Source organism: Bordetella ansorpii, assembly GCF_900078705.1.
Lineage (GTDB): Bacteria > Pseudomonadota > Gammaproteobacteria > Burkholderiales > Burkholderiaceae_B > Bordetella > Bordetella ansorpii_A.
The window spans coordinates 788,868-902,503 of sequence record NZ_FKIF01000002.1; the positions used below are offsets into that span (position 1 = coordinate 788,868).

Here is a 113,636-nt window from a genome sequence, read left to right on the forward strand (position 1 = left end):
GGGATTGGCGTCCGACCGGGTGAAGCTGGCCGCCGCTGACGCCTCCCACCTGTCGGCATGGTGGGACGGCAAGCCCTTCGATGCCGTGCTGGCCGACGTGCCCTGCACCGCTTCGGGCATCGTGCGCCGCCATCCCGACATCCGCTGGCTGCGCCGCGCCGACGACGTGGCCCGCACCGCCCGGCTGCAGTCCCGCATCGTCGATGCGTTGTGGAAAACGGTGGCCCCGGGTGGCCGCCTGCTTTACGTGACCTGCTCGATCTTTCCGGCCGAAGGAGAGGCGCAGGCCGAGGCCTTCGCGCGCCGGCATCCCGACGCGCAGCGCCTGGCCGCGCCCGGCCAGTTGCTGCCGGTTGCCATCGGCGCAACACCCGGGCAGCAGCGCGATGGATTTTTCTACGCGTTGTTTGCCAAGCAGTCCTGAATCCCCAAGAATAGGTCATGTCCGCGCGCATACGCTGCAAACTCATGATTTCACGCTTGTTTTCCTTGCTGTTGCTGGCAATCGTGCTCTTGCCGCTGGTGGGTGTGGGCCAGGTCGTCCATGCCGCCGATCCCCATGTGACGCGCATCGATCCCGTGGTGCGTGACGGCAAGCTCGAGATCGACGCCGACGTGCAGTTCGAGCTCAACGACCAACTGCGCGACGCCGCCCAGCGTGGCGTGCCGCTGTACTTCACCGCCGACGTGGTCATCACCCGGGCCCGCTGGTGGTGGCTGGACCGTACCGAGGTCGAGACCAGCCTGACCTGGCGCATCGTCTACAACGCGTTGACGCGGCAGTGGCGCGCCGGCGTGGACGAACTGTCGCTGCCCGTGTCCTCGCTGGACGAGGCCATGGAAATGGTGCGCAACATCCGCCACTGGCAGGTCATCGGCACGGACAAGCTCGATCCGGACGTGCGCTATAGCGGCCAGTTGCGGGTGCGGCTGGATACCTCGATGCTGGCCCGGCCGTTCCAGGTCAATGCGCTGAACAGCAGCTCCTGGTCGCCGGCCACCCCCTGGGCCGACTTCTCCTTTTCGCTGTCGCGATCGCCCCACGATCCCTCATGAGACGCTTCCTTCGCATCGCCCTCATCGTCGGCGGGATCAGCGGACTGGCCCTGATGGGCCTGCTGGCCTGGTCGACGGGCAACGCCTCGCGTTTCGCGCGCTACTACGACACCCTGCTGGTGCTCAACGGCGTGTTCGCCTTCGCCCTGTTCGTCTGGGTCGTGGCGCTGACGGTGCGGCTGGCGCGCCAGATCCGGCGTCGCCAGTTCGGGGCGCGGCTGACCGCGCGGTTCGCGCTGGCCTTCGCCCTGATCGGCGTGGTGCCGGGCGCGCTTATCTACGTACTGTCCGTGCAGTTCATGTCGCGCTCGATCGAGTCGTGGTTCAACGTGCGGGTCGACAGCGCGCTCGAGGCCGGCCTGAACCTGGGCCGCGCGGCGCTGGACTCGCAACTGGCCGACCTGGATGCCCGCGCGCGCGGCATGGCCTCCGAGCTGAGCAACCTGAACGACGCGGACATTCCGTTGACCCTGACCCGCCTGCGCGAGAACAATGGCGTGCAGGAAGCCATGGTGTTCACGGGCAGCGGCAGGCCGCTGGCGTTCTCCACCAACCAGTACGGCCAGTTGTTGCCGCCCACGCCGCCGCCCGCCGTGCTGAACCAGCTGCGCATGGCGCGCAACTATTCGGCCGCCGAGGCCGATGATCCCGTCAAGTCCGACGCCGATGCGAGCCTGCACCTGCGCGTGGTGGTGCCGCTGGCCGTGCCCGCGCGCATCGAGGGCATCCTGGGCGGCCCCGCCGAGCCGCGCTGGCTCCAACTGGTGCAGCCCGTGCCCGAGCAGATCGCCCACAACGCCAACCGCGTGCAGCAGGGCTTTCGCGACTACCAGGAGCTTGCCCTGTCCCGGCTGGGGCTGCGCAAGCTCTACGGCATCACGCTGACGCTGGCCCTGCTGCTGTCCGTGTTCAGCGCCATTGCGGTGGCCCTGTCGCTGTCCAAGCGCCTGGTGCGGCCGCTGCTGCGGCTGGCCGCCGGCACGCAGGCCGTGGGGGTGGGCGATTACCGCCCGCTGCCCGAGCCGCCCGAACGCGACGAGGTCGGCCAACTGACGCGCTCGTTCAACGCGATGACCCGCCAGCTCGACGAGGCCCGCCAGATGGTCGAGAGCAACCGGCGCCAGCTGGAACGCTCCAACGTCTATCTCGAAAGCGTCATGGCCAACCTGTCGTCGGGCGTGCTGGTGTTCGACGAAGGGTTCCGCGTCACCACGGTGAACCAGGGCGCGCAGACCATCCTGCAGGCGGACCTGCGCTCGGTCATCGGCCGGCCGCTGGAAACGGTCGACGGCATGATCGAGTTCGCGCAGGTCATCCGCCAGGCTTTCGCCGGGCACGCCGCGGTGGGATCGGAACGCACCCACTGGCAGCAGCAGTTCGAGGTGCGGCCCGGCCAGGGCGAGCCCGTTGCGCTGCTGGCGCGCGGCACGCATCTCAGCGTCGATGGCCGCGGCAACGGCTACATGGTGGTGTTCGACGACATCACCGAGGTCATCTCGGCCAATCGCACCGTGGCCTGGGGCGAGGTGGCGCGCCGCCTGGCGCACGAGATCAAGAATCCGCTGACGCCCATCCAGCTGTCGGCCGAGCGCCTGGCCATGAAGCTGGCGGATCGCCTCGAGCCCGCCGACGCCCAGATGCTGACGCGCGCGACCAATACCATCGTCAACCAGGTCGGTTCGCTCAAGCAGATGGTGGACGACTTCCGCGAATATGCGCGCACGCCGCCCGCGGTGATGCAGCGGGTGGATTTCAACTCCCTGGTGGGGGATGTCCTGGCGCTGTATGGCTGGGGCGAAAGCGGCGGAGACCCGCGCCTGCTGAACCTCGACGTGCAGTTGGCCTCGGGCCTGCCCGAGATCGAGGGCGATTCGACACAACTGCGCCAAGTCATCCACAATCTGCTGACCAACGCGCGCGATGCGGTGGCCGAGCAGGGCGACGCGGGCCGCGTGCGTGTGTCCACGCAGTTGGTGCAGAGCGAACAACCCGACGGATCGAAGCAATGCGCGGTTCGTTTCATCGTCGCCGATACCGGTCCCGGCTTCCCGCCGCAGGTCATGCAAAAAGCCTTCGAGCCCTACGTGACCACAAAGGCCCATGGAACTGGGTTAGGATTAGCCATCGTTCGCAAGATCGTTGACGAGCACGGAGGGCGCATCGATCTTGCCAATCGTAAAGAGGGCGGGGCTCGCATATCGATCCTGCTGACGCGCTTGGCGCAACCATCCGATACTATGATGGACGCGGCACGTCAAGAAAAGGATAATGCGGCGACGCAATAGGTGAGAGGTATATGGCCAGAATCCTGGTGGTGGACGACGAAATCGGCATTCGTGAGCTCCTGTCCGAGATCCTGTACGACGAAGGACACACGGTAGAGCTTGCTGAAAACGCAGCGCAGGCGCGCTCTGCGCGGCAGCGCATGCGCCCGGACCTCGTGCTGCTGGACATCTGGATGCCGGATACCGATGGGGTCAGCCTGCTCAAGGAGTGGGCCTCGCAAGGGCTGCTGGACATGCCCGTGATCATGATGAGCGGCCACGCCACCATCGACACGGCGGTCGAGGCCACGCGTATCGGCGCCATGGATTTCCTGGAAAAGCCCATCACGCTGCAGCGCCTGCTCAAAACCATCGCCGCGGGGCTTGCGCGTGGCCGCGCGCCGCATTCGGCCCCGGCCGTGCATGCCGCCCCGGCCACGGCGCTGCCGATGGAAGACGAGCTCGACACGCCCGCGCCCGCCGTCCAGGCCAACGACGCCCCCGCCGTGTCCAACGGCCAACTGGGCAGCATTTCGCTGGACCAGCCGCTGCGCGAGGCGCGCGACGCCTTCGAGCGCATCTACTTCGAATACCACCTCGTCCGCGAGAACCACAGCATGACCCGGGTCTCCGAACGCACGGGCCTGGAACGCACCCACCTGTACCGCAAGCTCAAGCAATTGGGCATCGAGTCCGCGCGCAAGCGTAGTACATGAAGATCCTCATCATGGGCGCCGGCCGCGTGGGTACCAGCGTGGCCGAGAACCTGGTGTCCGAGCAGAACGACATCACGGTCATCGATTCCGACCCCGCCCAGTTGCGCTATCTGCAGGAGCGCTACGACTTGCGCGGGTTGCATGGCGACGGCACCCAGGTCTCGGTGCTGGAGGCCGCCGGCGCGGCCGATACCGACCTGTTCATCGCCTGTGCGGCCTCCGACTCGGCCAACATGGTGGCCTGCAAGATCGCGCGGCAGCTGTTCAACGTCCCGCGCCGCATCGCCCGCATCCGCATGCCCGAGTTCGCCGACCATCCCGAGCTGATGGGCGACGAAGGCTTCTGTATCGACGCGCTGATCAGTCCCGAGCGCAGCGTCACCACCTATCTGCACAGCCTCATCGAATTCCCCGAAGCCCTGCAGGTGGTCGAATTCGCCGACGGCCGCGTCAGCGTGGTCACGGTGCGGGTGGGGCAGGGCAGCCCGATGGCGAACCTGCCCGTGGACAAGCTGCGCGAGGCGTGGCCCGACGTGACCGCGCGCGTGGTGGACGTGCTGCGCGGCGGCCGTCCCCTGCACGTCGGCAGCGGCACCGTGGTGGCCCCGGGCGACGAGGTCGTCATCGTGGTCGACACCCGCCATGCTCGACGCGCGGTGCGCCAGCTTCGCGAAGCCGAGAAAAGCGTGCGCCGCGTGATGATCGCCGGCGGCGGCAACATCGGCCTGCGCCTGGCGCGCCGGCTGGCCGAAGAGAACTACAGCGTGCGCATCGTCGAGCGCGACGAGAAGCGCTGCCTGTACCTGGCCGCCGAGCTGCCCGACAACGTGCTGGTGCTGCATGGCAACGGCACCGACGAGGCGCTGCTCGAACGCGAGAACATCGACGACATGGACACCTACCTGGCGTTGACCAGCGATGACGAGGACAACATCATGTCGTCGCTGCTGGCCAAGCGGCTGGGCGCGCGCAAGGTCATCGCGCTGATCAATCGCCAGGCCTATGGCGAACTGATGCAGGGCAGCCACATCGACATCGCGGTCTCCCCGTCGCAGGCCACCATGAGCGAGCTGCTGCGCCACGTGCGCCGTGGCGACGTGGTGGGCGTGCACCGCCTGCGGCAGGGCGTGGCCGAGGCGCTGGAAGCCGTGGCGCACGGCGATCGGTCCACTTCGCGCGTGGTCGGCCGCGCCGTCGGCGAGTTGCGCCTGCCCAAGGGCGCCAGCATCGGCGCACTGGTGCGCGGCGACGAGATCCTGTTGCCGGACGACGATACCGTCATCGAGCAGGACGACCACGTGGTGGTGTTCGTGCCTTCGCGCCAGCAGATGCCGAAGGTCGAGAAGCTGTTCCAGGTTTCGGCCTCGTTCTTCTAAGGCTCAAGGCATGGCGCTCCCCGTTGCGAAAGAAGCCTGGAATTCCACGCTCGCGTGGGCACGCGGAGCCTTGCGCCGTGGCCAGGCGGAGCCGGCATGAAACGGCTGCTGGCGACTTTCCATGTGCTCAGCCTCACCATGCTGGTGTTCGCGCTGACCATGCTCATCCCGCTGGGCGTCGCCTTTTTTGGCGGGGATGCCGGCCTGAACGCCTTCTCGCGCGGTTTCCTGCTGGCGTTGGTCATCGGGGGCCTGCTGTGGGCGGGTACCCGGCACGCGCGCAGCGAACTGCACGCCCGCGACGGCTTCCTGCTGGTCGTGATCGTGTGGGTCGGCCTGCCCCTGCTGGCCGCGATACCGTTCCTGCTGTACTTCCACAACGCGGGCATGCCGCTGTCGTTCACCGAGGCCTACTTCGAGGCGATGTCCGGATTGACGTCGACCGGCGCCACGGTGTTGACCGGGCTGGAGCACCTGCCCGAGTCCATCAACCTGTGGCGCGCCACATTGGTGTGGATCGGCGGCATGGGCATTCTGGTGCTGGCCGTGGCCATCCTGCCGTTGCTCGGAGTGGGCGGCCACCAGGTCGTGCGGGCGGAAACCCCGGGTCCCATGAAGGACGAGCGCCTGACGCCACGCATCGCCAGCACCGCCAAGGCGCTGTATGCCGTCTATTTCGGCATGTCCATCATCTGCCTGTTCGCCTACCGGGCGGTCGGCCTGCCCTGGTTCGAGGCGTGGTGCCACATGGCCACCACCATGGGCCTGGGCGGTTTCTCGACCTGGGACGAGGGCTTCGCGCATTTCGATTCCGTGGCGGTCGAACTGGTGGCGATGGTCTTCATGCTGCTGTCGGGCATCAGCTTTGCCACCCACTTCAACGCGCTGCGGCAGCGTAGCGGGCACGCCTACTTGCTGTGTCCCCAGACGTTGCCGTACCTTGGGCTGGTGCTCGGGACGGGCCTGCTGATATCGGCCTTCCTGTATGCCGAGGGCGTCTACAGGGATCCGCTGCTGGCGTTGCGCTATGGCATGTTCAACACGATATCGGTGGCGACGACCACCGGCTATGCCAACGTCGACTACACCGCCTGGCCGTTGTTCGCGCCGCTGACCATGCTGCTGTTGTCGGCCTTTGCCACGTCGGCGGGGTCCACCGGAGGCGGCGTGAAGATCATCCGGGTGATCCTGCTGATCAAGCAGGCGCGCAACGAACTGGTGACGATGCTGCATCCGCACGCGGTCAGTCCGGTGCGTATCCACGGCAGGGTCATCGATTCGCGGGTCATGTCTTCCGTACTGGCGTTCATGCTGGTCTATGGTTTGTCGCTGGCCCTGTTGACCGCCATATTGATGCTTTCGGGCATGGACCCGGTGCTGGCCTTCTCGGCCGTGATGGCCATGATCAACAACACCGGCCCCGCCCTCGGGCCGCTGGGGCCCATGGGCAGCTTCGCCACGCTCAACGATTTCCAGACCTGGGTGTGCACTTTCGCCATGCTGATCGGCCGCCTGGAGTTCCTGACGGTGCTGGTGCTGTTCACGCCGATGTTCTGGCGCAAGTAGCCAAGCAGCCGGCACGGCCCTGCATGGGCGGGAGAGCGGACATGAGGGTGGACGATTGCGTGGGCATCCTGCTGGCGGGCGGATTCGGCCGCCGCTATGCGGCCCAGGCGCCGGGCATGGACAAGCTGCTGGCGCGCCTGCCCGACGGCCGGCCGGTGGCCGTGGCGGCCGCCCAGGCGCTGCTGGCGGTGCTGCCGCGTGTGCATGCCGTGGTGCGGCCCGAAGGCGCCGAGCTGGCCCGCCTGCTGGCCGCCGAAGGGTGCCGCGTGCTGCGGGACGAGGCGGCGCGGCAGGGCATGGGCGCCAGCCTGGCCGCCGCGGCGTCGGCATTGCTGCGGGAGTACCCGCCAAATCCTGCCCCGCAGGCAGACGCCGTTGCGTCGGGCGAGCCACGGCCGGACCGCTGCCTGGTGGCGCTGGGCGACATGCCGTGGCTGCGCCCCGCCACCATCCTTCATCTTGCCCAGCACAGCCGGGGGCATCTCATCGCGGCGCCCGAGTTCCAGGCCCGGCGCGGGCATCCCGTCGCCTTCGCGGCGGCGCTGTGGCCCGAACTGGCACGGCTGGCGGGGGACACCGGAGCACGAGAGGTGCTGCACCGGCATGGCGTGAAACGGCTCGCGGTGGACGACCCGGGCATATTGGCCGACGTGGACCTGCCCACCGATCTGCGGCCAGGCGCCTAGCGGTGGCCTGGAACGCGTCGGAGGGGGCCGGATTTCGCCCGAAAGCGGGGTCGAACGGTAGTGGAAAACCCTAGATATCGGTTTCCCACCCAAAGCGGTCAGCCTTGCGCCGACTCGCTTCGCACAAGGTGCAGGCCCAGAACCCGCATATTTCCTTGAGTGTAAGTGACTACTATCAGTGAGATGGCGAAATATCGACGTTTTGGCCGACATTGCGGATATTTGTCACGATTGTTCGGCGTTTTGCCACATAACTGCGGCTATCATGCCTTCATTCCCCTAGACGCCCCCGGCACCCGGCCTGCTCCGGACTTTCGCCCGCGGCGCATCCATAGCACAACCCTCTAGGAGCCGGTGATGGAACAGATCCCGTTCACCTCGTCAGCCCCCAACACGTTGGGTATAGAACTCGAACTGCAATTGATCCATCCGGGCACTTTCGACCTTGCCGCCGCCTCGGATGAACTGCTGGCCCAATTGGCCAACCATCCCATCGCGGACCGCGTCAAACCCGAGATCACCCGCTCGATGATCGAGCTCAATTCCTCCGTCCACGAGCACCCCATGGGGCTGCAAGCCGAGATGCGCGAGATGCGCGACGTGCTGTGCGAGGCGGCCGACGCCGTCGGCGTGCTGGTGTCGGGGGGCGGCGCCCACCCGTTCATGCGCTGGCAGGATCGCGCCATCCATGACAGCCCCCGTTTCCAGTACCTAGCCGAGATGTACGGCTACCTGGCGCGCCAGTTCACGGTGTTCGGCCAGCATATCCACCTGGGCGTCAGTTCGGGGGACGAGGCCATCCGCATGGTGCACGGCCTGTCGCCGTACGTGCCGCATTTCATCGCGCTGTCGGCCTCGTCGCCGTATTGCGAAGGGGTCGATACCCTGTACTCGTGCTGCCGCCTGAACGCGGTCAACAGCTTCCCGCTGTCGGGCCACATGCCGGCCGACGTGGCCGACTGGTACCGCTTCGAAGCGCACATTTCGCAACTGCGCTCGACCGGCCTGGCCGAAAGCATCAAGGACCTGTACTGGGACATCCGGCCCAAGCCCGAATTCGGTACGGTCGAGATCCGCGTGTGCGACACGCCGCTGACCGTCGAGCGCGCCTGCCAACTGGCGGCCTTCGCGCAGGCGCTGGCGGTGCTGGTGTCGCGCGATCCGGCGCCGGGCGACAAGGCCTGGCTGGCCTATCGCAGCAATCACTTCCAGGCGTGCCGCTTCGGCCTGCACGGCAGCTACGTCACGCCGGACGGCGAGCGCGTGCGCCTGCAGGATCACGCCCGGGCACTGCTGGAACGCCTGATGCCCATCGCGGGCGAACTGGGCACCACCGACATGCTGGTGGCGCTGCGCGACGAGATCCAGCGCGGCGGCAACGATGCGCGCTGGATGCGCGGCCAGTTCAACCGGGCGCGTGAACTGCCGCTGCTGGTCGAGACCCTGACGCGCGCGTGGCGCAATGGCCGCGAGGGCGTGCAGGTGGTGGATCCGGTGCCGGCGCGGCGCCGCATCCGCGCCACGTCGGAGCCCCTGACAGATAATCCCTTGGTGAACGACGCACTGGCGCACGATGTGCAGGCGTTGGCCACCCCGGAAGTGGCCGGCACCCGCAACTGGCAGAATCGGCTGCACTGACTTTGCGCGTGGCGGTTGCCGTGGTCCGAGACAGGCGGCTATCCGCCACGCCGCCCGCCGATCGCGCTGACCGACAGTCTTGTCTCGCCCGGCGTGGCGCGGTGCGTGGCCGCCCGCCAGGCATGGCCGTAGGCCACTTCGATGGATAGCGCGATGCGGCCATCCGGCCCGCGCTGCGCCGCCAGCGCTTCGCATAAGCGGTCGCGCCAGGCGCGGCCGGCCAATCCCGCGCGCCGTCCCAGCGAGGGATTGCCGCCCAGCGCGCGCACGTCTTCCAGCAGGCGCAGCGGCGTTTCGTAGGTCAGCGTCAGCACTTCCTGGTCCATGACGGGATCGGAGAAGCCGTTCTCCACCAGCAGGTCGCCGAAGTCGTGCATGTCCACGAACCCGGGCGTGGCCGTTTGCAGCCCCGCGTCGGCCAGCGCCTGGCGCAACTCGCGCAGGGTGCCGGGTCCCAGGCACGAGAACATCGCCAATCCGCCCACGCGCAGGAGGCGGCGCCATTCGGCCAGCACCGCGTGCGGCGCGGGATGCCAGTGCATCGCCAGGTTGGACCAGACCAGGTCCAGGGACTCGGGCGCCAATCCGCTGGCGGCCAGGTCGGCCTGCACGAAGCGGGTGTCGGGCTTGCCGCCGCGCGTCAGCTTGCCCAGCCAGGCGCCGACACCCGACGGCGCATGGCGGCCGCGCGCATGGGCCAGCAGCGGCGCACAGGCGTCCAGGCCGGTATAGGCGGCCTGCGGGTAGCGTTCGCGCAGCAGGGGCAGGTTGTCGCCCGCCCCACAGCCCGCGTCCAGCATCTGCGCGGGCTGCAGGCGGATGTACTGCAGGCGGCCGAGCATGCGCCGGGCGATCTCGCCATACAGGAACTGGGCGTCGGACAGGTCGCCGCGGCGGGCGAACTGGCGGATCACATGTTCGGGCGACAGGGGAAGGGTGGGCAGGGCGGAAGGCTGGGACATTTCTATCGCGCTGCCCATGACGGGGCGCGCGTCTGCGTGATCTGATGGGGCCTGGCGCCTGCTTGCGCGATGACGACGACTGCCCGATGCCCTTCATTATTGCCCATCCGCTTGCCGATACGCTGCGTAGTGCCTTACGGGCATGGGGTCTTGCCTGGAGGCGGCTGGCAGCCCGGGCAGGGTCGGCCTGCCCCGCATGCGGGGGCGCCGCGCGCGGCGGACGGCTGTGCGAGGCCTGCGCGCAGGACGTGTTGAATGGCGTGCTGGACCCCGAGGTCTTGCGTTGCGAGCGATGCGCCCTGCGCCTGCCGGCGGCGGCGTTGCCGCGCGACCTGCCCGCCGGCGTGTGCCTGTGCGTGGATTGCCTGCTGCATCCGCCAGCGTTCTCGCAGGCCGTGGCCGCGTTCGACTACGAGCCGCCCTTCGACAGCCTGATCCAGCGCTACAAGGGCGAGCATCGCTACGTGATGGCCGGCGCCCTGGCGCACCTGTTGTATTGCGCCTGGATGGCGGCGGACGGGGATGCGCCCGCGGTGCAGGCACTGGTGCCGATTCCCGCCAGCCGGACCTCGCTGCGGCGGCGCGGCTTCAATCCGGCGGGCGAGCTGGCGGCGGCCCTGGGCGCGCAGGCGAGGCTGCCCGTGCTGCGCACCGCCTTGCACCGGCGCCGCGAGGACGGCCGCCGCCAGGCGTCGCTGGGACGCCGTGAACGCGAATCGGCGGTGCTGGGCCTGTACGCGTGCCGGCGTTCGCTGTCGGGCCTGCACGTGGGATTGGTGGACGACGTGATGACCACCGGCAGCACCGTGGACGCGGCGGCGCGGGTGCTGTTGCAGGCGGGGGCTGCCCGCGTGACGGTGCTGGTCGCCGCGCGCACGCCGGCGGTGCCGCAGCGAGATTGAGCGCGCAGGGAGGACGGCGCGGGCGGCGTGGAAGCTCTGGCCGGGCGCCGCTGCGCAATGGCACCTCGGATGTCCTGGCGATTGCGGCGGACTCGGCAGGCAAGGCGCCCGCCGGCTGGCAAAATAGGGCCTTTCGTTCCTTGGCGCATCCCGCCGAGCCGCAAGCGCCATGTTCCACGTCGTTCTCGTCTGCCCCGAAATCCCGCCCAACACGGGCAATGTCATCCGGCTGTGCGCCAACACCGGCTCGCAGCTGCACCTGGTGCGCCCGCTGGGGTTCGATCTCGACGATGCGCGCCTGCGCCGCGCGGGGCTGGACTATCACGAGTGGCAGCCCATGCAGGTGCACGACACGTTGCGGCAGGCGCTGGCGGCCACGGGCGCGCCGGCCGGGCGCATCTACGCGCTGACCACCCGCACCGAGCACAGCGTGGCGACGACGGCGTTCCTGCCCGGGGATGTCTTCGTGTTCGGCCGCGAGACGGCAGGGCTGTCGGACGAGCACATGGCGTGCTTCGCGCCGTCGCAGTGCCTGCGCCTGCCGATGCGGCCGGGCCAGCGCAGCCTGAACCTGTCCAACGCCGTGGCGGTCACGGTATTCGAGGCATGGCGCCAGCAGGGGTACGAGGGCGCCATCTAGCGCGCTCAGGCGATGCCAGCTCGATCCATGCGCGCATGGCCCGAGCCGCTTTCATGCGATCAGTTGATGCTGTAGCCGCGCCCCAGCAGGCATGCGCCGATCGATCGCGTATACGAATTCGTCTGCGCGCCCGTGGTCCATTGCGAGGCCTGATTCGGATCGAAGCCGCTCTGGTTCGCGGCCCAGCGTTCGCACTCGCCACGGTCGCGGGCCTGCTGGGACGGGCTCTGGCCGCGCGAGGGATAGGCGATGACGTCGGCCGAGGCCACGCGTTGCGGCGGGGGCGGCGGCGCGACGTATTGCACGGGCGGGGCCACGTACACGGGCTGCGGCGCCACATAGACGGGCGGGGGGCTGTAGTACACCGGCGCGGGGGCGTAGACGTAGCTGGGACGCGAGTTCAGCGCGATGTAGGTGCCGGCGGCCGCCAGCCCCAACGCGCCGCCCACGACCCAGCCGGCGCTTGGGCCGTGCCAGCCGCCGCGGTAACCGTGGTGGTAATAGCCCCAGGCCGAAGCCGTATTGCTGAACGAGGCAAGCGCCAGGGCGAGCGCCGCGCCTGCGATGCGCAAGGTATGAATCTTCATCTTGAAACTCCTGAGCCGTCGCCACGGGCGTGATGCGCGTCCGCCGGTCGGCTGTGGATAATGTACCCAGGCGCGGCTGTCGCGTAGCTGTTTGGCGCGGGAATGCGACATTTCGGCGCATTTAGTGGTTTCAGTCGGTTTCAATGGGGTCGGATGCCGCGTTTCCTATCGCATCGCCCCATTGCGTGTCACACCGTCTCGCGTTAGTCCAGCGACAGGTTCAGCCGGGCGATGACTTCATCCCACCTGGCCTTGTCGTCGCGGATGCGGCGCGTCAGGTCTTCGGGCGTCGACCAGGCGGGCGTGAAGTATTGCAGGGCCAGCTGTTTGCCCACCGCCTCGCTGTTGATGATGTTGGCCAGCTCGCGGTTCATGCGTTCGATGACCGGCGTGGGCGTGCCGGCCGGTGCCAGGATGGCGTTCCAGGAAATGGCCTCGAATCCCGGATAGCCCTGTTGCGCCATGGTCGGAATGCCGGGCAGCGCGTCGCTGGGCGCAAGGCTGGTGATGGCCAGCGCCTTCACCTTGCCGCTGCGCACCTGGGGCATGGCGATGGCGGGCACCATGAAGCCGGCCTGCACGTCGCCGCCGATGATGGCGGTGATGATCTGCGGGAAGCCCGGATACGGAATCTGCACGAGGTCGATGCCGGCCTCGTGCTTGAACATCTCCATGGCGAGGTGGGCCGAGCTGCCCGGCCCCACCGAGCCGTAGTTCAGCGTGCCGGCGCGGCTACGCGCCAGCTTCACGAATTCCTGCACGTTGGCCGCGGGCAGGCTGGCCGGCACCGTCAGCACGTTGGGACTGGTGGCCACCAGCGTGATCGGCTCCAGGTCGGTCAGCGGATCGTAGCCCAGCGTGTTCTTGTACAACGTGGGCGCCGTCACCAGCGGCCCGTTGATGGTGTAGAGCAGCGTGTAGCCGTCCGGCTTGGCCTGTGCCACGAAGCGCGTGCCGATGTTGCCGCCCGCGCCGGGCTTGTTGTCCACCACGATCGACTGGCCCAGCGCCTGTCCCAGCGGCTCGGCGATGGTGCGCGCCAGCAGGTCCGGCGACGAACCCGGCGGGAAGGGCACCACCAGGTGCACGGGGCGCTCGGGCCAGTCGGCGTGCGCCACGGCGGGCAGCACGGCGGTGGCGATCAGGCTCAGGCAGGCGCGGCGAAGCAGCCGGCCGGCGCGCTTGGCGAAGGACATTGGAGGTCTCCTTGGGGCGGCGATAGTGTCGTTCTTGGTGTGTGGGTTCTTGCGCAACGCGGGTTCAGCCGGCCGGATGCTCGTGGCGCGCCTCGCGCGCCAGCAGGGCCGACACGGCCGTCATGGGCGCCACGCCGTCGAACAGCACGGCGCAGACGGCCTCGGTAATCGGCAATTCGACGTCGAGCGCGCGGGCGCGTTGCATCACCGCGCGGGCACAGCGTACGCCTTCGGCGGTGATGCCGCTGGCAAGAATGTCGGCGAGCTTGCGGCCGGCGCCGATTTCCAGGCCGACGCGGCGGTTGCGCGACAGTTCGCCGGTGGCCGTCAGCACCAGGTCGCCCAGGCCGGTCAGGCCGGAGAACGTCTCGGGCTGCGCGCCCAACGCGACGCCGAAGCGGCTGATCTCGGCCAGGCCGCGCGTGATCAGGGCGGCGCGGGCATTGGTGCCCAGCGCCAGGCCGTCGGCGATGCCGCAGGCCACGGCGATGACGTTCTTCAGGGCGCCGCCCACTTCCACGCCGACCACGTCGGCGCTGGCGTAGACGCGCATGGCGCCGCCGTGCAGGGCCGTGATGGCCAGGTTGCTGACGTCCGGCAGGGCGCTGGCGGCGGTGAGCGCGACGGGCAGGCCCTGCGCGACTTCGCGCGCGAACGAGGGGCCGGACAGCACGCCGCCGCGCCAGCCCGGCAGGCCGGCCAGCGCGTCGCGGGCGATTTCGTGGGGCAGGCGGCCGGTGTCTTCCTCGAACCCTTTGCAGGTCCAGACCAGCGGCACGTCTGCCAGGCCATGGCGCGGCAGGCGCTGGGCCAGATCGCGGCACAGGGCGTCCAGTCCCGCCACCGGCACGCCCAGGATGATCAGGCCGGGCTCGGGCCCGGCGTGAAGGAAAGCGAGGGCGTCGTCGATGTCCGCGCTGAACCGCAGCGCGGGCGGCAGGGCGACGCCGGGTAGATAGCGCGCGTTTTCATGGTCGCGCGCCATGGTGTCGACGCGTGCGGCATCCCGGGCCCAGAGCAGGGTGGGATGGCGGCGCGCGGCGGCCGCGGCCAGCGCCGTGCCCCAACTGCCCGCGCCCAGTACGGCGACGCGGGGCGTGCAAGGAGACGGAGCAACCATGGCCGCTGTGCCGCTTACTGGCGCGTGGCGCCCGGGGGCAGGATGATGCCGGCGTCGGCGCCGTTGGACTGCTGCTCTTGCTGCAGTTCGGCGATGCGTTGTTCGTACAGGGCCTGGAAGTTGACTTCGGCCAGGTGCAGGGCCGGCAGCGACGTGCGGGTGATCGCGTCGGCGATGTTGGCGCGCAGGTACGGATACAGCATGGTCGGGCAGACGATGCCCAGCAGCGGATCCATCTGTTCGGCCGGGATGTTGGCCAGTTCGAAGATGCCGGCTTGCGTGCCCTCGACCAGGTACAGCACCTTGTCGTTGATGCGGGTGGTGACGGTGGCCGTGACGGTCGATTCGAACACGGTTTCGGCCAGGCGCTGGCCGCCGACGTTGATGCTGACTTCGACCTGCGGGGTTTCCTGTTCCAGGAAGACGTGCGGCGCGTTGGGCATCTCCAGCGAGAGATCCTTCAGGTAGACGCGTTGCAGATTGAACGAAGGCGCGTCTGCTTGCTGGGTGTTTTGGTCCTGGTCAGCCATGGTGATTCCGGTTGGTGGGGTCGATTGGAAGGGTCTTGCGCGTCAGCCGTTCAGCAGCGGCTGCAGACCGCCGGCGCGGTCCAGCGCCTGCAGGTCGTCGCAGCCGCCGACGTGGGTGTCCCCGATGTAGATCTGCGGGACCGTGCGGCGGCCGGTGCGGGCGATCATCGCTTCGCGCTGGGCCGGGTCCTGGTCGATGCGGATGATCTCTAGGTCGGTCACCCCGCGTTGTTCCAGCAGCGACTTGGCGCGCGCGCAATAGGGGCAATAATCCTTGCTGTACATGACAACTTTGTTCATGGTTTCTCCGGCTTCGGGGGAAAAGTGCCGTTTCAGCCCTTCTGGGTGACCGGCAGGCTGGCCGCGAACCAGGTCTTCATGCCGCCATCCAGGACGGCCACGTCGGTGTAGCCCTGCGCCTTCAGGCGCGAGACCATGCGGGGGGCGTCGCGGCCCTGTTCGCACACCAGGATCAGCGGCTTGTTCTTGGGCAGGTTACCCGCTTTCTGCTCGAGGTCGGTGGCCGGCAGGCTGCGCGCCTGGGCGATGTGGCCGGCCTGGAACTGTTCGGTGGGACGCACGTCGACCCATACGGCATGGCGCTGGTTGACCATCTGGATGGCTTCGGCGGTGCTGATGCCGCCCCCCGCGCGGCCGCGGCGCAGTGCCGGCACGGCCAGCATGACGCCCGACACCACGGCCACGGCGACGATGAAGATGTTGTTCTTTTCGAGCAAGAATTGCAGAAGATCCACGAGGTATCCTGAAGTGTGGCTTGAACCGGTGCGGCCTGAAGCGTGAAGGGCGCCCCGGGGCGCCGAAGTCGGCTGGTACCCTGGCGTGAAATACAGCGCGCCGTGGGTCAAGCCGAGGCAAAATCGCTCAATTATAAAATGAGCGCATCGCTGACCGATTTTTCACTTGTTCCCGCGCCCGACGCGGCTTCTTACCATGCACAAACTCGTACTGATGCGCCACGGCGAAAGCCAGTGGAACCTCGAGAACCGTTTCACAGGCTGGACCGACGTCGACCTGACCGACACGGGCCGCGAACAGGCCCGCCGCGCGGGTGAACTGCTCAAGGCCGAAGGCTATGCCTTCGACGTGGCGTTCACCTCCGTCCTGAAGCGCGCCATCCGCACGCTGTGGATCGCGCTGGACGCCATGGATGCCATGTACACGCCCGTGGGCAACTCCTGGCGCCTGAACGAGCGCCACTACGGCGCCCTGCAGGGCCTGAACAAGGCCGAGACCGCCGCCCAGTACGGCGACGAGCAGGTCCTGATCTGGCGCCGCGCCTACGCGATCGCTCCCGAGCCCCTGGGCCTGGACGACCCGCGCCACCCGCGTTTCGACGCGCGCTACGCCCGCGTGCCGGCGGACCAGTTGCCCGCCACCGAGTGCCTGAAGGACACCGTCGACCGCGTGCTGCCGTTCTGGAACGACTCGATCGCGCCGGCCATCCGCGCCGGCCGCCGCGTGCTGGTCGCCGCGCACGGCAACAGCCTGCGCGCGCTGATCAAGTACCTGGACGACGTGTCGGACGAGGACATCGTCGGCCTGAACATCCCCACCGGCCAGCCCCTGGTGTACGAACTCGATGACGACCTGAAGCCCATCCGCCACTACTACCTGGGCGATGCCGCCGAGATCGAGGCCGCGATGGCCGCGGTGGCCGCGCAAGGCAAGGCCAAGAAGGACTGAGCGATGCGGCTTGCGCGGGTGGGGCCGGGGTTCGCGCGGCGCGCGGCGGCGCTGGCGCTCGGTCTGGTCACGGCCGCGGCGGGCGCCGCGTCGGCCGATCTGGCCGGGCGGCAGTCCGAGGCCGAGCGGCGGCAGGCCGCCCTGCGCGAGCGCATCGAATCGCTGCAGAAAGAGATCGACACGCGCGAGGCGGCGCGCAAAGAGGCGGCCGATGCGTTGCGCCAGTCCGAGTCGGCCATCTCGCGCATCAACCTGCGGTTGCGCGAACTCGACGAGGCGCTGCACCGCGCCGAAACCGATCTGGCCAGCCTGGAAAAGCAGATCACGGCGCAGAACGAGGTGCTGGAGCAGCGCCGCAACGAACTCTCCGACCAGTTGCGCGCCCAGTACGCCAGCGGCCTGTCGCCCTGGACCGCCTTGCTGTCCGGCGATGATCCCCAGCAGTTGGGCCGCAACCTGGGTTACCTCGACTACGTATCGCGGGCCCGCGCGCGCGCCGTGACGGCCGTGCGCACCGAGATCGACCGGCTGGCCGCGTTGCAATCCGCCGCCGATGCCCGGCGCACCGAGATCGCGGGCGTGACCGAGGAGACCGGCAAGCAGAAGGCCGAGCTGGTTGCGCAACAGAAGGAACGCGCCACCGTGGTCGCCCGGCTGGAGGGGCAGATCGCCGCGCAGCGGGCCGAAGCCGGCAAGCTGGACCGGGACGATCAGCGCCTGTCCAGCCTGATCGGCAACCTGGAGACCGCCATCGCGCGCCAGGCCGCCGAAGAGGCGCGCCGCCGCGCCGAGGCGGCCCGCAAGGCCGAGGAAGCCCGCAAGGAAGCCGCGCGCCGCGCCGAGCTGGCCCGCAAGGCCGAAGAGGCCCGCCGTGCCGAACTGGCTCGAAAGGCCGAGGAAGCGCGCAAGGAAGCGGCCCGCCAGGCCGAAGCCGTGCGCCAGGCCAGGAACGACGCCGACCGACGCGCGGCGGAAAAGGCCCGTGCCGAAGCCATGGCCGAGGCCAGCCGCGTGCGCGAGCAGGCCGAGGTGGCGGCCAGCAGCGCCCAGCGGAATCCGGCCCTGGTCGATCCGGACAGCGCCGGCCTGCGTCCGGTCGACGGACAAGGGCATACCCGGCTGGTGGAAACGCCCACGGAACCCGCCCAGCGTCCGGCGCCCACGCGCCAGGCCGAAGCGGAACCCGCGGCCGCGCCCGAGCGTATCGGGCGCCCCGAACGCCCCGAGCGCGAGGCTTCCGCCCGTCCGCCGGCCGGCGGCGGCAACGGGCTGCGTCATGGCCTGACGCCGCCGGTACGCGGCGCGGTGCAGGGCCGTTTCGGGGTGGGCCGTCCCGACGGCGGGGTCTGGCGCGGCATCGTGCTGCGCGCCTCGGAGGGCACTCCCGTCAAGGCGGTGGCTCCGGGCACCGTGGTGTATGCCGATTGGCTGCGCGGATTCGGCAACATCATCATCGTCGACCACGGCCAGCAATACCTGTCGGTCTACGCGTACAACCAGAGCCTGCTCAAGCGCGTGGGAGACGCCGTGACGACCGGAGATACCCTCGCTACGGTGGGTGCGACCGGCGGCCAAGTGGAATCGGGCCTATACTTTGAAATTCGCCATCGTGGCGCGCCCGTGGATCCCGCCCAGTGGCTGGCCCTCTAGCGCTGCGCTGAAACGCCACTGTAGTATTTCGACAGCATGGTAGCCCCCTCGAATTCCCAGGCTCGCGCCCGGGGGGCATCAATTTCAGGATGTGTGCATGAGCACTCGCAAGTATCGCGGTTTCGGTCTTGTTTCCATCGGTGCGGTGGCAGGCATACTGCTGAGCGCCGGCGTCACCGCTGTCGCCCAGCGTGGCAGCCCCTTGCCGCTGGACGAACTCCGCCAACTGACCAACGTCTTCGGGGCGATCAAGGACAACTACGTCGAACCTGTCGACGACAAGACCCTGATCCAGAACGCCATCTCGGGCATGGTGTCCAACCTCGACCCGCACTCGGCCTACCTGGATGCGGATGCCTTCCGCGACATGCAGACCGCCACGCAAGGCGAGTTCGGCGGCCTGGGCATCGAGGTCGGTGCCGAGGACGGCTTCGTCAAGGTCATCTCGCCCATCGAGGACACGCCGGCCGCGCGCGCGGGCATCCTGGCGGGCGACCTGATCATCAAGATCGACGACACGCCCACCAAGGGCATCCAGCTGAACGACGCCGTCAAGCTGATGCGTGGCGCGCCCAAGTCGCCGATCACGCTGACCATCATGCGCGCCGACCAGCCGCAGCCCCTCGTGGTCAAGCTCGTGCGCGACATCATTAAGGTGCGCAGCGTGCGCAGCAAGATGCTGGACGACGGCACCGCCTACCTGCGCATTGCCCAGTTCCAGGAAAAGACCGGCCCCGACATGGCCCGCCAACTGCGCGAACTCGGCGCCAAGGGCGCGCCCAAGTCGCTGGTGCTGGACCTGCGCAACGACCCGGGCGGCCTGCTGACCAGCGCCATCGGCGTGGCCGGCGCCTTCCTGCCAAACCCGCAGGACACCCTGGTGGTGTCCACTGAAGGCCGCACGCCCGACGCCCGCCACAAATACATGGGCAAGCCCAGCGAATATGCGCGCGGCGAAGGCGACTACCTGGCCGACCTGCCCGCCTGGGTGAAGACCGTGCCGATGGTGGTGCTGGTCAACGTGGGCTCGGCCTCGGCCTCCGAAATCGTGGCCGGCGCCCTGCAGGATCACAAGCGCGCCAAGCTGCTGGGCAACCGCACTTTCGGCAAGGGCTCGGTGCAGGTCATCCTGCCGCTGTCGCAAGACACGGCGGTCAAGCTGACCACGTCGCGCTACCTCACGCCGGCCGGCCGCTCCATCCAGGCCACCGGCATCGTGCCCGACTACATCGTGGCCGATACCGCCAAGGGCGATCTGTTCCGCCTGCCGCGCGAAGCCGACCTGCAGCGCCACCTGTCGAACCAGCAGGACAGCAACGAGATCAAGTCCAGCGCCTTCGACACCAACGAGCCGCCCGTCGCCAAGATCTTCGAATTCGGCGGCAAGGACGACTTCCAGCTGCAGCAGGCCCAGAACCTGCTGGCCGGCCGTCCCATCGAAAAGGGCGAGCAGCGCCAGGCCAAGGCCGACGTGAAGCCCGCCGGCAAGACCGACACCCAGCGCATGAAGATCACGCCGTCCGGAGTCGAACCCTCGAAGGCGAAATGAACGACCAGCAGTTGCTGCGCTATGCCCGCCACATCCTTCTGGATGAGGTGGGCATCGAAGGCCAGGAGGCTTTCCTGGCAGCGCGGGTACTGATCGTGGGAGCGGGCGGCCTGGGTTCTCCGGCCGCCCTTTATCTTGCCACCGCCGGCGTGGGGCACATCGTGCTGGCCGACGACGACCTCGTCGAACTCAGCAATCTGCAGCGCCAGATCCTGCACACCACGGCCAGCCTGGGCCGGCCCAAGGCCGAGTCCGGCCGCGATACGCTGACCGCCTTCAATCCCGAAACCCACATCGACGCGCGCGTCGCGCGCCTGGACGGCATCGCCTTGTCCGAGGCCGTGGCCGCGGCCGACGTCGTGCTGGACTGCACCGACAACTTCGCCACCCGCCACGCCATCAACCGCGCCTGCGTGCAGCATCGCAAGCCGCTGGTGTCCGGGGCGGCCATCCGCTTCGACGGACAGGTCAGCGTGTACGACCTGCGTGACCAGCAGGCGCCCTGTTACCACTGCCTGTTTCCCGAGGCCGACGACGTCGACGAACTCAGTTGCGCCACCACGGGGGTGTTCGCGCCGCTGGTCGGCATCATCGGCAGCATGCAGGCGGCCGAGGCGCTGAAGCTGCTGGCGGGGATAGGGCGCAGCCTTTCCGGGCGCCTGCTGCAACTGGACCTGCGCGACATGCAGTGGCATTCGGTGAACGTGCGGCGGGATCCTGAGTGCGAGGTGTGCGGCGGATATTCGCGGCCCTTGCTCGGAGAGCCCGGGGCCTGACCGTGGCGCGCTCCGCAACGACGCACATAGGGTCCGGGCGATGGCGCAGTTGCGATGGGGCGTCCCTGCGCCCCGTCTTGGGGGACTGCGCGCTGATCGAATGAAGGGGCTGTCTAGTCCGCAATGCCCGATGATGTTCAAAGTTTTCATATAACCTGAGAACATGCCTATAATCGCCGCATGTCCCTGCGTACCGCCACCCTGACCGATCAGGTCGCCAGCCAGCTCGCCGCCGAGATCGCGCGGGGCACCTACGCCGTGGGCGCCAAGCTGCCGGCCGGCAAGGACCTGGCCAGCCTGTATGGCGTCAGCGCCGCCGTCATCCGCGAGGCCACCGAGCGCCTGCGCGCTCAGGGTCTGGTGCGCAGCCGGCAGGGGTCTGGCTGTATGGTGCTGGCCCGCACGGGCGCGGCCGGGTTCCAGGTGTCCGCCGAGGCCGACCGCGCGCAACTGGCCCACGTCTACGAACTGCGCATGGAGCTGGAGGGCGGCGCGGCGGCGTTGGCGGCAAGGCGGCGCACGCCGGCCGACCTGGCCGCCATGCAGTTGGCCCTGGAAGGGCTGCGCGGCTGCCTGGACGATCCCGATCCCGACGCGGCAGTGGAGTACGACGTGGCGTTCCACGGCGCCGTGGCCGCCGCCACGCACAATCCCAGTTACCAGCGCCTGTTGCAGTACCTGAACCTGCAACTGCGCCACGCCGTGCGCACGGCGCGGCAGAACAGCCTGCGCCATGCCGGGCTGCCTTCCCGCGTGCAGCAGGAGCACGTGGCCCTGTTCGATGCCATCGCGCGCGGCGATGCCGACGGCGCGCGCGGCGCGGCCACCGCCCATCTGCGCGGGGCCGCCGGCCGGCTCGAACTCGGGCTGCCTCCCATCGATTCCCCCTCTTCTTCCGAATACGGATACGCACCATGAGCACGCAAGCTTTCCCGCAACGCCTGGTCCAGGCCCTGGGCCCCGATGTCGTCGCCACCGCCGAGCAGGACATCGCGCCCTGGCTGGCCGATTGGCGCGGGCTGTATCGCGGCCAGGCGCAAGCCGTGCTGCGGCCGCGCACCACCGCAGAGGTCGCGCAAGCCCTGGCGCTGTGCCAGGAGGCTGGCGTGCCGGTGGTGCCGCGCGGCGGCAATACGGGCCTGTGCGGCGGCGCCACGCCGGATGGCGGCGCGTCGAACGTGGTGCTCAGCCTGGACCGCATGAATGCCGTGCGCGGCATCGATACCGTGGCCAACACGCTGGTGGCCGAAGCCGGCTGCATTCTGGGCAACCTGCGCCGCGCCGCGCACGAGGCGGGCCGGCTGCTGCCGCTGAGCCTGGCGGCCGAGGATTCCAGCCAGATCGGCGGCAACGTGGCCACCAACGCGGGCGGCGTCAACGTCGTGCGCTACGGCATGGCGCGCGAGCTGGTGCTGGGCCTGGAGGCCGTGCTGCCCACTGGCGAAATCTTCCATGGCTTGCGCACCCTGCGCAAGGACAACACCGGCTATGACCTGAAGCAGTTGCTGATCGGCTCGGAAGGCACGCTGGGCGTGATCACCGCCGTGGCCCTGCGCCTGTTCCCGCGTGTCGATACGCGCAGCGTGGTGCTGGCCGCGGTGCAGTCGCCGGCGCAGGCGCTGCAGCTGTTCGAGCTGCTGTACGAACAGTGCGGCGCGCGCCTGCAGGCGTTCGAATTCTTCACGGGCGACTGCGTCGACCTGGTGCTGCGCCATGCACAAGGCGTGCAGGAGCCCTTCGCGCAACGCTATCCGGGCTACGTGCTGGTCGAACTGGCCGACAGCGTGGACGAGGCCGCCTTGAACGCGCTGGTCGAGCAGGTGATCGGCGCCGCGCTCGAGCGCGAGCTGTGCCTGGATGCCGCCGTGTCGGCATCGCTGGCCCAGGTGCAGGCGCTGTGGAAGCTGCGGGAGGAAATCTCCGAGGCGCAGCGCGCCGACGGCCCGCACCTGAAGCACGACGTGTCTTTGCCCATCGAGCGCATTCCCGAATTCATGGTGTCGGCCGAGGCCCGCGTGCGCGCCGTCAGCGCCGACGTGCGGCCCTTCATCTTCGGCCATTTCGGCGACGGCAACCTGCACTACAACCTGTCGCGTCCGGCGGGCGCTCCCACCGACTGGGCGGCAAAGGAAGGCTCGGCCATCACCGATGCCGTACTGGACGAGGTGAACCGCTATGGCGGCAGCATCAGCGCCGAGCACGGCATCGGGCAACTGAAGCGCGGCCACTTCCTGCACAGCAAGGACCCGCTGGAGCTGCGTGTGATGCGCGACATCAAGCGCGCGCTGGATCCCAAGGGCATCATGAATCCGGGCAAGCTGCTGTAGGAGAGGGGCAGGCGTCTCGGAAACCCAGACCGAAACGGCGCAACGCCCCGCAAGCAACCCCCGGACAGCAAGATCAAGCCTGGTGATAGATCTCCGCCCCCTTCTTCACGAACTCCACCGCCTTCTCCCGCATGCCCTTCTGCAGCGCGTCCTTGTCGCTGACGCCCTGCGAGGCCGCGTATTCGCGCACGTCCTGGGTGATCTTCATGCTGCAGAAGTGCGGGCCGCACATCGAGCAGAAGTGCGCCACCTTCATCGAGTCCTTGGGCAGGGTCTCGTCGTGGAAATCCTTCGCCGTGTCGGGGTCCAGGCCCAGGTTGAACTGGTCGTCCCAGCGGAATTCGAAGCGCGCCTTCGACAGGGCGTTGTCGCGGATCGACGCGCCCGGATGGCCCTTTGCCAGGTCGGCGGCATGGGCGGCGATCTTGTAGGTGATGATGCCGTCCTTCACGTCCTTCTTGTTCGGCAGGCCCAGGTGTTCCTTGGGCGTCACATAGCACAGCATCGCCGTGCCGTACCAGCCGATAAGCGCGGCGCCGATGCCCGAGGTGATGTGGTCGTAGCCCGGCGCGATGTCGGTGGTCAGCGGTCCCAGGGTGTAGAAGGGCGCCTCGTGACAGTGCTCGAGCTGCAGGTCCATGTTCTCCTTGATCATCTGCATCGGCACGTGGCCGGGGCCTTCGATCATCACCTGCACGTCGTGCTTCCAGGCCACCTGGGTCAGTTCGCCGAGCGTCTTCAGTTCGGCGAACTGGGCCTCGTCGTTGGCATCGTAGGCCGAGCCTGGACGCAGGCCATCGCCCAGCGAGAAACTCACGTCGTACGCCTTCATGATCTCGCAGATCTCTTCGAAGCGTTCGTACAGGAAGCTTTCCTTGTGATGCGCCAGGCACCACTTGGCCATGATCGAGCCGCCGCGCGAGACGATGCCGGTCATGCGGTCTGCCGTCATCGGGATGAAGGGCAGGCGCACGCCGGCATGGATCGTGAAGTAGTCCACGCCCTGTTCGGCCTGCTCGATCAGCGTGTCGCGGAAGATCTCCCAGGTCAGTTCCTCTGCCTTGCCGTCGACCTTCTCCAGCGCCTGGTAGATCGGCACCGTGCCGATGGGCACCGGCGAGTTGCGGATGATCCACTCGCGCGTTTCATGGATGTGCTTGCCCGTGGACAGGTCCATCACCGTGTCGCCGCCCCAGCGGATCGCCCAGGTCATCTTCTCGACTTCCTCGCCGATGCCGGAGCTGACGGCCGAGTTGCCGATGTTGGCGTTGATCTTCACCAGGAAATTGCGGCCGATGGCCATCGGTTCGATTTCGGGGTGGTTGATGTTGGCCGGGATGATGGCGCGGCCGCGCGCGATTTCCTCGCGCACGAATTCGGGCGTGATCAGCGACGGGATGGCCGCGCCGAACGACTGGCCCGGATGCTGGCGCAGCAGGCGGCGCGCCAGTTTCTCGCCATCGGGGCCGCTGGCGCGCAGCGATTCGATGTACTGCTCGCGTCGCAGGTTCTCGCGGATGGCCACATACTCCATCTCGGGCGTGACGATGCCGCGGCGCGCGTAGTGCATCTGCGTGACGTTGGCGCCGTCGCGCGCGCGGCGTGGCGGACGTTGCAGGTCGAAGCGCATGGCGGTCAGCCTGGGGTCTTGCAGGCGTTCGCGGCCGTAGTCGCTGGTCGGGCCGGACAGCACCTGGGTGTCGCCGCGCTCTTCGATCCAGGCGCGGCGCAGTTCGGGCAGGCCGCGGCGGATGTCGATGCGGGCTTCGGGATCGGTGTAGGGGCCGCTGGTGTCGTACACGGTCAGCGGGGGATTTTTCTCGCCGCCGAACATGGTGGGGGTGTCCGCCTGCTCGATCTCGCGGAACGGCACGCGGATGTCGGGGCGCGAACCGGTCTGATAGATTTTGCGGGACTTGGGCAGCGGTGCGACCGCAGCCGCGTCGACTTCGGCCGTGGCGGCCAGAAACTTGGGATTGGCGTTCATGAAAGCTCCAATGAATCAAGAGGTTGGAGCCGAATCGGGATGGAATTCCGGCCGCGCGCGCACTGGCGCACTAACGGCGCGAGAACGGGCGACAATGGAATACGCTCCCAGCATCGGCATTATCCGTACTGGTACGAAGGGACTCTCTCAACACGCGGCCGATGGCCGCGAGTACCCCTGCATGGGCCGAAGTATAGGCGTTTTGGCGGCCGTCCCCGTATTGCCCCGTTGCATCTGGAATCAGACGTGACCTGCGGCTGCCTCACGACCCCTGTAAACTTTTTTGTAACGCGCACGAATCCGCAGTGGCATCCGTGATGACTGCGCACGGAAACCGCGAACCTCAAGGGAACTCTCAATCATGCAATTGACTCTCCGCAAACTGGCTCCTGTCTTCGCCGTGGCCATGCTGGCCCTGGCCGGGTGCCAGACTGCGCCGACGACCTCCAGCAAGCAGGACGCCGCCCCGGCCAGCCCCACGGCCGCCGCACAGCCGAACACCGCGTCGCCGGTCGAGTTCTACATCGCGTATTCCCAGCCGGGCGCCGGCCGTACCGAGGTTTCCATGCCCGATGGCAAGCTGTACCTGCAGTCCACGCCCGTGCTGACGCGCCCGTTCCTGACCGAGGCCGCCGCCGTGGTCGACCGCCAAGGGCAGCATTTCGTCGGCCTGCGTTTCAACGAGGCCGGCACGCGCATCCTGGCGGACGTCAGCAGCAAGAACCTGGGCAACATGCTGGCGTTGGTCGTGAACCGTGAACTGGTGGCCGCGCCCAGCATCGCCGAGCCGCTGAACCGTGGCGCGCTGGCCTTCAGCGTGCCCACCGCCCAGGCCGCCATGGAACTGGCCGCGCAGATCCGTGGCGATGCGCCGCCGGCGGCGGGCGCGGCCGCTCCGGCGCCCGCCGCGCCGCGCAACGGCGCCACGCCGGTGCGTTGACGCACGCCGGGCAGAGGCCCGCAAGGGCCCCTGCCGACCAAGCGGGCAAGCGATCCCGGGCCATGCGCCCGGGATGTTTTTTGGAAAGGCGGATACGGCCCGGCGTTCCCCGAGTGCCTCCGGGACCTGCCCGGCGTAGGGTCAGCCGTGCCCGTGCTGGCGTTGCGCCAGCCGTTCATCCCAGCCGCTGCTCTGGCACAGTGCATCGAATTCATTGGCCAGATCCGACAGGGCGATCCTGGACAGCCGTTCCAGCAGCAGGGACTCGGCCTGGCGCAGGGCATCGTCCAGCGCGGCGTTGACCACCCGTTCGACGGCGCAGTCGGGATTCTCGGTTTCGTTGCCGATGGCGAATATGCGTGGCCCGCCGACAGCCCGGTGGATATCCAGCAGCGTGATCTGCTTCAGGTCGCAGGCGATGCGCCAGCCGCCGCCGCGGCCTTTCTCCGAATGCACGTAGCCCGCCTGGCGCAGGCCCGCCATAGTGCGGCGGACGACGACGGCGTTGGTGTCCAGCATCAGGGCGATCTGCTCGGAGGTCAGGGGTTCGTCGCGCCGCGCCATGTGCAGCAGCACGTGCAGCATGCGCGACAGGCGGCTGTCTTTTCTCATGGTCGTTCCACGCCTTGCGAAGCGCGGGCCGGTGTCGTGGCCCGCCATACGAAACATTATAAGTTGCGTGATGGATCGGAATCTGGCTACCATGTAACTTCAATAGTTTCATTATTGGCCGATGGCGCGCGCGTCATGCCGCCTCACGCGCATCGGCCGGATTTCCGTAAGGAGCATTCCATGCGATATGACGTCATCATCGTGGGCGGCAGCTATGCCGGCCTGTCGGCGGGGCTGCCGCTGGCGCGGGCGCGCCGCAACGTACTCGTCATCGACGGCGGCAAGCGCCGCAACCGCTACGCCGAGCACTCGCACGGCTTTCTCACCCAGGACGGCACGCCGGCCGCCGCCATCGCGGCCAAGGGACGCGAGCAACTGCTGGCCTATTCCACGGTGCAATGGCTGGATGCCCAGGTGGCCGGCATCTCGCGCATCGACGAGGGCTTTTGCGTCGAGATCGAAGGCCAGCCCGCGCTCGAAGCCCGCCGTATCGTGCTGGCCATGGGCGTGACCGACCAGCTGCCCGACGTGCCGGGTCTGGCCGATCGCTGGGGTAAATCGGTCTTCCATTGTCCGTATTGCCACGGCTACGAGCTGAATCAGGGCAAGATCGGGGTGCTGGCCAGTTCGCCGCTGTCGTTGCACGTGGCGATGCTGCTGCCCGACTGGGGGCCCACCACGCTATTCCTGAACCAGGCCTTCGAGCCCGAGGCCGCGCAACTGCAGGCGCTGGCCGAGCGCGGTGTGCGGCTGGAGCGCAGCCGTGTGCAGCGCATCGAGAACCACCTCGACCTCATCCTCCAAGGAGGGCACGTCGTGAAGCTGGACGGCCTGTTCGCCACGTCGCGCCTGGCGCCTTCCGGCCCGCTGGCCGACATGCTTGGCTGCGAAAGGGAAGAGGGACCGTGGGGGCACGTCGTCAAGGTCGACGCCATGAAGGCAACGTCCGTCCCGGGCGTCTATGCCTGCGGCGACATGGCCCGGCCTGGCGGATCGGTGCCATTGGCGGTGGGGGATGGCGCCATCGCCGGCGCGGCGGCGCATCAATCGCTGGTCTTCGGCGCGCACTGAGCGCCTGGGTCAGGCGCGCCGCTTGGGGCTCCTGGGCGGCTTGGCGCCGCGCTGGCAGGTGTCCAGGTAGGTTTCCAGCAATTGGTCCAGGAACTGCAGCTGCTCCGGATGCAGGGCGCCGAAGCGGCGCGGATCCACCGAGAACGGCCAGACCACCGGTTGCGGTTCGCGCAGGCTGTGCCGGTCGGTGCCACGGCCGCCCGGTTCATAGACCAGCACGGCGCGTTCCATGGGGCCGTTGCCGGTTTCAAGCCATTCGATCTCGATATCCAGCGCCTGCGCCAGGCTGCGGACCGAGCGGCTGCTGCCGCGATCACCGCTTTCGTAGCTGGCGATGGCGCTTTGGGAAAGACCGCTGGCACGCGCAAGCGCCTGCTGCGTGTAACCACGTAGCAGGCGTGCCTCCTTCAATCGGTCTGAGAAATTGCTCTTCACGCAACAATTGGAGCGTGGAGGGCGAATACTTTGGTGATTCAGTAAATCACTGAAGTGGTATTCCATTGCCGACCGCACGTCACCTTCCCTGCATGGCGCCATTGCCTCGCGTATTTCCTCGCGGGTCTACACCTGGGCGCGGACGTTCCCTGGCGGGTCGCCCAGCCTCCCTGTCCGGTCTTGCATCGCAAGTGCCAATCCGGTCACGCCATGCCGTGCAATACCTGGCCCGCATCCGCGGATTCAACCGCGTCTTTTGGTCGGGCGTACCGGGTTCGCGCCACGCTGGCACGCATCCAGATAGGCTTCCAGCCATTGGTCCAGAAAATGCAGCTGATCGGGATGCAGGGCCGAGAAACGGCGGGGATCGATGGAAAACGGCCATGCCACGGGTTGCGGCTCGCGCAGGCTGGGCTTGGCCGTGTCGCGGCCGGCATGCTGGTATACCGATGGCAGGCGCTCCATCGGGCCCTTGCCCGTCTCCAGCCATTCGGCTTCGATCTTCAGCGCGGACGCCAGGCTGCGCACCGATCGGCTGCTGTCCCGGTCGCCGCTTTCATAACTGGCAATCGCACTCTGGGACAGGCCGCTCGCACGGGCCAGCGCCTGCTGCGTCAATCCGCGCAATTGCCGTGCTTGTTTCAATCGGTCTGAAAAAGAGGTTTTCACGCTGCGATTGGAGCGTGTGATATGAATACTTTGGTGATTGGTAAAATTACATATGTAGTATCGAAGTCGTTCAAAACCGTTACCTGATCATCGATATGTTCGACAACCAACAACTCATATTCGTGAATGATGCGTTGCCCGCGGCGTCCTCCACCGCCCTGGTGCATGGACTGCAGCAGGCGGGCTGGTCCGTGCAGTTCGCGGACGCGCGCACGCCGCTGCGTGCGCTGGTCGACATCCGCATGCCCGATGCCATCGTGGTGCGCACGTCGCCGGAAGCCATGTACGACCGCGTCACGCACGTGCGCACCTGCGCGCCGACGTCCGCCCTCGTGGTGATGGTGACGGGCGCGCCGGCCAACGTGCGCATCGCGGCCATGGATGCCGGCGCCGACGCCTGCTGCCATGTCGACACGCATTCCGCCGAGCTGGCCGCCATGCTGCGCGCCGCGCTGCGCTTTCGTGGTTTTGGCGGTCGCCGCTCGTTGTGGCGGCTGATGGCGCGTGACCGGGTGCTGGCCGGCCCCTCCGACCAATGGGTGCCGCTCACCCTGGCGGAAAGCCGTCTGCTCAAGCGTCTGCTCGACGCGCCGGGCTGGCTGCTGCCCCGCAACGACAAAACCTTCGGCGGAGGCCGGGCATTGGACGTGACCGTGTCGCGGCTGCGCGCCAAGGCCCAGGGCCTGGGCGTGCAACTGCCGTTGTTCACGGTGCGCGACTGGGGGTATATGTTCCTGGCCGATGGCAATGCCACGGGCTGGAACTGAGGCGCCGGCAGGCGCCGCCATGCCGTGATGGTTCGCGGCCATTGAAGACCGCTGCGCCGGTCAGATGACGACCAGGTTGTCGCGGTGCATCAGCTCGGGATCCGTCATGCTGCCCAGGATGTCGGCGATGCGTGCCGAAGGCTGGCGCATGATGCGCCGCGTGTCGGCCGATGAGTAATTGATCAGCCCGCGTGCGCATTCCTGTCCATCGAGGCCTACGCAGGCCACGACGTCGCCGCGCTCGAACTCGCCTTCGACGGCGGCCACGCCGATGGGCAGCAGGCTCTTGCCTTCGTGCAGCAGGGCGCGCACGGCGCCGTCGTCCAGCACCACGCGGCCGCGCAGGCGCAGGTGGTCGCCCAGCCATTGCTTGCGCGCCGACCACACGGGCAGCAGCGCGCGCAGTTCGGTGCCGATGCATTCGCCTTCGGCCAGGCGCGTCAGCACGTTGCGTTCGCGGCCCGAGGCGATGACGGTGTGGGCGCCGCTGCGCGCGGCGCGCTTGGCGGCCAGGATCTTGGTCAGCATGCCGCCGGTGCCGATGCCGCTGCCGGCGCCGCCCGCCATGGCTTCCAGCGCGGCGTCGCCCGCCTGGGCGTGCGAGATGAACCGGGCGTCGGGATGCTTGCGCGGATCGGCGCTGTACAGGCCGCGCTGGTCGGTCAGGATCACCAGCGAATCGGCTTCGATCAGGTTGGTGACCAGCGCGCCCAGGGTGTCGTTGTCGCCCAGGCGGATCTCGTCGGTGACCACCGTGTCGTTCTCATTCACGATGGGCACCACGCCCAGGCGCATCAGCGCGAACAGGGTAGAGCGGGCGTTCAGGTAGCGTTGGCGGTCGGCCAGGTCTTCGTGCGTCAGCAGCACCTGCGCGGTGCGCAGGCCGAATTCGGCGAAGGCGGCCTCGTAGGCCTGGCACAGGCCCATCTGGCCCACGGCGGCCGCGGCCTGCAGTTCGTGCATGGCCGACGGGCGCCTGGCCCAACCCAGGCGCGCCATGCCTTCGGCGATGGCGCCGCTGGACACCAGCACGACCTGGCGGCCCTGGGCGCGCAGCGCCGCGATCTGGGCTGCCCAGTGCGCCACGGCGACCCGGTCCAGGCCGCGTCCCTCGTTGGTGACCAGGGAAGATCCCACCTTGGCGACCAGGCGGCTGGCGGAGGCGATGACGGATACGGCGTGGGTTTGGGCAGTCATGGCGATGACCGGGCGTTGCGGGACACGGGACATGCCCGCCGGCGGACCGGCGGGTGACGGGATTGCGATTATGGCCTATTCGTTGCCGCTGCGCGGCGGAACAGGCATCTCGGCGTCGGCGCGGGTGGTGTCGAAACGCGGATCTTCGTGCACGTAGGTGCCGTCGGCCTGGTCCTGGGCAATGTGATCCTTGCGGCTTTCGGCATCCAGGTAGTCCTGCAGCGCCCAGATCAGGTCCTGCGTGCCGTCGCCGTTCAGGCCCGAGATGATGTGCACCGGACCGTCCCAGCCGAACTCGGCGCAGAACTGCTCGCGCGCGGCCTTGGGGTCGGCGATCATGTCGAGCTTGTTGAGCACCAGCCAGCGCGGCTTGTCGGCCAGTTCGGGATCGTAGCGGCGCAGTTCCTCGACGATGGCGCGGGCATCGACGACGGCCTTGGCCACGGCGTCGGTGTCCGGATCGGGGCTGGAGATGTCCACCACGTGCAGCAGCACGCGGGTGCGCGCCAGGTGGCGCAGGAACAGGTGGCCCAGGCCGGCGCCTTCGGAGGCGCCCTCGATCAGGCCGGGAATGTCGGCCACGACGAAGCTGCGCGACGGCGACGTGCGCACCACGCCCAGGTTGGGATGCAGCGTGGTGAAGGGGTAGTCGGCGATCTTGGGGCGCGCATTCGAGATGCGCGCGATCAGGGTGGACTTGCCCGCGTTGGGCAGGCCCAGCAGGCCCACGTCGGCCAGCACCTTCAGCTCGAAGCGCAGGCGGCGCTGCTCGCCTTCCTTGCCCGGCGTCCACTGCCTGGGAGCGCGGTTGACGCTGGACTTGAAGTGGATGTTGCCCATGCCGCCCTGGCCGCCGGCGGCCAGCGTGACCTGCTCGTCGTGGCGGTTCAGGTCGAACAGCACCTCGCCGGTGTCGGCGTCGTGCACGATGGTGCCGACCGGCACGCGCAGCGTGATGTCGGGGGCGGCCGCGCCGTACTGGTCGGAGCCGCGGCCGTTCTCGCCGTTCTTGGCGCGGTGCAGGCGTGCATAGCGGAAGTCGATCAGGGTATTGATGTTGCGGTCGGCGACGGCATAGATGCTGCCGCCGCGTCCGCCGTCACCGCCGTCCGGGCCGCCCTTGGGAATGAACTTCTCGCGGCGAAAGCTGCATGCACCATTGCCGCCTTTGCCGGCGATGACCTCGATGGTGGCTTCGTCTACGAATTTCATGATGTGTGCGGTAAAAAAAACGGCGGCGGTTACGACCCTCGCTGCTGCCGCCAGGCAGGCGAGGAGTGCTGCGGGCCTGTCGGCGTGGAGGAAGGTCTCCACGCCGGGCTTTCGGCTTGCCGTGCCCGATGGGACGGCTTTGCCTGGAAGCGGGCCGGCGGCTGCAAAACAAAAAGCCCTGCCGCAGACGGCAGGGCTTTTGCCGGTGCGGCGCGTACAGGGTACGCGGCGCCGGGTATTACTCGCTGATGACCGAGACGATGGACTTGTTCAACGCGCCCTTGTGGCCGAATTGAACCTTGCCGTCCGTCAGGGCGAACAGGGTGTGGTCCTTGCCCACGCCGACGTTGACGCCGGGGTGAACGCGGGTGCCGCGCTGGCGAACAATGATGCCGCCGGCCGAGATCTGCTGGCCGCCGTACACCTTGACGCCCAAGCGCTTCGATTCTGAGTCGCGGCCGTTCCGTGTGGAACCGCCGCCCTTTTTCTGTGCCATGTTTAGCTCCTGCTAAAAAGGTACCGGGGCTGCTTCAAGCCGTGACGGCTTCGATGCGCAGTTCGGTGTAGTTCTGACGGTGGCCTTGACGCTTCTGGTAGTGCTTGCGACGGCGCATCTTGAAGATCTTGACCTTGTCATGCCGGCCATGCGCAAGAACCGTTGCCTTGACCAGGGCGCCGGCGACGAGGGGCGTACCAACTTTCAGTTGGTCGCCTTCGCCCACGGACAGGACCTGGTCCAGCGTGATTTCTTGCCCGATGTCAGCAGGTATCTGTTCTACCTTGAGTTTTTCACCGACAGCAACACGATATTGCTTGCCGCCGGTTTTTACGACCGCGTACATGGGTTTTCCTTGAAGGTTAAATCGGAGGGCAGGGCGGGCGGGGCTTGGCTGCGGGTGCGCTGCGAAGAGGGATCGCCTGACTTGCCGTCCTGACACATTCGGTCGACTGGACGCGAAAGCCGAAGCGATGGGTAGCGGTCTGTGGGAGATGCCGTTGCGGATTTCCGCAAGGCTTGCCCCATCGGCGCACTGGTGCCCGGCCGGTTCCGTGCCGCTGCGCGCATAGACGCACCGACCGAATCGAGAATTCTAGCCCGGCCCGGTGCGAAAGTCAAAAACACCTTGTGGCGTAAGGGCTTATGGCCGGCGGCGTGTGGTTTTTGGGGGACAGCGAAGGCCGGGCGGCAGCGCGGAGGCGGCCTGCCGCGAAAAGCGGGCCCGCGGCGGCGCCTGCCGGGGATCGCCCGGTCGGGATCGCGCGGCCAGAGGCTGTCGCACTGGCCCGCCACGGTGGGGAGTGGGCCGCCGGGCAGCCTCGACCATGTCAGTATAATTCTGGCCGGCCCCCGAAACCCGCGCTTGCCGCGCGGCACGCCACCCGAGCCGCGGGGCCTGGCTCACCCCTATTCCCGGATCCGGTTTTGACTCTCTCCGCGCTGATCGCTCCCATTGCCGAAGACATGAAGGCCGTCGATGCGGTCATCCGCGACCGGCTCAATTCCGAGGTCGTCCTGATCCGCACCATCGGCGACTACATCATCGGCGCCGGGGGCAAGCGCATGCGCCCGGCCATGCTGATGATGGTGGCGCGCGCGCTTGGCTACAGCGGCACGTATCACCAGTTGCTGGCCGCCGTGGTCGAGTTCATCCACACCGCCACGCTGCTGCACGACGACGTGGTCGACGAGTCCGACCTGCGCCGGGGCCGCAACACCGCCAACGCCGTGTTCGGCAACGCCGCCAGCGTGCTGGTGGGCGACTACCTGTATTCGCGCTCGTTCGAGATGATGGTCGAGGCGGACAACATGCGCATCATGCAGATCCTGTCCGAGGCCACCACGGTGATCGCCGAGGGCGAGGTGCTGCAACTGCTGAACGTGCACGATCCCGACGTCTCGCAGGCGCGCTACCTGCAGGTGGTGCGCTACAAGACCGCCAAGCTGTTCGAGGCCGCCGCCCAGGTCGGCGCCGTGCTGGCGGGCGGCACGCCGGCCCAGCAGGAGGCCGCCGCCGCCTATGGCCGCCACGTGGGCACCGCGTTCCAACTGGTCGACGACGTGCTGGACTACAGCGGCGACGCCCAGGCGCTGGGCAAGAACGTGGGCGACGACCTGCGCGAGGGCAAGCCCACGCTGCCGCTGATCCGTGTCATGGAAGTCGGCACGCCCGAGCAGCGCGAACTGATCCGCCGCGCCATCGAAACCGGCGACGCCGACTTCGAGGCCGTGGCCCTGGCCATCCAGGCCACCGACGCGCTGGAGCACGCCTTGCAGGCGGCCCAGGCCGAGGCGGAACTGGCCCGCGCAGCCCTGTCCGACTACCCCGTTTCCATTTATCTGGAATCTCTGCTAGAATTCTGCGCTTTCGCGGTTAAACGCGATCGCTGATGCAAAAGGGTAGTCACTGCGGGGTAGTCACTGCGCAGTTCTACGCACAAGCAGTTGGGCCCGAACCCAGCCTTTTGTCTGCATCGGTGGTGTTGTAAAAATCGGGGCGTAGCTCAGCCTGGTAGAGTACTGCGTTCGGGACGCAGGAGTCGGAGGTTCGAATCCTCTCGCCCCGACCAATTCAGTTGGTCGATTCCCGACGGAAGACCCCTTAGCCCTTGAGCTATGGGGTCTTTTTTGTTGGAACCGTGGCAAGGCGGTGTGTCAATTCTGAAGCTGACAAAGCACACAATGGCTAAGCTACCTTCTGGCCTTACGATGCGCGGCGGTGTTTGGCACCTGCGCATTGGCATCCCTGACAACGTGCGCGACACGTACCCGCCGACTCGCACAGGCAAGCCCGCCACTCCTACGTATTCCCCAAGTTCAAAGGCGGCGCCTGGGCCGGTGTAGACCTTCCTGGAAGCCATGCCACTCAGACCATCCAGACGCATATCGACCGTTGCGGCCTTAACCCGGACCCTTCACAGGACAAAGTGACGCCTCATACGTTTCGGGATACCTATGCGGCGCGGTTAGTTCAGGCAGGGGTTTCGTTGTTGAAGGTTTCTAATCTTCTTGGACATGCGAGCGTGTACATGACTCAGAAGTACGCGCACCTGTGCCCCGAAGCGGCAGGGGCCGAAGCTGCCTCCGTCCTAGATCGCCTTCATTCCCCACCTCTGGTCTTTCCGCCCGAGCCGCTGGAGCCGTATGGTTCCAGGCAATGAGATTAAATCAGCAGAGAGAAGAGGCTGAAGACCTATAAGACTCTTAGGATACATAGAGGGGGCCTCCGCATTGCTGGAACGTATCCACGAGCTAGAGGCCCTCTAAGCATTCTTGATGTATCTATACGCGCTGCATCGTGACTCACGGGAGTCGTTGTAGACCCCCATCGCATGAGCAAGTAGCAGCGTTAGCGCTGCTCTGCGCGACCTCTCTCTAGACCTGATTGGCTGCGGGGCTACTCGTTGACGCCTCGACCATCGGCGGTTTGCGGCTAGCACCAGTAGTTATGGGCTTTGCCATTCACTTCTGAATTTCGCAGCGGGGTGCTATAACTGGGCAGTACGTATCCGAATGATACGGTGACTCTATTTGCACGGGAGCGGTCAAGGTGGCTGATAAGCATCCTTACATGTCTGGTTCGGGCGGCATCGTCCAGTTGATAGCGCAGCTTAGGAAGTCTTTTCCTCCTATCGTCACCGCAGAGACGCTAAAAAAGCTTGCGATTGCCCCGAACAATGAGACCTACGTTCTAAATATATTCAGATTCATAGGTGTATTGGACGCTGAGTATAAAAAGGTTCCTGAGGCGGGGGCTGTGTTCAATCAACATAACCAGCAAGACTTCGAAGAGGGGTTCAGTAAACTCGTAAAGGCCGCCTACCATGAACTCTTCGATCTGCATGGCGAAAATGCTTGGTCGCTAGATGTCGATAAGTTGATCTCGTTCTTCCGGAATCATGATGACACTAGCGACCTCGTGGGGAAACGGCAGGCCAACACCTTCCAGGCTTTGGCTAAGGCGGGGGGAAAGATAGCTGAGACAGCGCCCGTACCTTCTACGCCCAAGGTTCCGAAGGCCGCTAAGCGGGCTGCGCAACCGAAGCCTGATCGAAAGCTCCGAGCATCCGCGCAAGTGGAGATTCCCGGGTCTCCGGCAGGCCAAGCGCAAGAGGGGAGCGGGGCACAGAAGAAAGATGGCGAAGTGGCGCTGACGGTTCGCATCGAAATCAACTTGCCTCCCGGTGGCGATCAAGCTACCTACGACGCGATCTTTAAGAGCATTCGCGAGAACTTGATAAATGGCAACGGCATTTGACTTGTTCGAGCGGATCGCGAGGGCGGCTGCCTTGGCGCAGCCGGTATCCGACGAGCCGACAGAACAAGGTGGAGAACCTGCACATCCTTTTGAGCTACACAACATTCATCCTGGCTTTCCAGATAAAGTAAGAAGCCTATTCGATGACGGTTACGGGGCAGAGGCCACCTTCCACGCTTTCAAATTTATTGAGAAGGTCGTGCAGAAGCATTCTGCATGTACGGAGATTGGCCGGAAGTTGATGATGACGGTCTTCAATAAGGGTAATCCTAAGATTCAACTTAACGGCCTCGCCAACGCTAGTGATGAGGATGAGCAAGAGGGCTATTCGTTTATTTTTGCGGGTGCCGTTATGGCGATACGCAATCCGGGCGGCCATGAAATTGAGTTGAGCGACGACCCCGACGTGTGCTTGGAACACCTCGCCTTCGGGACTTTCCTACTGCGGAGGTTAGAGCGCAGCGGGTTCAAGACAGTGTGAACATGTCCTCGCCGGTCATTCGGCCTGAGCGCGTATAGCGCTCGGCGTGCTGATTGCCCTGCCCGTGGTACTCTCCCGACGTGTCAATTAGACACGCCGCCCGAGACTGACAATGGCACAGGTCTCCCAGGGAACCGTTAGGATTCGTGAGGTTCGAATCCTCTCGCCCCGACCAATTCAGTTGGTCATGACGGTTCCCGAAACCGTCGGCAAAAGCCGGTATTGCTCATGCAGTGCCGGCTTTTTTGCTTTGCGGCCTGGCCTGGGCTGGGGGCGGAAGTCCCTGCCGCGAGATGGGCGCCCCGCATCGTCGACCACCCAGGCACGCGGCTTGCGGTATGCATCCGCATGGATATCCCCAAATCTGCCAGCCATCGTGCGGGGCCTGTGCCACGGGTGGGCGCGTTCGGGCTCGCAGAGTGCGCCGCGGCGGCGAACGCCGCTGCGCCCTCACCGGATGCCGAGCCTGCCGTGCCGCTCATCGCCGCCCATCTGGACGCCGGCCAGGCGCATGGCGCGCGCTTCCGTCGGCGCGCCTGGCGGGCCGCGCCCAAACTCTCCGTGATGCTGGACCGGCTCGACCGCCTGACCTGCCGCGATTGCGAGGTGTCGGTCGAGCGCATGCTCAATGCCATCGGGCGCACCAGCTTCGCGCCGCTGATCCTGATCGTGGGACTGCTGATCATGTCGCCGCTGGGCCACGTGCCGGGCATGCCCACGACGGCGGCCGTGCTGGTGGGCCTGAGCGCCGCGCAGATCGTCATCGGCCGCTGCCACATCTGGCTGCCGCCGTGGCTGCTGCGGCGGCAGGTCAAGCGCAAGCTGCTCATCCGGGCGATCCGCTTCCTGCGGCCGTTGGCGCGCGCCTGCGAATTCGTCTGCCGGTCGCGCATGCGGTGGATGACCGGCAATGTCGGCGTGCGCAGCGTGGCGGGCATCTGCCTGCTCATCTGCATCGTGATGCCGCCCTTGGAAATGGTGCCGATGGCCAACTCGGCCTGCGGCGCGGTGCTGGCGCTGTTCGGGCTAGCGCTGACGACGCGGGACGGCGTGCTGATGAGCCTGACGCTGCTGGGCGGCGTGGGGGCGCTGGCGTGGCTGGCCGCTGGGTGACGACCGGCGATACGGACGGGCCGCCTGTCCATCGACGCACGGCGAGAGGGCAGAGGGAAGCACGCGATGCCCCGCGAGCGCGCGGTTGCGCGCATGAACCTCGGCGGCCGGCCCCACTCCTTTCCTGACAGCCTGCTGGCAGTCTCCCCTTGAAAAGGGTTCCGCGCGGCACGGGAGTAATATCGTCGGCTTCGCGACCCACGCCCCTCGCGCGTGCGGCCATTCCCGCCCTTCATTTCCTCCACGCCGTTCACCGTCATGCTGGCCAGCTTCGCGCGTACCCACCAATATCCGATAGGCGAAGGCGTCCCGTACGCCGAACGGTGGAGGGCGGTGCTGGCGTTGTTGCTGGGCGTGAGCATGGCCAGCCTGGACACCGCCATCGCCAATACGGCGTTGCCGACCATGGCGCGCGACCTGCAGACCACCGATGCGCTGTCGGTGTGGATCGTCAGCTCCTACCAGTTGGCCATGATCGCGGCGTTGTTGCCGGCCGGCGCGCTGGGCGAGATCGTGGGGCACCGGCGGGTGAGCATGGCGGGGCTGGTGTTGTTCACCCTGTCGTCGCTGGCCTGCGGGCTGGCGCCGTCGCTCGAATGGCTGGTGGCCGCGCGCGTGGTCCAGGGCCTGGGCGCGGCGGGCATGATGGCCGTCAACGCGGCGGTGCTGCGCTTCGTCTATCCGGCCGGACAATTGGGCCGCGGGGTGGGATTGAATTCGCTGGTCGTGGCGGTGTCGTTCGCGGCGGGCCCCACGCTGGCATCGCTGATCCTGTCCGTCGCCAGTTGGCACTGGCTATTCCTGATCAACGTGCCGCTGGGCATCCTGGCCGTCTACCTGGGCCTGAAATCGCTGCCCGTGACGCCGCTCAGTGCCCGCGCCTTCGATCGCGTGGCGGCGGTGCTGTGCGCGTGTTTCTTCGCGCTGCTGGTCTTCACGCTGAACGAGGGCGCGCACGCGCGCACCTGGACGGACGTGCTGATCTCGCTCGGGCTGACGCTGGCGCTTCTGCTGGCGCTGTTGCGGCGCCAGGCCGGCGATCCCGCGCCGATGCTGGCCCTGGATCTGCTGCGCAGGCCGATGTTCGCCCTGTCCGCGGCCACCGGCGTGGGTTCGTTCGCCACCCAGGCGCTGGCGTTCGTGTCCTTGCCCTTCATGTTCCAGCAATTGGGCTATTCACAGGTGGCGACGGGGTTTCTGATCACGCCGTGGCCGGTGGCGGTGGCGCTGGTGGCCTCCGCCGCGGGACGCCTGTCGGATCGCTATCCCGTGGGCCTGCTGGCCGGTATCGGCCTGGCGGCGCTGTGCGCGGGCATGGGGTTGCTGGCCAGCATGCCGGCCCATCCGTCCGTGTTCGACATTGCTTGGCGCATGGCGCTGTGCGGGGCGGGATTCGGTTTCTTCCAGTCGCCCAACGTGCACGCCATCATGACGTCGGCGCCGCACGAGCGCAGCGGCGGCGCCAGCAGCATGGTCGGCACCGTGCGCCTGCTGGGCCAGTCCACCGGCGCGGCGCTGGTGGCGGCGTGCTTCAACCTCTCCACGTCGCACGGCGCGGTGACGGCGCTGTGGCTGGGCATGGGGTTCGCGGGGCTGGCGGGAGTGGCCAGCGTGATGCGGCTGCGGTACTGAAACGACCGGCGTCGATCGCCTGCCGCCTGCCTTGGTGGGCGCGGGCTCGATCACGCGGCGCATCGCTGGCGGTCGAAGCTCGCCGCTGCCATTCGTTCCGATCCGACGACAGGCCTTACACTGGCCCGGCGGCCGAAGCAGCCGCCGGAGCGGTCCCGCCCTTGCCGGATGGCCGTCTCCGATACCGACAAGGAGACAGCCATGCCGCAGGCCTTGCAGGAAGCGTTGGCGCCCAACGCCGCCAACCATGTCGCGCTGACGCCGCTGGGTTTCATCGAGCGCGCCGCGCGGGTCTATCCCGACCATCCCGCGCTGATCCACGGCGCGTTCGAACAGAGCTGGAGCCGGACCTACGAGCGCTGCTGCCGCATGGCCGCCGCGCTGAGGGCCGATGGCGTGCGCTCGGGCGATACCGTGGCGGTGCTGGCGCCCAACACGCCCGCCCTGTACGAGGCGCATTTCGGCGTGCCCATGGCGGGCGGCGTACTGAACGCGTTGAACACACGGCTGGACGCCGCGACGCTGGCCTTCATCCTGGAGCACGGCGAAGCGCGCGTGCTGCTGTACGACAGCGAGTATGCGGGCGTGGTGGCCGACGTGCTGGGCCGCCTGCGGCATCCACCGCGAATCGTGCGTATCGAGGACACGGGCTTCTCGGGTGCTCATGGCGCCCTGGGCGACGCGGAATACGAGGCGTGGCTGGCTGCCGTGGAACCCCGCTGGGATTGGGCCTGGCCCGCGGACGAATGGCAGTCCATCTGCCTGAACTACACCTCGGGCACCACGGGCAATCCCAAGGGCGTGCTGTATCACCATCGCGGCGCGTATCTCAATGCCATGGGCAACGTGTTGTCCAGCAACGTGCCGGCGCACGTGCGCTATCTGTGGACCCTGCCGATGTTCCATTGCAATGGCTGGTGCTTTCCGTGGACGGTGGCCGCGGTGGCGGGCACGAATCTCTGCCTGCGCAAGGTCGAGGCGGCGCAGGTGTTCGCCGCCATCCGCGATCTGCGCGCCGAGCTGTTCTGCGGGGCGCCGGTGGTGCTGAACATGCTGGTGAACGCGCCGGAAGGCGTGCGCCAGCGGGCGGAGCATCGCGTGCTGGCCGTGACGGGGGGCGCCGCGCCGCCCGCCGCGGTGATCGAGGCCATGGACGCATTGGGCATCGATGTCTCTCACCAGTATGGCCTGACCGAAACCTATGGCCCGTCGATGGGCTGCGCCTGGCACCCCGAATGGGATGAGCTGCCGCTCGAACAGCGCGCCGCCTTGAAGGCGCGGGTAGGCGTGCGCAAGATCAACGTCGAGCGTGCGCGGGTGGTCGACCCGGACATGCGGCCCGTGCCCCCCGATGGGCGGACCATCGGCGAGATCGTGGTGCAGGGCAACAGCGTGATGAAGGGCTATCTGAAGAATCCACGTGCCACGGACGAGGCGTTCGCGGGCGGATGGTTCCACACCGGGGACCTGGGCGTGGTCGATCCGGATGGCTACGTGGCCATCAAGGATCGGGCCAAGGACATCGTCATTTCAGGCGGCGAGAACATCTCGACGGTCGAGGTGGAGAGCGTGCTGTACCGCCATCCCGACGTGCTGGAAGCGGCGGTGGTGGCGCGGCCCGACGCCACCTGGGGCGAGACGCCCTGCGCCTTCGTCACGCTGAAGGACGGGCATGACGCCCGGGCGCGGGACATCATCGATTTCTGCCGCGAACGGCTGGCGCGCTTCAAGGTGCCGCGCACGGTGGTGTTCGGGCCCTTGCCGAAGACGTCGACGGGAAAGATCCAGAAGTACGTGCTGCGCGAGCAGGCGGCGGGCTTGTCCGAAGCAGACCCGGCGCCGTCTTGAGTGCAAGGCCCGTCCGATCCGCGCAAGCGGTTTGCCGCGGAGGATGAACAGGCTGTGCCGGGGCCGCCGCCACGCCGCAGGCCGCGCGCGGCCCCGCTGGATTCACTGCGCCGTGATCTTGCGTTCGCGCACCACCTGGGCCCACTTGTCCGATTCCGAACGGATGAAATCCGCCAGTCCTTGCCGCGTGGTCGGCTGCGGCGTCAGGCCATGATTGTCGAGCGCGGCCTTCACCTCCGGATCGGCCAGCGCCTTCACGATCTCGCGATTCCAGTTGTCCAGCAGGGGCGCGGGTGTCTTGCCGGGCGCCACGAAGGCATACCAGTTGAGGGCCTCGAAACCCGGGTAGCCCGACTCGGCCACGGTCGGGATGTCGGGCAGATAGCTCGGGCGCTTCAGGCCCGTGGTGGCCAGCGGAATGAGCTTGCCTGTTTCCACGTGCGGCATGGCGGTCGGCGGCGCCGAGAAGTACGAGGCGACCCGGCCGCCCAGCAGATCCTGCAAGGCGGGCGCGCCGCCCTTGTAGGGGATGTGGACCATCTCGATGCCCGCGCGTTGGTTGAACATTTCACCCGCGAGGTGCGAAGCGGAACCCGGGCCGGTGGACGCGAACTCGACGCGATGGCCCTTCTTCGCCAGGGCCACGAATTCGGCCAGGCTGCTGACGCCGAGGCCTTTGTGCACCACGAGCACGTTCGGAAAGTTGACGCCGCCCGAGATCGGCGCCAGATCCTTGAACGGGTCGTAGCCGACCTTCATGAGGTGCGGAGCGATCGCCAGCGGGCCGATGGAGCCGAACAGCAGCATGCTGCCGTCGGTGGGGCCGTTGGAGACCTGCTGGTGCGCGATGTTGCCGCCCGCGCCGCCCTTGTTCTCGACCACGATGGACTGGCCGATGTTCTCGCTGAGCTTCTTGGCGATGAGCCGCGCGGCCGAATCGGCGGCGCCGCCGGGGGCGAAGCCGACGATGAGCGTGACGGGTTTGTGCGGCGGGAAATCCTGGGCTGCCGCCGGCAATGCGATGGCGCAGGCCAGCGCGCCACAGGCCCGCAGGATGCGGCGTCGGATGGGTTTCATGGATTGTCTCCTGATTATTGTGGGAATGGGCCGGGCCTCGGACCGCGGTGGCCCCTCGTCGTGCACCGCCTTGCCCTGTTGTCATTGGATTGGGCAAGTGGCCGGGTGCCGCCGGCGCCCGATGGTCCATGCGTGGATCGGGCCTTTTGTGGAAGGCGATTTTAGAAGTGGCGGCCATCGTCCGCCATGCTGGCAGCGTCAACAGGTGTTCAGGCTTCGTGAAGGGCAGGCGGGGCGCCGGGCAGGTCCCGGCGCTGTTCGCGGCGCGGCTTCAAGCGTCTTGGGGCAGCCACCGCTCCAGGCAGGCCGCCAGCTCGGCCTGCGAGACGGGCTTGGTCAGCCACTGGTCGAAGCGGCGGTCCAGGGCGGCGTTGGAAGAGGGACGGCCCGCGGAGAAGGCGATCAACGGCAGCGGTTCTCCGTTGACGTTGCGGAACCCCGCGCGGCGGATGTGGCGGGCCAGCGCCGCGCCGCTCATGCCCGTCATGCGCACGTCCGTCAGCAACAGCCCGTACTGGCCCGCGCGCAATCGGCATAGCGCCTCCAGGCCATCCGCCGCCGTGTCATGGGCATGGCCGAGCTGGCTCAGTTGCAGGCCGATCAGTTCGCGCGCGATGGGGTTGTCCTCGGCCAGCAGGATCCGCCTGCCGTGGCGTTCTCCGTGGCGATCGCCGGCGGGCGCGCATGCCTGGTCCGTGTGGCGGGCCGCGGGCGCTTGCACTGTCCGCATGCCGGCATCCATGGGGCGCACAGGCCCGGCCGAGGCAGGAGGCGTCGGGCCATCGGCAACGGGCAACGGCAGGTCCACCGTGACGCGGGTGCCCAGCCCGATGCGGCTGCGCAGTGCGATGCGGCCCCCCATGGCCCGCACCAGTTCCTGGCTGATCGCCAGCCCCAGGCCGGCGCCATCGTAGCCCGACAGCCTGGCGGCGCGGGTGCGGCGGAAGGGCCGGAACAGCCGCGCCTGTTCGTCCGCCGCGATCCCCACCCCGCTGTCCTCGACGGTGAAGCGCACCGTGGACGAGGCGTGCTGCCGGCGCGCGCGCAGCGACACGCTGCCGCGATGGGTGAACTTCAAGGCGTTGGCCAACAGGTTGAACAGGATCTGGCGCAGCCGCAAAGGATTGCCCAGCACGTAAGCCGGTACGCTGCCGTCCAGGCCCAGATCCAGGCGCAAGCCTTTGCGGCGCGCGCTTTCGCGCCAGAAGTCATGCGTGTCGCGGCAAAGCGCGTGCAGGTCGAAGGCTTGCGGCGCCGCCGACGCCGGCAGCGCGGAATCGAGAATGCCGTCCAGCAGGCGCAGCAGGTGGTCAGCCGCCATCTGCCCCAGTTCGATCAGCCGATGCTGCTGGGCGCCGGAACTGGTGCGTTGCAGGGTGTCCAGCATGGCGATCAGGCCGCTGAGCGGCGTGCGCAGTTCATGCGCGACGAGGGTCAGCGCGCCGGGTTGCGCCGCGCGCGTCTTGCCGGACCTGGCTGCCGCGCGGCGGCCGGCCTTGCGGTCGGGGCGCCGCGTCTTCGGTCGCGATGCGGCGGCGAAGGGGGCGGGCCTGCGCGGGCGTACCCGCAGCCTGCGGACCTCGTTTGACACGTATGCCGTGATCAACGGTAGGCGGGCAATCGCTTGAGGCGCGCGCGCGGTCCTGCCGTGCAGGCAAGGCGGAGCAAGACCGCGCGAGGCGTATCAGGTCGGCAGGGCGGGACAGGCGTCGAATGGATCCGGGGCATGGCAGGACAACAAAAATGCGATAGGCATGATTTAGTGTTTCTGGGACCGGTTCACGTGCAGAAGTAGAAAATATCGGACTGGTATACCTATTAACGTGGCATATGTTGCAGTTATAGTCGGGCGCCATTTTTGTCACTGGGACTTATTGGTCATTGCATCAGGCCGCCCCGATATTGCGCGCCCATGAAAAAAGCGGAATTCCGGTCTTGGAATTCCGCTTCTGGGGCGTGGGCTGGTGTTACCGCCCAGGACGCCAGGCGCTCTCGAAGTCTGCCGGCAGGACGTCGGCCGCTGCCGTCCGGATCAGGGCGCCGGCGGATTGGCCGGTTTCTGCGCCGTCTTGTCGCTGCCCAGCACGCCGTACCAATCCAGCTTGCGGGTGGCCAGCATCACGGCGGCCAGCACGGCGAACAGCAGCAACGAGCCCATCATCAACGCGGCCTGTTCGCTTTGCAGCACCACGTAAAGCGCGCCGTACAGACCGGCCACCCCCACGCCGAATCCCATGCCGGTGCGTTTGCCGCCCATGGCGTAGCTGACGTAGACGGCCAGCAGCAGGCTGCACGCGAGGCTGGCGCAGGCATAGGCCCAACCGAACGGCATGTGCTCGGACAGGCTGAGCAGCAGCAGGAAGAAGATGCTCAGCGCGCAGCCCACCAGCAGGTACTGCATGGGGTGGACACGCAGGCGGCGCAGCAGCTCCAGCATGCCCACGGCGATGAAGGTCAGGCCGACGAACAGCATGCCGTATTTCACGGCCCGCGAGCTGAGCGAGTAGGGGTTGACGGGGTCGAAGAAGGCCACGCCGAAGCTCTCCACGCAGGTGCCCGGCTCGGGGCCGTATTCCTGGCGCATGTCGTTGGCGCACAGCGGCACGCCGCGGCCGTAGTCGGCGGGGGCGGTGGTGGCCAGCGAGAAGACGCGCCACGTGGCTTCGAAACCTTGGTCCGTGACCGTGCGCTCCGCCGGCAGGAAACGGCCGCCGAACGAAGGGTGCGGCCAGTCGGCGTTCATCTTCACCTGCGTGGATTCCGCCACCGGCGCGAACGAGATCTGGCCCGTGCCCAGCAGCTCCAGGCTGACTTCGACGTTCAGTTCCCGGCCGGCGGCGGTTTCGTCCAGCGGCATGTGGAAGCCGCGCTGGTAGCTCGGGTGCTGGGTGCCCGGTTGGATGGACACTTCGTTGCCGTTGACGGTGGCGTGCGCCGAGCGGATGCCGCGGGCGTCCATCAGCGCCACCACGAGGCTGGGGGCTTCGCATTGCACGCGGCCGTCGGCGTGTTCGGAGCGCGGGGGCAGCATGGCGTCCGAGGCCGGCCATTGCGCCTTCAAGCGCGTCTTGGCGGCATAGGTGTCGATGCGGAAGATGCCGCGATAGCGCGGGTCCTGGTCGACCTGCGCGTCGATCCGCAGCGTGCCGGGGGGCGCGGTCAGGATGAAGCCGCGCCGTTCGTTGCGCAGCTTGCGCGCCGTGCCCTCGCCTTCCCAGGTTTGCCATTCTTCGGTGCAGTGGCGTTGCAGGACCGGTCCCATCAGCGTCTGCTTGCCGACCTGGTCCCGCTCGACGTTCATTTCGGCGGTGCGCTGGTTGCCGTGGCGCTCGTAGACGATGTCGCCGATGCTGAACAGGCCGTAGGCCAGGCAGGCCAGGACCAGCAACAGGGCCGCGCCCTTGGCCAATACAGGGTTCTTCATGGTCTTTCCTCTGCGTCAGGTGTCTGATGCAGCGCAGTCTGACGAGGGAGGGTGAGCGGGCGATGAAGTGTGTGAGGGGAATGTGAAGTTCTTGCCTGCGCTTGCCGGCAGGCGTGGCTTCAAGCGTGCGAAGCTTTCTGGATGACGCTTGCGATCCATTGGTTCAGGCTTTCGCCATGTGCCGCCGCTGCTGCGGCGGCGGCTTCGTGGATGGCAGGCGGCACTCTGAGTACAAATTTTCCGGAGAAATGCTTGCGGGGTTCGACGCCTCTCGCGCGGCACTCTTGCAGGAAAGTCTCCAGCGAGATTTTTCCTTCGTGGCGTAGCCCCTCGACATCCGTAGCGCAGAAGTCTGCTCCGCCATTCAATCTCCTTTCCGTTCTTTCCAGGTTGTTCGGTCCCGGCATTAGGACGCTATTACCCCGCCGGAAACCTCAGCCGTGCTGTCAACCCCGGTTCTGCCGGTGTCAGTTCCAGCGATCCGCCATGCAGCGCCATCACCTGTTCCACGATGGCCAGGCCCAGGCCGCTGCCCTTGTCGCCGCCATTGGGCCGGGCGGTGGAATAGAAGCGCTTGTCCAACTGCGGCAGGGCATAGTCGGGAACCCCTGGCCCATGGTCGCGCAGCTCAAACAGGACATGCGCGCCGTCGCGCCACACGGACAGGTCCAGCAAGGCACCCTCGGGCGAGAAGTCCAGCGCGTTGGCCAGCAGGTTGCCGATGGCCAGAGCGACCAGTTCGGCGTCGCCGCGGGTTTCGGCGGTTTCCTGCCGCAGCCAGCGGACCTGCAATCCGCGCTGGCCGATGCGCGCCTGCTGAGCCAGCAGGGCCCGGGCCGCGCAGCTGTCCAGCCGTATGCGCGGGGCGTGGGCCAGGCTGCCGCGGCTTTCCAGCTTGGACAGCTCCAGCATGCGGTCCACCAGCACGCGCAGCCGTTCGGACTGCTCCAGCACCTGCATGGCGAAGAGCTGGCGGTCGGCCGCGGGCAGGGGATCCTGCAGCAGTTCGCCGGCGCCGCGTATCGCGGCCAGGGGGCTTTTCAGTTCGTGGGTGAAGGCGCGCACGACCTGTTCCATGTGTTCGCGGCCCTCCAGGCGCAGGCGCATGGCTTCCATCGCGCGCGCCAGGTCGCCCAGTTCGCCGGGCAGGCGCGGCACGGCCAGGGCCTGCCCGGCCTGCACGTGCTGCGCGTAGTGCCTCAGCCGGCGTACCGACCACACGATCCACAGCGTGACCAGCACGCCCACCAGCAGCGACAGGCCGAACAGCCAGCCGCCGGCCACCAGCACCTTGCGCTCGGCGCGGTCGACGAACCGGGCCATCGTCGACGCCGGCTTGGAGACCGTCAGCACGCCCAGCAACCGGCCGTCGCGCTGAACGGGGGCGGCCACGTACATGGTGCCGTCTTCGTTCTTCTGCGCGGATTCGTGGGTGGAGCGCGCGCCGTACTCGCCGCGCAGGGTGCGCATCACGTCGTTCCAGCGCGAGTAGTCCTGGCCCACTGCCGAAGGCGTGCGCGAGTCGAGCACCACGCGGCCGGTGGCGTCGGTGACGTAGACGCGGAAATCCAGCGAGCGCTTGTCCAGGCCCCAGATGCGGGCATTGACGGGGCGCGTGGCGTAGTCGCGGATGCCGCGGGCCAGTTCGCTGTCTTCCAGCGTGCCGCCCGGCGGCATGGCGGCCAACGGACCCGCCGCCTGTTCGGCCAGCAGGTTGGACGTGTCGACCAGGATGTCTTCCATCACCTCGCGCGCGCTGGGCTTGATCTCGACCACGAAGGCGCGCAGCACGAAGACGGCCGCCAGGCCCGCGATGAAGAAGAAGCCCAGCAGCAGGCGCAGGCCGAGTTTCATTGGTGGGCCGGGGGGGTCATGCCGCCGGCAGTTCCAGCGAATACCCCAGCCCGCGATGGGTGACGATGGGGTCGAGGTCGGGGCGGATCTCGCGCAGCTTGGCGCGCAGCGTCTTGATGTGCGTATCGACGGTGCGGTCGCCGCTGTCGGCGCTGTGGCCCCAGACGGCATCCAGCAGCGCGTCGCGCGTGTGGATGCGGCCGGGGGCGTGCAGCAGGCGCTGCAGCAGGCCCAGTTCCCGGCGGGTCAGCGCCAGCCACTGGCCGCTGAAGCGGATGCGGCTGCCGGCCTCGTCGACGTCGAACAGCGGCTCGGCCATCACCCGGGGGGCGGTGGCCGTGGAGGGCATGCGGCTGCGGCGCAGCAGTGCGCGCACGCGCGCCACCAGTTCGCGCGGGCTGAAGGGCTTGGCGATGTAGTCGTCCGCGCCCAGTTCCAGGCCGAGCACCCGGTCGATCTCGTCGCTGCGCGCGGTCAGCAGGATCACGGGCAGGGTCGAGCCCGCGTGGCGGAGCTCGCGGCACAGGTCCAGGCCGCTGCCATCGGGCAGGCCGACGTCCAGCACGGCCAGGTCGGGGGGAGTGGGGCCGGACAGGATCGGCCGGGCCTGGGCGACCAGGGACGTATGCTGCACCGCCAGGCCTTCGCGTTCGAAGGTGTAGGCGATGGTGCGCGCGATGGCGGGGTCGTCTTCGAGCAGGAGCAGGCGTGACGGCATGGCAGGCGAAGTAGGGGGGGCGGGACGGGCCACGGACCGCGGCAACGTACATCATGCGGCATATGCGTGGCCCCGTTCCAGCGCAATGCTACCGCGCCCGCGCCCGGCGGGCCGCTAGAAGCGGTAGATCCGCGCCGGATTGTCCACCAGGATCCTGTGACGCAAAGCCGGGTCCGGCAGCCATCGATGCAGGGTGTTGAGCAGCCTGCCGTCATCCGGCACGTCGCCCGCCTCGAAATAGTTGATGTGCGGCCAGTCCGTGCCCCACACGATCCGTTCCGGATTCGCGGCGACCAGTGCGCGCACGTAAGGGTCGATGTCTGCGTAGTCGCCGCGCTGGTTGGTGTTGCGGTCCGCGCCGGATATCTTGGTCCATGCTCGGCCGCCGGCCAGCATGCGGCAGAGCTGCTGGAACCCCGGATCGGCGGTGCCCAGCGTGGCATTCATGCGGCCCATGTGGTCGACGACCAGCGGGACGTCCAGCTTTTCCAAACGCGGCGCCAGGTCCGCCAGGTCGGGCGCGTGGATCCATATCTGCGCATGCATGTCCAGGTCGCGCATGGCGGGCGCCAGGGCTTCGAGCGCTTCCAGGCCGACCCCGTTCCGGTAAACCTTGGCGCCGCCCACGGCATACAGGTTGAAGCGCAGGCCGCACACGCCGGCATTGCGCCATGCGCGCAGCGTGCCCGCCTCCGTGGCCGCGTCCGCCACCGCCACACCTCGCAATCGGTCGGGATGGGCCTTCAGGGCGTCCAGCATGGACTGGTTATCGGTGCCGTACGCGCTGGCCGTGACGATCACGCCTCGCTCGAAGCCGATGCTGCTCAGGTGCGCCAGGAAGGCCTCGCAAGGATTTTCCGGCGGCGTGTAGCTGCGCTCGGCCGCGAGCGGATAGCGGTCGAACGGTCCGAAAATATGGGCATGGCTGTCGCACGCATGGGCAGGGATGTCGAACCGCACGGGTTGGACGGTGTCGTGCGGGGGGAGGCAGGTTCTGGACATGATATTTTCAACGGGTGGATGCGGGAGTTAGTGCGACAGCTTGCCTGCCTCGCTCAGCCGCTTCGCCTGTGCGCTCTCCTGGTCGATCATGGCGGAGAATGCGCCGGGCTCGGACCATTTGGCCGTGCTGCCGATCGCCTCCAGCGAGGTCTTTACGGTCTTGTCCCTGGCCACTACCTGCAGAGCCGCATTGAGCCTCCGGACGATCTCGGCCGGCGTGGCGCTGGGCACCAGCAGGCCGGTGCTCGTGGAGGCATCGATGCCCTTGACGCCGGATTCCGCGAGCGTCGGGATGTCGGCCAGGGATGGCACGCGTTCGGCGGTCATCACGGCCAGGGCCTTGAGCTTGCCGCCGTGGATCAGATTGGCCGAGCTGCTGAGCTGGTCGATGACCACGTCGATCTGGCCGCCGGCCAGGTCGACCAGCGCGGGACCGGAACCCTTGTACGAGATGGCGGTGAACTTGCAGCCCGTCGCTTCCTGAAGGTTGATCAGCGCGACGTAATTGGTGGTGCCGATGCCCGAATGACCCACCGTCACTTTGCCGGGGTCATCGCAGGCGGCCTTCAGCAGGCTCTTGATGTCCTGGTATTTTCCGCTGGGATTGACGTCTATCAGCAAAGGGGTGTTGGCGATCATCCCCGCCGACTTGAAATCGCTGGCCGTGTAGCCGGTCGAGGCCATGAAGGGCGCGACTGCGATGGCGTTGGGCGTGGTGACCAGGATGGTGTAGCCATCCGGGTCGGCCTTGGCGACCTGCGCGGCGCCGATGATGCCGCCCGCACCGGGCTTGTTCAGCACCACCACCGTTGCCTTCAACGCCTTGCCCAGCGCGGGAGCAACCAGGCGCGCGGTGATGTCCAGATTTCCGCCGGGCGCGAACGGGACCACCATGGTGATCGGCCTTTCGGGGTAATCGGCCGACGCCAGCGCAGGCGCCAGCGACGTACAGAGGCATGCAAGCGAAACCGCGAGCGGCTTGAGGGTCATGATTGTCTCCTTGATTTTTTATGCCAGGACGGGCAGGCTCGGGGCCTTGCGCTGCAAGTCTAGGCAGCGCGGCGTGCGCCGGACAGCCTCCGGAATCGAAGGGGCATTTAATTTAATTAAACGCGGCGATCATGCCGGCGGGCACCATGGAACTGCGGCAAATCAGCTATTTCATCTCGGTCGTGGAACTGGGCAGCATGGGCAAGGCAGCCCTGTCGCTGGGCGTGACGGCGTCGACCCTGAGCCAGCAGATCAGCCGCCTGGAAGGCGAGTTGTCCACGGTGCTGCTGCAGCGCTCATCCACCGGGGTCGTGCCCACCGAGGCGGGGCTGGAGTTCCTGCGCCGCGCGAAGACCGTGATGCACCACGTCGAGATGGCCTGCACCGCCACGCAGAGCGAAAGGCTGTCCGGCAAGGTCAGCATCGGCATGGCGCCCACGATCGCCCTGAGACTGGCGCTTCCGTTGCTGCGTGCCATGCAGCAGCGTTATCCCAAAATACGCGTGCAGATCGTCGAGGGCATGTCCGGCCACCTGACCACGCTGTTCGAAGCGCGCAAGCTCGATTTCCTGATCAGCTTCGACATCGGCGACAACCCGCGGCTGGGGGTGTTTCCCTTGCTGCGGGAGGGCCTGTTCGTCATGGGCAGGCGCGACCTGCCGGGCATGCCGGACGAAAGCGGGTTCGGCATCGAACACCTGGAGGCGTTGCCGCTGGTGATGCCGACCGGGCGGCATACGCTGGTCACGCTCATCATGAATGCCTTCAGGCTGAAGAACGTGCGGCCCAACATCGTGCTCGAAGTCGATGGCCTGAACACCCTGATGGGAGCGGTCCAGGAGGGGATGGGCGCGGCCATCCACCCGAGTTCCGCCATGGCGCTGATCCGTTCCGGAGGCGTCGCCTGCCTGCCCATCGTCGATCCCTCGCTGTTTCGCACCAGCATACTGATCGGACAGCCCGACGAAGAGCTGACGCCGGCGGCGCTGGCGACGCGCCTCACCTTGAAAAGCGTGGCGCGCACGCTCATCGAAGAGGGACGTTGGGAAGGCGCCCGCCTGGAGCTGCCATCGCCGGCCCGGTCCGACCAATAGGCGCTGGACTGGCGGGCCCAGGGCCAGGCTGTCCAGAAGGATTAAACTGGCACGACACTCCGGCGCGCGCGCCGGCACGCCGACCCACTTTTACGCCAGCGAAAATGAGCACCACCACGTCTCCCACCGCCACTTTCCCGATTCCTTTCAAGACGACGCGTTCGCAGGCGGCGCGGGTACTCGCCGAGCGCGAATCCATCCTTGCCAATCCGGGCTTCGGCAAGCACTTCACCGATCACATGGTCTCGATCGACTGGACGGTGGAGCAGGGTTGGCATGACGCGCAGGTGCTGCCGTACGGTCCGCTGCAGCTGGACCCGGCCGCCTCGGTGCTGCACTACGCGCAGGAAATCTTCGAAGGCCTGAAGGCCTACCGCCACGCCGACGGCTCGATCTGGACGTTCCGTCCCGAAGCCAACGGCGAGCGCATGCAGCGTTCGGCCCGCCGCCTGGCCCTGCCCGAACTGCCCACCGACCTGTTCGTCGAGTCGCTGAAGCAGTTGCTGGCCGTCGATGCCGACTGGGTGCCTTCGGCGCCCGAGACCAGCCTCTATATCCGCCCCTTCATGATCGCCAACGAAAGCTTCCTGGGCGTGCGTTCGGCGCACCGGGCCGCCTACTACGTGATCGCCAGCCCGGCGGGTCCGTACTTCGCCAAGGGCGTGGCGCCGGTGTCGATCTGGCTGTCCACCGACTACGCGCGCGCCGCCAAGGGCGGTACGGGCGCGGCCAAGTGCGGCGGCAACTACGCCGCTTCGCTGCTGCCCCAGCAGGAAGCCTATGAAAACGGCTGCGCCCAGGTGCTGTTCCTGGATCCGCAGGAAGGCAAGTACCTGGAAGAACTGGGCGGCATGAACGTGTTCCTGGTGATGAAGGACGGCACGCTGGTCACCCCCGAGCTGTCCGGCAGCATCCTGGAAGGCGTGACGCGCGCCAGCATCATCCAGTTGGCCCGCGATCGCGGCCACGAAGTGCAGGAGCGCAAGGTCGCCATCGACGAATGGCGTGACGGGGTGGCCTCGGGCCAGGTCGTCGAGGCCTTCGCGTGCGGCACCGCCGCGGTGGTCACCCCGATCGCCGCGCTCAAGGGCAAGGGCTTCGTGGCGGGCGACGAGTCCGCTCCGGCCGGCAAGCTGACCATGGCGCTGCGCCAGGAACTCACCGACATCCAGTACGGCCGCGTGGCCGATCGCCACAACTGGCTGACCCGCCTGGCCTGATCGGAGCACGCTGGGGTCATCGGCGATCCGCGGGCCACACCCCCGAGCTGCCGCGCCGGTGGCTGCCCACCAGATGCGTATCGATCATGCCGGTGGCCTCCATCAGCGCGTGCATGGTGGTGGGGCCCACGAAGGCGAAGCCGCGTTGCCGCAAGGCTTTACTCAAGGCGGTGGAAGCCGCCGACACGGTCGGGATCTGCGCCAGCGTGCGCGGCGCGGGCGTGGCCGCCGGCTGGAACGACCAGATGAATGCCGCCAGGCCGCCGTCCGCGCGCAGCCGCAGGGTTGCCGCGGCATTGCCGATGGTGGCCAGGATCTTGGCGCGGTTGCGCACGATGCCGGCATCGGCCATCAGGCGCGCGACGTCCTCATCGCCAAAACGCGCCACGACGTCGGGGTCGAAGCCACGGAACGCCGCACGAAAGGCCTCGCGCTTGCGCAGGATCGTGGCCCACGACAGGCCCGACTGGAAACCCTCCAGCGCCAGGCGCTCGAACAGGCCCTGTTCGTCCCGCACCGGCATGCCCCATTCGGTGTCGTAGTAGGCGCGCAGCAGGGGATCCACGGCGGCCCAGGGTGGCCGCGCCAGGCCATCCTCGCCCACGATCAGGCCGCTTGCCGAGGCAAGCGGGGACGCTGCTGGCGCTCGCGCGGCAGCGGTGGCGCGGCGGGTGCTTGCCATGATGCCGTGGTCAGGCTGCCAGCGGCCGCGCGGCGGGAGCCTGTTCCAGGCCTTGCCGCGTGCTTTCCAGTTGCAGCAACTGGGCCTTTCTTTCCAGTCCGCCGGCAAAGCCCGTCAGCTTGCCCGACGAGCCGATCACGCGGTGGCAGGGGGCGATGATGGAGATGGGATTGCGTCCGTTGGCCGCGCCCACGGCGCGCACGGCGTCGGGTTTGCCGATCCGCACGGCGATGTCGCGGTAGGTGCGGGTCTGGCCGTAAGGAATGTCCAGCAGCGCCTGCCAGACCTGCTTCTGGAACGCGGTGCCGGCGAAATCGAGGTCCAGTTCGAAGCGGTCGCGATCACCCGCAAAATATTCGTTCAGCTGCCGCTGTACCGCCAGCAGGGCGGGGTGCAGCGGGTCTTCGCGCAGTTCCCCCAGCGGCACGCGGTCGGGGCGGTCGTTTTCCCACAGGATGGCCGCGAGCTTCTCGCCGCGCGCCACCAGCGTCAGCCGGCCCACCGGCGAGGCCATGTGCATGTAGACGCAGGTCATGTCGTCCTCCTGGTTGATTGACGGCGGGGCCGCGTGAGCGAGCCCCATGGACGCCAGTTTAGGAGGACTGCATGGGCGGTGAAACCGGATTCTTGCGGTCGAATCCGGGCCTCATGGAAAAAGCCGGCCGGCCCGCCAGCGGCGCCGGCTACGGGTCCGCCAGCGCGCGCCGGATCGCCTGCAGCACGGAAGGGTGCGCGAGCATCGTGCCATGCATCGCATCGATCTCGAAGGCCCATTCGTCCGCTTGCAGTTGCGATTTCAAGGCGTGCCGCGCCGAATGGCCGCTGCGGCCCGTCCACCAGCACAATGGCCGGATCCGCAACCCGGGCAATGGGGGGGCCTCGTCCGCCAGGCGTTTCAGGTGCCGGGCCACGAAAAAGGCCTTGGCCACCTCGCGGCTGGCCGTGGCATCCCAGGCCTCGTGGGTGGATGGGTCCGAGCGCGCCAGGACGGGTTGCAGCAGTTCCGCGATGGCCTCACGCGCCATCTGCTGCGCCGACGGCCCTCTCAGCACGCCGATGTCCTCTTCGGCGGCGCCCAGCATCGACACGAACGCGCGGAAATCCTGTTGCCAGTCGCGCGGCCGTTCCCGAGCGCCGGCGGGCACGAACGGATCGACCAGGCCGAGGAAGCGGATGGCCTGGCCCGCCTGCTCCAGGCGCGCGCAGACCATGACCGCCAGCGCGCCGCCCAGCGCCCAGCCCAGCAGATGATAGGGACCTTGCGGCTGCACGCAACGGATGGTGTCGGTGTAGTCGTCCGCCATCTGCGCCAGCGAGACGTCGGTATGCCGGGCGTCCGTCAGCATCCGGCACGCCAGGCCGTACACCGTGCGCTCGGCGCGCAGCCGGTCGGCCAGGGGGTGATAGTCGAACACCGAGCCGGTGACCGGATGCAGGCAGAAGAGGGGCAGCGAGCCAGGCACCAGCAGGCCGAGCAGCTCCAGTCCGGCAGGCAGTGTCCGGGGGAGGGAACGGACGTGCGACGGGGATGAGGCGGCATCGGCCGCGCGCCCGCCGCCACGCCTGATGCAGGCCTGTTCCACGTAAGTCAGCAGCGTGGGCCTGTCGCCCGCGATGCCCTCGACCACGCGCCATCCGATGGGCACGGGTGCGCGGTGCGGCCAGAGGGAGTATTGCCCGTCGTCATTGACCAGGACGATGAAGATTCCATCCTCGCGGTCGAAGTGATTGATCGACATGGGACCCTCCTGGCGTGATCCGCGCCTGCTGTCCGTACCCAGTTTATGAAAGCGGTTCCGCGCGCACAACAAAATCATCGAAAAGACGGCCGGGCTCCCGGCTTGCCGTTTCCCAGGGCTGCGCTCGCTTCCGCGGGTTCCGTGGTAGAAATCTGGATCGCGGGTCTGGCGCTTGCTGCAGGTTGCTGGCGCCTTGAATGACATATTTCGACATGGGGGCTGACCATGCCATTCGATCCACATGCTTTCGACTGGAGCGGGACGCCGCTCGGGCCCAAGGCGTCCTGGCCGGCCGCTCTGCGGACTACCTACGACATCGTCATGGCCAACGGTTCCGGCATGTGCGCCGTGTGGGGGCCGGGCATGACGATGCTGTACAACGAGGCCTTCGCGCCGTTTCTCGGCAAGCGTCACCCTGACGCGCTGGGGCGGTCGTTCCAGGAGACCTGGCACGATGTCTGGCACGAAATCGGTCCGCTGGTGGAACGGGCGCTGGCGGGCGAGTCCATCCGCCTCGAGGACATGCACCTGCGCATGACCCGCAACGGACGGGAAGAGGATACGTACTGGACTTTTTCATACAGCCCGTTGCGTGATGGCGACCGGATCGTGGGCGTGCTGGACGTGGCGACCGAGACGACCTCGATGGTGATGACCCGTGAACGGGCCCGCGTCGATGCCGAGCGCGTGCAGTTGGCGCTGGCGGCGGGCGCGATCATCGGCACCTGGGTCTGGCATCTGCCGACCGACTGCTTCACCGTGGACGAGGCCTTCGCGCGCAGCTTCGGGCTGGACCCGGCGCTGGGCCGCGAAGGACTGAGCCTGGAACAGGTGATCGCCACGGTGCATCCCGACGACCGGCGGGGCCTGATCGAGGCCATCGACGAGGTCATTGCCCGCGGCGGCGCCTATGCGCATCAGTACCGCGTGCGCCGCTACGACGGCAAGTACTACTGGCTGGAGGCGAACGGCCGGGTCGAGCTGGCGCCCGACGGCACGCCGCTGAGTTTTCCCGGTGTGCTGATCGACGTGCAGGACCGCCGCGCCGTGGAGGCCGAGCGCGACCATGCGATAGCGCGGCTGCGCACGCTGAACGCCGAACTGGAACAGAAGGTGCTGGCGCAGTCGATGGTGCGCGGCCGCACCTGGCAACTCAGCCCGGACATCCTGGGCGTGCTCAACGAGCAGGGGTATTTCGAGGCTTCCAACCCGGCCTGGCAGACGACGCTGGGCTGGTCCGAAGAGGAAATCGGCCGCACGCACTTCCTGGATTTCCTGCACCCCGATGACCGGATCGAGACCCAGGCCGCGTGGGAAGCGTTGAAGGACAGCGGCGTGATCGCGCCGCGTTTCGAGAACCGCTATCGCCACAAGCGCGGCGGATGGCGCTGGCTGGCGTGGGTCGGCGTGCCCGACGCAGGCAAGCTGTACTGCGCGGCGCGCGATGTGACCGCCGAAAAGGAAGCGCAGGCGGAACTGGTCAGGCGCACCGAAGAGCGCGACCGCCTTTGGGAAACCACCAACGATCTGATGGGCAGCGCTGGCCAGCACGGTTACCTGAAGGCCATCAATCCGGCATGGAGCGCGCAACTGGGCTGGAGCCGCGACGAACTGCTCGGGCAGCCGTTCAGCGCCTTGTTCAAGCCGGCCGACCGCGCCCGCATCACCGAGGCCATGCGCCGCCTGGTCGAGGGCGAGGAGATCGGCGGCTTTGGGGGCGGCGTGCTGTGCAAGGACGGCAGCGAGCGCGAGATCATCTGGACCGCCAGCTTCGATGCCGCGATGGGCGTGTTCCACATGGTCGGCCACGACGTGACCGAACTGCACGCGGCCGAGGCATCGTTGCGCCAGGCGCAGAAGATGGAGGCCGTGGGCCAACTGACGGGCGGCCTCGCGCACGATTTCAACAATCTGCTGGCGGGCATCTCGGGCGCGTTGGAACTGATGCATCTGCGTGTCCGCCAGGGCCGCCTGCACGACGTCGAGAAGTACATGGCCGCGGCCCAGGGCGCGACCAAGCGGGCCGCCGCGCTGACGCATCGCCTGCTGGCGTTCTCGCGCCGCCAGACCCTGGCGCCCAGGCCCGCGAACATCGGCCACGTCATCCTCGGCATGATGGACATGATCCAGCGCAGCGTGGGTCCCGGGATCAGCGTCGAGTACGTGCCGTCCGGCGATCCCTGGATCACGCTGGTCGACGTGTCGCAGATGGAAAACGCGCTGCTGAACCTGTGCCTGAACGCGCGCGACGCCATGCCGGATGGCGACCGCATCACCATCACGTCGGCCAACCACTGGCTCGACCGCGGCGCGGCCCGCCAGTTGGACCTGCTCGAAGGCCCGTACCTGGAACTTTGCGTGGTCGACGTCGGCACCGGCATGCCCCCCGACGTGGTGGCGCGCGCCTTCGATCCTTTCTTCACCACCAAGCCGATGGGCGAGGGCACGGGCCTGGGCCTGTCCATGATCTACGGCTTCGCCAAGCAGTCCGGCGGCCAGGCGCGCATTCATTCCGAAGTGGGGCGGGGCACGCGGGTCTGCCTCCACCTGCCGCGTTATCGCGGCGACGTGGCCGAGGAGCCGCATCGGACCGATGATCTGCCGCCGCGGTCCGCCCTCAGCAACGGCACGATTCTCGTCGTGGACGACGAACCCACGGTGCGCATGCTGGTCGTGGACGTGCTGGAGGACCTGGGCTACACCACCATCGAGGCCGGCGATGCCATGTCGGGGTTGAAGGTGCTCGAATCCGATGCGCGCATCGATCTGCTGCTGACCGACGTGGGCCTGCCCAACGGGATGAACGGCAGGCAGATGGCCGACGCGGCCCGCCAGGTCCGGCCCGGACTGAAGGTGCTGTTCATCACGGGCTATGCCGAGAATTCCCTGTTGACCAATGGCCGGCTCGCCCCCGGCATGGCGATCCTGACCAAGCCCTTCGCGGTGGATGTGCTGACGGCGCGGGTGCGCGAACTGATCGCGTCCTGAGCGCGGCCGGCGGGGCGTGCGCGCTGCGTGGATGCGCATTGCCGCCTCCCAGGCATGGTTATCAAGGTGCAAATGAGAATAGTTGCTATCATTCGGGTCGCCGTGCCGCCTCGACGCACGGCTTCCAACCAATAAGAGTTGGCTCGCCCCGATAGGAACCCACATGATCAAGAAGACTTTGATTTCCACGCTCGCGGCCTTTGGCTGCCTGGCTTCCGCCCATGCTCACCAGGTCTGGCTGGAGCAGCCCGACGGCCAGGATGCCGTGCTGCGTTTCGGGGAGTTCGGCGACAACCTGCGTGAAGCCTCGCCCGGCCTGCTGGACAAGTTCGGCAAGCCCACCGCCACGCTGATCACCGCCAAGGGTGCGCAGTCCGCCGAAGGCAAGAAAACCGCCGACGGCTATGCGTTGCCGTTCAAGGCCGCCTCGGGCGACGCCATCGTGGCCGAGGACGCGGCCTATCCGTTGAACACCTACAAGCAGGGCGACAGGAGCATCACCGGCTGGTATCACCCCGCCGCGCGCTACATCACCGGCTTCACCGAGCAGTCCCCCAGGCTGACCCTGGACATCGTGCCCACGGGCAAGCCGGGCGAACTGAAGGTGACGTACAAGGGTCAACCGCTGCCCAAGGCCAAGGTCGCATGGGTCGTGCAGTCGGGCTGGGCCAAGGAGGGCTGGACCGACGAGAAGGGCCTGGTGACGTTCGACATGCCGTGGCAGGGCGCGTACGTGGCCGAAGTGGGCCACGCCGACCGTGCGGGCGGCGAGCGCGACGGCAAGAAGTACGACGTGGTCAACTACGTGACGTCGCTGACCTACGTGAAGCCGGACGGTGCTGCGGCCATCCCGGCGGGTCCCGCCGCCACGCCGCACAAGTAAGGCGTCCTGTCATCGCGCGGGGCGCATCACGCGCCCCGGCGGCTCGCGGCTTCAGGGGGCGCGGGTCTCACCCGGTAAACTGTGCGGTTTTCCCCCACCAGGGCCGTCCATTGTCCAACCCTGACCAGACCGTCTCGCTCGACTCGCCCCTGGCGGAAGACGCCGAGGCGGGCAATACCTTCGAGGGCTATTTCCGCGATCCCAGCCTGGCGCTGGAGTCGCCGGTGGCCTGGGCGCTGGGACAGCGCCTGGACGTGCTCGACGCCCTGCGCGGCCTGCTGTCGGGCGGCCATGCGGCCGCGCGCTTGCGGGTATGGGCGTTCCTGGAGATCGCCGGCCAGCCCCAGGCCCGCCTGCAACGCGACGACCTGAACCTGCTGCTGCACGCGCTCAAGCCCGAGGCGCTGGACATGGCCCTCAAGCGCCTGCGCGAACTGGGCCTGCTGGCGTGGGACGCCACGGCCCAGGACTATCGCCTGCCGCCGCTGGCGCAGCAGGTGCAGGCGATGCTGGCGCCCTTGTCGCGCGCCTCCAGCGAGGACGACGACATGGCCGCGCTGCTGGCGCAGGTCGCGGGCGCCCAGGCATTGGGCCTGTCCGATGCCGGCCACATCAAGCATCTGCACGCCCAGCTGGCCCGCCTGCACGACGAATTCGCCGACGCCATCGCCAGCGGCTCCGAGGCGCGTCTGCGCGAGGCGCAGCCGCGTTTCGAACGGGCGTTGGGCCTGGTGGAGCGCGCCGGCGAGGCACTGACGGCCCTGATCCGCAGCGAGCATGGCGACCCCCGCCTGGAGCGCGAGGCGCGCGCGCTGGGACACGGCCAGGCCCGCCTGCTGTCCATGGCCAGCCAATTCACACGGGCCATGCAGCAGGCCGACCGTCAACGCGTCACGCTGGGCAGCACCGGCATCACCAGTTCCGACGTGCGGCATTGGCTGCAATCCCATCCCGCCCTGCATGAACTGGTGGGCGAATCCCTGTCCACGGGCGTGCGCCCGCTGTTCGCCAGCGCCGCCGACCTGCTGGACGTGGCCGAAGGCGAATTCGAGCGCGACCGGCCCGATCCCCATCGTTCCACGGGGCTGCCTCCGCCCGCCGAGGCGGCCGAGGGCCAGATCGAGGCGTTGCGCATGCCGGCCGAGCTGGGCGCGTTGATCGGCTTGCTGGCCGATTGGCAGAACGCGGCCGCCGAGGGCGCGCCGCCCGCGCCGCAACCCGTCGCCCAGGCCGTGCTGGGCGGCCGTTTCGCCCAGGCGGCCTATCGCATGCAACTGCTGCCGCTGCTGGGCGATGCGCAGGCGCGCACGCTGCAGGGCCAGACCGGCGACCTGGCGCGTTCGCCATGGCGCGCGGTGCTGACCGCCAGGGTGGTGAAGGTCGACGACGAACACGTCGCCAGGCTCAGCGCGGGGCACCTGCATCCGGACATCCAGGAAAAAAATGACTGATTCCCTCGACGAAGCCGCCGTGCTGGCGGCCGAACTGCTGGCGCGCCGCTGGCTGCCCCGCAAGCACCCCAGGGTGCGCCGCGCCCTGGTCGACGCCGACCTCTGGCAGGCCGTGCAAGACCGGCTGGCCCAGGTGGGCCTGCGCCTGGTGGACAACATCCATTCCGACCATGTCTCGGTGGCGCTGCTGCGCGGCGCCGAGACCGCCGTGTTCGGCGAAGCCGGCCTGAATGCCAGCAACAACGCGGACCTGCCGCGCGACGGTATCTCGTTGCTGGTGGTGCTGTGGGCCCTGATCATCCTGCCCAAGCGCGAACGCCAGGCGGCTCGCGCCAGCAGCGCCGAGGGCGAACGGCAGAACGAGATGTTCCAGGCCGAACGGCCGATGCCCAGCGCGGCCGAAGTCAGCCCCATCGTGTCGTACCGGGCACTGCTGGCCGACTTCGGCGCGCAGCTGGGCCGCAAGACGCGCCTGGACACCAACCTGCGCCGGCTGGAAACCCATGGCTTCGTCGTGCGGCGCGGCGACGACATCGCCGAAGGCCCGCTGCTGGACCTGCTGCTGGACTACGACACGATGGCGCCACGCATCCTGGATGGCGCCCTGGGCAGCGTGCTGGCGCGCACGCAGAAGATGGCCGAGCCGGACGAACTGGCCGAAGCCGGCGCCGATACCGATTCCGCGGAAGGACTGTCCTGATGTTTCACCTGCAAAGCCTGGAACTGCTGCAATGGGACTACTGCCAGCGGCTGTCGCTGCCGCTGGACGGCGCCATCATCACGGTGGCCGGCCCCAACGGCTCGGGCAAGACCACGCTGCTGGATGCCATGCGCACGCTGCTGGGGCTGGAATGCTCGGGCGGCCGCAACTACAAGACCTACGCCCGCCACGCCAACGCCGACATGACGTGGCTGCGCGCCGTCGTGGACAACAAGCCGCATGGCAGGCAGACCTCCAGCCGGCCGTTCGCGCGCAACCTGCTGTATTCGGACCAGGTCACGCTGGCCTGCCGCATCGACCGCAACAGCGGCGACTGGCAGCGGCGCTACATCATGGTCGAGGGCGACGTCTCTATCGAAACCTTGATGGAACTGCCGCAGAAGGATTGGCTGGGCATCGAGCACTGGCGCAAGCGGCTCGAGGGCGCGGGCCTGTCGCGCGCCATCGCCCGCGTGCTGGCGCTGGAGCAGGGCCAGACCGACCGCCTGTGCGAATACTCGCCCAAGGAACTGCTGCGCCTGGTCTTCGACGTGTTCGGCGACCAGGAAGTGCTGGACCGCTACGAAGAGGCGCGCCGCCATCAGCGCGAACTGCTGGATGAGGTGGAAGCGGCCGAGCGCGAACTGTCGCACAGCCAATTGCAGTTGTCGCATCTCGAGTCGCGCGTGACTCGCTATCGCGACTACCAGGCGCGTTTGCGCGAACGCGAACGGCTGGCCACTGAAGTGGTGCCCGTGCTGGCCTGGCACGAGGAGCGCCAGGATCTGGCCGGCAAGCTGCGCGACGTGCATCGCCAGCGCCTGCATCAGGCCGGCGAGGTGCGCCAGCGCGCCGGCTACCGGCAGTCGTTGCTGGAGCTGCTGCAGGCCAAGACCGACGCCGCGCAGGCCGTGCAGCGTCTGGAAGCCGACCGCGCCGCGGCGCGTGCCGCGCAGGAACAGGCGCGCGACGCCGAGCGTCCCGTCGAAGAAGTGCTCAAGCACGCCGCCGAGCTGCGCAAGCTCGCCGAGGTCGAAGGCGACGCCGCCTTGCTGGCCGAGCGCGTGCAGGCCCTGGAACAGGAAAAGGCCACATTGGCCGCGCAATGGCATGCGCTGCAGGCGCAGCGCGACGCCGCGCAGTCGTCGCTGGACGGCCTGCAAGGACAACGCCGTGCGCCGCCGCCATCCGAAGTATTGCGCTTCCAGCGCGTGCTGCGCCAGGCCGGCATCGACCATCATGTGATGGCCGACGTGATCGAGATCGCCGACGAGCAATGGCGCGCCGCCGCCGAAGGCGTGCTGCGCGCGGCGCGGTGGGTCGTGGTGCTGGGCAATCCCGCCGACGAGGGCCGTGCCATGGCCCTGGCCGAGCGCGAACGCTATCGCCACTATCTGGTGCCGGAGTCGGCCGATGCGCCGGCCCGTCCCGATCCGGACAGCCTGCTGGCCGTGCTGCGTTTCTCCGCGCCCGCGCCGGTCTGGCTGCTTCGGCAACTGGGCCAGATCCGCCGCGTGGCCGATACGCAGGCCGGCAGCCGCCAGGGCGGCGAATGGATCACGCCCGAGGCCTATTACCGCGATCCGCGCGGTGGCCGCAGCGTGTGGGTGGAGCCCGCCGAGCACCAGTTCGGCGCCGCCGCCGTGCTGGGCCGCCGCACCGCGCTCGAACAGCGCCTGGCTCGCATCGACGACGAGATGACCGCGCTGGCGCAAAAGCAGCGCGAGATCCGCCGCCAGACCGACGCCGCGCAAGCCGCCGCCAAGGGGCACCGGGCCGCCGAGGAACTGGCCCGGCGCGCCGAGGAATTCGAGCAGGCGCGCCGCGAACTGCCGGCCCTGAAGCAGGCGCGCGCCCAGGCCGGCGACCGCTGGCAGGCGCTGGAAGAGGAACATTCCAAGGCCCTGCTGACGCAGCATCGCACTAAGTCCGAATACGACCGCGTGCAGCGCAGCCTGACCGACAGCGAACGCAATGCCCAGAATGCCGAACGTGAGCTGCGTGAACGCCATGAGGCGCTGCGCGAGCGGGCGGCGGCTTCGCGCGAGACGCGCAAGCGTTTTCCGGCGCGCTGGATCGCCGCCGATACCCTGGACGAGCTGCGCGGCCACTACACCAACGCCACGCAGGCCCGCCTGCGCGCCGAAACGGTCCAGCGAGAACTGGATGACGGCGAATGGGAGACCGATCCCACCGTCGAGGACAAGCACGTCCTGATGCAGGCCACCGTGGCCGGCCAGCAAGGGGAACTGAGCCAACGCCGCGCCAGCAACGACGCGGCGGCCGTGGCGGTCAACAACGCCCGTGAGCGCTACATCGACGTGCTGCGCGCCACGGTGCGGCGCTATCGGCAGAACATCGTCGAGCTGGGTACGCTGGCCGGCGTCGAGGTGGGCGCCGACATGCCGCACCTGGACAACGACGACACCGTGCTGCGCCAGGCGGAACTGCGCGTGCGCTTCAACTTCGACGGCAAGGGCCAGATCGGGCTGAACGACGGCGAGGCTTCCGGGGGGCAACAGGTGATCAAGTCGCTGATCCTGTTGGTGGGCCTTTTGAAGGACGAGGAAACGCCAGGCGGCTTCGTCTTCATCGACGAACCCTTCGCGCACCTGGACGTACGCAACATCCAACTGGTGGGTCATTTCCTGAAGTCCACGCGCGCGCAGTACGTGTTGACCACGCCGATCACGCATAATGTCGAGGTGTTCGAGCCTGCGGATATCACGCTGGTCACCGCGAAGAAGCCGCGCGACGCGCGCTGGGCGCCGCCCATCGGCGTGCTGCAGCGGCGCACCGAGAAGCACTGATCGAGGCGCCGCGCGCATGTCGAACCCTCATGAACAGGCCTGGGACGATGTGCCGCGCGGACGCAATGCCCGTGATCGCCGCGCGCGGCGCCCCGTGCCGGACGCCTTGCCCGAGGCCTTGACCCCGGAGGACAGGACGCTGCTGCGCGGATGGGTACGTTCCGACGCCAGCCGCCGTAGCCGCGCCGTCCTGATGACCGAGGCGGGCCAGAACGGTATCGAACGGGCCGAAGCGCTTTGCGACGCGCTGCTGCGCCAGGGATGGCTCGTTCGCCACGAGAAGCTGCGCGGCGGCGTCTGGTCCTGGGATGCCGTCACGTGGCGAGACTTGCCCCGGCTGCAGGCACTGTTGGGGATCACGGGCCCGCGTGAACGGGGGCGGCAACGCCAGGACCGCATCGCGCAGGCCCAGGCATGGCTGGAGGCGCGAGCGGCCATGCCGGATACCCACAGGCTCGATCCCGACCTGCATGACGAGCTTGCCCAGGCCCTGGAGCGGTTGCGCGGCGACAAGTCGCTGCGGATCGACGTACTGGATACGCGTCTGGACCTGCTGAATGCCTTGGCCGATTGGCATGACGCCGGCGCACAGGGCATGCGGCGCGATTTTGCGCTGCGCGCGCAGGGGGCGACCAAGTCGATCAGCCTGGCGGACTGGCGCTGGCTGGAGGCGAGCTTCGATCTGGAGCGGCTGAATATTTCGAATTTCGCACCGCTGATCTGGTTGGCGGGAGACCTGTTGCTATCACGGCAGGGCCGGCGCATCGATGTGGGCGCCGTGCGCTTCCAAGGCCTGCCGATCGAGGACGTGGGCCGCGCCGACTCGGCCAGGGGCCCGGCTCGCTGGTGGCTTGTCGAGAACCGGGCCAGCTTCGAGCGCCAAGCCGCGAAGCTGGCTCCCGAGGTCGCGCTGGTCTGGTTGCCTGGCCGTCCAGGCCGCCAATGGCTGCAGGCGATGGCGCACCTGCTGTCGTTATTGCCCGCGCCCGCCTGGATCAGTGCGGACGCGGATCCGGCCGGCGTCGATATCGCCTGCGCGGTGGGCTCGCTCTGGGAAGGCCTGGGACTTCCTTGGGAACCGCACCTGATGGATGCCGGGCAGTTGGACGCGGCCCGGCAGAATTGGCCGCTCAATGCGCATGACCGCCGCTTGATCGGCGCGTTGCTGCAACGGCCGGCCTTGCCCGCCGTGCTTCGGGATCTGTGCGAAGCGATGGCCGCCTCTTCGCGCAAAGCCGAGCAGGAAGGCTGGCTGTAGGCCCTGGAAACCGGCCGGCATCGATCCCGGATGTGCTGGCCGGCAGCGCGATGCCCACCAGCATGGCAGGCAGGTGTTCCGCCGGGCCCAAGCGCTGCCTTCTTTGCAGAAGGCCCGTCTTGTTTCCGGAGTCGATCGGGGGATCAGAACTTGTGGCGGATACCCACGGCCATGGCCGTGCCCTTCACGTCTTCCCGGAAGGCGTAGCTGTTGCCGTAGGCCGCGCAGGCGTACAGGTCGGTGCGCTTGCTCAGGTCGTACGTGCTGCCCAGGGCGATCAATGAGTCTGTTGCTGGCGACGCAGTTCATGGTATCGGGCGAGGCGTCGCTGGTACTCGGCCGAATTCGTATCGGGGGTCTCCTGGCGGCGGGTCAACTCGGCCATGCCCGATTTCACCCAGGCGTCGAGGTCCTGCCGGACGGCTTCGCGGGTCGTGGGGGCAGCGGGGGAGGGCTGCGCCGTGGTGGGGGCGGTTTGCGCCGTGGCGGCGTGCGCGATGAGCAGTGCCGAGGCGGCCAGCAGCATTTGCCGGGTAAGCATGATGCATCTCCTTTGTACGTCATGGATGGAAGGGCGTGGCTACGCCATTTCCGCACGAGCGATTATGGAGAGCGCCCTGTCCGGCGGCGTGTGCGTTTTCTCACATCGCGGCGCGATTCGATCAGGCCGATACCTGCTGCTCGAACTGCCGCGTCAGCGCCGCGACGTCGGTCACGCACAGCACGTGGCCGCTTTTGTTCAGGAGGCCCTTGCGCGTCAGGGCGCCCAGCTCGCGCGTGACCTGCTCGCGGCTGGTGCCGATCATGCTGGCCAGCGCGCTGTGCGCGGGCGCGTGTGCGATGCGGGCCCGGTTGCCGTCGACCTCGGCGGACTGCACCAGCCGCAGCAACTGCGCCAGCAGGCGGCTGCGCACGTCCAGGGTGCTGAGCTCGACCACGCGCTGGTACAGCGCGCGCGTCTTGTCCGTCAGGCCGCACAGCAGGCGATAGGACAGCCTGGGCTCTTCGCGCAGCCACTGCAGGACGCGGGTGTGGTCCAGGCGCGCCACCAGGCTGGGTTCGACGGCCACGCGCTTCTGCGCGGTGGCCGCGCCGCCGATGGCAGCCATCTCGCCGAAGTGATCGCCAGGCGCCATGTCGGCGATGGTGACCGTCTTGCCATTGGCCGCGTGGGTCATGATGCGGATGTGCCCCGCCACCAGGAAGTACAGCGATTCCTGGTCCCGCCGGCTGTCGGGCAATGCCTGCTGCGCGTCCAGGCGCAGCCATTGGCATTGCACGGCCAGGGCATCCAGTTGCGCCGTGGACAGCACGTCGAGCAGGCGGACCCGGCGCAGGGCCAGGGAGCTGGGGGGCAGGGCGGACGGCATGGAGAAAGGGAATCCAAGGGCGCGGGCAGGGGCGCGCGTACCCGATGATAGGTCCGGGCCACCTGTACTGCTGTTGGAATCAGTTTTTCATTTCTGGCGAAATCGGCAGGCGTCCGATTCGCCGGTGCAGTGGCTGACCGACCCCCGGTAATGGGCGGTAATATATGTGCTTGTTTCTTCCGGCCATATGCTGCGTGGCCACCCCCTGCGGCCCGACTGTGCAAGGTTCTTGCCATGACCGTCCACCTGCGCGTTCATCCCCCGTCCTGAATCCGTGCGCCGCGCGCGTGACGCGCGGCTGCCCGGGTTGGCGCGCCGGCCGCATGGGACATGCCCCACGCCGGCGTTCCTTCATCCGCCTGCGCCGATCCGCGCGGCGGCACAACTCTGCGAGACAGTCATGTCGACAACGACCCCCGGCGACGGGGCCGATTTCTGGGATGCGGGCGAGATGGGCTGCGGCGAGCTCATCCTGAAGCTGCGCAAGCACCTCAAGCGCATGCCCGGACAGGTGATGCGCGTGGTGGCGCATGACGCCGGCGCGATCCACGACATTCCCGCTTTCTGCCGCATGACCCGCAACGAACTCGAACGTTACGAACCCGAGACCCACACCTTCTGGATACGGTCGCGGTCGGACTGGTAGGCCGGCGATCCCGTCATCGCCTTTTTCTTCTCATTTTTGATACGGAGATTCACCATGGCTGGAAAATTCGTCGTTTCCCTGACCTGCTCGAAGGACAACACCGATCGTGCCACGGTGGCATTCGTCGTCGCCAACGCCGCCGTCGCGTCCGACAAGCAGACCCTGGTCTTCCTGTCGATCGAAGGCACCCGCCTGTCGCAAAAGGGCTATGCCGACGACATCCACGAAGAGGGCTTCGCGCCGTTGAAGGAACTGATGGACAACTTCGTGGCCGCCGGCGGCGAGATCTACGTCTGCTCGCCGTGCTTCAAGAAGCGCGCCCTGGACGAGAACAACCTGGTGGCTGGCGCGAAGATCGTCGGCGGCGCCAAGCTGGTCGAGTTCATGAGCGACAACGCTCCCAGCATCAGCTATTGATTTTTCCTGGGCGCCGCGGCGCCCTCGTCTCCACCAGGAAGGTCTCCATGATTCCCCGCCGCTTGATGTCCATCGTCTTTCTTCTGGCCGTGCTGGGCTATGTGGCCGTCAGCTATGCCGTGTTCGAGGTGCCCGCCACCGCCGCCGCGGCGGAAGAGTGCGGCTTCCTGCCCGGCGAGCTGTCGGCCAGCGGCGCCGTGGCCTACGAACGCTCGCAGGCCTGGGCCATCAGCTTCGTGCGCAAGGAAGAGTACTTCGTTGCCCTTACGGTGGGGCTGGCGCTGGCCTTCATGGCCTTTGCCTGGACCATCGGCCGGCGCGGCGGCAAGGCCTCGGCCGGCGTGGCCGCGGGCAGCGGCGTGCTGGCGGTGTCCGCGCTGTGCGTCAGTTGCCTGGCGCCCGCGCTGTCGGTGGTCGGGCTGGGCATCGCGGGCGGCTTCCTGGCCGACGTGCCCAAATCGCTCATCGCCCTGAATACGCTGTTGCTGACGGGGTGGGGCGTGCTGTTCCTGTCGCGGCGCGCCAGCGCCTGCGCTTTGCCGCCGCGCCAGCCGGGTTCGCAGCCCGCGGCGCAGGCTTGAGAATCACAAAAGGATTACGCATGAAAACCCGTTTCGCCGCCGTTGCCGCCGCACTGGCCTGTCTGCACGCGGCATCGGCTGTCGCCGCGGCCGACTACGCCACCATCCTGACGCCGGCGCATCCCGGCATGCCGCTGGCGCATCCCATCGCGCCCGAGACGAAGGCCCCGCCGCCGTTCTCTCTGATCGCGGACCGTCCGGTCAAGCCGGCCTACGTGCCGGGCCTGCCCGGCCTGCCGCAGTACCGCATGGTCACCGACGACTTCGGCCGCAAGATTCCCAAGTACGACGGCGTGTTCATCCGCCAGAGCCGGGTCGAGAACGGCGAGGTCGTGATTCCCGCGGGCGGCCTGTACTACCTGGAAGACACCTGGGGCGGCGAGGTGGCCCTGCGCGGCGAGCAGGTGCCGGTACTGGGCCGCATGACCACCTACATCGACTACGACATGTCGATCGAGGTGCAGGAGAACGTCACCATCCCGGCCGGCGGCAGCGTGGCCGTGGGCGGGCAGGTCTATCACTACTACGCGACGGTCGGCCACGAAACCACGACCAACCACGCGCTGCACGTGCGCAGCATCTCGGGCACCGACTGGGAGTGGGCGTTCGGCAATCCCATCCTGTCGGCCAGCCAGACCAACTGGTGGGGCACGCGCTTCAACCAGTTGTACAACCAGGGCCAGGCGCGTGAAGTCACCCCGAGGCAGATGGTGTTCGACTGGCTGAGCGGCGTGCGCACCGATCGCATGGTGTATGCCGAGGAAACCGTCCACAAGGGCCTGGCGGCTGCCGGCGAGCAATGGCAGGTCGGCGCGCGCACCGTGCGGGTGGCCGCCGTGGACGCGGCCAAGGGTACGGTCAGCCTGGAAGTGCTGCAGGACGGCAAGGTGACGGCCTCGCGCACGCTGGGCCCCATCCGGCCCGAACGCCTGATCGAGGATACCGAGGCCCGCAAGGCCCTGGTGTTCGAGGATGGCGACATGGTGGCCTTCCTGTCGCCCTGGCCCACCGCCTTCGAGGGCGACCGCGCCAATCTCAAGGTCTACGGCAAGGCGTTCAGCGTGCGCTACGGCCAGGACTACGTGCATGACGCCCGGTTCACGGGCTACCCGGTGGGCTGCCCCACGGGCCACGAGTTCGGCTTCATGCTGGTCAACAAGGAAGAGATCCGCCTGAAACCGGGCGAGTCCTATTCCGGTCCGGAGGGCTATTTCAAGGTCGTGGTCGACTCCGTGGCCGATGGCAAGGTCACCGGCTGGCACGTGCAGGACCGTGACGGCGCGCGTTCGATCAACCTGGGCGGTCCCGACGTGACCAACGTCGATCTGGTGCTGGGGCAGGGCCGCGTGGCCGGCCAGGCCATCCTGTTCGACGTGGGCCGGGCCATGCTGGCCCGCACCTATGCCGCCGCGCAGCGCGCCGACACCGGCGCGGCCGCCGTGCCCGCCACCCCTGCGCCGGCAGCGGCGCCCGCCACGGCGCCCGCCGCGCAATCCGGCGGCGGCCTGTCGCCCTCGCTGATCATCGTCATCGCCATCCTCGCCCTGGCCTGCCTGGGCGTGGGCTTCGAGTGGGGCCGCCGCCGCCGGTCGTAGGCGCACAGGAGCATCGACATGGAACCCGTCACCTCGCATAGCCTCTCGCCCGATGTCAGCTTCGACGGCGGCGATCTCGATTGCGGCAATGGCCTGCTGCTGCTGATCCGCAGGCACATCGATCCGCTGCCGCGTGGCGGCTTGCTCGAAATCCAGTCGCGCGAGATCTCGGTCGATGAGGACCTGCCCGCCTGGTGCCGCCTGACCGGCAATGAGCTGGTCTCGTGGACCAGGCACAACGGCCAGCGCAGTTTCCTGGTGTGCAAGGGCAGGCTGGCCGAACGCGATGCCGCGCCCACCGTGCCTGCCGCGGTGTCCGTCCAGCCATCCGGGCAGGCCACGCCGCGCGAGCGCCGCCAGCCCGTCGCGGCCGCGCCCGTGCCGGCCTTGGCGGTGACCGGCATGGGCAGTTGGCCGCGTCCGCGCTGGATGATCGACGCCATGCATGCCCACGTCGAGGGCCGCCTGCCCGAGACCGCGTTCCATGAGACCGCCGACGACGCCGTGCGCCTGGCCATCTCCGCGCAGGAGAAGGCGGGCGTGGACCTGGTCACCGACGGCGAGCAGCGGCGCGACAGCTACGCCAGCTTCGTGGCCTCGCGCCTGGACAACTGCCAGCTGATTCCGCTGACCGACCTGCTGCCGCTGGTCGACGATCCGGAAGCGTTCGCCGCCGAACTGCGCGCGCTGGACATCCCGGCCGGCGACGTGCGGCATCCGGCCGTCTTCGGCCGCCTGTCGCGCTCGCGCCCGCTGGTGGCGCACGAGGTGGATTTCGCGCGCTCGGTCACCGGCAAGCCGGTGAAGGTCGCGCTGCCGGGCCCGTATCTGCTGACCCGCACGATGTGGATGGAGTGCATCTCCGACCGTGCCTACGGCAGCCGCGAGGCACTGGCGGCCGACGTGGTGCGCGTGCTGCGCGAGGAACTGGCCGAGCTGCTGGATGCCGGCGCCTCGCTGGTGCAGCTGGACGAGCCCGTGCTGTCCGAGGTGGTGTTTTCGGGCGCCAAGAACAAGCGCAGCTTCATGTGCGGCGCCTTGTCCGAATCGCTGGCGCCCGACCAGGAACTGGATTTCGCGCGCGACCTGCTGAACGCCGTGCTGGACGGCATGCCGATGGACCGCACGGCCCTGCACGTGTGCCGCGGCAACTGGACGCCCGACGAAAGCGTGGCCTTGTCGGGCGACTACGCGCCGCTCTTGCCCATGCTGGCGCAGGTGAAAGTGGGCGCCTATCTGCTGGAGATGTGCACGCCGCGCGCGGGCGACGTGGCCATGCTGAAGGCGCTGCCGGATCATGCCCGCATCGGTATCGGCGTGGTCAACCAGAAGGATCAGGCCATCGAGACCGAGGATGCCGTCGCCGCCCGTATCGAGCGCGGCATTGCGTTGTTCGGCCGCGACAGGTTGCTGCTGCATCCCGATTGCGGCTTCGCCACCTTCGCGGACAACCCGATCTGTTCCACCCAGGTCGCGCAGGACAAGCTGCGGGTGATCGCCCGGGCGGCGCAGCGGTTCCGCCAATGACCGGCGGGGCCGGCCGGGACTCCCCCGTCCGCCAATACGGGCAAACGAGGCTGCCGTCGGGGCTTCTCCCGGGCGCATCATTCCTTATAATGCCAACGATTCTCATTTTCCTGGCCGCCATCCGGCCTCCGAGCGTGGAAAGATCGTGGCCGGCAAGTTGGCGTTCCAGCAAGACATCGAGGTTCTCTATACCGCCCATCACGGTTGGTTGAGAGGATGGCTGTCCCGCAAGTTGGGGGACGCGTTCGTGGCCGCCGATCTGGCCCACGATACCTTCGTGCGTCTTCTGTCCAAGGAGGCCGCGCCCGCCATCCGCGAGCCGCGCGCGCTGCTGACCACCATCGCCAATGGCCTGATGATGGATCTATGGCGTCGCCAGCGTATCGAGCAGGCCTACCTGGAAGCCTTGGCGTTGCAGCCCGAGGCCCACGCGCCGTCGCCGGAGACGCGCGCCGTCCTGATCGAGACCCTTGTCGAGATCGACCGCATCCTGGACGGCTTGCCCCAGGCGGTGCGCCAGGTTTTCCTGATGTCGCAACTGGACGGGCTGAAACAGAGCGAGATCGCCCAGCGGCTGGGGATCTCCGTGCCCACCGTCAAGCGCCACCTGTCCCGCGCCGTGGAACACTGCTGCTTCGCATAGCGCCATGCCCGCCACCGCCCAGCCCTCCGGTATCGATATGCCCATCCCTCCGCACGTACGGCGGCAGGCGGCGAACTGGGTGGTCGCGCTGCAATCCGACGACGCCACCGATGACACGCTGGCGCGCTGGCGCCAATGGCGCGAGGGCCATCCCGATCATGAACGCGCCTGGCAGCGCATCGAGTCGTTCGGCAGCCGCCTGGCGGGCCTGCCGTCGCCGCTGGCGCACGCGGCGCTGGCCGCGCCGAACCGGGAAGGGCGCCGCCGCGCGGTGAAGGCCCTGGCCGGCCTTTTCGTGGTGGGCGGGACCGCCTGGTGGCTGGACGACGCCACGCCCTGGCGGCCATGGACGGCGGACCGCAGCACGGGGATCGGCGAGCGTGCCGAGGTCCGGCTGGCGGACGGCACCCTGGTGCAGATGAATGCCGGCTCGGCCATCGACGTGCATTTCAGCGCGCAGGCGCGCGTGGTGCGATTGCTGGCAGGTGAAATCCTGGTCACGACGTCGCAGGATCCGCTTGGCGATGCCGAGTCCGGCCGCGCCAGGCCTTTCCTGGTGGACACCCCGCAAGGCCGGTTGCGCGCGCTGGGCACGCGCTTCTGCCTGCACCTGCCGGACAGGAGCGAGGACGGCGACTGCCAGGTGGCCGTCTTCGACGGCGCCGTCGAAATCCGGCCGGTTCGAGGCGATGACCGGCCGCTGATCCTGTACGCCGGCCAGCGGGGCTATTTCAACCGGGACGTGGCCGTGCAGGACGGGCTTGCCGACGACGGCGACCTGGCCTGGCTGCAAGGCATGATCGTGGCGCGGGACATGCCCCTGCAGGGGTTCCTGTCGCGCCTGTCGCAGTACCGGCGCGGCTGGGTGGACTGCGATCCTGCCGTGGCCGCGCTGCGCGTGAGCGGCACCTATCCCTTGTCCGATACCGACCGCATCCTGGACATGCTGGCGGCCACCCTGCCGGTACGCGTGCAGTTCACCACCCGGTATTGGGTGACGGTGAAGCCTGCCCAGCGCGGCGCCTGATGCGAAGGCAAGAAATTATTTCTGCCCGGATTGATCCCTTTTCGTTTCCCGAGCGGCATGGAAGGTAGAGACCGTTCATCCAGCTATCGAGGGGAAACCGCACCATGGATCGATCCAGGCCCGGCCAGCGCCGCGGCGCCGCCGCAGGCATTCATCTCACCCGCCTGAGCCAGGCCATCGTGCAGGGCGCCTTGGCCGCCACGGCCACGCTGGCGCTTCCGGCCGGCGCCGCGCAGACCCGGCCGGCCGATGCCATGCGCGCCTACGACGTGCCCGCGGGCCCGCTCACGCAGGCGCTCAACCGTTTCGGCCGCGATGCCGGCATCCTGCTGTCGTTCTCCACCAGCCAGACCGACGGCCTGCAGACCCAGGGCCTGCGCGGCAGCTATTCCGTGCCCCAGGCGCTGCGCGCGCTGCTGGCGCAATCCACCCTGGAGGCCGTGCGCCAACCCAATGGCGGCTATGTCCTGCGGGCAGTGCAGGGATCGTCGCCGGTCACGCTGTTGCCCGCCGTGCAGGTCACGGGCGCGGCCACCGATGGGGCGCGTTCGCCCGACTACGCCGGCGGCCAGGTCGCCAGCGGCGGCAGCGTCGGCCTGCTGGGCAACAAGGATTTCCTGGATACGCCCTTCAGCGCCACGCAGTACACCGCCAAGCTGATCGAAGACCAGCAGGCGCAGAACATCGGCGACGTACTGGTCAACGATCCCTCGGTGCGCAACACCTATGCGCGCGGCGCGGGCCGGGACGAATTCAACATACGTGGCTTCACGCTGTTCAATTACGACGTCTCGTACAACGGCCTGTACGGCGTGTCGCCGCGCAACGCCAGCTCGCTGATCGGCATCGAGCGCGTCGAGGTGCTGCGCGGCCCCAACGCGCTGCTCAACGGCATGGCGCCCTATGGTTCGGTGGGCGGCTCCATCAACCTGGTGCCCAAGCGCGCCGGCGCCGAGCCGCTGAACCGCGTCACGCTGTCGTACATGGAAGACAGCCATTTCGGCGTCCATGCCGACATGGGCCGCCGCTTCGGCGACGAGCAGGAACTGGGCGTGCGCCTGAACGTGCAGCGCGCCGGCGGCGGCATGAACATCGACCATGGCAAGGAAGACCTGGGCGCCTTCGCGCTGGGCGTGGACTATCGCGCCGACCGTTTTCGCATCGAGGGCGACCTGAACTACCAGAATCGCGTGACCGATGCCCGCAGCGGCCTGCTGTTTCCGCCCGGCGCCGGCACGCCCATCGGCCGTGCGCCCGACGCCAGCCGCAACTTCTTCCCACGCTGGACGTACTGGAAGGCCCAGGAGTGGTCCGGCATGGTGCGCGCCGAGTACGACGTCACCCATGACTGGACGGTGTACGGCGCCGTGGGCGGCCGCCGCCACGACTTCGACAGCCTGCAGACCAGCTGGCTGATGCTCGACGGCGACGGCATGATCGGCGCGGTGCCCTCGCGCCTGGGCGAGTCGCTGGTCAGCCGCACCGCCGAGGTCGGCGTGCGCGGCAAGCTGCGCACGGGGCCGGTCATGCACGAGCCCTCGCTGTCGGCCAGTGCGCTGGCCATCGACTACGAGTCCAAGCGGGTGCGCTCGGCCACGGTCTTCTCGGATCTGTACGACCCCGTGGACCTGGCCAAGCCCGATATCGCCAAGCCTTCCAGCCTGGGCAAGACCAGCGACTCGCGCCTCTACAGCGTGGCGCTGGCCGACACGGTGTCGCTGCTGGACAAGTCCGTGCAACTGACCGCGGGCATCCGCCGCCAGCGCGTGCAGATCGTCAACTTCAACGCGGACACCAATGCGCGCACCACCGACTATGGCGAGGGCGCCTATACGCCCGCCTTCGCGCTGACGGTCAGGCCCGTCCAGCGGCTGTCGCTGTACGGCAACTACATCCAGGGCCTCAGCCAGGGCGCCACGGCCCCGGCGGGCACCGTCAATGCCGGCGAGACCTTTGCGCCCGCCAAGTCCAAGCAGTACGAGATCGGCGCGAAGTACGACTTCGGCAGCTTCGCCACCACCCTCAGCGCCTTCCACATCGAGCGGCCCAGCGCCTATCTGGATGCCGGATCGATGCGTTACGTGGCCGATGGCCGCCAGCGCAATCGCGGCCTGGAATTCCTGGTGCAGGGCGAAGTCACCCGCAGCCTGCGCCTGTTGGGCGGCATGGCCTACACCGATGGCCGCCTGACCCGCACCGAAGGGGGCGTCAACGACGGCAACTGGGCGCCCGCCGTGCCCAGGTTCCAGTTCAACGCCGCGGTGGAATGGGATACGCCCTTCGTCGACGGCCTGACGCTGACCACGCGCATGCTGCGCACCAGCCGCCAGTATGTCGACGCGGGCAACACCCAGTCCTTGCCGGGCTGGACGCGTGTCGACGTGGGCGCGCGCTACGCGACCAGGATCGCCGGCACGCCCATGGTGTTCCGCGCCACCGTCGAGAACGTGTTCAACAAGGACTACTGGCTGTCCGCCGCGCGTGAGGGCCTGACGGTGGCCGCGCCGCGCACCTTCCTGCTGTCGGTGTCCGCGGACTTCTGAGCGGTGGCGCAACGGGCCGCGCGTATCAGGACCTGGTACGCCGTGCACAAATGGACCAGCCTGGTCTGCACGCTGTTCATGCTGGCCGCGTGCCTGTCCGGCCTGCCGCTGATTTTCCGTGACGAGATCGTCGGCTGGCTGGACGGGCGGCACGCGCTCGCGCGGGCCGTGCCGGATCATCCCGAGGTGGCGCTGGGGGTCCTGGCTGGCGAGGCGGCGCGCCGGCATCCCGGCTATCGCTTCACCGCGGTGTTCGACGGGCGCCGCGAGCCCAGGGTGGTGTTCGAGATGCAGGCGCTGCCGCAGGCGTTGGCCGATGGGCAGCCCAGCCAGCGGCGCCTGGTGTTCGACCGGCGCACGGGCGCCTTGCTGGATGAGTCCGACGCGTCGCAGCCGCGGGGCAGCCTGGCCGAGCGGGTGATGGTGGTCATGGTGCGCCTGCACATCGACCTGTATGCGCGGCTGCCTGGGCAGTTGTTCATGGGTTTCATGGCCCTGCTGCTGGTGGCCGCGGTGGTGTCGGGCGTCGTGCTGTACGGCCCGTTCATGCAGAAACTGCCGTTCGGCACGGTGCGCGCCGGCAAGTCCGCGCGCATCAAATGGCTGGACCTGCATAACCTGCTGGGCATCGTGGCGCTGGTGTGGACCTTGATGATGGGCGCGACGGGGGCGCTGCACGAGTTGGCGGTGCCGTTGTTCAGGCTGTGGATATCCACTGACGTGCGGCCCGCGGTGGCGGCATGGCGGGATGGCCCCGTCCCGCAACCCGGGCAGATGGCGCCGGTGCAGGACGTGTACGCCGTGGCGCGGGCCGCGGCGCCGGGCCGGGTGGTCGAGGAACTGATGTATCCCCGTCAGGCCTATGGTGTGCCGCACCATTATCTGCTGTGGGCCAAGGGCGAGACCCCGCTGGCCGAGCATCTGTTCGACGCGGTCTTGGTGGATGCCCGCACCGGCCAAGTGAGCGCCGTGCTGGAGATGCCTTGGTATATGCGCGCGTTGCAGTTCTCGCGGCCGCTGCATTATGGCGACTACGCGGGCATGCCGTTGAAGCTCATCTGGGCCGCGCTGGATCTGGCTGCGATCATCGTGTTGGCCAGTGGCCTGTATCTGTGGTGGGCCAGGCGCAAGCAGGGCAGGGAACGGTTGCGCAAGATCGTGCGAGCACACGTCGAGACCGCCCGCCGTGCGTGATGCGAGCGCTGCCCGGGGCCGCCGATGGCGGCCGGCATTGCCGAAAATGAGAGGATGGAAAGCCGCCTTGTTTCGATTTGTCTGAACTCTGTCACCCAATCCCCGGCCGTGGGCTGGCTAGAATGCGGGAATCTTTTTCTGGAGTCACGCATGGATCTGCTCAAATCGTTCACCGACATCGCTCAAAAGGCCGGCTTCGAGTTGCCGCCCGAACTGGCGGCCTGGTATCGCGAGGGCGTGGCCCACGCCGATGCCCAGACGCCGGCGATGGCGGATGTCTACGACTTCGAGTGGATCTTGCCGCAGCAATGCCAGCAGCTCGTCGACGAGTGGCTGAACCCCGAGGCGCAGGACGGCATCCGTTTCTTTCCCTTCGCCCAAAGCGGCGCGGGCGACGCGTACTGCCTGGTGCGCCTGGCCGATGGCCGCCAGGGCGTGTCCATGGTCTGGCACGACGATGACGAGAACGACATCGAGTACGACAGCTTCGCCGATTTCGTCGCGGGCACGTACCTGGCCAGCTACGCCAACCTGTCTTACCTGGGCGACGATACGCAGGAAATCGGCAAGGCGATGCGCGCCAGCGTGGAAGCGACCGCGCCCGCGCTGCCCGAGCATCATGCCAAGATCATCTCGGCGCCGGCCCGCTTGTCGGTGCAGAAGCGCACGTTCCGTACCGGCCCGAAGGCCAAGCCCGAGACCGTGCCGTCGCTGCTGCCCCAGGAAGATGCCGAACACGGCGCCGAGCGCTTCAAGCGTTCGTCTCCGATCTGGTTCACGGTGGTGGCGCGCTGGGATATCGAATAACGCGCCGTGCCGTGCTGCAGGGCAAAAGCCCAGCGTGGTTGGACGCTGGGCTTTTTGCATCTTGCCGGCTGGCGTCGATTCGCGGCGGGCAAGCGCGCGATGTTCCTCGCTGGGAAACCCGCGCGTGCGATAGCGCACGGGATAGCCGTCCGCCACGGGTTCCAGCAACGCGCTGCAGTCGGCGCACAGGGCGTCCCACGTCGTGAAGACATCGGTCTTCGGATCGCCAGCCTGGCCTGTGTCGTTCGTGCCGCGCATTCGTGCAGAAGCGCGCAGGCGATGGCGAGCCGGAAACCGCCGGGCCCAGATAATCACGCGCCTGGGGGATTGCCCCGAGGATCATCCGCGCAGGGCCGCCGTTCAGGCTGCGGTAGGACGATCGCAAAGATTGCCGATATAGGTGCCGCCAAGGCGCAATACTCTGCATATGTCGGCAAAACTCACGATCTTTCCCCAACATCGTTAAGTTGTCCCCGGGGCAGGTCGTTAATGACGTCATAACAGTCATATTTTTGTCTTTTTCATGAATCTGCGGGGAGCAGCAGGTTCGTGCACGGCGAGCCTGAGATCCATGTTTACCAATCTGAGCATTCGCGCCCTCCTGATGTGGGCGCTGGGTATCTGTTTTATGCTGTTCCTGGCGACCGGCATCGCCGGCTACCGCATGCTGGAAACCAATCGGGTAGCGATCCAGGAGCTGCTGGACAACAACGTCGTGCGCGGCGACCAGGCGCACCGCCTGGCCAGTGATTTGCTGCGCGCGCGGCTGTCGGCCCTTAACGCCATCGCGCGCATGAAAGACGGCGCCATCGAAGACGCCAGGACAATCGCCCAGCGCGCCATTCCCTACAACGAGCGTGCCGACTCGTACGTCAGGAAGCTGCGGGCGCATCCCGATACGTCCGCCGAGGGTGGCCCGCTTTATCGCGAAATGATCAGTTCCTACGAGGCTTACCGCAAGGAGGCCTACGACCCGATGATCGCCGCCGCATTGGCCGGCGACCTGCAGCGGACCATGACGATCAACGACCAGAAGGTCACGCCGATGGGGACGGCGTTCACCAAGAGCCTGCTGGACTACGTCGACTATGCCAGCAAGGTGGGTGCGCAGATATCGGACGATGCTTCCGCCACCATCGAGCGTGCGGTGATCGCCCTGGCCGTGGGCGGCATGGTGGTGCTGCTGCTGATGGCGGGCATGCTCTCCCTGTTCAACAGCCGCGTCTTCAAGCCGTTGCGCGAGGCCGCGCATATCTTCGAACGCATCGCTGCCGGCGACCTGACCGGCCGTATCGTGGCGGCCTCGAAGAACGAGATCGGCGTGCTGTTCGCCGCCGTCAAGAGCATGCAGGACGGCCTCATCCGCACCGTGTCCAGTGTGCGTGACGGCGTGGAGCAGATCCACACCGGTTCGCGCGAGATCGCCGCGGGCAACGCCGACCTGTCTTCCCGTACGGAAGAACAGGCCGCGTCCCTGGAAGAGACCGCCGCCAGCATGGAAGAGCTCGCGTCCACGGTGCACCAGAACGCCGAGAATTCGCGCGGCGCCAACCAGCTCGCCAAGGAAGCTTCCGACGTGGCGCAGCGGGGCGGCGACGTGGTCGACGAGGTGGTCACCACCATGCAGGCGATCTCCGACAGCTCGCGCCGCATTGCCGAGATCGTCGGCGTGATCGACAGCATCGCGTTCCAGACCAACATCCTGGCGCTGAACGCGGCGGTGGAAGCCGCGCGCGCCGGCGAGCAGGGCAAGGGCTTCGCCGTGGTGGCATCGGAAGTGCGCGGGCTGGCGCAGCGCAGCGCGCAGGCCGCCAAGGAGATCAAGTCGCTGATCGACGACTCCAACGGCAAGGTTCGGCAGGGCGCGGGCCAGGTGGAAAGCGCCGGCGCCACCATGCGCGAGATCGTGACCGCCGTGCATCGCGTCAGCACCATCATTGCCGAGATTTCGTCGGCGTCGGCAGAGCAGTCGGCCGGGATCCAGCAGGTGAATCAGGCCGTGTCGCAGATGGATGCGGTGACACAGCAGAACGCGGCGCTGGTGGAAGAGGCGTCGGCGGCGGCGTCGTCGCTGGAGATGCAGGCGGAGAAGCTGCGCGCGGCCGTGGCGATCTTCAAGCTGGCGTCGGGGCAGGTGATCGAGGTGTCGGCGGGGCAGGTGGGGTATGGCGGCCGGGTGGGGGCGCTGGAGATGGCGCACTGATCGACGCAAGGAGGGCTGCGATGCTACCCCGCCCATTGTGTGCCCAAGCTTCAGGCTGACATCTGCCAGGCCCGGGCCATATCAGTACGCAGTGCCCGGGGGATGCGTTCATCGCCTTGCGCCTGGCGCATGGCGGCGGACATGCCTTCACCGATGCGGCGCAGCACTTCGCGAGGATTGCTGACCCCGCATACCTTGCTGCCGAACCGCAGCAACTCGTCTTCAGTGGGATAGGTCTTCGTCTGGTGCTTGCCGGCAAAAAGCTTCAGCGCCATCGTCCTGTCTTCCAGTTCTGGCCCCCCGTCGTAGCGGGCATACCGATAGACTGCGGTCGTTACGACGTCGAACATGGGAGCCAACCAGGCCTCGCTGGCCGAACGGTACAGCACACCATAGTTCTTCAGATGGCCATCACCGTTGCGGACCATGATGCTGAAAGCGACTTGCTCGAAGAATCGCAGCAGGTTGTACCCTTGCGCTGACACAGACGGGGTACGCAGACCGCCTTCCGTTTTCTACGAAACCATTCTTGGGTACAGGTTGGGCTACAACCGAACGTGGGATGTAACGGTACGGCTTGAGACGCTAATGGGTGAGATTTCTCACCTAAGTCCTTGAGGCACAAATGAAAATGCCCAGCTCTTAGGGCTGGGCATCGAATTCTTTGTCTGGGGCACGATCCCAAAAGGCTTGGGAACCAGCATAAACATTGAACTTTTTCAAAAGCCAGCGGAGTTAGGGGAACAGTTTAGGGACGGAGTCCCGGCAAGCAAGCGGAAGTGATCGAACCGCAAAGCCCCAAAGTATTGCAAAATGTACTAATGTAGCGAAGCGGGCTACCGTCAAAGCCCCCCGAGCTGAGCAAGAACACCCGAAACTGCATGTTTGGGTATCGGCTTGTAGGCGGTTGGAGCGGCCCCATTAAAATTTGACACCGAGCGACTCGGAGAGAGGGAGTATGCATTCGTTTTGTTTTCAGCAGCCGGGAAGCGCCGCATTCCTTGACGCGATTGAGAGGGCTGCCAATGGTGCAGACGAAGGCGCAGCGATGTTCGCTTTCGCCTCTTCCGGTGGCGTCGATGCATTTTTTCAAGTCCCAGGCGTAGCGGACATGCTTCGACAACGGAAGCCCTTCCACCTCGTGGTAGGAATCGATGCGATTACCAACGCTGAAGCACTGCTTTGCATAGAAGGTACGCGCACTCGCTCTCGCAGCGCACTGACCGCAGAAGTGTTTATCCATGAACATCCAGCCAGCACGTTTCATCCAAAATTTGTGTGGTTTCGTCATGGCGATGAGGTACGGTTGATAGCAGGGTCGGGCAATCTGACGACGAGGGGGCTTGGTATCGTCTCCGCCGCCGCACAAGCTCCTGGCAATTGGGAAGCATTCGGTGTTCATGTGCTGCACGGGGCCGCAGCACGCTCCACGGTGCAGGAGCTTCGTGATTGGTCCGCCACGCAAAGAACAGCTCAAAATCTTCGGTTGCTGAACGATGAGCAGGTTAGGGCTCGTGCGATGGCCAATGGCCTCGTGCGGTATTCGAGTGGCAGGTTGCCAGGTGCGGGGAGGGGCGCTGCACCTGTTCCTGTGGATGACGAAACCTTCGAGGTGCTGGATATCCTTGTCCGCGAGCTTCCCAAAAACCGGCCAGGCCAAGCAGATGTTGGGAAAACCGCGCTATCGCAATTTTTTGGATTTGCGGGCGTGGCTAAGGATGTGCTACTTCAACACGTTTCGTTAGAAAATCACCTCGGACAGACAGAAAAAATCCGATTGTTTACGAACGAAAGCCAGAATTATCGCTTGGAACTCCGCGCCATGGCTGGATTTCCTTACCAGATCGGCGCCGATGATGGCCGCCTTATTTTAGTCGCAACCAAACTCGACAGACGTTCCTTCCGATACACCATAGTTCCGGTAGATTCACCTGCCCATACCCAATTGAGCAACCTTCTCGGTGCTATTGGACGCGGCAGGCGGTTTATGCGCGAGAAGCGAGTCACTGGCGATGAATTACGTGCGTCGTGGCCGGCAGCGCCCGTCAACCTCCTTCCGGTTACTACAGCAACACTGGCGCCCTGATGCCGCCTCTTACAGGAAGCATTTCAGAATAACCTCGGCGTGCTCGCGCGTTTTTAGCTTAAGACTACTTCGATTCAGGATATTATGCGTCGATCCTACAATTGATTCGATTTCCACGCGCTGGTAGTGCTTTCGCGCTATCTCCATGATTTGGTTCATAGAAACCACTCGAGGGTGAGTCCCATCGCCAGCCTCGTGTGGAGAATAGGATAAGACTAAAGGTAAATTATGACCCTGGGCTTTTTCAAAAAGTCTATCGAAAGCTGCTGGGGCAAGACTTCTCACACAAAAATCCGATTGATGCCGGTCCTCACGATATAAGCCTCGGCTCACTGCCACAACGTCGCCTTTTTTTACTTCCGAATAAGTCGGATTGTCGCGCAGGCACATCGTTTCGAGCACGTGATAGAAGCGGCTGTAATGGTCGCGTGTGTAAGGTGGGTCTGCATAAAGGACAGACAGTGAAGAACCCAGTTGATCAATGCTCCCCAAATAATCTTGTCGAACGGATAAAGAGCGACCAACGGCAGGGCACAGGCCGGCATATTTGCCCAACCAACTTTCGTATGTTCGCAGCGCGTCTAAAGTCCTATCTCGGCAAGCGACGCGAACGGTGCTAGATTTCACTAGACCAGACTTGTGCCGAGGACGTAGCGGCTGTGCGAAATGCTTACCAACAGTATTAACGAGCGCACTAGCCGTACTAAGAGCTGCTGCCACCAGCGTATCTCGTTGATCGTCCCCTCCCGAATTGGCTCGCACAAGTATCGAGTCAAGGGCAACTGATTGCTCATATGAAAAATAAACACCGCCAAAAAGCCGGGAAACCGTGGAATCTGGCGAATCCCAAAGCCGAGCTTCTTTCAGCCGATTAATTACTTCACGATGCTTTTCATCGAGTATAGAGGCCGAATTGTAAAATTCATTGATTGCGGCAATCGGCCAAGATTCAATTAATTCAATTAGCGCTTCCGCTTGCCCCTCTTGTGCACGCTTAATTGCGAAGTTTTCATACGTAATTAGTGGCTCGAAACACCAATACAGTCGTTGTGTGCGCTCATCGGTCTGCACATCCGAAAGAATTTTCTTTATATTCTCAATTTTCAACCTCGGATTGAGCACCGCGGAGCAAAGCACGCGGGAATACTCTTGGATGTCCACTGTTACGACCTCGCGGGTAGCGGCAAGTGCCGCAGCGACAGCACCGGTTCCCGCGAACAGATCGCCCAGCCTCCCCCCGCTAGGATCCACGTGGTCGATTGCAGCCTTGATTGACTCCGAGAACTCCGTTTTACACCCTAAATAATAAATCGGACGGAAAGCACTAGGCAGCATTGTTCCGACTCGAACGAGTATGTTTGAAGAAATCGTATCCGCCCCCGCCCGCCCATCCGACTAGCCCAGAGATGCCTCCGGTCTCGCCCGCAATTACTTTCTTCAGCCTGTAGGCGCAGTGCGTCTTTATATGCTCGCCGTTCTCGATGCCGATGTATTGGCGCCCCATTTTGTGGGCGACAGCGGCCGTTGTACCAGAGCCCAAATATGCATCGACTACCAAATCCCCCGGATTCGTAGCAATATGCAGTATTCTATGTAAAAGTGCCTCTGGCTTAGGCGTGTCGAATAAGGTCTTGGAATTGAACAATTCCACGAGGTGTTTTTTTGCACTACTGGTCGTCCCCACCTCTTCAGCTCGCCACAAAGTTTCCGGTGTGAGACCGTCTTTTCGATCGCATAAAAACCGTTTTATTCTTGGCACACCCAACCCGTCCTTACCAAACCAGATGTTGTTTTTTGCAATCTCCTGCAACATTTTGGGTTGAGCATATACCCAGCATCTTCCTTTTGGGGGATTGTGGACGAGACCGCGAGGTGATTTTATTGAATAAAATTGTTGCGGTGTGGCATGCCCATCTTGCACATTCGCGGATACAGATTGCCACGGTCCCCTCGGGTCGGCGTCCGGGTTTTGATATCTCAGTGTTACGCTCTCAGTAAGAGGAAGGGTGTTTCTGTGCCGTTCCCAAGTAGGTAAATTTTTTGCGTAAACTAGCAAATATTCGTGATTCATGGAAAGCATGCGCCTATTCTCACGAGTCGTGCGACGCTCCCAGATGATGGTTCCCACGAAATTTTCTCGCCCAAACACACCATCGGCGGCGACCTTAAGATAATGCAACTCTGAATCATCAATAGATATCCAGACACTCCCCGTTTCTGCGAGCAACGGTCTAGCTTTCTTGAGTCGATCAGTTACAGCAGACAACCACTGCTCGTGACCCATGCTGTCAAAATAGTGCTGATAACTTTCGCCATTGTTGTACGGCGGGTCAAGGTAAATACATTGCACCGCACCCGTATAACAATCGGCTAGATCGTTGAGCACTTCGAGATTGTCTCCATGAATCAACATGTTGCCGGTGCCTTGCTGGCCGGCGGACCACTTCTCGACTCGAGGAATGATTTTCGCGCTTCCATTCGGATAAGTTATGCCATTCCTTTCGACCAACGATTGGTCACTTTCTTCATTAAATGTCATGCGATTACTCGTCCGAATAGTTTTGCCCTGTAATTAGCCAATTTAGGTCAATTTTCGAGCCGTCAGGAGCACGGAGTTGGGAGAGTAGATAGAGCCGCTCAACGTCGACAAACGTTTCGCCCCGCTGCAGCCTTGAAATGGTAGCCGAGTTGCTATACCCCAGCTTTCGAGACAGTTCTGAAGGGGTCAATTTCAATTGATCCATGGCATGAACAAAGCGCTCGCACATGGCGTGCCTGACTTGAGAGTTCTTTTTGGGCCGAGACACATTATATTATCATCATGATATTAACATAATGATAATATCATAGTTTTGGCCTGGCGCCAATCAGATCGCCAGAAGCGACCGACTTATTTCCTTGTAGAACGAGTCAACCACCATGCCGGTCTGTGCCTGATGATTTCCAGCGCCATCCTAGTCGCCTCTACGTCTTCATGAGCAACTATGACGTGCCATCAGTTGAAGGAATGAGCGATGGTTGTGGGCTGTAGACAACCACAGTTCTGCGCACGCCACCGTTACGCCATTGTTGACAGTTCAGGGCCAACCCCTGGTGGCCAGCCCGCAAGGGCCATATCGGCGTAGCCGTACGCGACAACTGCCGGTCGTTGAAGCAGTGCTGCACCGTGAGCGCGCCTACTTTCCCTGGCGCGAGCTACCGAGCGTTTTCGACGACTTTCGCATCGATCTCACTTCGGGCGTATCAACACAGCGCTGGGTAAAAGTCGCGCCGCAAACCATCGACGTAGCCGAAGTGGAAGACCGACTTCGCAGTCGATGTGCGCTGGACAATCCCAACGAGTTTTCTTACGCTGTGCGAGGCCCACCACTTGGAAGATGCCTACGCCCGTTGGCCGGCACGCAGACACAGGCGGTCGTCGGCGATCGCACCTACGGCGCGGGCAAGCGGGTGATCAAGCCGTTGCCCCAGGACTAATGCCGGTCAAATCGGTAGAGATAGAGACGGCCGGTAGCCGCCACTGATGCTTCCCTCAAGTCGTACTCATATAGCGTTGTCTTGCCAAGCCCAGGCTGACGTTGAGTCCTGCAAGACCATTACCAGTGCCCTGGGTGCCAAGGTGCGCCAAGTACGCTATTGAAGCGTAGGCGGCGAGGCAGAGAGGCCGTCGTCGATGTCGAGGGGGGCTTCTGACTAATAGCGCAGGGGTGAAGCGCCGGGCCGGTGGTATTTTGTTGTCCGCCAATTGGTCCAGGTAGTCCGCCCATGCCTGCGCCATTGCATGGCGCTGTTCGATGAAGCGGGTTCGGTCGTAGGCATCACTCAGTTCCTCATCCGACACATGCGCCAGGTGCTTTTCGATCAGTTCCCTGTCCCAACCGAGCTTTTCGCGGATCAGCGTTCGGGCCATCGCCCTGAAACCATGCCCGGTGATGTCCTGCTGGGTGTCGTAGCCCAAGGCGCGTAGCGCGCTGTTCATCGTGTTGTTCGAGATGTACCGAGAGAAGCCATCTTTCCCTCGCCGACGGGATACGCTCTTGAACACAGGCCCGGACGGGCCGGTGATCGTGTGCAAACGGGTAAGGATCTCGATGACCTGACGCGGCAGCGGCGCGATGTGCGGCGGCGTCTGATTATTGAACTTGTGAATCTCCCGCAGCTTCATGATGTGCGGCGGGCAGGTCCAGATGCCGGCATCCAGGTCGAGTTGTTCCCACTCCATCATGCGTATCTGGCCGGGCCGCTGGAACACGTAGGGCATGATCTGCAGAGCGCAGCAGACGGTGTAGTGGCCCTTGTAGCCGCGGATATCACGCAGAAGCTGTCGATCTTCTCCGGGTCGAGCATGGTGGCATAGTGCTTCACCCTCGGCGTGCGCAACTTGAAGTCGGCCACGCTCTTGGCCATGAAGTTCTTGCCTGGCTCCAGCACACCGACGGTGACCGCCCTGGCGTAGACGCGCTGCAGGCTCTCGCGCAACCGGATGGCGGTCTCCCTGGTACCGGCGAGGGAAACGGCCTCCAGGCATTGCAGGACGTCCATCTGGCTGAGGGTATTGATGGGGTGGCGCCCCAGCTTGGGAAAGGCATACAGTTCCAGCTGCCGAAGAATCTTCTGGCTGTAGCTCTCGCTCCACTCGTGCAGCTCGGTCGCGTGAGCATGCCACTCGCGCGCCACCTTCTCGAAGGTGGCCAGCGCCTGGCGCACGGCTTCCTGGCGTTTCTTCATGCTTTCTGACGCGAGGATCCTTTCCCATGGCAAGGTGCCGCCGCTGTTCCGCCGCGAGGTCTCGGGCACCGGCCAGAGAGATCTCCGGGTAGGGACCCAGCGTCAGCTTGACCCGCCTACCGTCGACGCTGAGATAGTTGAACAGCCAGCTCTTGCCGCCGCTCGGATGGACGCGAAGATAGAGCTTGTCCCCATCGGACAGCATATATTCTTTGTCCGCAGGCTGAGCCAGTTCAATGGCTTTCGCAGTGAGTTTCATCGCCATGCTCCCGTGTACCCTGGAAAGACAAGGGATACGGTAAGGGAACGCGCCAGGGAACAAAACCCTGAAATTCGGCGGAACCGAATGCGACGCAATGGGACAGGTTTCTGCTGCAAGTCCTTGTTTTTATGGCGAAAACGGGACTTGGTGAAACCGGATGGGAAAGGGGGGGTGGTGGCTGGGGCACGATCGAAAAATGATCGTAAGCCAGCATGGATAAAGGACCTTTTCAAAAGTGGTTGATACCGAGGGAACATTCTAGGGAATGGTGGTTTCCGTTCGCAAGTAGGTTAATGCTACGGCTTGCAAAACATCAGGGCGGGAGAGGTGATTTTGCCTACCCCAAAAACCTTTTCGACGTTCTGAACCGCTGTGCCCAGGCGGGCGGCGGTCATGCCAGTGCCTCGGCACGTTGGCGACGTCTGGCAGAGACAGCCGTCGGCGCGCCAGATTCTCCAGCCAGCGGATCGCAGCCAGGTAGTTCACGGATAATGGCTTGCATCCATGCCGGCAGCGTGTTGAAACCTGCCATCAAGTCCTGGCGGATGGTGTCGCCTTGTGTATCGGTGAGCAGTTGGGCCAATCGCTTGGCGATACGTTGCGTGTCCGCAGGCAGGGTGTCCTTGAGCCAATGCAGTGCTTGTACGACGCGCATGGCGGGGCGACCGGCCCAATACAGGCGGCTCGGAGCTGTGAGCTTGAATGTGATGGTCAGGTTGTCGAGCTGGATGGTGCGCCGGCGTGCGTCGGTATGGATGGTGACATGTGCGGGCACCGCGTCCGTCAGTCCCAGGTCGTTGGCAGCGGTCATGCCATCGACCAGCAGGCGCAGTTGGTCGCGGCGTGCGATCGCATCCACCACGGCGCGGTAGTCCGAGGCCGCTGTCTTCTTGGTCAGGTTGTTCACCCTGGGTCGGTCGTACAGGCCACGGTCGATGCGACGAAGCTGGCCAGCCGCAACCAAGCGTTGGAGCGCCTTGTCCACGGCGTCACGACCGCCAAAGTGAGAAAAATCGGCCGGCACCCACACTCGGCTGGGAGAGGCCGCGTCAATGTGGGCCATGAGCTGGGCTTTGATACCCTTCATAGAATACCTCTGTCCGATATTTGTACATGCTTTTCGGACTCATAACAAGATTGTCCGAAATTTGTAGTTGTTTTTCGAATGGAGCTGCTAAGGCCTACTCATTGATGTCAACGCCATAATGTCAGAAAGTGGTATGCTGATTCTCTCATAGAGAGTGCCCCATGAATACGCTGCCCGAAACCATCCTGCGACAAGCGCAAGCCCTTCCCGAGGGAGGCGTGCTGTCGCCCAAGGAGTTCCTGCACCTGGGCAGCCGGTCGGCGGTGGATCAGGCATTCTCGCGGCTAGCCAAGACCGGCAAGTTGCTGCGCGTGACGCGTGGCACGTACGCCGCCCCGGTTTCCAGCCGGTTCGGCTCACGCGCACCCGCTCCTGAGAAGGTTGTTGAGGCATTGGCGGCGCAGAGCGGCGAAATCGTCGTGCCGCATGGCGCCAGCGCCGCCAATAGCCTGGGTCTGACGCAGCAGGTGCCTATTCGCGAGGTTTATCTAACTTCCGGCCGCACCCGGAAGCTGAAGCTCGGGCGCTTGGAAGTGCTGATGAAGCACGCGCCCTACTGGATGCTGGCGCAGGGCACGCGGCCGGCTGGCGCAGCCGTGCGCGCCCTGGCTTGGATTGGCCCGGCGCATGCCAACGAATCGCTGGCATCGCTACGCCGCGTTCTTTCTCAGTCCGAATGGCAGGCGCTGGCATCGGCGCGTGCGACGCTGCCCGGCTGGATGGCGCAGGCCATTGGCGAAGCCGCACGTGGCTGAATACTGCTTCGATTTGAGCAAGCGTCGCTACGCGGCCCGTTGCCGCATCGCACGGCGAACGTTGCGATGCTACGATTGCCTTATCTACATTCGTATTTCTATTTCTTATCGGCGACATTGAAGTCATGGCTAGCGGCGATCATCTGAAAGCGCTCTTGAAGTCCCACATGGATCGGGACGACAGGCACTTTTACGCCATCGCCATGCAACTGGCGGCTCACGAAGCCAAGCAGGGACACACTCGGCTCGCCGACGAGTTGCGCAGGCTCATCGACTCGGCCAAGTCCCAGCAGCATCTTGAGGCGTCGGACGCCGCGCCGACTCCCATTGCCAAGCCCAGGGGCGAGCTGGCTTCCCTGCTGCAGGTCAGTTATCCGAAGAACCGCTTGGCCGACATGGTGCTGGACACGTCCATCGCCGAGAGTCTGCATCAGGTCATCAAGGAGCAGCGGCATTTTTCCAAACTGCGCGACCACGGCCTGCATCCCCGGCGCAAGATTCTCTTGGTGGGACCGCCGGGTACCGGCAAGACGCTGACGGCGGCCACGCTCGCGGGCGAACTGGGCATTCCACTCTTTCTCGTTCGCCTGGAAGGCCTGATTACCAAGTACATGGGAGAGACGGCCGCCAAGCTGCGCATGATCTTCGACGCTCTCACGGCCGTGCGTGGCGTCTACTTCTTCGACGAGTTCGATGCGATCGGAAGCCAGCGCGGAATGGCCAATGATGTGGGCGAAGTGCGGCGCATCCTGAACAGTTTTCTGATGATGATCGAGCAGGACGATTCGGCTAGTCTCATCATAGCGGCCACGAATCATGCCGAGATCCTCGACTACGCTCTGTTTCGCCGTTTCGACGACGTGATCGAGTATCACCTGCCGGACGACGCGCAGATCAAAGAAGTGCTGCGGATACGCCTGAATCGGTTCACCCCCAAAAGGATGAATTGGAAAGTTCTGGTCGAAGCCGCTCAGGGCTTGAGTCATGCTGACATTGTTCGCGCGGTCCACGATGCCATCAAGGATGCTGTCATGCACGACGTGCAGACCGTGGATGAACAAGGATTACGTCGGATGCTGGCGAATCGGCAGACCATGCGTGAACGTGGACAGCGTAGGTTAAGCCCTATTCCATAGCGAGATTTATGGCCGAGAACAACGAACAACGCCGCCGGCATCTCTTTCCCACCCAGACACGCAACGCTGAACGCTTCACATCCCCGAGCAGCGGAGGACGAACGGCGGCCGCACCCCATCGGGATCGGGCAACCCACGGCCCCGCCTTGATGGCACAGTTACAGACCGTGCGTGAGGCCGAGCAAGCCCTGGCCCCTGTCTTCGATGATGCCGATCTGGAGACGGGTATCGGCCTAAATATCGAGTTCGCGAGTTTCGCGGATGCCGAGCTGCTTGCCGCCAGCCTAGCCGATAGCCGCCAAGGCATCGAACTGTCGAACGTCCGTCAGCAAAACGACGGCGTGACGCTGGCCACCGCGTGGGTGCCGCAAGGCAAGTTGACATTCTTCGAGAAGAAGATCCAGGCGTATATCGAGGAACGGCGATCGGATGATGGGCTGCGCGCGCTCGATTCCCGTCCCTTGATCGACGCGATTCAGAACATCCGTGTTGCGGCCTTCGAGGCACTATGGACCGATGATCCCGAGTTGTTGCCGGCAAGCGCCGATCTGGCGGTCTGGTGGGAAGTCTGGTTATCGCGCTCTCCTCGCCGTACAGCTTTGCTTGATGACTTTCGCCGGGTGGCCCAGGCGGCGGGTGTGCAGGTCAGCAGGTCGAGCGTCACATTTCCCGAGCGGATCGTCGTGCGTGTGCACGCCACCCGCAACCAACTCCAGCAGCCTGTGTTATTGAGCTTGATGGCCGAGATCCGGCGGGCGCGCGATACCGCCGCGTTCTTCGATGAAATGAACGTCGCCGATCAGGCGGAGTGGGTCGAGAGCCTGGCAGCGCGCATCGTCGTTCCCGACGATGATGCCCCGGTTGTCTGCCTGCTCGACACCGGTCTGACGCGCGCCCATCCGCTACTTGCCCAATCCGTCTTGGAAGACACGGGCACTTTGACGGTCAATCCGGGCTGGGGAACGGCCGACAACGCCGGGCACGGCACCGAGTTGGCCGGACTGGCGCTGTATGGCGATTTGGTGCAAGCCCTGGGGCACGACGAGCCGGTCACGCTGACGCATCGCCTGGAGTCCGTCAAGCTATTGCATGCCGACCACGGCAATGAGGACAAGGACTTTGGCAGCTTGACCATCGACGCTGTGGCCCAGCCTGAAGCCCGGGCACCCGATTTGCGCCGTGTGTTTTGCCTGGCGATTTCTTCCGAGCAGGGACGCGACCGCGGCCGGCCGTCGGCTTGGTCGGCCGCAGTGGACAGCTTGGCGTCGGACTGGATCAATGATGGACAGACGCGCCGCCTGTTCTGCATCGCGGCGGGCAATATCCAGCCGACCGAGGCCTGGGCGGGATACCCGGGCAGCTTCGCCCGTCCCGAGTACGGCATCGAGGCTCCCGGCCAGGCCTGGAACGCGCTGACTGTCGGCGCCTATACCGACAAGCTGCAAATCGAGGAACAGGACGCGCAGCACTACCAACCCATCGCGCCGCGCGGCTGCCTGAGCCCGTTTTCGAGCACGTCGGTGAATTGGGACAATGACTGGCCGTGGAAGCCCGACGTGGTGTTCGAGGGCGGCAACGCGGGCCGCGATGGCGATTTCGCCAGCAGTTTTCCCAGCCTGTCCTTGCTGACCACCAGCCACGAACCGGCGCAACGCCTGCTGACAGTCTCGTGGGCTACCAGCGCCGCGACCGCCCTGGCCGCCAACATGGCGGGTCAAATCATGCGGACATATCCGGAACTCTGGCCGGAAACGGTGCGTGCGCTGATGGTGCATTCCGCGCGTTGGACGCCGGCCATGTTGCAGGCGTATTGCGTGGGTGCGACACGCACGCAGCGCACTGCTAACCTGATGCGGTACTGCGGCTACGGCGTGCCCGATCTGTCGCGAGCGCTATGGAGTGGTCGCCACGCGCTTACGCTGCTGGTGCAGGACACCCTGCAGCCCTTCACGCGGCAAGGCAGCGCGGCAGTGCAGACACAGGACATGCACCTGCACGATTTACCTTGGCCGCGCGACATCCTCTTGGCGCTGGGCGAAACGCCGGTCAAGATGCGGGTCACCTTGTCGTATTTCATCGAGCCCAATCCGGGGGAGCGTGGGTTCCAGGACAAGTATTCCTACCAGTCGCATGGTCTGCGCTTCGACGTGCGGCGCCGCGCGGAGACCGACGCTGTGTTCCGGGCGCGTATCAATCGGCTCGCCCGGGATGCGGACTATGCGCGCGCCAACGCCGACCAGGGCTGGGTGCTGGGCGATGTGCAGCGCCGTCGCGGCTCGCTACACGCGGACATCTGGGAAGGAACAGCGGCCGACCTGGCTAACCGTGGGCAGATCGCAGTCTATCCGTCGGGCGGCTGGTGGAAAACCCGGCCGGGTCACAAGCGGTACAACCAACCTGCGCATTACGCCTTGCTCATCGCTATCGAAACGCCGGAAATCGAGCAGGACATCTATGCGGCGGTCGCCGCCCAAATCGTGCCCGCAGTGGTAGAGGTCGGCACCTGATTTGAGTGGCGTTCGCTTTTCCTCGATAGAGGGAAGGCGCACACCCCTCGCTGGCATCCGCGGCTGCCGTCTCACTGATTCCAGTCGTTCGCCACCTTGATCAAACCTAGGGTCACGGTGCGTCGCCGTCAAGCTCGCCTGCCGCGCCGTGGCCAGTCCGGCTTTGATCCCATGACGCTTCCAGCCCTAGCAAGCCTGCGCGCTGCGCTTGCCCATCCGATGGAATTGATGATGCTGAGCTGTTAGTATGGCCGCGCCCGCCTTCCAGCCTTCGGATTTTATGAAGGGTGCGCGCGGCCTCGCACGACGCTTGGGTTAGCGTTCCCCTCGTTTCATCGACCACCAATCCCATTCACCGCCACCAGGCGCGCCGTGCTCGGAGGGGATGCAGGATGGTGGGTCGAGTTCGATGAGATCGGACAGGTCGCCGTGGAGGGGATCGAGCCTGTCGATTTGCTCTCCAACCCATCGCAGCCAAGCTTCTCCTCGGGCGCGTTGGTCTGCGGGCGAGTCGCGCAGCCGCTCCGAAACCGCCGCGCGGAATGCGCGCAGGCGTTGCGCCTTCTCCCATTGTTGGGTGGCTCGCACAAGCCGCGCGCGCAGATGGCGCTGGTGCGCCACGCGCTGTTCCTCCTCTCGTCGGCGAGCCGCCAGCTCCTCCTCGGCCTGTCGTCGTCGTTCGTATTCCTCGCGGTGGGCTTTGATGGCGACGACGGCGGGAGCGAAACCGGCAAGCACCTCGTGGAGCTTATCGTCAAGCGATCCGTGCTCGGTGTCGTTCCAGTTCTTTCTGACCGAGCGCGTGTACCAGAGGCCATCGATGCCAAGGGTCAAGAGCCCGGTTGGGCGCCATTCGTAACGAGTGCGAAAGGCGAGCAGGGCGTCAAGGTCTGGCTCCCACGGGCGGGCTCCGCGCGCTCTTTGAGGCCTGGGCGGCGGCGGAGGTAGCTCATGGCGCCGCAGCCTTTCGTGGAGGTGGATATGCACGGTTTCGCCATCCACGGCGACGCTTGTGCGGCCATCCTCCGCGATACGCCAGACGTGACCCTTGGATTCAGAGGCTTTGATCAGGGTGTCCAGGAGTCGCGCGGCCCGGTCGAGCGTGCCAGGGGAGACCCGGATATCCAGCGTGCGCCCTTGCTCCAGCGGTAGATGTCCCTCGCCATCTTTGGCTTTCGCCGCTTCCTTCAAGGTTCTCGCAACGAGTGGGTGCGGCGAGTCGAGATGCGCGGGTACCGGGATGGGCTGGCACCTTTCCCGCTTGGTCATGGGCCGTATGTCGGTATTATCAGCACCGGCCACTTGAAAGTGGATGACTTTGTAGTAATCGTCCTTTAGCTTTGGCAGGGGCGGTTTTCGTGGGCGATCTCGTTCAGCCTTTGCCCAGTATCCACGTCCAGGAAGCGGAATGCCGGCTCTGCGGCACGACTTCGCCAAGGCCACGTCGGAGACGCCGATAGTCTCGGCCAGGCGCGTCAGTGGCGTCTCCCAAACCTTGTCATACAGATCCTGTCGGTGGAAGGAAGTGGTCTTATGCATAAGCCCCGATCCACGGAGGGTATGATGATCGCGTGTCTTAGTTTATCTGTTCCAGAGGGCGGATGGAATTTAAAGAGCTGGTGGGATATCGGAGGCAATGGCATGCCTTTTGTTCATCGAGACGACGGCGCGCGGGAAATGCTTGGAACCATTGAATTGACCGACGAGGAAATGGCGTTGCTGAGCGAGATAGATTTTAATTGGCGCTCACATGATGATTTGCGCCGCTCTTGTGAAAGGGCGGGAGAGTTGGCGCCGATGCTGTTGCGGCGCGACGCCATTCCCGCCAACCGCCTGCGCTATTTTGACGACCCCGAGTACAACGGGGGAAAAAAATCCAGAATGGAGATATTCGCCGGCAATGGTACGTTGGGGGACGAGATATTCAGCCACGGGAATTTTCTGAAGTATCTACGCTACTTTATCCATGGCGCCGATCTGCCTGACCAAATCAAGCAAGAAATGGCCCGCGCGGTCGGTGACCCGGCCTACTTTACCAGCGGCGACCTTGAGCCCATTCGGCAAATGGCGCGAAGGCTTGCCCGCTCGACGGGGCGGGGGGCGGAGTGCGCGGACGCCTTTTTTCAGTTGATGAGCGATATTGGGGTGGGGCCGGATTACGCCGAATCCGTGCGGAAAACTGTGAAGACCGTGAGGTGATTTTCGGCCAGCCCAGCCGAGGCTGCCTTTGTGGGCTCCCCGTCAGCTTCCAGGCAGCCCTAAGTTGCCAGGGAGGGTAACGGTTGTGGCATCCGCTAATCCCTGACGGGATTGGCTATCGCCGGCCTTCCACAACCCCGAGGTTTACGCCCCCCCCGCTCCAGCTTCGGTCCTGCGCGCTGGGCTTGCCAACTCCCTCCACACCGTCTGCTGTTGGAGAATGGGCGGCCTTGCGTGTCGGCCGTCGTGCCATGTCGGTCTCGCGCGTCAAGGGTGGCGCGTGTCTGGCATGCTTGCGGCCTGGCGCGGTCTGCGACCCTGTGACGGCGGCGTGGCGCCGCGTCCCTTCAGTTTCCGGGCAATTCCGCCCAGTTACCGGAGAAGGTCATGAACGCAAATCCCACGTCTCGCTGGAACAGTATGTTCGCCCAGATGAGGCGGCGGTGGGGGGCGCCCTTCGGCCACCCGTCGATAGATAGTGGCGCGGTTCAATACACCGATGCGGATCACATCCGGCAAACGAGTAGCCCGGCGCGACGAAAGCCTCTTCCCGTATGGTGCGACGATCAGCTTGAACAGGCTCATCGAGTTCATGGCGACTCCTGTGAGTTCACGCCGCCTCAGGATGCAACACGCACGCCTAGCGAAGCGAAGCAGATGCACGATCTGCGTATTTCCTGGGTGCTGACGCCTGCCCCAAAATCCATACGACTTGTTACAATCGAGCAATACAGGAAGAAACAACAAGACCGCGTGTGCTCAAACGGCTTGTTCCGCCGACATAGGTCATCGAGCTACGCGCGCCATCCACTGGAGAGAGGCATAGTGGCAATTACTATCGTCGACGTGGAAGAGCTGCTGCGTCAGCGGCAGCATTCTCTGACACTTCCCCAGTTGCAGGTGCTGAATCCGGCTCGGGAACCCTATCGTGCCCTCCTTCTTCAGCCCGCAGGTGTTATCGAAGCAAACGACATGCGCGTGGGTCACGCGGACGCTGCGCTTGGCCATTCACTCTGCAGCGGCTTTGTCTCAAATGCAGTTCAAGCGCACGCGGACTTAGCCGTTGCCCCCGAATACTGCGTTCCATGGACCGTAGTTGACGAAATCATCGAGGGGCGACATCGTCCTCCTGCGGGGTCCCTATGGGTGCTTGGCTGCGAAAGCATTCCTCCAGCAGAAATACAAGCGCTGGCTGAACGTTGCAACGCGGGTGGGCGGTGCGTGTTTCATCACGAGCCGCTTGATCGGCGACAGGTGGCACAAAAACGCTATGTGGATCCGCTGCTCTACGTTTTCTGGGCCGAGGATGCGGCTGGACAACCTGTTTTGTTCTTGCTGGCGCAGTTCAAAACCGTCGCGTGCCGGGACTACCGCGATATCGAACAAACCTCGCTTTGCGTCGGCCAGGTCGTCTATGCGTTCAACCGCGGCGCTGGACAAATGGGTCTGTTGTCGATCATCTGCTCCGACGCTTTCGATTTCACCGACCACATCGAGCAAGCACACCCCAACTGCTTGCTGATCCACATCCAACTCAACCCGAAGCCCGCTCACGCCGACTACGCCGCCTATCGCGCGCGTCTATGTTCGGTGGGCAGCAACAATCACGTCGAGCTTCTTTGCCTCAACTGGGCCCACAACATCAAGGAGGCTAAGGGCGATGGCAAGTGTGCGGAGTGGAACAATGTTGCCGGGTCCGCTTGGTACGCGCCGCCGGCAAAGTTCGGCGCAGACGACGGCCTGATCGATGAGTTGCATCGCCGAGGGCTGTACTACAGCCTGTTGGCGCAACGATGGCATTCGTTCTTTCTGAATTACGAGGGGCAAATCCTCCAGTTGCAGAAGCAAAAGCTGCTCTTCCCAGGGGAACAAGCGATCGTGCCGAAGAGCTTTGTCGCGGTCGAGGAGCGCTGGACATGGAGCGCCGCCATGAACGCCTGGGAGCCGGGCGCGATTGCCCATGATGGCTTCGCTGTCGCGTTGGACGGCTTTCAGGCGATCGCGGCCCCGCTGCAGCAGGTGTCGCAAGCGAGCCCGCTCGCAGTGGAAAGAGCCATTGAAATCCTCGTTGGTCCTCGCGGGAATCCGACCACGTGGTATGCCGTCAACGAGCTCGACGCTTTCCAACTGGACCGAAATGAGGAATCAATTCGGCGGGTAACGGTCCATCAGGAGCTTGATCCAGCAAGGCCCGGTGTTGCCTACCGCAGAGCACGCTTGCAGCGCGCGCACGACGCGATCGGCTTGGCCAAGCGCGATGTGCCCTGGCCAGCGCCAGTGCGGGATCTAGCTGATGGCTTTCGCTTCGCATGGCGGAGGGAAGCCCCCCACCACAACGTTGAGCCTAATGCCGGAGCGCGAGGGTCTGCAGCACTCGTCTATCTCGCAGACCAGGCAGATGACATGGAGGTAGACAGCGTCCATCAGAAACTCACGCAAGCCATCGTCGGCCATGCAATGAACACTGCGATAAAAAATGGCAAAAACGGCGAAGAACTTACGGACGCAATTGTACGAGCCCAAGACCGGCTATGTGTCGTTTTTCGCAGGGACGACCGCTATGGCACACGCGGCCCGCAAGGCACGAATCTCATCGACATTCCCGCCGGCGCATCACCGGTGGACATCGCGGAAGACAGGCCATGATCAACGCCCAACGCGTGGAAGCAATGCTCAGGGGCCGATACCCTGATCTCGAAGGTGTTGGGCCTGGGGTGTTTCGTGCGGTGGATAGGTTCGGCACGCGCGAATATGCGATTCGCTATTTCGATCTCAATGATCGGCTGTCCACCACCGCCCCTTCGCTCAAGCGCTACCAAGAAGAGATTCTGTCCCCGATGTACTTCTCCACACAGGTCGCCACGGATCTGCGCTGGAGCCACTACCTCTATTTCGTCACGAGCAACGAGGAAGCAAGTCGAGGCGAATTCGGCCGCGTCAAGGCCGCCGTCGAAGCGGACCGGGAGTACGCTCGTAAGCAGGTCATCCGAGAAGAGGACGTTCCTACGCTGCTCGCCAAAGGAAGCCCGGCGACGCCCGCAGACGCCATGCCTGCCGATCTGGCTACGACATGGTCGCAAACACTTGAGCAGCACGGGCTAGGCTTCGTACTCGATGACGACATCTCGGTGCCCGACGCTGTACGCCGCATCGTAGCGGGAACCAAGGACAAGGCCGCGCGGCCGGTTTCTCCGATGCCGCTGTTGCCAGCCGAAAAGGCAGCAGCCAGTCACTTCCTAAAACGCCTGACGATCACAGGTTTTAGGCCCCATCCTGAGCAAAAGGATCACCTTCTGGGACGTGTCAATCTGATCGTCGGCAGCAATGGGGTTGGTAAAACCTCGCTGCTCGAAGCGATCGAGTTCGGCTACTGCGGAAGGAATCGCCGGTCCTCCGCTGTGCTGAACCGGACATCCATCACGCTGGAATTGGCGGGCACCTCGGAAAAGTTGTCCTCCACTACCGATGCGGCGCGCCTTCGAGCACGCCACTCGAACTGGTATGCGAAGACCGAGCTGAAAAAGGTCAGCATTCAGGACAGTTTTGGGAAGTTCAATTTTCTCGATACCGACGCGGCGGTCCATCTCAGCGTATCGGCAAGTTCGGATCAGATTGGTGCGGACGTCACGCGCCTTGTGCTCGGTGCGGCCGCCGAGAACCTGGCTGACCGGCTCCGCCGTGTGTTGGAGAAACTGCGCGAAGAATTGAAGAATCTTCGTCGCGACAACGAAGCGAACACGCAATTGAAGCGGGCTGCGCAGGATCGTGCCGATAGCATCAGGAATGCGCCAAAGCTCTCAGACAGTCTGTTCCTCGAACTGCTTACCGCGTTAAAGCAGTCTGGATGGCTGCAGGCACCAGAAGATGCGGGCGGCATTCCCTCCTTGCGCCAGAGCCTTCAAGAAGCTATCTCGGCAACCGAAATTCTTCGACAATCGTCGTCCAATGTGTTGCACGGTGATCCACAAAGTGCGCTGCAGCTATTGGCGAACCTGAACGAAGAGGCGGTCAACGCCACTGCGCTGGAGGATCGTGCAAGGGCTGCCAGACTGGAGCACGCCAAAGCGCAGCGTGCAGCACAAGCTGCAGTGGAACGTATTTCGGCGATCGAGGCGCTGCTACCCTATGCACGCACGGAGTTTTCGCGGCTTGCCAGGGAGGCGCGGGAGCTTCAGGACGCGGTCCGTACACGTGGATCACGGCTAGCCCTGGTTGCCACCCACGTCAACGAAAGCGCTGTCGAGCACGTGCTGGACCAACGAGTGGAGGAAGCCAACTCAACCATCGAGGCGCAAGCCGCAGAGTTGCAACGTCGACTCATGACAGCTCGATCGTCTCTTCAGGCGCTGGAGAAAACTCAGAACAGCCTGACCGTTCTCAGGCAGCGGCTCCGATCTACCGCCCAAGATATTCTGAAGCGCGTTTCTAATCCCGATCATTGTCCGCTCTGCCACAACGAATTTGAAGGCGGTCAACTGCTCATCCGGATGATGTCCGATGTCGATAGCAGCACGTCCGAGCAAGCGACGCAGTTTCAAGCAGAGATTGCAGAAGCGGAAGAAGCATTGATAGGGATTCGCTCTGCCCAAGCGACGCTCGAACCCTTGCGGGCATTCCTTGGCGAACGTGCGCAATCAACGACAGTCCACGAGGCGCTCACTCAGATCGATCAGGATAAGGCCCTGTTCGAACGAGATCGAACTAGTCTGGAGGCGGTACAGAGCCAGATCCAACAGCTTCAATCCGATGGGCTTTCTTTGGAAGACCTGTCCGCTAGGCTGCTAGCCTCCGGCCTGGAAGCACCGCCAACCATCGATCAGTTGCAGAGCCTGGAAGCGGATCACAAGGAGGCGCTCGCGGCCGCGCAAGAAGCGTCCAAGATTGCAGTGCAGGAATCTGATGGCGTACAGCGAGAGTGTGAAGCACTGGCTGCTCGTCTGTCGATTGATCTTCCTGGAAGCGCTGAAGCGCTGGCAAAAGTAGTCACAAAGCAGGTTTCCGATATGGAGGCCGCGCTGAGCGCTCGTCAGATTCTCATGTCGCTCCTAACGATCAGTCCGGACGCAACTGTCGATGAAATCATCATCAACCTGTCTTCTGCCCAGCAGCTCATAGCGAAGGTCACTACGGCTATCGCGCAGGAGAGTTCCAACAATACGGCACTTGATAAAGAAACAAGGATAGTTGCAGGACTCACGACCAAGATCGACGAAGGCAAATCGAAGATTGATCGGCTGGCTGAGGCCGAGTGCATCCTAGAAACACTGACCCGACAAAGCTCAGGCGGAGAGTTGACCAAGCAGATCCTCACGGAGAACGCCAAAGAGATTGCCCGTACCTTCGCCAGCATTCACATGCCGAATGAGTTCGAACTGAAGATCGAACACGGGACGCTTGCTATTGTCCGTCGTCAAACAGGGAGGCAAGTGGAACTCGACCATATGAGTACCGGTCAGCGCTCTGCCTTCGCGCTGTCACTGTTTCTAGCTATGAACGGCCGCCTTCGGTCAGGCCCCCCCGTACTGATTTTTGATGATCCCGTTGCGCACGTCGATGACATCAACGTCCTGTCATTCTTAGATCACCTGCGCCATGTGGCAATCAACGGGTCGCGACAGATTTTCTTTGCGACTGCGGACACCAAGCTCGCAGGCCTGTTTCGTCACAAATTCCGATTTCTGGGCGACGATTTCAAGGAACTATTGCTTTCTCGTGAGTAAGCAACCCTGCGTCGTCGTCGAGCCGGGCGTGCTCAATCAAATGCAAGTGACAGTCACGACTGACGTCGGACTAACGCGACTGAGGCGTGGCTACCATTGACAGGCGCGGCGCCTTCTTCGATCACAGCCGGATCTGGCCGATCTTCAGCGTGGCAAACTGTTCCGGCTCTTTCCCGACCGGGAAACCCACGATGTAGGCGACGTTGACCGGCATGGGTGTGCTGTCCGCATCCGTGCCCCATTTCACCTTCATCGTGCGCTCGGCGTAGCACAGCGAAACGCCCAGCGTCTTGAGCGTGTCGATATAGGACTGCATCTCGTCATGCACATCGAGTTTCTGCGTTTCGGAGTAGGCATAAGCGCAATCCCGGTATTCGCGGAAATAATCCACTAACGCTGCGAAGTTTTCCTCGGCCTCGCGCGTCACCTCGAACGCCGGCTCCGACATATCCATCGCGCAGACTTCCGCCAGCCGAGCCAACTGCCTGCCGGTGGTCAATGCAATCGCCTTCAACGTGACGTGTTCGCGGTCGAACTCCGCCTTGGCCGCCTTGGCTTCTTCTTCGGATGGGATGGTGAACGGCTTGTTTAGCGCGTCGATGTCCTCGAAATCGAAAGCGCGGGCCAGCGCCCGGCGGGTGTCGAGGCTTGCGGCCTGGCCCTGTTCAACCCGTTGAATCGTTCGCACGTTCAGGCCGGAAATCGCCGCCAACTGCTCCTGAGACCACTGCCGGACTTCGCGGAACAACTTGATGCAGGCGGCCAGCTCCTCGGACGTCAGCAGGTGGCTTTGTTGCGTGGTGTCGGTGGTATTCATGTCGTAGCTCCAAAGTGTTGGACCGATGGGGCGAAGTATGGGCAACCCGGCGTAAGAGCAACACGACAGGAACCCGACAGTCAGCCGACAAGGGTGGCGATGGCGGCGATGGCGGCACGTTTCGAATGGGCTATTCCTTGGGGCGGGACGGCCGCTTGGGCAGTCTTGCGAGCATATCGCCCAGGATGTCATGAAAATCCATATTGCCCCCAAGAGAGGGAAGTGGGTGATGTAGCGGGGACCGCGCCGCGTGCGGTCCTGACCAGACGAGTTGGATGGCGGCCATAACCTGACCCTTGAGGTGTTCGGGTACCTGTTCGTGCTGCCGGAACCACCAATCCGCGGATTTTCGGAAGCTGTCAGAGATGGGTTCGTTTCGTTCGTTCAATAATGCAACGGCTGCGGCGGCCGCGACGGGCATGCAGCCCTTGGGTAAGGCTGGAGAGACCAGTTGATAGCTGTCGAATCCCCGTACGGACGGCCGTTTGTTGCAAGCGGCCATGAGATGTGCGGTGGCCGTAAATGCCGCGATTGGGGAAATGCGGAAATTGAAAAGAGCGGCGGCAAGCGCGGCCATCTGATCTGGGGCTGTGGGGTCTACCCGCTTCACCAGTTCCACGAACAGGTCTGTGATCTCCTGCTGCAGATATTCTGGCGCATGGGCGGAATCGAAGGTTGCGCGAAAGGCGTTAACTGCGGTTTCAAACGGCTCATGCCGGACGATGGTTGCAACGGACCGAACCTCGAAATCGGTGGCGAGATGCGGGTTGATCGGTCCCATTGAAAAAAGGTCGTCCGTGCCGTTTTTGACTTGGCGGGTGCGTGTCTCGTTGCATAACGCGTGCAAGAACCGCTCGAAGGCTTCGGCGTTATTTGCCGCGTCAGGGAAAAGCCGTGGCGGAATGACCACCTTGACCTGATACTGCTGGGCGGTTGCGATCAGCGCCGGGTCATCGTCGAACGCCACGAGATAAGAGGGGGGAAGCGTACCTTTGAAGATGCGCGCCACTGTGGCGAAAATCTTGGCGATGTTTTCGTCGCTTAGGCTGTATCCCAGGAACATCAAGCGCTTACCGAGAAGATCGGACTTGAGCCTGATGTCCAGCGGGTGATCCTCTTCGCTCATCCGTGCTTCGTAGGACTTCGTGCCGAATACCAGCGATGCCGGGACGGCCATATCACCGTGGAACTTGATAAGTAGGGGTTCGCCGGGGATCGAATCGCTCAGATCGTCAATCGTGACAACGCGGCGATAGGGGCGGCCATACTTGGCGGCCACCAATTCAAAAAGGTTGTCCTGATTGGTCGTGTAAAGCACGTTTTGCATCAGGCTTACTAGCAGACGATGCGACGGCACTTTGTGCTCGTCCAGCTCCGTCACGACGAGCTTGCTGTTCAGAAATGCCACGAAGGCATCCTCTCCCCGCGCCTCGACATACGCATCGGAGAGATCGGCCAGGGGTGTTGTCGGTGAAAGGCCGATCTCCGCGGCCATGTCACGAGCGAGTTCAGCCGCCGCGAGCCCGAGATGCTGGCGCGAAATGCCTGCGCCGAAAAATGGCACGAGCTTGTATTGGGCTAGAAGCTCCGCCATCTCTGCGATGACGGAGGGATCACTTGCGGATGGGATTTCCGTCAACGTAGTCACCTTTCCTCCTGGCGGATAGTGCGTATGGACGATTGCTTTGTTCGGTACTGGGGTATTTTATTGTGCTGCGGGGCATTCACTTGCCACCTTGAGCCTCATGCGTCCCGGCGTGCCGCCGTCGAGCTCGCGGGCTTGCGCCCCAAGCCTCTGCGAGTCTTGGCCATCAGGCGCTGAGCCCTGACGCCTCCGGCCCGGCGCATCACTATGGGCCTGCGCGCTTTGCTTGCCGACCACCACCGTCGTTTGCTGTTGGAGAGGGGGGGCCTTGCTTTCCCGTCATCGTGTCACGCCGTTCTCGCGCGTCAAGGGCGGCGCGCACGCGTGCGCTTGCAGCCTGGCGGCTGTCTGCGACCCTGTGACGGCTTGCGCTGCGCCGTGCCCCTTCCGGTTCCCGGGCAATTCCGCCCGATTCCGAACCGGAGACAGGCATGTCGCAATATTCCCTTTTCGTTGACGGCAACACGAACCCGAACAACACGCTGCTGGTGCGCGAGGCCGGCGGCGCCGTGCGTCCCGCCCTGCGGGCCGAGATCCTGGCCGTGGCGCGCGATCTGGTCATGATCGACGAGCTGCGCGGCGAAGACCTGAGTTCTCCCGACAAGGCGATGGCGTTCCTGCGGCTGCGACTGGCGGGGCTGGGGCACGAGATCTGCGGGCTGATGCTGCTGGACAACCGCTTTCATCTCATCACCTACCTGGAGCCGTTTCGCGGCACCTTGACCCAGGCGGCGGTCTATCCCCGCGAAATCCTCAAGCTGGCCCTGCAACACAACGCGGCCGCGCTCATGATGGTCCATAACCATCCGTCCGGCCAGGCCGAAGCCAGCCAAGCGGATCGTCATTTGACGAAGGCCGTCCAGCAGGCCTTGGCCCTCATCGACGTGCGGCTGCTCGATCACCTCATCGTCGCCGGCGCCGAGGTGGTGTCGATGGCGCAGCGCGGGCTGCTGTAGGCCTCGCGCCGAAGGCGGGCGATGCCCGCCTTGCTCATTATTCTCTTTCTCTCATTGTGACGGTCTGGTCGTTTCCGGTTGGCGAACTGGCCGACATTGGCGCCTGCGCGCGCCGGGCGGCGCTTGCCTGGCATGTCTGGGGCGCAACCGTCAAGGGTCGCGTCCGGCCCCCGTGTCCTCGCTGCGCTGCGGGCCGCGCCAGGGCCGGCCGCATTTCCCCCTTGACGGTGCGCTCCCTGGACATGCCGCGTGGTGGCCATGGGCACGAAGGGCCACCCCGGCCCTTCGTGCCCAGGCGGGAATTCACCCCCTGGCATCTCTTACGCAAGGAGCGCATCATGAACACCACCACCACTTCTGAAACCGCCGCCGTCCAAGCCGCCAGCGACAAGACCGTGCACGATGCCGCGCAGCAGGCGCAAGCTGTCCTGGAACACGCTCAGGCCGCCGCCCTGGCGGGCGAGGCCGACTCGCCCGAGGAAGCACAAGCCCCAGCCGCCGAACTGCGCTTTATCGCGCTGCCGCGTCTGCGCCTGTCCAAGCGCAACGTGCGCAAGACCGCCATGCCGGTCGATGCCCTGGCCGAAAGCATCGCCCGCGTGGGGCTGCTGCAAAACCTCATCGTTGTGCCGCACTCTGACGGCGAATCGTTCGACGTCGTGGCGGGCGGACGGCGCTGGGCCGCGTTGCGGCTGCTGGCCAAGAAGAAGCGCATCGCCCGCGACCAGACCATCCCTTGCCTTGTGGTGCCGGATGCCAGCGCCGTCACCGTGAGCCTGACCGAGAACGTCCAGCGCCAGGACATGCACCCGGCCGACCAGTTCGAGGCATTCCTGGCCCTGGTCAACGAAGGCCGGCCCATCGAGGACATTGCGGCGGATTTTGGGGTCACGCCCCTGGTCGTGCAGCGCCGCCTGAAGCTGGCCCGCATCTCGCCGCGTCTCATGTCCGACTACCGCCAAGGCCGCGTCACGCTGGAACAATTGATGGTGCTCACGCTCTCCGACGATCACAAGGCCCAGGAAGCGGCGTTCTATGACGCCCCGGCCTACGAGCGCGAACCCTACGCGTTGCGACGGCGGCTCACGCACGGCGACGTGGACGCGGCCCGCAGCCCGCTGGCCCGCTTCGTTGGCGTGGACGCCTACACGGCGGCGGGCGGCGGCATGCGGCGCGACCTGTTCGCCGAGGACGGCGAAGGCGTCACCCTGACCGATGCCGACCTGCTGACCCGGCTGGCGGCGGACAAGCTGGAAGCGATAGCCGCCGAGGTTCGCACCGAGGGCTGGAAATGGGTCGAAGCCGTGGCCGCGTTTGGCTACAGCGAACTGGCCGCGTTTCGCCGCGCCCCTCAGATTGAGCGCGAACCCTCCGCCAAGCAGGCCAAGCGCCTTGCCATGCTGCAAGCCCGGCAGGAAGCCATCGAAGACGCGCTGCATGCGGCGGAAGAGGCCGAGGACGAGGACGCCGCCGCCAAGCTCTACGAAGAAGGCGACCGCGTGGGCGAAGCATTGGACGCTCTCTATGCGAGTTTGCTGGCCTACACGCCTGAAACGATGGCGGCATCCGGCGCGGTCGTGACGCTTGACCATGCCGGGGAAGTCATCGTGCATCGCGGGCTGCTGCGCCCCGAGGATACCAAGGCCATCGCCCAGGCCGCGCACACGGAACGCGCCAAGGGCAACGACGGCGACGAGGACGGCCAGGACGAGGATGGCGAGGCCGAAGCCGCACCGGCCAAGACGCTTTCCGAGCGGCTGGTGCGCAACCTGAGCGCGCATTGCACCGCCGCCTTGCAAGCCGAACTGGCGAAGAAACCTGATGTTGCTCTGGTCGCGCTCGTGCATCGGCTTGCCTTGACCGTGTTCTATCACGGCGGCAACAGCCTGCTGCAAATCGCCGTGCATCCGCAGGATGCCCTGACGCAGCATGCGCCTGAACTGGCCGAAGGCAAGGCGACGGTCGAATTCGATGCGCTGCGCACTGCATGGCGCGAACGCCTGCCCGCCGATGACGCGGACTTGTTCGACGCCTTGCGCCAGATGAAGCGGGCCGATCTGTTGGCGCTGCTGGCCGTATGCGTGGCGGGCACAGTGGATGCCGTGGTGCGCAGCGAGCACGACACCCGCGCCGATGCGCTGGCGCAGGCCGTGAGGCTGGACATGAGCGCCTATTGGCAACCGACCGCAGAGGCGTACTTCCAGCACGTGCCCAAGGCGCAGGCCCTGGCATGGTTCCAGGCCCACAAACCCGCTGAACTGAACCGCGTGGCGGGCTACAAGAAGCCTGATCTGGCCCGGGAAGCCGGCCAGCATGCCAGCAGCGCCCAATGGCTGCCGGACATGCTGCGCACGCCCGCAGCCTAAGCTGCAACCGGGAAAGCCCGGCACCGCCCGCCGTTCGCCCCCTTGCGTGGCCATGAACGGTGGGCGTTTTTTCGCCGGCGGTTTGCCCGTCCATCGAGGACCGTGCAAACCGCGTCCGGCCACGCCTGGCGGCGCAGACGCGGCCGGGGCAACAACCATGCCGCGTCGATCAGGACGCGGCACTATATGCGCCGCTGCGCTGCAAAACTCAAGCCGCCTTGCTTGTGCGGCTGCGGCGCTTCGCAGCCAGGTGCTCGCGCACTTGATCGGCCGACAGCGCACGTTCGGGTGCGTCTTTCAGCGCCTGGGCCGCCGGGACGATCTGCTCGCGCAGCCAGGCCTCCATGGCGCGATCACGGGCCAGGAGCACACGCAAGCCGTCGCGGATGACCTCGCTTTCAGTGGCGTACTCGCCGGTGGCCACCTTGGCTTTGATCATCTCGGCCATTTCGTTCGGCAAGGTGATACTGAATTGTTGGGTCGAGCGCATGATGGGCTCTCCTTCGGAGCGTGTAGGATTAAATCCTGCGCTTTTGCATGCGGCTGGCAAGCCGATCAAGCTGCCGCGAAACGATGCTCATGCACGGCACACCATTCTGCTTTGCCCAATGGCGACCGATCGCTCTCAAGGCGTGCACGATGTGGGCACGCCCGGCCAGCCGGGCATGCGGGCCGACGCTACGCCAGAGTGCGACCAGGCCGGTTGCACGCCTGCCATTCGTGCTCGAAGCTGGCGCATGGGCGTGCCGGGAGCGGCGCATCGGGACGCAAAGTTGGGGACGGTTGGCCGTCTTGCACCATGCCGCAGCGATGGCGCCCACCAGGTAGCACCGGCGCCAGGCCGCCGACTTCGGACGGAACACCGGACATGGCCAGGCCATTGCACGCCGCACCGCTGTATCGTCATGGCGTTGACCGTACCCGCCATGAAGGCATCTCCCGCAATTCCGTCCCATGGCGGCCTTGTTATGTGAATCCTGGCTTCGGCACGGCGGCCCGGCACACATCGCCGGGCCGCCTCGGGCTGATTCGGCGCAACCGGCAGTCACAACGATTTTCCCCTGCGCTGCGCGCATTCCTCGCGAGGCAAAATCGCCGTGCCCGCCGGTCGTCCACTTTCGTTCCCGCCCCAAGGGGTGCGCCGCGCCCGGCCTGCGCCTGATCGGAATCACCAAGGACGCGATGGGCGCGGACTTGCAACCCAGGAGATTCATCATGGCTAACATCGGCACTTTCACCGCTCAGGACAACGGCTACACCGGCACCGTCCGCACCTTGACCTTGAACGTCAAAGTCAAGTTCGTTCCGGCCGAGAAGGACAGCGACAAGTCGCCGGACTACCGCATTGTGGTGGGCGGCTACGAGATAGGCGCGGCATGGCGCAAGGTCTCCAAGCAGGACCGTCCCTACCTCTCGGTCACGCTCGATGACCCGTCGTTCCCGGCAACCATCTACGCCAGGCTGATCGAGAACGAGGCGGGCGGCTTCGACCTCATCTGGTCGCGCAGCAAGCCGGCGGTGTGATGGCCCGCGCCGCGCCCCGTCTATCGCGGCGGGGCGTGGTGCTGCTGGCGCAGCGCGGCGCGCATCCCGAAGGCTCCTGCCCGTGCCTGGCGCCTTGAGCGGCATGGCCTCGGCCATGGCTGGATGGTGGACGTCCCTTTGCGGAACATGCACGATGGCATGTCGGCGCCGTGTGCGCCGCCGGCGGTTCGGGCCGCACCCCATGCCGGCAAGCCGTCACTGCCATTCGGCGTCAATCCCTCGCGCCTTCGCACCTGTGGCGCCGCGCTTGCGGTCAGGCCCAAGGCGCACCGCTTACACGCCTATGCCCGAGGCTTTCCGAGCTGGCTTTCCGCCTCGGCCATCAACACAGCGGTGCTGCAATCGAGCGCGCCAGCGATCTTGAAGACGATCGCCAGCGTGGGCATGTGCTCGCCGCGCTCGACTTTGCCCATGTGCGAACGCTCCACGCCGGCCAGGTGCGCCAGCGTCTCCTGGGCGATGCCGCGCTCCGTGCGCAGTGCACGTACCGCCGCGCCGAAGGCCTGGGCCAGTTCGGCGTCGAAGGTGGTGGCGCCGGCCGGTCGGCCGCGCTGGATGGCTCGCTTCTGCATAGATAGAAGCGTCGATTCGCAGAGCAATTAAAACCACGTTATCTTTAACTCATTCATCAAAATTTCACTGTTTGCGCTTCTACTGAAATCCGTATTCGCGGATTCCCACAAAAGCGCAGCGTCACAAATCCACAATCATGTCTTTGTTCAAATCCGCTGATGCGGCTTTGCGCTTTGGCGGATTCGTGCCGCCAGGAGGGGTTGCCATGAACCGACTCATCACCGAGGACGAACGCAAGCGGTTGCTCGCCAATGGCCAGGCCCGCGCCGCCGGCCAGGCCATCGACCCGATGCCCGTGGTGCGGCTGTTCACCCCGGACGCGCATGTCACTTGGCTGCTGGCCGCGCTCGATCCCGCCGATGGCGACACCGCTCACGCCCTCATCGACCTGGGGTTCGGTGTGCCGGCGCAGGGCGCCGTCAAGCTGTCCGAGCTGGCCGGCATCGTCGGGCCGCGCAAGCAGCCCGTGATGCGCGACCGCTATTTCCGCCCCACGCACACGCTATCCGAATACACCCGGCTGGCCGAGCGCGACGGGGCCATTCCAGACTGAATGCCGCCCACTGTGTCTTTTTCAGTCTGGCGTCGTGCCAGGCTGGTCTCAATCGGCATTCTTGCGGCGTTGCCGCGCCAGCCTGATCCAAATAGACATGATGTCTGGCGCGGCCTGCGGCAGGCTGGCGTGTAGGGCGTCCCACGAGCGGGGCGCCGCCGCCGCGGCATTGAGATGATTGCCGCAACGCACCGGAGCTAATCGGTCTTGATACCCGGTCCGCTTTTTTAACCCATGACGTTCCGGCATTGGCGACGTAGCGCGTAGTCTCGCGCTGTGGCGGCGAGTCCAGTTCGCGGGAGGTTGCCTCATGGCCGGTCCCCTTCATGTCGCGTCTTGGTATCCGACGGCCGCGTACTTGTACGTGCTGCACCTGGACGGCCTTGCGCTGGCCTGGGAATACCTGCGCAGGCACCCCGGCTACCGGCTCGACTGGCTGCGCCGCCATCGCCAGGCGCAGGCCGCGCAGCACGCGGCGCTGCGCTGGGGCCTGCGCCTGCTGGAAGACCCGGCCCTGGATGCGCGCGACGCGCATCCGGCCTGGCTGCCCGGGCATGCGGCCGTGGTGCTGCTCTATCCCGATGCGGACCCGCCACCCGATGCCACGGCCTTCGCCTTCTGGCGCATCCCTGGCCGCAAGCAACTGCTGCACGACGGCAAGGGGCTGGCGCTGATCGCGCGCAGCCCCGGCCGCTGCTCGCGCGTCGCGCTGGCGCCCGGTCTGGAGGACGGTATGGCTGTCGCCTGCGCCTATCGCGGCGCTGCCGCGCCTGCGCGCTGCCCCGAACCCGGCGCGGCGCTGGCCTGCGCCAAGCCCAGGCCGACGAAGGCTGCGCTGCTGGAACTGCACACCTTGCAAGCACTCGACGCGACCCTGGCGGGCGCGTCCTTGCGCGAAGTCGCAAAGGGGCTGTTCGGCTCCGACGCCGTGGCGGCCGACTGGCACGCCGACGGCGGCCTGCGCGCCCGCGTGCGCCGCCTGGTGCGGCGTGGCGAGGCGCTGATGCGCGGCGGCTATCGCCGCCTAGCACAACTGCCCACGCTTGAGAAGGGGCGTTTTGAAGAGGATGCAAAACGTCCCTGAGCAAGCGGGCCCCGTTCTCTGAGACTGCCTCCATCCGGTCGCGCCGTGTGGCCGGGCGTTGTCAACCGATGGAGGCTCACCTTATGCGTCCCGCCCCCTTGCGGCCTGCCGCCGCTGTTTCTCCCGCTGCCGCGCAGCCCCAACCCTATCTCACCAACGACGAAGCCGCCGGCTACCTGCGGCTGTCGCCGCGCACGCTGGAAAAGCAGCGCGTGCTCGGCGGCGGGCCGCGCTTTCGCAAATTCGGCCGGCGCGTCATGTACGCTGTGGCCGACCTCGATGCCTGGGCCGCCGACCGCAGTTTCGAGACGACCTCCGATCCCGAATACGCCGAGCACCACTCGGCCGACAGCCGTGCGCGCTGAGCGGCGGCGCGCGGCAGGCCGTCGCCATGTCCAGCCCGGCGCTGCCGTCCAGGCAGCGGCCCTCGCAGGAGCGCGAGCAGCTCGACTTGTTCCGCGCCCTGCCGGGCGGCGACATGGCGCCGCGCGACAGCCAGGACCTGATGGCTTTTCCCTTTTTTTCGCTCGCCAAGTCCAGGCGGGTCAAGCCGATCGACTTTCGCAGCGGGAGCGTGACGATCCGCGTGGAAGGCACGGCCGAGCACGGCATCGCCACCATTTGGGATGCCGACATTCTCATTTGGGCGGCCTCGCAGATCGTGGAGGCGAAGGACGCGGGCCTGCCCACGTCGCGGCTGATGCGCGCCACGCCGTACGAAGTGCTTCGCTTCATCGGGCGCGGCACGGGCTCGCGCGACTACCAACGCCTCAAGGCCGCGCTCGACCGCCTGCAATCGACCACGGTGGCCACGTCCATCCGCGAGACAACAGGCAGGCGCTTGCACCGCTTCTCCTGGGTGAACGAGTGGCGCGAGCTGGCCGGCGCCGGCGGCACGCCGCTGGGCATCGAGCTGATCCTGCCGGACTGGTTCTATATCGGCGTGCTCGACGCCGCCCTGGTGCTGACCATCGACCCGGCGTACTTCAGCCTGACAGGCGGCATCGAGCGGTGGCTCTACCGCCTGGTGCGCAAGCACGGCGGCAGGCAGGAGCACGGCTGGCAATTCGACTTCCGGCACCTGTACCGCAAGTCGGGCAGCGTGGCGCGCTACTACGACTTTGCCGCCGACTTGCGGGCATTGGTCGCGCGCCAATCCTTGCCCGGCTACGAGTTGGGCATCGAGTACGTGGCCGGGATGGACTCGCCGCTGCTCACGTTCCGCCCCGTGCCGTCCACGGCACGGGGATAACTGCGGGAAAACCTGTGGACGGGCTCGTGCTATCAGGCAACCGGGGTATCGTGCTATCAGGCAACCAACCATCGTGCTATCAGGCAACAAAGTCGCCCGCAAACCCGCGCCAGCATTGGGCCTGCGCGCCCCTTAACTTCCCTAACTTAAATGCTCTAACTTGTAGTAGGCAAACGCCGCTGCGGTGGACAACCATCACACGGCCGCCAACGGCGAGCACAACCCGCCGCCGGCAAGCAGGTCTTGCAGGCCGATCGAGGCAAGGCTTTCCAGCATGGAAGGCTGCGCCATGATCGTCGCTCTGCTCAACCAGAAAGGGGGCGTTGGCAAGACCACGCTCGCCACGCACATCGCCGGCGAACTGGCGATGCGCGGCCAGCACGTCGTGCTGCTGGATGCCGACCCGCAAGGTTCATCGCTGGACTGGACGCAGCGCCGCAGCCAGCAAGGCTTGCCACGGCTGTTCAGTGCCGTCGGGCTCGCGCGCGAAACGCTGCATCAGGAGGCGCCGGAACTTGCCAGGCGGGCCGATCACATCATCATTGATGGTCCGCCCAGAATTGCCGCCCTGGCGCGCTCCGCGCTGCTGGCAGCCGAGCGCGTGCTGATCCCCGTGCAGCCCAGCCCCTACGACCTCTGGGCTTCGGCTGAAATGGTGGCGCTGATACGCGAGGCCCAAGTGTTCCGGCCGCTGCTGCGCGCAGGCTTCGTCATCAACCGGCGCGTCAGCACCACCGTGATCGGGCGTGAAGCGCGCCAGGCGCTCGCCGAGCAGCCACTGCCGGCGCTGCGTGCCGAGGTTCGGCAGCGCATCGTCTTCGCCGATAGTGTGGCCGCTGGCCGGCTTGCCTGCGAAACCGCGCCGGACAGCGCCGCCGCGCGCGAAATCACCGCCCTGGTGGACGAACTGCTGCGGGGCACGCCATGACCGCAAAGCCGCCATCGAGCAGCAAACGCCCGGCCAGGCGCGTTGGCATCGGCGCGCGCCCGCCCGCCAATCCGCACGCGGAAGCGTGGATTCGCCAGGGCGATGCCGATGCACTCAACAAGGGCGACCTCTACACGGCCCGCCTCACGCTCGACGTCACGCCCGCGATGCGGGCCCGCATCAAGGTGTCCGCTTTCACGCAAGGCGTGACCGTGGCCGGCCTGCTGCGCGGCCTGCTGGAGCGGGAGTTTCCAGAGCAGCGCAAGGAGAACGCCCCATGACGGCATCCGCTTCGCGCGCCTGCGCGCCTGCCGCCGTCGCGGCCACGGCTGCGCTTGCCGCATCTTCCAGCCAGCCTGCCGGCGCGCCGCTGACGCGCGTGGCGCTGGCCTACATCGAGCCGCGCTTCAAGCTCTACCTGCGCTTCGGCGAGCCCGCGCGCACCCTTCAGCTAGACCGCTGGCGGCGCTGCGCGGTGTTCCTGCCCGGCGCGCTGTTCTGCCGCATGCGCTGGCAGGCCAACGACTATGGCACCGTGCGCTGGCAGATCATGGTCATGCAGGCTTGCACACCGCTGGACGCGGCGCAGCGCATCCCCGGCGTGCAGCCGGGCGCGCGCCTGCTGCTGCATGCCGAGGGCGACAAGGCCGTGCGTGCCGTGCTGGGATGCATCGACGCCATCGAGGCGCTGGATATCGCGCCCGTTGCCGTCTCGCCCGCATACTGGCGCACGCTCGCCAACCGGCTCGCTGCGCGCCTGCCGCTGCCCGGCTACACCGCCGAGCGGCACGCCGCCTGGCTGGCCGCAAGGGCGCTGTCATGACGCGCCTGTCCGCCATTGCCCGCGCAGCCGGCATGCCGCAGCGCCGGCGCTTGCCCCGCGCAGGTTTGCGCGCTCGCCTGGTACTAGCGGGCCTGTCCGCCTGCGGCCTCGCTGCGCTGGCCTGGGCGTCCTTCGTGCCGCCGCTGCCGCGCATCATCTACAACCCGTCCGACAGTGTGCCTGTCGGCTGGTATCGCGTCGATCCGCTGCACCCTCGGCCCGGCTCGCTGCCACGTCGGCTGTCCGTGGGCAGCATCGTGCTGGCCACGCTGCCGCCGGATGCCGCCGCGCTGGCCGCGCAGCGCGGCTACCTGCCGGCGCGCGTGCCGCTGCTCAAACGTGTGGGCGCAGTCGCGCCGCAGCACGTTTGCGTTGTCGATGCGCGGGTCTGGATTGATGGCGTGCCGGTGGCCGCGGTCCGTCCCGCCGACCGGCTGGGCCGTCCGCTGCCATCCTGGCCGCAGTGCCGCCAGCTTCGGCCTGGCGAACTGTTCCTTTTGAACGTTACCCATCCGGCGTCGTTCGACAGCCGGTATTTCGGGCCGGTCGGCGTATCTGTCGTGATCGGCATCGCGCATCCGTTCTGGCTGGAGACGCGCCCATGATCGCCGCCGATTCGCTGCGCATCATTGTGCTATCAGGCGTGCCGATTCGATGGTTTTGCGCATGTCGTCGCGCGTGCCGTGCCAGCGCACCCGCGCCGCAC

General features: G+C 66.0%; 102 protein-coding genes, 1 tRNA gene and 3 pseudogenes (2 of these 106 cut by a window edge). 65 read left to right on the forward strand and 41 right to left on the reverse strand.

Features of this window, described 5'->3' with window-relative positions; all coding sequences use genetic code 11:
• The 8 genes from rsmB to A6745_RS07265 all read left to right on the forward strand — a co-directional run.
• Window positions 1-424, forward strand: the 3' portion of a protein-coding gene (gene rsmB, locus A6745_RS07230; RefSeq protein WP_156513326.1) for a 16S rRNA (cytosine(967)-C(5))-methyltransferase RsmB. Its footprint begins 905 nt before the window's first position; only the last 424 of its 1,329 coding nucleotides appear in the window; its start codon lies beyond the left edge, outside the window; its stop codon occupies window positions 422-424.
• 17 nt (window positions 425-441) lie between these two features.
• The gene (locus A6745_RS07235) at window positions 442-1,056 is read left to right on the forward strand and encodes a DUF4390 domain-containing protein (RefSeq protein ID WP_082852932.1); all 615 of its coding nucleotides are present in this window, start codon (window positions 442-444) and stop codon (window positions 1,054-1,056) included.
• Complete coding sequence (locus A6745_RS07240; RefSeq protein WP_066125166.1) at window positions 1,053-3,341, forward strand: ATP-binding protein; 2,289 nt, start codon at window positions 1,053-1,055, stop codon at window positions 3,339-3,341. Before A6745_RS07235 ends, A6745_RS07240 begins: the two co-directional genes overlap by 4 nt.
• An 11-nt stretch (window positions 3,342-3,352) precedes the next feature.
• Window positions 3,353-4,036 (forward strand): response regulator, encoded by a 684-nt coding sequence (locus tag A6745_RS07245; RefSeq protein WP_066125168.1) that lies wholly within the window; start codon window positions 3,353-3,355, stop codon window positions 4,034-4,036.
• Entirely contained in the window at window positions 4,033-5,412 is a 1,380-nt protein-coding gene (trkA, locus tag A6745_RS07250) for a Trk system potassium transporter TrkA (protein WP_066125170.1), read from the forward strand. Before A6745_RS07245 ends, trkA begins: the two co-directional genes overlap by 4 nt.
• Window positions 5,413-5,508: 96 nt before the next feature.
• On the forward strand, window positions 5,509-6,978 hold the full coding sequence (locus A6745_RS07255; RefSeq protein WP_066125172.1) for a TrkH family potassium uptake protein: 1,470 nt from the start codon (window positions 5,509-5,511) through the stop codon (window positions 6,976-6,978).
• 41 nt (window positions 6,979-7,019) lie between these two features.
• The gene (locus tag A6745_RS07260; protein ID WP_066125174.1) at window positions 7,020-7,664 is read left to right on the forward strand and encodes a nucleotidyltransferase family protein; all 645 of its coding nucleotides are present in this window, start codon (window positions 7,020-7,022) and stop codon (window positions 7,662-7,664) included.
• Window positions 7,665-8,021: 357 nt separating this feature from the next.
• Window positions 8,022-9,302: a YbdK family carboxylate-amine ligase gene (locus A6745_RS07265; protein WP_066125176.1), complete on the forward strand. Its 1,281-nt coding sequence runs from the start codon at window positions 8,022-8,024 to the stop codon at window positions 9,300-9,302.
• A 38-nt stretch (window positions 9,303-9,340) separates the two neighbouring features.
• On the opposite strand, the gene A6745_RS07270 is transcribed toward A6745_RS07265, so the two are convergent.
• Window positions 9,341-10,264, reverse strand: coding sequence for a methyltransferase domain-containing protein (locus A6745_RS07270; protein WP_066125178.1), 924 nt, complete (start codon window positions 10,262-10,264; stop codon window positions 9,341-9,343).
• Between the two features lie 248 nt (window positions 10,265-10,512).
• Between A6745_RS07270 and A6745_RS07275 the strand changes: the two genes are divergently transcribed.
• Together A6745_RS07275 and A6745_RS07280 are read left to right on the forward strand one after the other, a co-directional pair.
• A complete protein-coding gene (locus A6745_RS07275; protein WP_231885950.1) occupies window positions 10,513-11,166 on the forward strand; it encodes a ComF family protein in 654 nt (217 codons plus the stop codon).
• A gap of 169 nt (window positions 11,167-11,335) precedes the next feature.
• Window positions 11,336-11,806 (forward strand): tRNA (cytidine(34)-2'-O)-methyltransferase, encoded by a 471-nt coding sequence (locus A6745_RS07280; protein WP_066125179.1) that lies wholly within the window; start codon window positions 11,336-11,338, stop codon window positions 11,804-11,806.
• Window positions 11,807-11,865: 59 nt separating this feature from the next.
• Here A6745_RS07280 and A6745_RS07285 read toward each other — a convergent pair whose 3' ends face one another.
• The 6 genes from A6745_RS07285 to A6745_RS07310 all read right to left on the reverse strand — a co-directional run bounded on the left by A6745_RS07285 (window position 11,866) and on the right by A6745_RS07310 (window position 15,994).
• Window positions 11,866-12,393, reverse strand: a complete 528-nt coding sequence (locus tag A6745_RS07285; RefSeq protein WP_066125181.1) for a hypothetical protein — start codon at window positions 12,391-12,393, stop codon at window positions 11,866-11,868.
• Window positions 12,394-12,596: 203 nt separating this feature from the next.
• Window positions 12,597-13,589, reverse strand: coding sequence for a Bug family tripartite tricarboxylate transporter substrate binding protein (locus tag A6745_RS07290; protein ID WP_066125182.1), 993 nt, complete (start codon window positions 13,587-13,589; stop codon window positions 12,597-12,599).
• A gap of 64 nt (window positions 13,590-13,653) precedes the next feature.
• On the reverse strand, window positions 13,654-14,709 hold the full coding sequence (locus tag A6745_RS07295; RefSeq protein WP_066125184.1) for an NAD(P)H-dependent glycerol-3-phosphate dehydrogenase: 1,056 nt from the start codon (window positions 14,707-14,709) through the stop codon (window positions 13,654-13,656).
• 14 nt (window positions 14,710-14,723) lie between these two features.
• Window positions 14,724-15,239: a protein-export chaperone SecB gene (secB, locus tag A6745_RS07300; RefSeq protein ID WP_066125186.1), complete on the reverse strand. Its 516-nt coding sequence runs from the start codon at window positions 15,237-15,239 to the stop codon at window positions 14,724-14,726.
• Between the two features lie 42 nt (window positions 15,240-15,281).
• Window positions 15,282-15,539 carry a glutaredoxin 3 gene (gene grxC / locus A6745_RS07305; RefSeq protein WP_066125188.1) on the reverse strand — a complete coding sequence of 86 codons (258 nt, stop codon included), beginning with the start codon at window positions 15,537-15,539 and terminating at the stop codon, window positions 15,282-15,284.
• Between the two features lie 32 nt (window positions 15,540-15,571).
• Window positions 15,572-15,994 (reverse strand): rhodanese-like domain-containing protein, encoded by a 423-nt coding sequence (locus A6745_RS07310; protein WP_066125190.1) that lies wholly within the window; start codon window positions 15,992-15,994, stop codon window positions 15,572-15,574.
• A gap of 196 nt (window positions 15,995-16,190) precedes the next feature.
• On the opposite strand from A6745_RS07310, the gene gpmA reads away from it, so the two are divergent.
• The 6 genes from gpmA to A6745_RS07340 all read left to right on the forward strand — a co-directional run bounded on the left by gpmA (window position 16,191) and on the right by A6745_RS07340 (window position 23,245).
• Window positions 16,191-16,943, forward strand: a complete 753-nt coding sequence (gene gpmA / locus A6745_RS07315) for a 2,3-diphosphoglycerate-dependent phosphoglycerate mutase (protein WP_066125192.1) — start codon at window positions 16,191-16,193, stop codon at window positions 16,941-16,943.
• A 3-nt stretch (window positions 16,944-16,946) separates the two neighbouring features.
• Window positions 16,947-18,593: a murein hydrolase activator EnvC family protein gene (locus A6745_RS07320; protein ID WP_066125194.1), complete on the forward strand. Its 1,647-nt coding sequence runs from the start codon at window positions 16,947-16,949 to the stop codon at window positions 18,591-18,593.
• 97 nt (window positions 18,594-18,690) lie between these two features.
• Window positions 18,691-20,142 (forward strand): S41 family peptidase, encoded by a 1,452-nt coding sequence (locus tag A6745_RS07325; RefSeq protein WP_066125196.1) that lies wholly within the window; start codon window positions 18,691-18,693, stop codon window positions 20,140-20,142.
• On the forward strand, window positions 20,139-20,918 hold the full coding sequence (locus A6745_RS07330; protein WP_066125198.1) for a HesA/MoeB/ThiF family protein: 780 nt from the start codon (window positions 20,139-20,141) through the stop codon (window positions 20,916-20,918). Before A6745_RS07325 ends, A6745_RS07330 begins: the two co-directional genes overlap by 4 nt.
• A 180-nt stretch (window positions 20,919-21,098) precedes the next feature.
• Window positions 21,099-21,836, forward strand: a complete 738-nt coding sequence (locus tag A6745_RS07335; protein ID WP_066125200.1) for a FadR/GntR family transcriptional regulator — start codon at window positions 21,099-21,101, stop codon at window positions 21,834-21,836.
• On the forward strand, window positions 21,833-23,245 hold the full coding sequence (locus A6745_RS07340; protein ID WP_066125202.1) for an FAD-binding oxidoreductase: 1,413 nt from the start codon (window positions 21,833-21,835) through the stop codon (window positions 23,243-23,245). The genes A6745_RS07335 and A6745_RS07340 overlap by 4 nt, the downstream gene beginning before the upstream one ends.
• A gap of 73 nt (window positions 23,246-23,318) precedes the next feature.
• Here the strand turns inward: A6745_RS07340 and thiC are convergent, their stop codons facing one another.
• Window positions 23,319-25,232, reverse strand: coding sequence for a phosphomethylpyrimidine synthase ThiC (gene thiC / locus A6745_RS07345; RefSeq protein WP_066125204.1), 1,914 nt, complete (start codon window positions 25,230-25,232; stop codon window positions 23,319-23,321).
• Window positions 25,233-25,593: 361 nt separating this feature from the next.
• Between thiC and A6745_RS07350 the strand changes: the two genes are divergently transcribed.
• On the forward strand, window positions 25,594-26,172 hold the full coding sequence (locus A6745_RS07350; protein ID WP_066125206.1) for a SecDF P1 head subdomain-containing protein: 579 nt from the start codon (window positions 25,594-25,596) through the stop codon (window positions 26,170-26,172).
• Between the two features lie 141 nt (window positions 26,173-26,313).
• On the opposite strand, the gene A6745_RS07355 is transcribed toward A6745_RS07350, so the two are convergent.
• Window positions 26,314-26,784 (reverse strand): Rrf2 family transcriptional regulator, encoded by a 471-nt coding sequence (locus A6745_RS07355; protein ID WP_066125208.1) that lies wholly within the window; start codon window positions 26,782-26,784, stop codon window positions 26,314-26,316.
• A gap of 180 nt (window positions 26,785-26,964) precedes the next feature.
• Between A6745_RS07355 and A6745_RS07360 the strand changes: the two genes are divergently transcribed.
• Window positions 26,965-27,855, forward strand: a complete 891-nt coding sequence (locus A6745_RS07360; RefSeq protein ID WP_066125210.1) for an NAD(P)/FAD-dependent oxidoreductase — start codon at window positions 26,965-26,967, stop codon at window positions 27,853-27,855.
• A gap of 9 nt (window positions 27,856-27,864) precedes the next feature.
• On the opposite strand, the gene A6745_RS07365 is transcribed toward A6745_RS07360, so the two are convergent.
• Window positions 27,865-28,290, reverse strand: a complete 426-nt coding sequence (locus tag A6745_RS07365) for a helix-turn-helix transcriptional regulator (protein ID WP_231885928.1) — start codon at window positions 28,288-28,290, stop codon at window positions 27,865-27,867.
• Between the two features lie 243 nt (window positions 28,291-28,533).
• A complete protein-coding gene (locus A6745_RS07370; protein WP_156513303.1) occupies window positions 28,534-28,935 on the reverse strand; it encodes a helix-turn-helix domain-containing protein in 402 nt (133 codons plus the stop codon).
• 119 nt (window positions 28,936-29,054) lie between these two features.
• Here A6745_RS07370 and A6745_RS07375 point away from each other — a divergent pair, with 119 nt between their 5' ends.
• A complete protein-coding gene (locus A6745_RS07375; RefSeq protein ID WP_066125215.1) occupies window positions 29,055-29,726 on the forward strand; it encodes a response regulator transcription factor in 672 nt (223 codons plus the stop codon).
• Window positions 29,727-29,786: 60 nt separating this feature from the next.
• Here A6745_RS07375 and proB read toward each other — a convergent pair whose 3' ends face one another.
• The 4 genes from proB to rplU form a co-directional block, all read right to left on the reverse strand.
• Window positions 29,787-30,923, reverse strand: a complete 1,137-nt coding sequence (gene proB, locus A6745_RS07380) for a glutamate 5-kinase (protein WP_066125851.1) — start codon at window positions 30,921-30,923, stop codon at window positions 29,787-29,789.
• Between the two features lie 75 nt (window positions 30,924-30,998).
• The gene (gene obgE, locus A6745_RS07385) at window positions 30,999-32,135 is read right to left on the reverse strand and encodes a GTPase ObgE (protein ID WP_066125217.1); all 1,137 of its coding nucleotides are present in this window, start codon (window positions 32,133-32,135) and stop codon (window positions 30,999-31,001) included.
• A 238-nt stretch (window positions 32,136-32,373) separates the two neighbouring features.
• Window positions 32,374-32,631 (reverse strand): 50S ribosomal protein L27, encoded by a 258-nt coding sequence (gene rpmA, locus A6745_RS07390; protein WP_066125219.1) that lies wholly within the window; start codon window positions 32,629-32,631, stop codon window positions 32,374-32,376.
• A 34-nt stretch (window positions 32,632-32,665) separates the two neighbouring features.
• Window positions 32,666-32,977: a 50S ribosomal protein L21 gene (gene rplU / locus A6745_RS07395; protein ID WP_066125222.1), complete on the reverse strand. Its 312-nt coding sequence runs from the start codon at window positions 32,975-32,977 to the stop codon at window positions 32,666-32,668.
• A gap of 581 nt (window positions 32,978-33,558) precedes the next feature.
• On the opposite strand from rplU, the gene A6745_RS07400 reads away from it, so the two are divergent.
• The 8 genes and pseudogenes from A6745_RS07400 (at window position 33,559) to A6745_RS07430 (ending at window position 41,465) form a co-directional block, all read left to right on the forward strand.
• Window positions 33,559-34,524: a polyprenyl synthetase family protein gene (locus A6745_RS07400; protein ID WP_066125224.1), complete on the forward strand. Its 966-nt coding sequence runs from the start codon at window positions 33,559-33,561 to the stop codon at window positions 34,522-34,524.
• Window positions 34,525-34,626: 102 nt separating this feature from the next.
• A tRNA-Pro gene (locus tag A6745_RS07405) sits at window positions 34,627-34,703 on the forward strand.
• A 225-nt stretch (window positions 34,704-34,928) separates the two neighbouring features.
• A pseudogene (locus A6745_RS27695) lies at window positions 34,929-35,294 on the forward strand (tyrosine-type recombinase/integrase); the annotation flags it as partial.
• Window positions 35,295-35,683: 389 nt separating this feature from the next.
• Window positions 35,684-36,391 carry a DUF5343 domain-containing protein gene (locus tag A6745_RS28540; RefSeq protein WP_156513304.1) on the forward strand — a complete coding sequence of 236 codons (708 nt, stop codon included), beginning with the start codon at window positions 35,684-35,686 and terminating at the stop codon, window positions 36,389-36,391.
• Window positions 36,375-36,872 (forward strand): TIGR02391 family protein, encoded by a 498-nt coding sequence (locus A6745_RS07415; protein ID WP_066125226.1) that lies wholly within the window; start codon window positions 36,375-36,377, stop codon window positions 36,870-36,872. The genes A6745_RS28540 and A6745_RS07415 overlap by 17 nt, the downstream gene beginning before the upstream one ends.
• A gap of 471 nt (window positions 36,873-37,343) precedes the next feature.
• Window positions 37,344-37,985 carry an exopolysaccharide biosynthesis protein gene (locus A6745_RS27700; RefSeq protein WP_197488108.1) on the forward strand — a complete coding sequence of 214 codons (642 nt, stop codon included), beginning with the start codon at window positions 37,344-37,346 and terminating at the stop codon, window positions 37,983-37,985.
• 258 nt (window positions 37,986-38,243) lie between these two features.
• A complete protein-coding gene (locus A6745_RS07425; RefSeq protein WP_066125858.1) occupies window positions 38,244-39,617 on the forward strand; it encodes an MFS transporter in 1,374 nt (457 codons plus the stop codon).
• 201 nt (window positions 39,618-39,818) lie between these two features.
• A complete protein-coding gene (locus tag A6745_RS07430) occupies window positions 39,819-41,465 on the forward strand; it encodes an acyl-CoA synthetase (protein ID WP_066125229.1) in 1,647 nt (548 codons plus the stop codon).
• 102 nt (window positions 41,466-41,567) lie between these two features.
• Here A6745_RS07430 and A6745_RS07435 read toward each other — a convergent pair whose 3' ends face one another.
• The 8 genes from A6745_RS07435 to A6745_RS07465 all read right to left on the reverse strand — a co-directional run bounded on the left by A6745_RS07435 (window position 41,568) and on the right by A6745_RS07465 (window position 50,530).
• Complete coding sequence (locus A6745_RS07435; RefSeq protein WP_066125231.1) at window positions 41,568-42,542, reverse strand: Bug family tripartite tricarboxylate transporter substrate binding protein; 975 nt, start codon at window positions 42,540-42,542, stop codon at window positions 41,568-41,570.
• Window positions 42,543-42,813: 271 nt separating this feature from the next.
• Window positions 42,814-44,133 (reverse strand): ATP-binding response regulator, encoded by a 1,320-nt coding sequence (locus A6745_RS07440; RefSeq protein ID WP_156513305.1) that lies wholly within the window; start codon window positions 44,131-44,133, stop codon window positions 42,814-42,816.
• A gap of 441 nt (window positions 44,134-44,574) precedes the next feature.
• Window positions 44,575-45,966, reverse strand: coding sequence for a cell envelope integrity protein CreD (gene creD, locus A6745_RS07445; RefSeq protein WP_066125236.1), 1,392 nt, complete (start codon window positions 45,964-45,966; stop codon window positions 44,575-44,577).
• 119 nt (window positions 45,967-46,085) lie between these two features.
• Window positions 46,086-46,334: a type II toxin-antitoxin system HicB family antitoxin gene (locus tag A6745_RS27705; RefSeq protein ID WP_231885929.1), complete on the reverse strand. Its 249-nt coding sequence runs from the start codon at window positions 46,332-46,334 to the stop codon at window positions 46,086-46,088.
• A 49-nt stretch (window positions 46,335-46,383) separates the two neighbouring features.
• On the reverse strand, window positions 46,384-47,820 hold the full coding sequence (creC, locus tag A6745_RS07450) for a two-component system sensor histidine kinase CreC (protein WP_066125239.1): 1,437 nt from the start codon (window positions 47,818-47,820) through the stop codon (window positions 46,384-46,386).
• Between the two features lie 16 nt (window positions 47,821-47,836).
• On the reverse strand, window positions 47,837-48,538 hold the full coding sequence (gene creB, locus A6745_RS07455; RefSeq protein WP_066125242.1) for a two-component system response regulator CreB: 702 nt from the start codon (window positions 48,536-48,538) through the stop codon (window positions 47,837-47,839).
• 114 nt (window positions 48,539-48,652) lie between these two features.
• Window positions 48,653-49,540: an amidohydrolase family protein gene (locus A6745_RS07460; protein ID WP_066125244.1), complete on the reverse strand. Its 888-nt coding sequence runs from the start codon at window positions 49,538-49,540 to the stop codon at window positions 48,653-48,655.
• A gap of 27 nt (window positions 49,541-49,567) precedes the next feature.
• Entirely contained in the window at window positions 49,568-50,530 is a 963-nt protein-coding gene (locus tag A6745_RS07465) for a Bug family tripartite tricarboxylate transporter substrate binding protein (protein WP_082852937.1), read from the reverse strand.
• Window positions 50,531-50,676: 146 nt separating this feature from the next.
• Between A6745_RS07465 and A6745_RS07470 the strand changes: the two genes are divergently transcribed.
• Together A6745_RS07470 and A6745_RS07475 are read left to right on the forward strand one after the other, a co-directional pair.
• The gene (locus tag A6745_RS07470) at window positions 50,677-51,624 is read left to right on the forward strand and encodes a LysR substrate-binding domain-containing protein (protein WP_066125860.1); all 948 of its coding nucleotides are present in this window, start codon (window positions 50,677-50,679) and stop codon (window positions 51,622-51,624) included.
• A 104-nt stretch (window positions 51,625-51,728) separates the two neighbouring features.
• Entirely contained in the window at window positions 51,729-52,844 is a 1,116-nt protein-coding gene (locus tag A6745_RS07475) for a branched-chain amino acid aminotransferase (protein ID WP_066125247.1), read from the forward strand.
• Window positions 52,845-52,860: 16 nt separating this feature from the next.
• Here A6745_RS07475 and A6745_RS07480 read toward each other — a convergent pair whose 3' ends face one another.
• The 3 genes from A6745_RS07480 to A6745_RS28545 form a co-directional block, all read right to left on the reverse strand.
• On the reverse strand, window positions 52,861-53,526 hold the full coding sequence (locus A6745_RS07480) for a DNA-3-methyladenine glycosylase I (protein ID WP_066125250.1): 666 nt from the start codon (window positions 53,524-53,526) through the stop codon (window positions 52,861-52,863).
• Window positions 53,527-53,536: 10 nt separating this feature from the next.
• The gene (locus A6745_RS07485; RefSeq protein WP_066125253.1) at window positions 53,537-54,061 is read right to left on the reverse strand and encodes a methylated-DNA--[protein]-cysteine S-methyltransferase; all 525 of its coding nucleotides are present in this window, start codon (window positions 54,059-54,061) and stop codon (window positions 53,537-53,539) included.
• A gap of 148 nt (window positions 54,062-54,209) precedes the next feature.
• Window positions 54,210-55,265, reverse strand: a complete 1,056-nt coding sequence (locus A6745_RS28545; protein ID WP_066125255.1) for an MbtH family protein — start codon at window positions 55,263-55,265, stop codon at window positions 54,210-54,212.
• 321 nt (window positions 55,266-55,586) lie between these two features.
• Between A6745_RS28545 and A6745_RS07495 the strand changes: the two genes are divergently transcribed.
• From A6745_RS07495 to A6745_RS07520, 6 genes are all read left to right on the forward strand, one after another.
• On the forward strand, window positions 55,587-58,253 hold the full coding sequence (locus A6745_RS07495) for a PAS domain S-box protein (protein WP_197488109.1): 2,667 nt from the start codon (window positions 55,587-55,589) through the stop codon (window positions 58,251-58,253).
• A 166-nt stretch (window positions 58,254-58,419) separates the two neighbouring features.
• The gene (locus tag A6745_RS07500; protein ID WP_407922722.1) at window positions 58,420-59,136 is read left to right on the forward strand and encodes a cobalt ABC transporter substrate-binding protein; all 717 of its coding nucleotides are present in this window, start codon (window positions 58,420-58,422) and stop codon (window positions 59,134-59,136) included.
• Window positions 59,137-59,246: 110 nt separating this feature from the next.
• Window positions 59,247-60,587 (forward strand): hypothetical protein, encoded by a 1,341-nt coding sequence (locus tag A6745_RS07505; protein ID WP_066125262.1) that lies wholly within the window; start codon window positions 59,247-59,249, stop codon window positions 60,585-60,587.
• Window positions 60,580-61,287, forward strand: a complete 708-nt coding sequence (locus A6745_RS07510) for a DUF4194 domain-containing protein (RefSeq protein ID WP_066125264.1) — start codon at window positions 60,580-60,582, stop codon at window positions 61,285-61,287. The genes A6745_RS07505 and A6745_RS07510 overlap by 8 nt, the downstream gene beginning before the upstream one ends.
• The gene (locus tag A6745_RS07515) at window positions 61,287-64,097 is read left to right on the forward strand and encodes an ATP-binding protein (RefSeq protein WP_066125265.1); all 2,811 of its coding nucleotides are present in this window, start codon (window positions 61,287-61,289) and stop codon (window positions 64,095-64,097) included. Before A6745_RS07510 ends, A6745_RS07515 begins: the two co-directional genes overlap by 1 nt.
• Window positions 64,098-64,113: 16 nt before the next feature.
• Window positions 64,114-65,355 carry a toprim domain-containing protein gene (locus A6745_RS07520; RefSeq protein ID WP_082852939.1) on the forward strand — a complete coding sequence of 414 codons (1,242 nt, stop codon included), beginning with the start codon at window positions 64,114-64,116 and terminating at the stop codon, window positions 65,353-65,355.
• 143 nt (window positions 65,356-65,498) lie between these two features.
• Here the strand turns inward: A6745_RS07520 and A6745_RS28550 are convergent.
• The 3 genes and pseudogenes from A6745_RS28550 to A6745_RS07530 form a co-directional block, all read right to left on the reverse strand.
• Window positions 65,499-65,627, reverse strand: a pseudogene (locus A6745_RS28550) (porin); the annotation flags it as partial.
• Between the two features lie 5 nt (window positions 65,628-65,632).
• The gene (locus A6745_RS07525) at window positions 65,633-65,896 is read right to left on the reverse strand and encodes a DUF4148 domain-containing protein (protein WP_066125267.1); all 264 of its coding nucleotides are present in this window, start codon (window positions 65,894-65,896) and stop codon (window positions 65,633-65,635) included.
• Window positions 65,897-66,017: 121 nt separating this feature from the next.
• Window positions 66,018-66,725 (reverse strand): Crp/Fnr family transcriptional regulator, encoded by a 708-nt coding sequence (locus tag A6745_RS07530; protein WP_066125269.1) that lies wholly within the window; start codon window positions 66,723-66,725, stop codon window positions 66,018-66,020.
• Window positions 66,726-67,125: 400 nt separating this feature from the next.
• Here A6745_RS07530 and A6745_RS07535 point away from each other — a divergent pair, with 400 nt between their 5' ends.
• The 11 genes from A6745_RS07535 to A6745_RS29530 all read left to right on the forward strand — a co-directional run bounded on the left by A6745_RS07535 (window position 67,126) and on the right by A6745_RS29530 (window position 79,908).
• Window positions 67,126-67,371 carry a sulfurtransferase TusA family protein gene (locus tag A6745_RS07535; RefSeq protein ID WP_066125271.1) on the forward strand — a complete coding sequence of 82 codons (246 nt, stop codon included), beginning with the start codon at window positions 67,126-67,128 and terminating at the stop codon, window positions 67,369-67,371.
• 54 nt (window positions 67,372-67,425) lie between these two features.
• Entirely contained in the window at window positions 67,426-67,788 is a 363-nt protein-coding gene (locus tag A6745_RS07540) for a DsrE family protein (RefSeq protein ID WP_066125275.1), read from the forward strand.
• 47 nt (window positions 67,789-67,835) lie between these two features.
• The gene (locus A6745_RS28950) at window positions 67,836-68,369 is read left to right on the forward strand and encodes a hypothetical protein (protein WP_197488110.1); all 534 of its coding nucleotides are present in this window, start codon (window positions 67,836-67,838) and stop codon (window positions 68,367-68,369) included.
• Between the two features lie 20 nt (window positions 68,370-68,389).
• A complete protein-coding gene (locus tag A6745_RS07545) occupies window positions 68,390-69,964 on the forward strand; it encodes a hypothetical protein (RefSeq protein ID WP_197488111.1) in 1,575 nt (524 codons plus the stop codon).
• A gap of 18 nt (window positions 69,965-69,982) precedes the next feature.
• Complete coding sequence (locus tag A6745_RS07550; RefSeq protein WP_066125277.1) at window positions 69,983-71,491, forward strand: 5-methyltetrahydropteroyltriglutamate--homocysteine methyltransferase; 1,509 nt, start codon at window positions 69,983-69,985, stop codon at window positions 71,489-71,491.
• Between the two features lie 142 nt (window positions 71,492-71,633).
• A complete protein-coding gene (locus A6745_RS07555) occupies window positions 71,634-72,134 on the forward strand; it encodes a sigma-70 family RNA polymerase sigma factor (RefSeq protein ID WP_066125279.1) in 501 nt (166 codons plus the stop codon).
• Between the two features lie 4 nt (window positions 72,135-72,138).
• Entirely contained in the window at window positions 72,139-73,161 is a 1,023-nt protein-coding gene (locus A6745_RS07560; RefSeq protein ID WP_066125281.1) for a FecR domain-containing protein, read from the forward strand.
• Window positions 73,162-73,265: 104 nt separating this feature from the next.
• Window positions 73,266-75,704, forward strand: coding sequence for a TonB-dependent receptor (locus tag A6745_RS07565; protein WP_082852940.1), 2,439 nt, complete (start codon window positions 73,266-73,268; stop codon window positions 75,702-75,704).
• 42 nt (window positions 75,705-75,746) lie between these two features.
• Window positions 75,747-76,898, forward strand: coding sequence for a PepSY-associated TM helix domain-containing protein (locus tag A6745_RS07570; RefSeq protein ID WP_231885930.1), 1,152 nt, complete (start codon window positions 75,747-75,749; stop codon window positions 76,896-76,898).
• 150 nt (window positions 76,899-77,048) lie between these two features.
• Window positions 77,049-77,705 (forward strand): SMI1/KNR4 family protein, encoded by a 657-nt coding sequence (locus A6745_RS07575; RefSeq protein WP_066125288.1) that lies wholly within the window; start codon window positions 77,049-77,051, stop codon window positions 77,703-77,705.
• 571 nt (window positions 77,706-78,276) lie between these two features.
• Complete coding sequence (locus A6745_RS29530) at window positions 78,277-79,908, forward strand: methyl-accepting chemotaxis protein (RefSeq protein WP_082852941.1); 1,632 nt, start codon at window positions 78,277-78,279, stop codon at window positions 79,906-79,908.
• A gap of 50 nt (window positions 79,909-79,958) precedes the next feature.
• On the opposite strand, the gene A6745_RS07585 is transcribed toward A6745_RS29530, so the two are convergent.
• Window positions 79,959-80,393 carry a HipA domain-containing protein gene (locus tag A6745_RS07585; RefSeq protein ID WP_066125290.1) on the reverse strand — a complete coding sequence of 145 codons (435 nt, stop codon included), beginning with the start codon at window positions 80,391-80,393 and terminating at the stop codon, window positions 79,959-79,961.
• A 473-nt stretch (window positions 80,394-80,866) separates the two neighbouring features.
• Between A6745_RS07585 and A6745_RS28555 the strand changes: the two genes are divergently transcribed.
• Window positions 80,867-81,994, forward strand: coding sequence for a phospholipase D family protein (locus A6745_RS28555; protein WP_156513308.1), 1,128 nt, complete (start codon window positions 80,867-80,869; stop codon window positions 81,992-81,994).
• A 9-nt stretch (window positions 81,995-82,003) separates the two neighbouring features.
• Here A6745_RS28555 and A6745_RS07590 read toward each other — a convergent pair whose 3' ends face one another.
• From A6745_RS07590 to A6745_RS07610, 6 genes and pseudogenes are all read right to left on the reverse strand, one after another.
• Entirely contained in the window at window positions 82,004-83,329 is a 1,326-nt protein-coding gene (locus A6745_RS07590) for a DNA adenine methylase (RefSeq protein ID WP_066125292.1), read from the reverse strand.
• A complete protein-coding gene (locus A6745_RS07595) occupies window positions 83,319-84,533 on the reverse strand; it encodes a site-specific DNA-methyltransferase (protein WP_082852942.1) in 1,215 nt (404 codons plus the stop codon). Before A6745_RS07595 ends, A6745_RS07590 begins: the two co-directional genes overlap by 11 nt.
• A 993-nt stretch (window positions 84,534-85,526) precedes the next feature.
• Window positions 85,527-86,255 carry a tyrosine-type recombinase/integrase gene (locus A6745_RS29250; protein ID WP_066125295.1) on the reverse strand — a complete coding sequence of 243 codons (729 nt, stop codon included), beginning with the start codon at window positions 86,253-86,255 and terminating at the stop codon, window positions 85,527-85,529.
• On the reverse strand, window positions 86,216-86,722 hold the full coding sequence (locus A6745_RS29255; RefSeq protein ID WP_066125297.1) for a tyrosine-type recombinase/integrase: 507 nt from the start codon (window positions 86,720-86,722) through the stop codon (window positions 86,216-86,218). The genes A6745_RS29250 and A6745_RS29255 overlap by 40 nt, the downstream gene beginning before the upstream one ends.
• 55 nt (window positions 86,723-86,777) lie before the next feature.
• Window positions 86,778-86,987, reverse strand: a pseudogene (locus tag A6745_RS29675) (Arm DNA-binding domain-containing protein); the annotation flags it as partial.
• Between the two features lie 388 nt (window positions 86,988-87,375).
• Window positions 87,376-88,071, reverse strand: coding sequence for a DUF6088 family protein (locus tag A6745_RS07610; protein ID WP_066125302.1), 696 nt, complete (start codon window positions 88,069-88,071; stop codon window positions 87,376-87,378).
• A 161-nt stretch (window positions 88,072-88,232) separates the two neighbouring features.
• On the opposite strand from A6745_RS07610, the gene A6745_RS07615 reads away from it, so the two are divergent.
• The 3 genes from A6745_RS07615 (at window position 88,233) to A6745_RS07625 (ending at window position 92,469) form a co-directional block, all read left to right on the forward strand.
• A complete protein-coding gene (locus A6745_RS07615; RefSeq protein WP_066125305.1) occupies window positions 88,233-88,826 on the forward strand; it encodes a DUF6088 family protein in 594 nt (197 codons plus the stop codon).
• Between the two features lie 167 nt (window positions 88,827-88,993).
• Window positions 88,994-89,962: an AAA family ATPase gene (locus A6745_RS07620; RefSeq protein ID WP_231885931.1), complete on the forward strand. Its 969-nt coding sequence runs from the start codon at window positions 88,994-88,996 to the stop codon at window positions 89,960-89,962.
• Between the two features lie 8 nt (window positions 89,963-89,970).
• Window positions 89,971-92,469 carry a S8 family peptidase gene (locus A6745_RS07625; protein WP_066125311.1) on the forward strand — a complete coding sequence of 833 codons (2,499 nt, stop codon included), beginning with the start codon at window positions 89,971-89,973 and terminating at the stop codon, window positions 92,467-92,469.
• A 315-nt stretch (window positions 92,470-92,784) separates the two neighbouring features.
• On the opposite strand, the gene A6745_RS28560 is transcribed toward A6745_RS07625, so the two are convergent.
• Window positions 92,785-94,008 (reverse strand): hypothetical protein, encoded by a 1,224-nt coding sequence (locus tag A6745_RS28560; protein WP_156513309.1) that lies wholly within the window; start codon window positions 94,006-94,008, stop codon window positions 92,785-92,787.
• Between the two features lie 102 nt (window positions 94,009-94,110).
• On the opposite strand from A6745_RS28560, the gene A6745_RS07645 reads away from it, so the two are divergent.
• The 3 genes from A6745_RS07645 to A6745_RS07660 all read left to right on the forward strand — a co-directional run bounded on the left by A6745_RS07645 (window position 94,111) and on the right by A6745_RS07660 (window position 100,388).
• Window positions 94,111-94,668, forward strand: coding sequence for a hypothetical protein (locus tag A6745_RS07645; RefSeq protein ID WP_082852944.1), 558 nt, complete (start codon window positions 94,111-94,113; stop codon window positions 94,666-94,668).
• A 387-nt stretch (window positions 94,669-95,055) separates the two neighbouring features.
• Window positions 95,056-97,314, forward strand: a complete 2,259-nt coding sequence (locus A6745_RS07655; RefSeq protein ID WP_231885932.1) for a hypothetical protein — start codon at window positions 95,056-95,058, stop codon at window positions 97,312-97,314.
• A complete protein-coding gene (locus A6745_RS07660) occupies window positions 97,311-100,388 on the forward strand; it encodes an AAA family ATPase (protein WP_066125322.1) in 3,078 nt (1,025 codons plus the stop codon). Before A6745_RS07655 ends, A6745_RS07660 begins: the two co-directional genes overlap by 4 nt.
• A gap of 121 nt (window positions 100,389-100,509) precedes the next feature.
• Here the strand turns inward: A6745_RS07660 and A6745_RS07665 are convergent, their stop codons facing one another.
• Together A6745_RS07665 and A6745_RS07670 are read right to left on the reverse strand one after the other, a co-directional pair.
• Window positions 100,510-101,205 (reverse strand): helix-turn-helix domain-containing protein, encoded by a 696-nt coding sequence (locus A6745_RS07665; RefSeq protein WP_066125324.1) that lies wholly within the window; start codon window positions 101,203-101,205, stop codon window positions 100,510-100,512.
• Between the two features lie 130 nt (window positions 101,206-101,335).
• Window positions 101,336-102,853, reverse strand: a complete 1,518-nt coding sequence (locus A6745_RS07670; RefSeq protein ID WP_156513310.1) for an SIR2 family NAD-dependent protein deacylase — start codon at window positions 102,851-102,853, stop codon at window positions 101,336-101,338.
• 428 nt (window positions 102,854-103,281) lie between these two features.
• Here A6745_RS07670 and A6745_RS07675 point away from each other — a divergent pair, with 428 nt between their 5' ends.
• Window positions 103,282-103,806, forward strand: coding sequence for a JAB domain-containing protein (locus A6745_RS07675; protein WP_066125330.1), 525 nt, complete (start codon window positions 103,282-103,284; stop codon window positions 103,804-103,806).
• A 338-nt stretch (window positions 103,807-104,144) separates the two neighbouring features.
• Complete coding sequence (locus A6745_RS07680) at window positions 104,145-106,172, forward strand: ParB/RepB/Spo0J family partition protein (protein ID WP_231885933.1); 2,028 nt, start codon at window positions 104,145-104,147, stop codon at window positions 106,170-106,172.
• A 208-nt stretch (window positions 106,173-106,380) separates the two neighbouring features.
• Here the strand turns inward: A6745_RS07680 and A6745_RS07685 are convergent, their stop codons facing one another.
• On the reverse strand, window positions 106,381-106,662 hold the full coding sequence (locus tag A6745_RS07685) for a type II toxin-antitoxin system ParD family antitoxin (RefSeq protein ID WP_066125332.1): 282 nt from the start codon (window positions 106,660-106,662) through the stop codon (window positions 106,381-106,383).
• 725 nt (window positions 106,663-107,387) lie between these two features.
• Between A6745_RS07685 and A6745_RS07690 the strand changes: the two genes are divergently transcribed.
• Entirely contained in the window at window positions 107,388-107,696 is a 309-nt protein-coding gene (locus tag A6745_RS07690; protein ID WP_066125335.1) for a DUF736 domain-containing protein, read from the forward strand.
• Window positions 107,697-107,998: 302 nt separating this feature from the next.
• Here the strand turns inward: A6745_RS07690 and A6745_RS07695 are convergent, their stop codons facing one another.
• Window positions 107,999-108,289 (reverse strand): helix-turn-helix domain-containing protein, encoded by a 291-nt coding sequence (locus A6745_RS07695; RefSeq protein ID WP_066125337.1) that lies wholly within the window; start codon window positions 108,287-108,289, stop codon window positions 107,999-108,001.
• A 206-nt stretch (window positions 108,290-108,495) separates the two neighbouring features.
• Here A6745_RS07695 and A6745_RS07700 point away from each other — a divergent pair, with 206 nt between their 5' ends.
• From A6745_RS07700 to A6745_RS27730, 9 genes are all read left to right on the forward strand, one after another.
• Entirely contained in the window at window positions 108,496-108,843 is a 348-nt protein-coding gene (locus A6745_RS07700) for a DUF2958 domain-containing protein (RefSeq protein WP_066125339.1), read from the forward strand.
• A gap of 310 nt (window positions 108,844-109,153) precedes the next feature.
• Entirely contained in the window at window positions 109,154-109,927 is a 774-nt protein-coding gene (locus A6745_RS07705) for a DUF2285 domain-containing protein (RefSeq protein WP_066125342.1), read from the forward strand.
• 83 nt (window positions 109,928-110,010) lie between these two features.
• Window positions 110,011-110,292, forward strand: coding sequence for a helix-turn-helix domain-containing protein (locus A6745_RS07710; protein ID WP_066125345.1), 282 nt, complete (start codon window positions 110,011-110,013; stop codon window positions 110,290-110,292).
• Window positions 110,293-110,318: 26 nt separating this feature from the next.
• Window positions 110,319-111,179: a replication initiator protein A gene (locus A6745_RS07715; RefSeq protein WP_066125348.1), complete on the forward strand. Its 861-nt coding sequence runs from the start codon at window positions 110,319-110,321 to the stop codon at window positions 111,177-111,179.
• Between the two features lie 289 nt (window positions 111,180-111,468).
• Window positions 111,469-112,107 (forward strand): ParA family partition ATPase, encoded by a 639-nt coding sequence (parA, locus tag A6745_RS07720; protein ID WP_066125876.1) that lies wholly within the window; start codon window positions 111,469-111,471, stop codon window positions 112,105-112,107.
• Window positions 112,104-112,388: a chromosome partitioning protein ParB gene (locus A6745_RS07725; RefSeq protein WP_066125350.1), complete on the forward strand. Its 285-nt coding sequence runs from the start codon at window positions 112,104-112,106 to the stop codon at window positions 112,386-112,388. Before parA ends, A6745_RS07725 begins: the two co-directional genes overlap by 4 nt.
• Complete coding sequence (locus A6745_RS07730; protein ID WP_066125352.1) at window positions 112,385-112,930, forward strand: DUF2840 domain-containing protein; 546 nt, start codon at window positions 112,385-112,387, stop codon at window positions 112,928-112,930. The genes A6745_RS07725 and A6745_RS07730 overlap by 4 nt, the downstream gene beginning before the upstream one ends.
• The gene (locus A6745_RS07735) at window positions 112,927-113,535 is read left to right on the forward strand and encodes a S26 family signal peptidase (RefSeq protein ID WP_066125355.1); all 609 of its coding nucleotides are present in this window, start codon (window positions 112,927-112,929) and stop codon (window positions 113,533-113,535) included. The genes A6745_RS07730 and A6745_RS07735 overlap by 4 nt, the downstream gene beginning before the upstream one ends.
• Window positions 113,532-113,636 carry the 5' end (the start) of a hypothetical protein gene (locus A6745_RS27730; protein ID WP_156513311.1) on the forward strand. It continues 339 nt past the right edge of the window, so 105 of the gene's 444 nt are visible here — the first part of the coding sequence; it begins with the start codon at window positions 113,532-113,534; the stop codon falls past the right edge of the window. The genes A6745_RS07735 and A6745_RS27730 overlap by 4 nt, the downstream gene beginning before the upstream one ends.

What these genes read in the sequence shown, in the direction of transcription:
- A6745_RS07590 (WP_066125292.1), bottom strand. Translation starts at nt 83,329, where the DNA reads ATGCTGCCTAGTGCTTTCCGTCCGATTTATTATTTAGGGTGTAAAACG.
- A6745_RS07575 (WP_066125288.1), top strand. Translation starts at nt 77,049, where the DNA reads ATGGATCTGCTCAAATCGTTCACCGACATCGCTCAAAAGGCCGGCTTC.
- A6745_RS07595 (WP_082852942.1), bottom strand. Translation starts at nt 84,533, where the DNA reads ATGACATTTAATGAAGAAAGTGACCAATCGTTGGTCGAAAGGAATGGC.
- A6745_RS07655 (WP_231885932.1), top strand. Translation starts at nt 95,056, where the DNA reads ATGAACGCAAATCCCACGTCTCGCTGGAACAGTATGTTCGCCCAGATG.
- A6745_RS07280 (WP_066125179.1), top strand. Translation starts at nt 11,336, where the DNA reads ATGTTCCACGTCGTTCTCGTCTGCCCCGAAATCCCGCCCAACACGGGC.
- A6745_RS07685 (WP_066125332.1), bottom strand. Translation starts at nt 106,662, where the DNA reads ATGCGCTCGACCCAACAATTCAGTATCACCTTGCCGAACGAAATGGCC.
- A6745_RS07610 (WP_066125302.1), bottom strand. Translation starts at nt 88,071, where the DNA reads ATGAAGGGTATCAAAGCCCAGCTCATGGCCCACATTGACGCGGCCTCT.
- A6745_RS07695 (WP_066125337.1), bottom strand. Translation starts at nt 108,289, where the DNA reads ATGCAGAAGCGAGCCATCCAGCGCGGCCGACCGGCCGGCGCCACCACC.
- A6745_RS07520 (WP_082852939.1), top strand. Translation starts at nt 64,114, where the DNA reads ATGTCGAACCCTCATGAACAGGCCTGGGACGATGTGCCGCGCGGACGC.
- A6745_RS07660 (WP_066125322.1), top strand. Translation starts at nt 97,311, where the DNA reads ATGATCAACGCCCAACGCGTGGAAGCAATGCTCAGGGGCCGATACCCT.
- A6745_RS07470 (WP_066125860.1), top strand. Translation starts at nt 50,677, where the DNA reads ATGGAACTGCGGCAAATCAGCTATTTCATCTCGGTCGTGGAACTGGGC.
- A6745_RS07705 (WP_066125342.1), top strand. Translation starts at nt 109,154, where the DNA reads ATGGCCGGTCCCCTTCATGTCGCGTCTTGGTATCCGACGGCCGCGTAC.
- A6745_RS07540 (WP_066125275.1), top strand. Translation starts at nt 67,426, where the DNA reads ATGGCTGGAAAATTCGTCGTTTCCCTGACCTGCTCGAAGGACAACACC.
- A6745_RS07435 (WP_066125231.1), bottom strand. Translation starts at nt 42,542, where the DNA reads ATGAAACCCATCCGACGCCGCATCCTGCGGGCCTGTGGCGCGCTGGCC.
- A6745_RS07485 (WP_066125253.1), bottom strand. Translation starts at nt 54,061, where the DNA reads ATGACCTGCGTCTACATGCACATGGCCTCGCCGGTGGGCCGGCTGACG.
- A6745_RS07430 (WP_066125229.1), top strand. Translation starts at nt 39,819, where the DNA reads ATGCCGCAGGCCTTGCAGGAAGCGTTGGCGCCCAACGCCGCCAACCAT.
- A6745_RS07735 (WP_066125355.1), top strand. Translation starts at nt 112,927, where the DNA reads ATGACGCGCCTGTCCGCCATTGCCCGCGCAGCCGGCATGCCGCAGCGC.
- grxC (WP_066125188.1), bottom strand. Translation starts at nt 15,539, where the DNA reads ATGAACAAAGTTGTCATGTACAGCAAGGATTATTGCCCCTATTGCGCG.
- A6745_RS07625 (WP_066125311.1), top strand. Translation starts at nt 89,971, where the DNA reads ATGGCCGAGAACAACGAACAACGCCGCCGGCATCTCTTTCCCACCCAG.
- A6745_RS07675 (WP_066125330.1), top strand. Translation starts at nt 103,282, where the DNA reads ATGTCGCAATATTCCCTTTTCGTTGACGGCAACACGAACCCGAACAAC.
- A6745_RS07330 (WP_066125198.1), top strand. Translation starts at nt 20,139, where the DNA reads ATGAACGACCAGCAGTTGCTGCGCTATGCCCGCCACATCCTTCTGGAT.
- A6745_RS07325 (WP_066125196.1), top strand. Translation starts at nt 18,691, where the DNA reads ATGAGCACTCGCAAGTATCGCGGTTTCGGTCTTGTTTCCATCGGTGCG.
- A6745_RS07525 (WP_066125267.1), bottom strand. Translation starts at nt 65,896, where the DNA reads ATGCTTACCCGGCAAATGCTGCTGGCCGCCTCGGCACTGCTCATCGCG.
- A6745_RS07550 (WP_066125277.1), top strand. Translation starts at nt 69,983, where the DNA reads ATGGAACCCGTCACCTCGCATAGCCTCTCGCCCGATGTCAGCTTCGAC.
- A6745_RS07415 (WP_066125226.1), top strand. Translation starts at nt 36,375, where the DNA reads ATGGCAACGGCATTTGACTTGTTCGAGCGGATCGCGAGGGCGGCTGCC.
- A6745_RS07355 (WP_066125208.1), bottom strand. Translation starts at nt 26,784, where the DNA reads ATGAGAAAAGACAGCCGCCTGTCGCGCATGCTGCACGTGCTGCTGCAC.
- proB (WP_066125851.1), bottom strand. Translation starts at nt 30,923, where the DNA reads ATGACTGCCCAAACCCACGCCGTATCCGTCATCGCCTCCGCCAGCCGC.
- A6745_RS07620 (WP_231885931.1), top strand. Translation starts at nt 88,994, where the DNA reads ATGGATCGGGACGACAGGCACTTTTACGCCATCGCCATGCAACTGGCG.
- A6745_RS07515 (WP_066125265.1), top strand. Translation starts at nt 61,287, where the DNA reads ATGTTTCACCTGCAAAGCCTGGAACTGCTGCAATGGGACTACTGCCAG.
- A6745_RS07465 (WP_082852937.1), bottom strand. Translation starts at nt 50,530, where the DNA reads ATGACCCTCAAGCCGCTCGCGGTTTCGCTTGCATGCCTCTGTACGTCG.
- A6745_RS07535 (WP_066125271.1), top strand. Translation starts at nt 67,126, where the DNA reads ATGTCGACAACGACCCCCGGCGACGGGGCCGATTTCTGGGATGCGGGC.
- thiC (WP_066125204.1), bottom strand. Translation starts at nt 25,232, where the DNA reads ATGAACGCCAATCCCAAGTTTCTGGCCGCCACGGCCGAAGTCGACGCG.
- A6745_RS07335 (WP_066125200.1), top strand. Translation starts at nt 21,099, where the DNA reads ATGTCCCTGCGTACCGCCACCCTGACCGATCAGGTCGCCAGCCAGCTC.
- A6745_RS07725 (WP_066125350.1), top strand. Translation starts at nt 112,104, where the DNA reads ATGACCGCAAAGCCGCCATCGAGCAGCAAACGCCCGGCCAGGCGCGTT.
- A6745_RS07615 (WP_066125305.1), top strand. Translation starts at nt 88,233, where the DNA reads ATGAATACGCTGCCCGAAACCATCCTGCGACAAGCGCAAGCCCTTCCC.
- A6745_RS07545 (WP_197488111.1), top strand. Translation starts at nt 68,390, where the DNA reads ATGAAAACCCGTTTCGCCGCCGTTGCCGCCGCACTGGCCTGTCTGCAC.
- A6745_RS07710 (WP_066125345.1), top strand. Translation starts at nt 110,011, where the DNA reads ATGCGTCCCGCCCCCTTGCGGCCTGCCGCCGCTGTTTCTCCCGCTGCC.
- A6745_RS07295 (WP_066125184.1), bottom strand. Translation starts at nt 14,709, where the DNA reads ATGGTTGCTCCGTCTCCTTGCACGCCCCGCGTCGCCGTACTGGGCGCG.
- A6745_RS07360 (WP_066125210.1), top strand. Translation starts at nt 26,965, where the DNA reads ATGCGATATGACGTCATCATCGTGGGCGGCAGCTATGCCGGCCTGTCG.
- A6745_RS07290 (WP_066125182.1), bottom strand. Translation starts at nt 13,589, where the DNA reads ATGTCCTTCGCCAAGCGCGCCGGCCGGCTGCTTCGCCGCGCCTGCCTG.
- A6745_RS07690 (WP_066125335.1), top strand. Translation starts at nt 107,388, where the DNA reads ATGGCTAACATCGGCACTTTCACCGCTCAGGACAACGGCTACACCGGC.
- A6745_RS07730 (WP_066125352.1), top strand. Translation starts at nt 112,385, where the DNA reads ATGACGGCATCCGCTTCGCGCGCCTGCGCGCCTGCCGCCGTCGCGGCC.
- A6745_RS28560 (WP_156513309.1), bottom strand. Translation starts at nt 94,008, where the DNA reads ATGCATAAGACCACTTCCTTCCACCGACAGGATCTGTATGACAAGGTT.
- A6745_RS07340 (WP_066125202.1), top strand. Translation starts at nt 21,833, where the DNA reads ATGAGCACGCAAGCTTTCCCGCAACGCCTGGTCCAGGCCCTGGGCCCC.
- A6745_RS29250 (WP_066125295.1), bottom strand. Translation starts at nt 86,255, where the DNA reads ATGCCCTACGTGTTCCAGCGGCCCGGCCAGATACGCATGATGGAGTGG.
- A6745_RS07235 (WP_082852932.1), top strand. Translation starts at nt 442, where the DNA reads ATGTCCGCGCGCATACGCTGCAAACTCATGATTTCACGCTTGTTTTCC.
- creC (WP_066125239.1), bottom strand. Translation starts at nt 47,820, where the DNA reads ATGAAACTCGGCCTGCGCCTGCTGCTGGGCTTCTTCTTCATCGCGGGC.
- A6745_RS29255 (WP_066125297.1), bottom strand. Translation starts at nt 86,722, where the DNA reads ATGAAGAAACGCCAGGAAGCCGTGCGCCAGGCGCTGGCCACCTTCGAG.
- A6745_RS07260 (WP_066125174.1), top strand. Translation starts at nt 7,020, where the DNA reads ATGAGGGTGGACGATTGCGTGGGCATCCTGCTGGCGGGCGGATTCGGC.
- A6745_RS28555 (WP_156513308.1), top strand. Translation starts at nt 80,867, where the DNA reads ATGCATTCGTTTTGTTTTCAGCAGCCGGGAAGCGCCGCATTCCTTGAC.
- A6745_RS07460 (WP_066125244.1), bottom strand. Translation starts at nt 49,540, where the DNA reads ATGTCCAGAACCTGCCTCCCCCCGCACGACACCGTCCAACCCGTGCGG.
- A6745_RS07285 (WP_066125181.1), bottom strand. Translation starts at nt 12,393, where the DNA reads ATGAAGATTCATACCTTGCGCATCGCAGGCGCGGCGCTCGCCCTGGCG.
- A6745_RS07560 (WP_066125281.1), top strand. Translation starts at nt 72,139, where the DNA reads ATGCCCGCCACCGCCCAGCCCTCCGGTATCGATATGCCCATCCCTCCG.
- A6745_RS07645 (WP_082852944.1), top strand. Translation starts at nt 94,111, where the DNA reads ATGCCTTTTGTTCATCGAGACGACGGCGCGCGGGAAATGCTTGGAACC.
- A6745_RS07375 (WP_066125215.1), top strand. Translation starts at nt 29,055, where the DNA reads ATGTTCGACAACCAACAACTCATATTCGTGAATGATGCGTTGCCCGCG.
- trkA (WP_066125170.1), top strand. Translation starts at nt 4,033, where the DNA reads ATGAAGATCCTCATCATGGGCGCCGGCCGCGTGGGTACCAGCGTGGCC.
- A6745_RS07665 (WP_066125324.1), bottom strand. Translation starts at nt 101,205, where the DNA reads ATGAATACCACCGACACCACGCAACAAAGCCACCTGCTGACGTCCGAG.
- A6745_RS07240 (WP_066125166.1), top strand. Translation starts at nt 1,053, where the DNA reads ATGAGACGCTTCCTTCGCATCGCCCTCATCGTCGGCGGGATCAGCGGA.
- A6745_RS28545 (WP_066125255.1), bottom strand. Translation starts at nt 55,265, where the DNA reads ATGTCGATCAATCACTTCGACCGCGAGGATGGAATCTTCATCGTCCTG.
- creD (WP_066125236.1), bottom strand. Translation starts at nt 45,966, where the DNA reads ATGAAGAACCCTGTATTGGCCAAGGGCGCGGCCCTGTTGCTGGTCCTG.
- A6745_RS07255 (WP_066125172.1), top strand. Translation starts at nt 5,509, where the DNA reads ATGAAACGGCTGCTGGCGACTTTCCATGTGCTCAGCCTCACCATGCTG.
- A6745_RS07320 (WP_066125194.1), top strand. Translation starts at nt 16,947, where the DNA reads ATGCGGCTTGCGCGGGTGGGGCCGGGGTTCGCGCGGCGCGCGGCGGCG.
- A6745_RS07425 (WP_066125858.1), top strand. Translation starts at nt 38,244, where the DNA reads ATGCTGGCCAGCTTCGCGCGTACCCACCAATATCCGATAGGCGAAGGC.
- A6745_RS28950 (WP_197488110.1), top strand. Translation starts at nt 67,836, where the DNA reads ATGATTCCCCGCCGCTTGATGTCCATCGTCTTTCTTCTGGCCGTGCTG.
- gpmA (WP_066125192.1), top strand. Translation starts at nt 16,191, where the DNA reads ATGCACAAACTCGTACTGATGCGCCACGGCGAAAGCCAGTGGAACCTC.
- A6745_RS07480 (WP_066125250.1), bottom strand. Translation starts at nt 53,526, where the DNA reads ATGGCAAGCACCCGCCGCGCCACCGCTGCCGCGCGAGCGCCAGCAGCG.
- parA (WP_066125876.1), top strand. Translation starts at nt 111,469, where the DNA reads ATGATCGTCGCTCTGCTCAACCAGAAAGGGGGCGTTGGCAAGACCACG.
- A6745_RS07680 (WP_231885933.1), top strand. Translation starts at nt 104,145, where the DNA reads ATGAACACCACCACCACTTCTGAAACCGCCGCCGTCCAAGCCGCCAGC.
- A6745_RS07715 (WP_066125348.1), top strand. Translation starts at nt 110,319, where the DNA reads ATGTCCAGCCCGGCGCTGCCGTCCAGGCAGCGGCCCTCGCAGGAGCGC.
- secB (WP_066125186.1), bottom strand. Translation starts at nt 15,239, where the DNA reads ATGGCTGACCAGGACCAAAACACCCAGCAAGCAGACGCGCCTTCGTTC.
- A6745_RS07495 (WP_197488109.1), top strand. Translation starts at nt 55,587, where the DNA reads ATGGCCAACGGTTCCGGCATGTGCGCCGTGTGGGGGCCGGGCATGACG.
- obgE (WP_066125217.1), bottom strand. Translation starts at nt 32,135, where the DNA reads ATGAAATTCGTAGACGAAGCCACCATCGAGGTCATCGCCGGCAAAGGC.
- A6745_RS29530 (WP_082852941.1), top strand. Translation starts at nt 78,277, where the DNA reads ATGTTTACCAATCTGAGCATTCGCGCCCTCCTGATGTGGGCGCTGGGT.
- creB (WP_066125242.1), bottom strand. Translation starts at nt 48,538, where the DNA reads ATGCCGTCACGCCTGCTCCTGCTCGAAGACGACCCCGCCATCGCGCGC.
- A6745_RS07700 (WP_066125339.1), top strand. Translation starts at nt 108,496, where the DNA reads ATGAACCGACTCATCACCGAGGACGAACGCAAGCGGTTGCTCGCCAAT.
- A6745_RS07475 (WP_066125247.1), top strand. Translation starts at nt 51,729, where the DNA reads ATGAGCACCACCACGTCTCCCACCGCCACTTTCCCGATTCCTTTCAAG.
- A6745_RS07350 (WP_066125206.1), top strand. Translation starts at nt 25,594, where the DNA reads ATGCAATTGACTCTCCGCAAACTGGCTCCTGTCTTCGCCGTGGCCATG.
- A6745_RS07270 (WP_066125178.1), bottom strand. Translation starts at nt 10,264, where the DNA reads ATGTCCCAGCCTTCCGCCCTGCCCACCCTTCCCCTGTCGCCCGAACAT.
- rplU (WP_066125222.1), bottom strand. Translation starts at nt 32,977, where the DNA reads ATGTACGCGGTCGTAAAAACCGGCGGCAAGCAATATCGTGTTGCTGTC.
- rpmA (WP_066125219.1), bottom strand. Translation starts at nt 32,631, where the DNA reads ATGGCACAGAAAAAGGGCGGCGGTTCCACACGGAACGGCCGCGACTCA.
- A6745_RS07565 (WP_082852940.1), top strand. Translation starts at nt 73,266, where the DNA reads ATGGATCGATCCAGGCCCGGCCAGCGCCGCGGCGCCGCCGCAGGCATT.
- A6745_RS07265 (WP_066125176.1), top strand. Translation starts at nt 8,022, where the DNA reads ATGGAACAGATCCCGTTCACCTCGTCAGCCCCCAACACGTTGGGTATA.
- A6745_RS07245 (WP_066125168.1), top strand. Translation starts at nt 3,353, where the DNA reads ATGGCCAGAATCCTGGTGGTGGACGACGAAATCGGCATTCGTGAGCTC.
- A6745_RS07510 (WP_066125264.1), top strand. Translation starts at nt 60,580, where the DNA reads ATGACTGATTCCCTCGACGAAGCCGCCGTGCTGGCGGCCGAACTGCTG.
- A6745_RS07530 (WP_066125269.1), bottom strand. Translation starts at nt 66,725, where the DNA reads ATGCCGTCCGCCCTGCCCCCCAGCTCCCTGGCCCTGCGCCGGGTCCGC.